Genomic DNA, 89,608 nt, shown 5'->3' on the forward strand with positions numbered 1-89,608 from the left:
GCATTGGCGTCCGCGCGAGGTAGAAGGTGTGCCCCCGCTTAAATCTGGCCATAGACGCCTGTTGAAGCGTTCAACATCTCACCGTGTTTTCCCATGTCGCGCCCTGTTGAATGATGCGAAACAAGCGATGCCTCATCACATATATATGCAGGTCAGAGCGCATTTAAATCCAAGCAATCTCGGGTTCGAAACCCTCCGCGCCCACCAAATTTGTGATGCGGCTATGGCCTCCCTCGGGAGCATCGAGCGCAGCGATGGAACGCTGTGGGGCCGGGGAGCCGCAATCTCCTGGACGCGTGCCGCCGGAACAGGCCACCGTGCGACACATCCGCGAGTGGGTGGCATGGGCCATCAACTATGCACCCGGCTCACCGACATCTGTGCTATCGAAGCACGCCTAGCCGCAAGCCGCCGTCAATGTTTGCGGTTGGGTAAACGAAAAGTTCCCTAGCAATAAATCATCCGTCTCTGGTGACGCCGGTCCAAGATCTGCTCTGGCGAAGTTTCTGCAGCTAGCTGGCAGTCTCGCATTCCTTTGATTCGGATATTTTTCAGTTAGCTTCAAATAAGGTTATGAACTAGTATTTTATGTTCTGTAGCGACGGTGTACCGTTCCGAACCATGGCCGCAAAAGAGACTTTCCAGCGCAGTAAGGGCAAGCTTATTTCTGTCCGTGATTGCCACCGGATTTGGCCAACAGGGCGCCGTGCGAGTCGGGATGCAGGTTTCCTGGAAGCTCCTTCCAGAAGATTGCCGTCATTGGTCAAGGCAGTAGCATTGCTCGCTGCTGTGGCGATCCCGCTGTCGGCGGTACAGCCAGGCACACTCTCGGATAGCCCGGTGCGGCTGGCCAGTGCACAACGCCAGGTAGATGCCGCTGAGTCGGCCTTCGAAGCCTCACCGTTCACCAACACCGCACCGTTGAGCGCCCAGCAGCGCAGCCAAGACTTACCTGTCGATCCGGAAGCGGGATTCACACTCCAAGACGGCCCCCAGGGAGCAGTGCAGATGGTCGCGGCCGACGGACTCGGCCAGGGCTGTGCGACCGAATCCGGACACATGCTCTACCCCGATGCAGGGGCCGGATACACCTTGATCGCGGGACGCACGGCGGCCGGTACCCGCACGTTCGCGCGTCTGGACCAGGGCAGTGGCCCACGGTCGGTGACGATGTTCCTGCGCACTCCGGCTGACACGGTAATGCTCGGGCACACCAACGGTTTTGTAACGATCAACGCTGCCACCGAGGCGGCGCCGACGCTGGGCATGTTCACCCCGGCAGAGGCCCGCGACAGTGCGGGCCGCATCGTGCAGTCTTCGGCGGTCCTGCAGCAGGTAGGCCCGCAGCTGTATCAATTCTCCGAGGTTATTGTCCCTGACGCCCAGACCGCATGGCCGGTGTACGTCGATCCAGGGTTCATGGACTTCGTCAAAGACCCCATCGGAGCCACCAAAGAAGTTGCCGCATCGGCAGTCTCGGCGGTCTCCAACGTCGCCGAGAAAGTCGGGGACCTATCCCAGCAGGCGGCCTCGGCCACCTGGTCTGGCATGAAGACCGTTGGTAACTTCGTCAAGGAGAACCCGCTTGAATCGGCGATGATCGTCGGCGGAGTTGCCTTGTCATTCACCGGGGTTGGCTCGGGTGCGGGCGCCGCGCTGATCGGCGCCGGCGTAGTCAACGCCTCGGCCACCGTCATGGATGCCGTGGCCGCTCACAACCCCGAAAACCAAACCCTGGGCAATGTGGCCATGGTGCTGGATACCGCCTCGCTCATCACCCCGCAAGGAGCGACCAAGAAGGTTCTCAAAGAAGGCCTGGAAGCCGTCGGCGAGCAGGCCGTCAAACACGTCGACGACGCGGTAGACGCCACCAAAAGCCTCCCGATACCCACGCCCAAAGAGCAACTCCGCCAAGATATCCCTGGCGCGGGAAGTGCACCGGCAGTCGCCAATCCGGCCGACGTGCCGAAGACGCCGAACGCGCCCCCGACAGCAACCACACCGAAAATACCCGGTTATGGCCCGTATGGGCCACGGTCGCTACCGGCGTGCACCAGCCGCGACTGCGGACATGTCGCCGACCTGCCGTCGGCGGTGTACAACGAGCATGAGATGCCCGGGCACATCGACCACAATCTGGATGCCATCGAAAACGGCAAACCGTCAATCATGACGAAGAACAACGGCCGACAAGAAACCGACCAGAACCGTTACCAGGCACAGAAGGGTCACGAGCGCGCGCCCGAGGGAAGTGTGCTGCACGAGTATCCCGTCGCCTCATCCCAGGAAGGCGGCCGGGGAGCTGTGGTAAGCCAGCAGCCGCGAACCGAATCCGATATCGAAGGGCAGACGTACAGGGACCTGTTTCGCCGCCAAGGCGTCAAGCCGGGAGACAAATTCACCCTCACCTTTCAGGGCACTGACGGCAAGACACGTTGCGCCCAATGCCAACTTGACCGACGCGCCCAGCAGCAGCACGCCGAGAGCGAAACGCGGCAGCACCGTGTCAGCGCTATTGAGGGCGCCCGGCCGCAGGACCAGCGCGACAAGCTCGCCCGCACAGCGGGGCAGGTAAACCGCGAAGCACTGCGGGAGCGGCCCGAATCGGCCGAGGATCAGCGCAAGCAACAGGCCACGCATGTGCAGGCCTCTACCAACCAAACTCGTCAACACGCCGTGGAACGAGCCCGCACCACCAACTCCCAAAGCGGCGGTAGCAGCAGCAATAATGGGCATAGCTCAAACTCTCACGAGGGTAGTGGCGGTTCGCGCTCCAAGAGCAACGGCAGCAAGAAGAACAACAAGAAGAACGGTAAGGGCAACCGTGCCAAGAGAAGTAGAACGGGGCGCCGCTAGCAATGTCAGGTAATTCGCTACTACTTGAGACCGAGATCTTCCCCGACTACGGGGTGATCATCTTGGAAGACGTTGGCACGTTGGATTTTCCAGACGGGCCGTTCGATGAAGTGCTCGCATCGGACCACCAAATATCCGTTCGCGCACTGCCCACCGACCAAGCAGTCGCAACGGGGACGAACGTTCACGTCAGGGTGTTCAAAGGCGAAGAATCCACCGGGCTTGGCACGATTGTCTTCGACGGAAAACTCACGTTCACTAACCCCATTCTGGGTGTGGGCCAAATGCTCAGTGATCCAGAGGAGCTCGAGACCGTACCCCTCGACCGATCCGGGCCTGTGCACCTCCAGATATTCGTTAACCCGCCTCAGGATGCAACCGAGGTCAACGTCCTGATCCGCTACGACCTGAGCTAGCCAAGACTTCAATGGACCCGCGTCGGCACGAGCTCTTGCTCGACGTCAACGTGTTCCCCGACTATGGACAGATACGCATCGAAGACCTTGGCGCAAAAGAAGTTCCAGATGGCTGGGGCGTAGAAGAAGCATTCATCGCAAGCGAGCACGCTGTCTACGTCCTAACCATGACCGCCGACGAGGCAGACATGGCCAATCGGGGAGTGCAGGTACGAGTTCTACGCGGGTCGGATCATGACGGCCTGGGCGAGCTGATATTCGACGACCGTAAGCAACATCCCAAGCGACGGACTTGAGTGGCCGATCGAAGGTGCTACCGAAATCAACATCGTTATCTAGCACCGACAATGGTCCCGCGAGTCTGGTTTACCGTCAGTCCAAGTCGGCGAGGGCCTTGCGGGCGGCCTCGAGTTCGGCTTCCAGCGCGGCGACTCTAGCGGCCTGCTGGGAGCGCGCTTCCTCGATGACCGCGTCGATAGGGGTAGACAGATCCTCGTGCAGCTCCTTGGCTGCGCGGGAGACGGCGGCGGCCGCGACGGCGAGGTTACGAGCTAGGTAGGTGCTGCCCTGCTTGAGCTCGGCGTGCCATTCGCCATCGGCGGTACCGGTGACGGTGACGGTCAGTTCGAGGGTCTTGGTTCTCTTGCCCGTCGTCTTCTTGGCTGATGCCTTTTGCGGCTTGTCTTCGGTGGACGCTTCAGAGATCGGCGCAACAGCGCTCGTCGGGACGTCGACGGGGCTCATCAAGACGTCGGAAGTGCTTGGCTCGGTGTCCAATACGTCTGCTGCTGAAGTGTCTACAGTCATCGTCACGGTGAGCTCCTTCTGAAGTTCGCGCGCAGGGGCGGGTAGTGACAGTCATTAGAACACACGTTCGATGCACTGGGTCAACCTGGCGCGCGCGTGATCGGCCGGCTGGGGATCGGGGGTGAAATCCTCGGCGGTTACCAATACTGGTTAGCAGGCAAACGTCTCAATGTTGCCCCCTGGCAACCATTTGCTCGGCCGACCTTCGACGCTTGAGTCGTCGGCTCGGTGATCATCTGCCATCTTTCCGCAGATCTGGCGCGGGTTGGTGGCCTGTCCTGTGGCATCGTGCCGTGCCTAGCGCTGCATGTTCGCTATCGCCGATATTGAAATGTTTTCTGTAGCTGTGCTCACACTCTTTGGCTCTGGCTCGCAGTGACCTCGGAAAAGTTCGCGATCTTGATCACTCAAACTGTGACGACACGGTCTCAGTGTTGACAAGAGGGTGTCTCGGCCTTAGATTCTCAGCATTGCCATGCGATGTATTTTCCCAGGAAGATGCGATTGATGGCATTGCCTACGAATAGGCGGGCGTACGGGGGTCCGGCCCGATCGGGTTAGGACGGGACACGGAGGGGTTCGGTTTCATGAAGTTGCCAAATTTGGCACGTCGAAGCTGTGTCGCTGCCATCGCAACGTCTGTGACAGTTGCGATGGGGCTTTTGGTGGGCGTTTCTGACGCTGCCGCGGATCCGCAGGGGATGCCGGACCAGTACCAGCAGTTCGTGACGGATGACGGCTGGACTGTCGGTTTGACACTGACCAACGAGGTCATCGACCACATCGACAACATCGCTGGTGCGAGCAACTCTTGGCAGGCGCGTGTTTCTTACCGGGCTGAGGCCACGATCACCGGTAACGGTGGCGCCGTGATCCAGGATGCGCAGCTGGAAACGGGGTATTTCGTGGGGTGCCGCACCGACTCCTCGTCGGGAGTCGAGCTGGGCGGTGACCTCGGTTTGACGCTCTCGCAGCAGGTATTCGGCCAGGGCTATGGCGGCGGCTACGGACAAGGTAGTCAGAGCGGTGGCGGTGGTGGCGGCTTCGGTGGTGTGTCCGGTGGCGGTTCGCTGGGCGCCCAGGAGCACATCGGCGGCTACATGCGCGTGCTGCTGAAGCCTGGTGGCCTGGCTCAGCTGCCGATGGACCGGATCAACTTCCGGAACATGCGCGCGGTCTCGCAGGTGCGTAACCAGAACGTCGAAGCCGACGGCTGCGGCGGCCAGGTGAAGATCCAGTTCTTCGCGACATTCCGGATCCGCACTGAGAACGGCAACGATACCCAGACCATCTACGGCGAGCCCAAGGACCTGTGATGACTACCCGTACTCGTGGTGTGGTGCTGATGGCCGCGCTGGCATTCATGTTCTCCATTGTGATGGGTTCTGCGCCAAGAACTTTGGCGGATCCCATCCAGCCGCCACCCCCGAAGCCCATTCCGTATCCGGTGGCGCAGCCCGATGATCTGCCGCGAATTGCGCCGATCGGTGGGGCACAGGTCAAGACCAATACGCCGTTGGGTCTTGGGCCCGGGACGGGTCGGCCGTTGGCGGCCGGCCGCGAACGTTCCAACGCCACCATCTCGCCGTCACCCACCGATGGCACTCATCTGCCGACCGCGATCGCCGGTAAGGATGTCGTACTGCATCTGCCTCAGGAGCGAGAGCTCACACCGGCGCAGTGGGGCGACGGTGGTTCGGCGACCTTCACCTCCCATGACACCGACTACCGGATTTCACCGTTCGCGGGCGGCGGGGTCGACGTGAACATCATCCGGCGCACCATCTTCACGCCGGAGAACTTCACCTTCGGTCTGCGGGTTCCTGAGGGCACCCACGTGCGCCAGGGCTCCAATGTGGTGTTGGTCGAGTCCGACGCCGCGCCGGGTCTGCCGGCCACGACGATCGCCACGTTGTCGGTGCCGGTGGCGCGCGATGCCAAGGGCAATCCGGTGCAGGTGAACCCGGTGATCCACGGCGACTACATGTATCAGCAGTCCAACCTCGCGTTGGATCTTGGACCCGCCGACATCTTCGCGTTCCCGATCACGATCACGCTGTCCTATCGTGCGTCGTCGATCCCCGCCAGCGGTCAGCTGACCAGTGACTGGGACGGGCTGCCCGAGGGGGGAGGCCCGCCAGAGGCGAAGAAGGCCGCCCAAATTATTGGTGCGCCAGGCGATTACGTTGTCGACCCGGGTGGCGCTTACCGGCCTGCCAGTGTCGATCCGGTGTTGTATGCCCAGCGGCATGCCGATCGCTGCCTATCTGGTCCGAACGAATTCCGATCCGAGGACGGACGGACGGCTGATTTCTGGAGTTCGTGCCAGCGACAGGCAATGTGCCTCGACGTCACGCCGGCGCAGATGTCGGTGGACGTGTGCAAGAACCAGGCCTTCGCCAACATGTCGGCGCAATGCACGGCCACGTTCGGCCAGACCGGGCCCGATTACGAGGCATGCCTGAATGTGGCCAATGGCCATGCGGCCTGGTCCAAGGAGAACTTGTTGGGCGGCGGGCTATGCCAACCAGCAGGTCCGGGCACCAACACCAGGTTCCTGCCTTCAAACAACAACCGTTATTGCAGTAGCTGATCGGTAGGGGAGGAAGGGGGCCACTGATGACTCCGATGAAGAAGGGATGCATTCCTGCCGGGCTACGGCGCGCGCTAGCTGCCGTGGCGATTACTGCCGTGGCGATTTCGGGATGGCATCTAAACACGAACTCCCCAACGGTGATTGGTGTGATGGGTCTGCCGGGGGCCACTGCTGATCCGACGGGTCCTCCGGGGCCAACGGGTGGTCTAGAAAGCGGTGGCGGCTCTCAGTTCCAGCCGCCGGGTCTGCCGCCGCAACAGTCGGACTATCAGGGTGGTATTAACCAACCTCCGCTGGACCAGAACAACGGCATTTCGATCTACAACACGGGCGCACAGGGTGCGCCTCAACAACCGGGCCAGCAGGGCGCACAACAAGCTGACCAGGCGCAGCAACCCCGGCATGGGAACCAGATCCCGAACTATCAGACTGCGACGCCTTACACGCAGGGACCTGGTAAGGCGAATCCGGATTATCAGGCGCCACAACAGGGGAATCAGGGCCAACAACCCCAGCAAGGGCAGCAACAACAGCCGAGTCAGGTTCCTACGCAGACTCAGCAGCCGAGCAGGGCTCCGTCTCAAACGCTTACGCCAACAAGTGCAACGCAGTCGCAGCCGTCGCCATCTGCGTCGTCCACCGCGACTACACCGCCGACCTCATCGACGAAGCCAAAATCGGATAAGGACAGCCTGTTAAAGCTTGAGGACGATTTTGATGGCGTGAACAAGATTCTTGAAAAATCCAATCCTCTTCAGCGGGACCTTACTCAGCTTCGTCAGCAAAACTGGAAGATCAGGTTCTCAGGTCCAGGCGACGAGGCGGGATCATATACAAGCTATGGCGATCGGCCGGAAATTGTGATCGATAGCAGCGAAAAAGGGCAGCCAACTGCAATTGCGCAGACCATATCGCATGAGGTCGGACACGCCATCTATGGTCCACACTACGATGTGAGTTCGAAGACTGCCTATCTCAACGGCACCCTGGACAACGAGGGTGCCGCGACAATGGCTAATGTTCGAGATCAGCAGTTCATCTTGTCGCAGGGTGGTCCAGACATAGGTATTGCTGGAAATCAGGCCAATAGGTCCGATTACCTGGTTATTTATGACAATTACAAATATGGGTCCGTCACCTATGAGCAGGCGATAAGGCAGATTGGGCAGATATTTGGGACCAAAGAACATCCGTCGGGAGACCCGGCGCTTACTTACTCCCAGTATTTTGGCGACTGGTATGATAAAGCCTTCCCGCCTGCCAAAAAGTAGAATAGTGAGAATTAGTGCAATGTTTCTACGAGCTATACCGATAGCAACATTCGCGTTCGTGATGGCTGCGTGTGGAACGAGTTCAGCCAAGGAGCCGCCATTGCCGGAGTCTGGCCTCTCATGGTGGGATTTGGTAAGCAAGGTCGGAAGTCAAATACCTCTCACTGCAGAAAAGATTCGTGGGGCCTCGGGAATCGAGTTTTCCGCGGAGGACTCGATCACTTGGATAAACGGTCCGTCAAAGCTGGCTGATGACGTAAACATCATTCGTGGCGAGCTGCGCACCGGGGACAATGGTTGGTCGAAGTACAGCTACTACGCGATAGATCTTGGTGGAAGATGTATCTCGCTCGACGAAGTCAAGGCACATTTCCCTGACGTGCACGTAACGTCAGGGCCGACGGGACACTCGCGTGACGAGAAAACGGTCTATACTTCCGTGCAGTCTTGGGGCATTACTCACCTTGGCTTCCGTGAGAAGAATCCCAATTGCATGACGGACATCACCATCCGATCCGAACCAATCCGCTAACGCGTGATGCGCGATAACTCCTACAGGTCATTTGGCTAGAGAAGTAGCGCGGGTACACCGTATTCGAAGGGTGGCCCGTTTCCGGGGAGGTTTGTTGGCTTTGGCTACAAGAAAGTCCGTAACCTCTGTAGAACAGTGTGTCCAGGCGATTAGGCTGAACCAATGATTCGGGCGCGTCGATGGATGCTGGCAGTGGCGTGTGCTGCGACGATGCTGGCGTCGGGGTGCACGGCGATCGTCGACGGTGATGCGATAGCCACTCCCGGCGAGGAGGGCAAGCGGCTTACCAACCCGAAGTGCAGCTCAGTGACCGTGCCGCTCTTGGAAATGCCGCTGGATGACGACTCCGAGCCGCGCGTTGAGGTTCCCCAGCCCTCGGGTTGGGAACGCGTCAAGAGATTCGAAAGTGGCGTGGTGCGTGTCTACTTGGCGGCGCCAGATCTTCAGGCCAACGGGTTTGTCCCGAATGCCACGGTGGCCATGGCTAACCTGACCGGCAAGGTATCCACTGAGGAGGCCGCCTTCGCTGCGGAGCAGCAGGGGTTGGAGATGTTCGGCATTACGGACCTTGTTGAAGCTTCGAGCACTATCTGCGGGTATCCGTCGAAGACGTTGACCTACAACATGGCGCTAGGGAAAATCCCTGTTCACCGGGTCACCACCACCATTGTGGTGGTGAAGAATGGCAGCAAGGTGTTCACCGTTGGGGTGTCGGTGCAGGCGTTGGACGACACCGTGCGGGGTTTCGACAGTGCCCGCGAAACAATCTTGGCGGGGCTACAGGTCAGTCCGCCGGCTACATCCTGATATCGGTTGTCGGAGTGGCCCATTGGGCATCGACAATGGCAGTGTGCTCCGGTAGCGGTGGCCGGTAGTTCCTGTCTTCTGCCATACGGTCGGCGACGCTGGCGTGAATCCAGGCGCCGTCGGGGATGTGTCGGCGGCGGAAAATCAACAGCGCCCAGAGCCAGTTGACGCGATGAATCTTGCCCATCGCATAGGTAGGTTCAACTGAGCAATACCGTTGATATTTCTCGGTGTTGAGTAACAAGCCATGCTGGGCGGCCCCCTCGATCACCCACTTGAGTGCGATATCGGAAAGCCTGTCGTCATCGGCGTAATCTCCGCCGATGTCGGAGTGGATGCCAGCGAACCACGCTTCGTCGACGAGCCGCTGATCACCCAGGGATTTGATGAGGTACTCGCGGTAGGGTCGGCGTTTCTCGTCGATGGCTACCGCGTGGCGCCCAGCCTGCGCGTTGGGAACACTTGGTGCATAAGGCCATTGCATGCCGCGCTTGAAGATGCCGGGCGCGCTGACGGTGTCCCACAGCCCCAGATATGCGATAGGGATGGAGAACTTGCCATCTTCGCGACGAGCGAGGGTCCGGGAGAACGAATGCAGTTGGTCCCAGCGCTCCGGAGACCAGCTCGCGCACGACTGCGCGTACAAGCTCACTGCATAGGGTACGAGGTTTGCGAGCCTGGGCGCAGCATGCCGACGGAGTTGAGAAGCCCGGCAAGACCTCTGGCGCAAAACGCGCCGCGGCTGAATCCGAAGATGAAGATGCGGTCTCCGGGCTGCCATCGCTCGATCAGATATGTGTAGGCCTGAGCCAGTTTGGCACGCAAACCAATCCCGAATGCGAAACCTAGGACGCGGGCAACGAATTGACCCGCCGGAGCATAGGTGCCAACGGCTGGATCGGTGCCTACGCCGGGGTCGTAGTACGAGATCTGGCGGTCGGTCTGATCGTGGATCACCATGTCACAGCCGCGCACGATATTCGTGTTCCCCGCGGCGCGGATCTGATTGCCAGTGCCGTCGAAGCAGATGACGATGTTCTTGCTCATCGTCATCTGGCCTTAGTCCTCGCCGTCGTATGGCTTCGGGTCGTACGGCGAAGCGTGCGGATTCTGGTAGTCGACGTGCTCCTCGTTCCAGACACCGATGACGGCGGGGGACACCTTGGGCAACAGGCCGATTAGCTCATTGCCGTTGTCGAGGCTCACCAGGAACTCCGGCGTGAAGTGCTGGTCCTCGTCCTCCTGGTGATGTTGACCGGCAGCACCCGCCGACATCATGGTTGGCGGCTGAGCGATGCCCATGCCCGACATCGGCGACACTGTGGGCGCAGCCGAAAGTCCCGTGCCAGCCCCCGCGGTGTACGAGCCGGCGATGATCGGTCCGGCGGCAAGGGGAGCGAGATCCGCGTTCTGATCCTTGTCCTTGTTTTCGTCCTTGTTGGTGGTTGGCTTGCCCCACCGGCCGATGCCGTAGGTGCCCGGGACCGATCCAGTGTTAGGGCCGGTCGCGGTGGTGCTTCCGCCCGAGGAGGGTCGGGTTCCGGCTCCGGCGCCCGCTCCGGCAGCAGCGGACGCTGCGGCCGCCGGGCCACCGGCGCCAGCTCCCGAACTACCACCTGCTGCACCTGCGGCGGCCGCGGCACCCGCAGCGCCAGATCCGCCGGAGGCGGATGCTTGTGCCGGATCTGCCAGAGCGGCGGCCGCAGCCGCGCGCACTGCGGCCTCGTCGATCGGCTTGATCTTGTCGGGCTGGATGTCCTTGCCGCCACCCCAGTCCGAAGCAGCCTTGGTGATTGCGCTTGTCACCGATGCGTCGCCGAATTGCGGAGCAGACGGAAACGCAGGCAGTCCGGATGCCGCCTGCTGCGCTACGGGGGACCAGACGTTCCGCATGATCATGCGAGCTTCGTCTTGCTTCTGCTGGGCCAGGGCTTGTTGGGCGTAGTACTGCTCGTAGGTGGCGCGGGTGTGCTCTTGAGGTTGCTGAACCTGGACAACCTCGGGCATGAGGCCCTTGATCTGCGTCATCGCCGTCTCAACCTCTTGAGGTTTGGTGGCCATGAGTGACAGGCCATCGCTGACTTTTTCGGCGTGACTTTTGTAGTCGGAGATGCCCTGCTTGGCTGCTTCGGCGCCTTCTCCGGTCCACTGCGCACCGACTGCGACGTCGAACTGCTGTTTGAAGTCTCCAAGGGCTTTGTCGAAGCCGGACGCCAGTTTTTCCCAGTCCCCGGAGACAGCTAGAGCGAGACCGGAATCGAATTGGTCGGACGCCGCCTTGATCTGAGTGTGGGACCAGCCGCCGAAATCCTCCGTTGGAACGCTGACCGACTCGGTTCCGCCGTCGACGTTTGCACCGTGTTGACGCTGCTTCGCGTAGACGACGTCGCGTTCGCGATTGCCCCTGGTCCAGCCGTCTTCATCTCCACTCATGGCCGCTCCTTCGTTTCGTGGCGTGCAACTGGCTCTTTAGGTTCAGACGTCACTGGCACTGATTCGGTTCCACATTTTTTTGGAGATCCTCATTGGGGAAAGTAGGGGACAAGTGCCTCGGCGTTCGTGCGCGCCGCCGCAAGGCAATCGAGGTAGGGCGCAAAGCTATGGCGTGCAGTGCCAACCATGACGCCATACACCCCAGTGGAGGCGGCAATATTCAACGCGCAGGAGTCAACACTGGGTTCGGGCACGCGATACCCAAACAGTGCGGGGCGTCCGCCTATCTCGAGATCCTGGAATCCCCAGTAATTGCCGGCTGTCTTCAACATGTCCAACGTGTAGTTCGACGCGGCGATAGTCAGGTAGTAATCGCCTCGTGAGTGATACATGCAAAAGACATTCTTGATCTCGCCCCCGTTTTGGGAATCGGGCCTAGGCGTCCCATCGTCTAGCTGCAGTTGCGCGATGATGTTTGCTGGTATGTCCTTGCACGGATCGAATTTGACGGGCTCATGTCCTGCGGTGCTGTTGGGAGGCTGCGACGTGGCGGCAGAACCAGACGTTGACGCAGTTCCAGAGATTGTGCTTGAACACCCAGCCAGGACAAGCGTCAGAAGAGCGACTACTGCAACTCGAGACATCTTATGCTAGCTACCGCTACGCCCATAACCGCTGGCGTTGTTTGCGTCCATGGAAGTATATCCGCGACGCAGCGCAAGAAGGAGGGCTTCCATTTCTTGAACTTGGGCCATATGTGATTGGAACGTGGCGGCGGCGCTGCTAGGCCCGCCAGCTGCCTTCTGCTGAAAAGCATTAGCGAGTTTTGCTCCTGAGCTGAGATGGCCCTCGGAAAATCCCAGCGGATATCCGCTGAGAGCTTCGGCCTGCTGGCTGAGGTCCTCAAGTGAGCGTTTGTAGGCCGCACATGCAGCGAGGATCTTGTCGATGGCGCCGTCTTCTAAATGCAAGACGAGGCTGCCGTTCCTGGCGTTCTCGATCAGCTGATCCACAGACATTAAGCCCCCTCAGGTCTTGGCCGGGTTTGGCCAGGTCAGGTTCATCGTATGTATATAGGACGTCGGACGTCCCGAATCGGTTCCATCGAATTTCGGGTAGTTGTGAAAACCCGCACTAGCCGCCCCAGCGTCTGCGCACCCCGGTGTAACGCCAGCCCAGCGCCGCTAACGCCCACGTCACGATGAACAGCGCCACGATCACGTAACCCATCGCTGCCAGATCAAGCTCGCCCACCGCGGCCAGCGGACCTGTCGTGATGTTGAGTTTCTCGGTGAGAATCGAAATGATCTCCTGCGATCCGATCAGCACCGCCACCGCCACCGACAGTCCGGTGACCACCAGGTTGTAGTAGATCTTGCGGGCCGGCTCCTGGAATGCCCAGTCGTAGGCGAAGTTCATCAGCGACCCATCCAGCGAATCGAACAGCGACATCCCGGCACTGAACAGGATGGGCAGCACCAAGATCGCGTACCAGGGCAGCCCGGTCACGGCGGCACCTCCGGCGATCACCAGCAGCGACACCTCGGTGACCGTGTCGAACCCCAACCCGAACAGCAGGCCCACCGGGTACATCTGCCAGGGCTTGCGGATCGCCGCCATCAGCGGGCCGAAAAGCCGGTTCAGCCCACCGCGGTTGGACAGCTCGCGCTCCAGGGCCGCCTCGTCGACCTCGCCGCCGCGCATCCGCTTGGCAATGCGGTATATCCCGATCAGCGACACCAGATTAAGCAGCCCGATGAGCAACAGGAACGTGCCGGAGACTGCTGTCCCGAACACGCCCGTCCACTGTTGCAGCGACGAGTGCTCGTCGGACACATTGGCCGCCAACGCCTTAACGCCAAGCGCCAGCAGCCCGACCATGATGAACACGATCGACGAATGCCCCAGGGAGAACCAGAAACCCACCGACATCGGACGTCGTCCATCGGCCACCAGCTTGCGGGTGGTGTTGTCGATGGCCGCGATGTGGTCGGCATCAAAGGCGTGCCGCATGCCCAGCGTGTACGCCGTGACACCCAGCCCAACCCCGAACACGCTGCCCTGCACCGTGAAATGCGCGGGAGCGACCAGGAAGAGCAGCATGCCCCAGCCCAGGACGTGCAGTGCGCCCACCGCGACACTCATCCCGATGACGCTGCGCCTCTGACCTTCGTCCAATCGACGCGAGCCGGTGAGAATCTGCACGTCTGCGAGCCTAGACGACAGGCTTACCCAGACGCTCGCGTAATCGCATGTCCCAGATGAGCGCGGTATAGGACAACGTCCACACCTGTGCGGGCACCATCCGATCGGCGATCCGTAGCGCGCTCAGCAGTGCATCGAAGCGGCGCTGGTCGCGATCCGTCCAGGGAACCTGCAACAGCTCGCGGAACTGCGGGGGCAGAAACCCTTTGGTCGCAAACAGATTGAACCGTCCGGCCATCCGCAATGGCCACGGCAGCATCGTGAACGACGCGACACCCAACAGATGTTCGCGCACTGGTGCGTCGATCCGCAGCTCGTCGACGGACCGTTTCCAGTAGTCATTGAACGCATCCCGATCCGGCGGCCACTGCTCGGGCCGTACCTGCAACGCGGTGCCGATCCGTGCGCCATCGCGATAGATCTCATCGGCCGTCGCATCATCGAGCGGGCCGTGCAGCGACTCATAGGCCTGCACGTAGTACTGGTACAGGCACGCCGCCACCCACAGCTGCAGTCCTGGATCAAAGGCGTTGTACTTCACCGGGCTCTTGGGGGTGGAGCGCACCTGCCGGTGCACCGCGTCAACACCGCGTTTCATCACCTCACGGTCGTGGCGGCTGCCCATCGTCGCGACCGCGAGAAACATTCCGGTGGTCCGGGCCCGTTTGAACGGATGCTTGTAGACGTTGCCGCTGTCGACGGGGCTCTCCAGCACTCCATATCCGACGCCGGGATGCGACAACTGCATGATCACGTTCGAGGCAGGCAACAGCAGCGAAGCGGGATTGACCAGGTCCACAAGCCTGGCAGGGGAGTGCTTCATTGCACAGCAAATTCTATAGGGTGTGTGCGTGTCGCGCCGAGGATTCCGCGCCGCGGGTATCGCCCTCGGTTACGCCCTGGACCGGGCTTTCGGCGACCCGCGCCGGTTCCACCCGGTCGCCGGATTCGGGCAGGCCGCCGCGGCACTGGAGACGTACACCTACCGGGACACCAAGCTTGCCGGCGCAGCCCACACCGCCGCGTTACTGACCGCCGTCACCGTCACCGGATGGGCAGTTGAACGCGCAGCGCGCCGCTCGGCGACCGCCACCGTCATCGTGACCGCCATCGCGACCTGGGCGACCCTCGGCGGAACATCCCTGGTCCGGGTGGGCGCGCAGATGTCGGAACACCTGTATGACGACAACATCGACGACGCGCGGGCGCTGTTGCCGTCCCTCTGCGGCCGGGACCCGAGCCTGCTGGACGTCGACGGAATCGCCCGTGCCACCGTGGAATCCCTGGCAGAGAACACCTCCGACGCCCACACCGGGCCGCTGGTATGGGCGGCACTCGCGGGCGTTCCTGGTGTGCTGGCCTACCGTGTGGCCAACACCCTCGACGCGATGATCGGCCACAAATCGGCCCGATACCTGCGATTCGGCTGGGCGGCAGCACGGTTGGACGACCTGCTCAACCTGCTGCCCGCCAGGCTCACCGCGCTGGCCACGGCGGTTGCGGCCCCGTTTCTCGGGGGCTCAGCGGTCGCGACGCTGCGTGTCTGCCTGCGCGACGGGCAGCGCCACCCCAGTCCCAACGCCGGTGTCGCCGAGGCGGCCGTCGCGGGTGCTCTCGGCGTGCGTCTCGGTGGCCCCGTCCGGTATCCGTACGGCGAGGAGATCCGTCCCACACTGGGGTGCGGTGTCGCACCCAGGATCGGGGAAGTGCATGAGGCAGCTCGGCTTTCGCGTGCCGTCCAGAATGTGACAGCCGTTGCTGCGGTGATCGCTGCGTGGCGTCAGCGCCGCCCGTAACGGTCGGCCAACCGTTCTTCGGTGGTCTGTGGTGTCCCGGGTTTCACGGCGTTCACCGCGGCGGCCGCCGCGCGGCGCTGTCTGATCTCAGAGAAGACGAAGTACCCCAACCCAAATGGCGCCAAAATCCCGAACGCGATCCACTGGATGCCGTAGGACAGGAACGGTCCGGCGTCCAGCTGCGGCAGCGGGATGGCCCCTAAACCGCCTGGCTGATCCTCCGAGAGCTGTAGATACGGCCCGGCAAGCGGAGTCTTCAGCAGTGTCGAAACCTGCCCCGGAACGATCGAATACACCTGGTATTCACCGTTTTCCAGGAAAGGCGCCTTGTCTGACTGCTGTTCGGGCTCTCGCAGCCGCGCGTTGATGGTCACCGGGCCGGTGGGCGCCACGGGTACCGGGGGGGCACTGGTGCCCTCTTCGGGCCGCACATAGCCGCGGTTCACCAGAATCGCAGGACCACCATCGACCTGGAACACCGTCAACGCCTCATAGGCGGGCTTGGCATCGACCACGCGCAGCCGGGCCAGCACCTGGCGGTCCGGTAGATAATGCCCAGTCGCCGTCACCCTGCGCCATTCGGAGTCCTCGGGCATTGAATAGTCAGGCCGCAGCTCGTCTTTCAGTGGCACCGGGTCGGCGCTCACCGAATGGGCGATGCGGTCGTTCTCCCGCGAGGTCTTGGTGTTCTTGCCCAGCTGCCACGGCGCCAACACCGTGAAACACAGATACGCGAATGCGATGACTACCAGCGCCAGGGCAATCCATCCCGGGCGCAGCAGAAACGCGAGACGTCGCATCAGCTGGTCTCACGCTCCGCGAGCGTCTTGTCGACCCAGGCGTGCAGGCCGGGCATCGCGGCCTCGATGACCGACAGCACGTCCGCGAAATCCTTGCGGTCGCCGTAGTAAGGGTCCTCGACATCCATGGCCGCCCGGCCCGCACGCGGATCGAAGGACCGCAGCAGCCGCACCCGTTCGGGGTCGGCTCCCAGATGCAGCAGCATGCGGGAGTGGTTGCGCGCCAGAGCAATGATGAGATCGGCGCTCAGATGATCACCATCCACCTGGGCCGCTCGGTGCTGCGTCGGGTAGCCGTGCTCGGCCAGCACACTGGCCGCGCGTTCGTCGGCTGGCTGTCCGGAATGCCAATCTCCGGTACCGGCGCTGGTCACGCGCACCCGATCGCCCAGGCCGCGCTCGGCGAGCTGGTGCGCCAGCATCTTCTCGGCGATGGGGGAGCGACAGATGTTGCCGGTGCACACGAAGGTGACATGGAGAGGCTCAGACATGAAGTTCCTCCCGCAGTTCTTGCGGGGTGCCGACACGCCCGATGATCCATCGGGAAAGATCGCCGGAGTTCGGCGCATCGTCGTCGAAATCCGTTGCTCCGTAACCCCAGTCGACGACGACGGTGCCGATACCGTGTGCGGCCGCACCTTCCACATCGTGCACCCGGTCGCCCACCATCACCACGCCGGTCGAGGGAACCTCATCCAGCTGGGACAGGGCGTGCTCGATCACATCGGCCTTACTGGACCGGACACCGTCCGGGCTTGCCCCGGCGATCACCTGGAAAAACTCGGCAAGCCCAAAATGCTCCAGAATTCGTGCCGCGATCGGTTCGGACTTGGATGTCGCCACCACCATGGGCACCCCCGCCTCGCGTAGCCCGATCAGCACGTCGTGGATGCCGTCGAACGTCTCGTTGACGGCCCATCCGCGTGCGCCGTAGTCGGCTCGGTAGGCCGCGATCGCATCGGCGGCACGGTCGCCGAGCCCCATCGAACCGAGTGTGACGTGCATCGGCGGTCCCACCACCCGCGACGCGATATCACCGGTCGGTTCGGGCGCGCCGACGTGACTGAGCGCGTGACGGAAACTGGAGACGATCCCCGGTGCAGAATCGGTCAGGGTGCCGTCGAGATCGAAGATCACCAGCATCGGAGGAGCCACCCCCCTACATTAGTGTCGAGACATGACTGGGCCGCGAAAGGGAGTGCGCTATCACGGCGACCAGGCGCTGATTCCGGGCGTCCTGGACTTCGCTGTGAATGTGCGCGCCGCCGCGCCACCGCACTGGCTGCGTGATCGGCTCGCCGTCCGGCTCGATGAGCTGGGCAGCTACCCGCCCCGCGCCGACCAGGAGCGCGCCGTTTCCGCGATCGCCGAACGACATGGCCGAACGACCGATGAGGTGCTGCCGCTGGCGGGGGCCGCAGAGGGCTTCGCAATGCTGCCCCGGCTGAGTCCGCGCCGGGCCGCCCTGTTCGCACCGGGCTTCACCGAACCGGAAGCCGTGCTTGCCGAGGCCGGTGTCCCGATCGACCACGTGGTGTTGCCGCCACCGTTCATCCTCGGCGCCGCCACCGTTCCCGACGACGCCGACCTGGTGGTCATCGGGAACCCCACCAACCCGACCTCGGTGCTGCACCGCCGTGCGGATCTGCTCGCGTTGCGTCGTCCTGGACGAATCCTGGTGGTTGACGAGGCCTTCATGGACGCGGTGCCCGGGGAGCCGGAGTCATTGGCGGCGGAGCGACTGCCCGGCCTGGTGGTGCTGCGCAGCCTCACCAAAACGTGGGCACTCGCCGGATTGCGTGCGGGCTACGCCGTGGGTGACCCCGAGGTGCTGGACAGGCTCACGCACGGCCGTGCGCATTGGCCTTTGGGCACACTGCAACTCGAAGCCCTCATCGCCTGCAACACCCCGGAAGCGGTCGCGCTCGCCGCGGAGGACTCCCAGCGTCTTGCCGACACGCGGCGCCAGCAGGCCGATGCGCTGCGCCGCCTAGGGTTGACTGTCACCGAAGGGGCGGCACCGTTCCTGCTGGTGACCGTGCCCGACGCCAAACTGATGCGAAAACACTTGGAGGTCAAGAACATCGCCGTCCGCCGCTGCGACACCTTCGTGGGGCTGGGCGGCGACTATCTGCGGGTGGCGGTGCGACCCGAATGGCCGGAGCTGGTGCAAGCGATGAAGGAGATTCTGTAGTGGGTGTGCGGCTCGCGGACATCATCGGTGTGCTTGACGCGGCGTATCCGCCCGCCCTGGCCGAATCGTGGGATTCAGTGGGCTTGGTCTGTGGTGACCCCGAGCAGCAGGTCGAGGCGGTGACCGTCGCCGTCGATGCGACAGCGTCAGTGCTCGACGAGATGGATAGTGCTGGTTCGCCTGCCGGTTCGCATCTGCTGTTGGCGCACCACCCGCTGTTGCTGCGCGGTGTGGACACGGTGGCGGCCAGTACGCCCAAGGGCGCGCTGATCCATCGCCTCATCCGTTCGGGCGGCGCGTTGTTCACGGCGCACACCAACGCCGACTCCGCGAGCCCCGGTGTGTCCGATGCCCTCGCGGAAGCCCTTGGGCTGCAGGTGACCTCGGTGCTCGCCCCGCAGTTCGCCGACTACGACAAATGGGTGGTATTCGTGCCCACCGAATCCGCGGAGGTGGTGCGCCGCGCCATGTTCGACGCCGGCGCCGGACAACTCGGCGCCTACTCGGACTGCTCGTGGAGCGCCACCGGTACCGGGCAGTTCCGCCCGCTGGAGGGTTCGGACCCCGCAATCGGTGTGCACGGTGTCGTGGAGCAGGTTGTCGAGGATCGGGTGGAGATGGTCGCCCCATCCCGGCTGCGCTGTGAGCTGTTCGCGGCGATTCGGGCCGCCCATCCCTATGAAGTGCCGGCCATCGACGTCCTGCCCATGGCACCCGTGCCGACGGGCACCGGTCTGGGGCGGGTGGGTGTGCTGCCCGAACCGGAGCCTCTACGTGACTTTGCATCCCGCGTCGGAGCCGCCCTGCCGAAGACCGTGTGGGGAACCCGGGCCTCCGGTGATCCGGATGCCCTGATTCAGACCGTCGCGGTCTGTGGCGGTGCGGGCGACTCGCTGTTGAGTACCGCGGTCGGATCCGGGGCTGACGCGTATGTCACCGCCGATCTGCGGCACCATCCCGCCGACGAGCATGCCCGGGCAAGTAGCGTTGCACTTGTCGACGTCGCCCATTGGGCCAGCGAGTTCCCGTGGTGTGCGCAGGCAGCGCGGGTGCTCGACACCGAATTCGGAGAGAAGTTACCGACGCGCATCTCGCCAGTTCGCACAGACCCTTGGACCCTGGGTGGTCCAGAGAAAGAAGAACGAGCATGAAAGCCGATGTGGCACAACAGCGTCTCCTGGTAGATCTGGCGTCCGTAGATGCCGAATTGACGCGCCTCACGCACCGGCGTGCGAATCCGCCGGAACGCCAGGAGCACGGGGAGTTGCAGGCGCAGCAGCGGAAGATTCTCGGCGACGTGAGTGCGCTCGGTCTGGCTCTGGAAGACCTGGATGTTCAGGTGGCGAAGCTGGACACCGAGGTGACCGCCGTGCGTCAACGGGAGGACCGCGACCGTTCCTTGCTGGCCTCGGGCAGCGTGAACCCGAAGGAACTCGTCGATATTCAGCATGAGCTCGACACCCTGGAGCGCCGCCAGTCCAGCCTCGAGGACTCCGAGCTGGAGCTGATGGAGCGTCGCGAGGAGCTCCAGGCCCAACAGGCTTCGGCTCAGGCCAGCGCCGACAAGATCGCCGAACGGATCGCGGAAATCGAGCGGCTCCAGCGTGCGATTTCCATCGACACCGATGCCGAGGAGAACCAGATTCGGCAGCGTCGTGACGGCCTGTCGTCCTCCATCGACGGGGCGCTGCTGGAAGCCTATGAACGGCAGCGCCGCTCGGGAGGTCCGGGAGCGGGATTATTACAAGGCAACAAGTGCGGCGCGTGCCGTATCGAGTTGGACCGCGGTGAGCTGTCCCGGATCTCGGCCGCGGCCGCCGACGAGGTGCTGCGGTGCCCCGAGTGCAGTGCGATCCTGGTGCGCCTGTGAGAGTTCTTGTCGAGGCCGACGGTGGTTCGCGCGGTAACCCCGGGCTGGCCGGATATGGCGCCGTGGTGTTCGCCCCGGATCATGAGACGGTACTGGGCGAGGCCTGCGAGGCGATCGGTCATGCCACCAACAATGTGGCCGAATACCGCGGTCTGATAGCGGGATTGGCGGAGGCGGCGCGACTGGGCGCCACTGAGGTAAGCGTCTCGATGGACTCCAAACTCGTCGTCGAACAGATGTCCGGCCGCTGGAAGGTCAAACATCCCGACCTCATCACGCTGTACCGGCAGGCGATCACCGCGGCGATGCAGTTCGAAACCGTCGACTACAAGTGGATTCCCCGGGAGCGCAATAAGCACGCCGATCGGCTGGCCAATGAGGCGATGGACCGTGCCAGTGGCATCGAACCCAAGGTTCCGAAGAAGCCCAAGGAAACCAAAGAAGCCAAGGAGCCCAAGCCTGCCGATGCCGCGCCGGGCTGGACCGGTGCGCGCGGCAAGCCCACCCGAATGCTGCTGCTTCGCCACGGGCAGACCGAGCTTTCGGTGCAGCGCCGGTACTCCGGTCGCGGGAATCCTGAGCTGACCGAACTGGGGCGCGATCAGGCCGCGAAGGCGGCACGTTACCTCGCGAGCCGCGGTGGTATCGCGGCCGTCATCAGCTCGCCGCTGGGCCGCGCTAAGGAGACTGCCGCTGCGGCCGCCGAGGCACTGGGAGTACCGCTGACGGTTGATGACGATCTGATCGAAACCGACTTCGGCACGTGGGAGGGTTTGACGTTCTCCGAAGCTTCCGCGCGTGATCCGCAGCTGCACGCCCAGTGGCTCAGCGATACCTCGGTGACTCCGCCGGAAGGGGAGAGCTTCGATACCGTGCACCACCGGGTGCGCCGTGCCCGCAATCGGATCATCGCCGAGTACGGCGACGCCACGGTTTTGGTGGTCTCCCATGTGACGCCCATCAAGACGCTGCTGCGCCTGGCACTAGATGCGGGACCCAGCCTGCTGTACCGGTTGCACCTGGATCTGGCCTCGCTGAGCATCGCCGAGTTCTACTCGGACGGGCCGGCTTCAGTGCGACTCGTCAATGAGACCTCGTACCTGACTTAGGCTGTCGCCATGGCTTCTCGCGATCACGGCGATCCGGGCGATGCGCCCACCATTGCCCCACCCCTGGCAGATGTCGCCAACCCGGCTCGGCCTTCGGCCGCCGAGGAGGCGAGAACGGTTGCGGCGTCGACGAACATCGCGACCCTTGCGAGCCTGTCTGCCGACGGTGAGCCATGGGCGTCGCTGGTCACCTATGGGCTACTGGGTGGGTCGCCGGTGCTCTGCGTATCGAAGATGGCTGAGCACGGACGCAACCTGATACGCGACCCCCGAGCGAGCGTTTCCATCGTGGCGCCCGACGCCCCCGAGGATCCGTTGGCCAACACCCGGATCACCCTTGCCGGGAAGGTGCGCCGGCCCAGCCCGGACGAGCTGCCCGCGGCGCGTGAGGCCCACATCGCTGCGGTGCCCGCCGCCCGCTATTACATCGACTACAGCGATTTCTCTGTCTGGATTCTGGACGTCGAACGCGTGCGCTGGGTGGGCGGCTACGGCCGCATGGACTCGGCAAGTGGCGCCGATTACGATTCGGCCGCACCAGATCCCGTCTCGCCCAAGGCTGATCGAGCGGTCACTCACCTCAACGACGATCACGGGCAGGCGCTGCTCGCGATGGCACAACGACTCGGTGGATACCCGGACGCCACCGCGGCTCGTTGTGAGGGAGCAGACCGATACGGGCTGGATATCCGGGTGAGTACGCCGCGGGGTTGGTCCGTGACCCGAGTCGGCTACGTCGATCCGATTGATTCGATCGATGAGCTCCGCGGTGCGACCGTGCAGCTGGCACGGCTGGCCGACCCGGGCGCCTAGCGCACCCAGGTTTCGATATCCACCAATCGGGGCAAGATTGTGGATGACTCAGATCGCGATCGTCATCGCTCCACGGTGCCGCCGCTGCCCTGGGTAAAGGGCCGCAGCGCCAGAACATAGATGACGACGATGGCGACAGGTACGGCCAAAGGCAGCCACGATGCGTGCCATGCGGGTGCCGCCGCCGCGAGCAATGCCACGCAACCGAACAGCAGCGCGGGAAGAACGTCGGACGGCCAATGCCGGGTGTATGCGGCCGACAGACACATCACGGCGGTCATACCGGAGAGCATCGCGATCACCGGGGACGTATCGGTGCGTGCCAGGACGCCGATGACCAACAGCACGGCCAACACCACACTCGTTTTCATCGGCGCCGTGCCATTCGCGGGCGCCGCGGCAGCAGGTGCATGGCGTGGTTGAGTCCCGAATCGTGACTCCAGCCGATCACGTCGACTCCCGTCACAGCGATATTGCGATACATCCGGGAACGTTCCAATCGCCACCAGCGCGCGACGATCGGATCGGGTTCCTCACGGAAAGGCAAGCGGTCGAGCACATCGACCACCAGCACCGGGTGCCCGCGCCGCCTAAGGTCGGTGAGGGCCAGACCGAAATCGGCGTTCATCAGCGTGGAGAACGCCACCACGATCGCGTTGGGCGGCATCGCCGCGCGCGGGGCCAGCGCACTGACGCTCTGTGAATGCCATTCTCCGGCATCCAGAACGGCGTCCAGCAGGCGATAGAACTGGTGGCGGCCGATGTCGGGAGCAAGCCAGCGTGGAGCACTGCCCAACAGGACAACACCCGCCCGGTCTCCGCGCTGCAACACCGACTGCACCAGCTGGGCAGCGCCACGCGCGGATCGCTCCGTCGCCGTTGTTGCCGGACCCGACGGCTGCGGATAGGTGTCGATCAGAACGACAACATCGGCGGCCCGATCGGTCAGCCGGTCGGTGACATGCAATCTTCCCCGCCGCGCACTGACTCTCCAATTGACTGTTCGCAGTGAGTCACCCGGGACATACTCACGAATGTCCGCATATTCGACGCCCGGTCCATGGTGTCGCGTCAGGTGTGTGCCGATCCGGTCGGGCAGGTCGGCGGGCGGCAGCGTGACGTCCTGCGGGTCTGCCAATGGGTACACACGCAGCTCTGCGGCAGGCAGCGTTACCGGAGCGCCAGCCCACAGGCCAGACGTGGAAACTGTGTGAACCTGAACCGCAATGGTGTACCGGCCCCAGCGTTCAGCCGACACGTGCATGGTGATCTGGTTCGGCGCTCTCGCCTTGCCCACCTCGATGTGCAGACCCTCCACGGGCGCCGGGAGTAGCCGGCAGACCACCGCCGGTTCGGCCGATTCGATCGTCGTGGTGATGGTTACCGTCTCAGACTCCAAGCACCGTAACGGTTCTGACTCCTCGGAAACCCATACCCGGCCATCCTTGGGGCGTTGGGTGGCTCCGACGAGGACGCCGATGAAAGGTGCCGCGAACATGACCAACTGCCACCGGCCCGTCACCATCGCAAGTGTCAACGCGGTGCCGGCGCAGGCAGCCAGCGCAGATGTCAGCGGGGAAGCGCGCCAACTGATCATCCGGACGCTCGCGGTACTGGCAGCCGGTGTAACAGTTCGTCGACCACATGCGCGCCGGTGATGCGGCGTACCCACATCTCCGGACGCAGACTGATCCGGTGCGCGACAGCGGGTACGGCGAGCGCTTTGACATCCTCGGGTATCACAAAGTCGCGGCCGAGCAGCATGGCCCGCGCCCGCGACATCTGCACCAAGTCCAGCTCCGCACGCGGACTGGCACCGACCTCGACATGCGAGTGAGTGCGCGTCGCGGCGGCCAGCGCGACGATATAGCGAAGGACATCCGGATGTACCGAAACGTGTTCCACCGCTTCCCGCATCATCACAAGGTCTTCGGCGGCGATCACTTGCGACACAATCGGCTGCGCTGATCCGCGGTTCAATCGCCGCTGCAGCATTTCCATCTCGAGGTCCTCGCTGAGATATCCCAATTGCAGCCGCATCGCGAACCGGTCCAGCTGTGCCTCCGGTAGCGGATACGTTCCCTCATACTCGATGGGGTTGTCCGTCGCCAGCACCACGAATGGGGCTGGCAGTCTGCGGGTTTCGCCGTCGATGCTGACCTGCCCCTCCGCCATCGCTTCCAGCAGCGCCGATTGCGTCTTGGGTGGAGTGCGGTTGATCTCGTCGGCCAGCAGGAGATTCGTGAAGATCGGTCCGGTACGAAACTCGAACAGCCCGGAAGACATGTCGTAGATCGTGGAGCCCAGCAGATCGGCGGGCAGCAGATCTGGCGTGAACTGCACTCGGGCGAAATCTAGCCCCAGCGCTGCCGCGAACGATCGGGCGATCAGCGTTTTGCCCAGGCCCGGTAGATCCTCGATGAGGACATGCCCGCGCGCGAGGATCGTCAACAGAATCAGTTGCAGCGCATCGCGTTTTCCGACAACAACCCGTTCGATCTCCGTCAGCACCGCGTCGGCGTGTTGGGTCGCGACGGCAACCGGAAGTGTCGTCACATCTGCTCCAATCGGTCGAGTATCGATTGCAGTACGGCGCGCCCGGGGGCCGGTTCAGCACGGTCCTTATGCGACGCGCCATTCGGGTCGACCCAGGGCCACAGGTCGGGGCCAAACATCATGCGCCCGGTCGCGGCGAGCGCGGCGCGATCTTTTGACTGTCGATGACCTGCCGCGGTCTCGAAATCGGCCGCGATGAGGGGCCGCAGATGTCGATCCCAGTCGCCGCGAGTCCGTTCGGCCCAACTGATCCTCGCCTCGGCACGGGCAAGCCATCGGTGCAACGTCTCGTCCGCCGGAAGGCTGGCCGGGGGCAGCGGCCTTGGTTCCGGCGGATTCCGCAGCTGCCTCCACAGCAGGTACAGGGCGACGGCGACCACAGCGCCGGTGATCGGAAGAGTGAGGGAGCGCAGCGGACTGGAAGCCACACAGGCTTCGGCCAGGATCACCACCAGCAGCACGGCCGGTACGAACCATTTCATTGCCTGCTCCGAAGGTCGTCCAGCACGTTCTGCAGCCAGCGCACCGCGGACTCACGATCGGTCTGGGTCATCTGGTGTGGGCTGAATCGTGCCTCGGAGAAGAGCGAGACGAGCTGGGTGCCCGCATGCGAGTGGAGGGCACCGATGTGGACCGCTCGCTGCAAGACTTCCGACGGGGTATCCGAGGCAAGCGGTGCCGCCTCCGGTGCCGCCGTGAGCCCCTGCTCCATGGCGGCGTAGCACGCGATGATCGATGCGCGCGGATCTCGGCCCGGCTCGGCGACCTCGGCGAGGCCGAGTTCGACGAGATGGGCGAGTGACCCGGGTGTCGCATCGAGGCCTTCGGATTCCGCAGAGGGGCCGCCACCGGCATCTAGGGCATCCGGATCGTTGCGTCTCAGCACGAAGATCGCCACAGCGATGCCGATCAACACCACACCGAGGATCACCATGGGCGCGCCGGACTCTTCCCGACCGGGTGAGTTGCCCGAGGTCTTATGGGACCCGGCCTCGGCGGCCGGTCGCGGTTCCGAGGTGCCAGGGGCAGGTTCTCGCACCGGAGAATCGCCCGCCGGCCGGGTCAGATAGAGCGACATCCACACCGCACTCGTCAGGGCGAGAACGCTGGCGGCGGCGATGATCGCCTCGCGCCGGGTCAACCCGTGTAACCGCACATACGATGGGCTCTCGGCCGAGACCGGCATTCCGGGACGCCGTCGCCGCAGACTCAACAGAATGAGAATGGCGACGACACCACACAGCAAGAGCTGCAAGGCTATTGAACGAGGCTCATCGCGAGGTTCCTCGGGCCGGGGGAGAATCGCTGGGTCCGGCAGATAGCTGCGTAGTGCGACGACCAACAGCGCGACGAGGACGAGGAGCCCGGCCGCTCGAACGAACAGTTTGTTTGTACTGTTCATGCCTCATCGTCACATGTAGACGGCCATTCGCGTCAGCAGACGGTCATGAATAGGTGCCCTCAGGGATGAGGTTGGTGATGCAGAACGGGTGACCGGCCGGGTCGATCAGTACCCGCCATCCGCCCGGATTCGGCTGGGTGTCGGCCTTGGTCGCCCCGAGCCCGAGGATGCGTGCCTCCTCGGCATCCAGGTCTGCCGCCGCGAGCTCGAGGTGCAGTTGTTTCGGTAGCGCACCCGTCGGCCACTGCGGCGGCTGATGGTCTGCCACGCGCTGAAAGGTGAGCAGCACGGCGGCACCTTTCAGTGCGGCCATATCCGGGCTCTCGAATAGAATCTCCAGGTCAAGCACCTGCTGGTAGAACCGGGCGAGTGCCGCCGGATCCGAACAGTCGATCGATATCGCGCCCAGTCGAGCCGTTGTCGTCATGGCGATGAGCTTGTCACGAGTACGATGACCGCGCGGACGAGTTGGCCGGGCGGCCGCGGATCGTGGGAGAAATCCCGCGGTTCGAGGAAAGTCCGGACTTCACAGAGCAGGGTGATTGCTAACGGCAATCCGAGGTGACTCGCGGGACAGTGCCACAGAAAACAGACCGCCACCGCTGGGTCTTTCGGGATTCAGGGGTGGTAAGGGTGAAACGGTGCGGTAAGAGCGCACCAGCGGACCGGGTGACCGGTTCGGCTCGGTAAACCCCACCCGAAGCAAGGCCAAAAGGCTGTGCTTGCACAGCTGTGGAAGTGTTCGAGGGCTGCTCGCCCGAGCTTCCGGGTAGGCCGCTTGAGGTACCCGGCGACGGTGTGCCCAGATGGATGGTCGCCGCTGCGCGGCCGCGGCTAGCCCGTGGCTGCGTGGAACAGGATCCGGCTTACAGGCCAACTCGTCCGCCTCTCCAGATCTACCAGTCGATATGTGGTCAGAAATATGGCCGCGCATCCTTCAAGTCTGCCGGGCACGCCGAAAGGCTGCGCCCCCGCGCTTGCGTTGCTGCATGAGTCGGTAAGTGCTTCGGCCGAAAAATTGCCGATCCGCGGAGGGCTAAATCCTGGTCCGCAAAGTCCGACTCCGGCCGGAGGTAGGCTCGACTCATGATGAAGATCGTGCTGACTTTGGGCGGGATCACGCTGGCGGCAATCCTTGGTATTGCGTGGATTTGGCATTTCGGAAGTCCGAAGGACATGGATACGGAGATCGCGAAGTCACTACTGAGCGTATTGACCGCTTCAGTTGTTACGCAGGCGGTCGCTATCGTCATCTATCAGTACAACGAATCAAGGAAAGCGCAGATAGAGCAGGACAACGAATCGCGGAAGGCCGAGATCGAGAAGGATGCGCTCAGAACTCTAATCCTGGATCGCATCAATGAAGCGTTCGTCAAGGTCAAGGGATTGCGACGAAGGGCGAGAGCTCATTCGGTGGTCGTGAGTGATGAGAGTGTGCAAGCTGTGTTCGTCATCACGCAAACCCTCTATCAAGACATTATGGAGGAACTGAATAATGTTCAGCTCCAACTGGAGTTAGCGCATAAGGATATCGAAACCAATGCCAACATTTTGCACGACGACCCAGGCATTTTCAAGGGCGTGCGAACGATGGAAGAGTATCTCAATAATGTTGTCGATGAATGGGAGAACCCTCCCGCGAAGTTTCAGGGTGACCCGCCCAAAGTTGGCGCTGCTGCACTGCCGAAATTCTACGATCTGATTGGTCCGTATACGGATTCACAGTTCAGGTCGCTTTTCGTCAAGGCCTACTACAAAACCATCGAAGAAATTCGCAAGTCGATGACTAAAGGGCAGATTCGCCGTTGGCAGATGCAAGTGCGGCCGAGCACAGTGCCATGACAGATTGGCGGCCGGATCGTCGCTGAGCCAAGTTCCGGCCTCGCAGGCTCGCCATCGAGTGGGCGTTCGCAGCGATCATTAGAAGACCGTCTCGTTCATTTTGACCCAACATACGCGAAGCTTAGACCGTTGGTTCTGAGACATCGTTTGTCGTACTGTTTCGCTGAGTCCAAGCTGATTCAAAGACCGCGTCAGGGGTTACGAGCTCGGTCGGCCAGAGCCCAGAAATCCGATATTGCTCTCGCTTTCGCCGTTTCGCCTGTATCGAGAATGCGGGATGTCGGTCTTCGGACGGCGGAAGCGCGGGCCTCACGTTCTGCCAATCGAGTGCTACAACACCATCGGGTCCGCACACCAGGGCGAGCGTTACTACGTCGTACTGTGAACTCAGTGCGTGCAGCTCAGCACATTGGTCAGACGTAACGACAAACTGCCAAGGTGTCAGCCGATTCGTCGAATACTTAATCATCACCACGTTGCGGTAATCGATGACATAACACGATCGGGATGACTCGCGCAAGGGCATGATATGGACGCCGGATTCTGATGCAGCGATAATTCTTGACAGCACCAGGCCATGGAAGCGTTCTTTTTCCCCAATCAAGACACGGCTCTTCTAATCTTCTAAGCGCGACCTATGAAAGTAAGGTTCTTACTTTTGACGCGAGCATCGCCGGGATCGGGAGAATATTTATAATACACGCGTGCTTCTCCGTCTGGGTTGGTAATCACGTAAATATGATGAAGGGCCCGTTGGTAGCGCGTCCGGTTCAGCTGATTCCTGCCGATGAAGCCCTTTTCTCGAACGATCAAATCTATGTCGGCGCTAGTGTATCGGCTTGTGAGGTCTAAGGCGCCGTGAACCACTACTGACTTATCGCCATAGGGCAGAAAGTTTTGTATGAATTCAACTAGATAGTCGGGAAGAAGTTCATTACCGAGTTCGTCGCGAAGTCGACGGACTCGCGTCATGCCCTCTCCTGGATCATTCACCAACCAGTCGCGGGTATCAGCAGAAAGGCCAAATTTATCCCAGTACATCTCGCCGGACTTCCACTGGACCGACGCAGTCTTTATGCTGCTTGTCGCGACGGCTGTGATTCGACTATCCTGCAGCCATAGAGGGACGCCTTCACCGCTGCGAATAGCAGCGATCGATAGTTTGTGGAAGACAAAGCAACGCTGCCACTCCCAATATAAAGATGTTGGAATATGCAGCTGAAACCAGTCTAGGTAGGAACCACGACTACCAAACATGCGGGCGCGCTGGATGTATGTGTCCTGCTGCATTTTGTGCGCTTCTCGCGTGAAAAACATCGTTAACAAGTTATCGAATGTGATGCCGCGGGAGACTAGATTTCCGCCGATCGCGACCGTAAAGAGCGTGCTGGGGTTTGTAGCATTGATGTAGCTCGCCTGCTGCTTTGACGAGTTGCTATTCATCACTACTACGTTGTTTCTGTCTATATTCGTTAGAACGTACTTCACCACTGGGTCTGCAAAGTCTGGAAAGAGCTCGTACGCAATGTCGAAAAGCTCTTTGACATACTTTGGAAAGTTCTTGTTACCGCTATCGGCCAGCGTCACAAAGACATCAGTTATAATTCGAGCGTCACCTGTGTGATCGCTCTTATTGCCGCTCGTGTGAACGAGCATACAGTAATTACCCAGGTTGTCACCAGTATGGTTTAGATAACCAACGCGGGCTAAGAAGCTAAGCAGGGCCAAGCGAAGGTATTTCTTGTCATCGCGGTTATCGGGCATCAGTTCTAATAGATATTTCAACCCGTTTAGTCGAGCTTCGCTACTTGGAAAGAATATGTCCTGACCGGTGTAGAAATCGTGAGGCGGAAAATCTATCCATCGCCCGCTGTCGTTGTCGAACGTCTCGTTTAGATCGAGCCGTGCAGGCGTGGCAGTGACGCCGATGTACGCTCCGCTATCACCTATGAGGGTTTCCACCAATTCGTTGATGCGAGTTTTCTCGGCACGATTTACTTTTGCGTTCGGACTAGCGAAGTCAGCCTCGTCATCGATGATAACCAGGCCGTCTTTATGTTTATCGAGCTTCTGAATAAGCTTATCGAGATCGCGTGCATTCTTTTTGCAGAAGATTACCCAGTTACTGTCGCCGAGCTTGATCGAATCATCGAGAATCTCCGAAAAATTCTTAGGCGCGGGTGCTAGGTTGGAGCGTCGAAAGCGGTTGAGGTTCTGATCGAGCACCTGTACTGCGTCGTTGACGAGAACGATTACAATTTTGAAACCCTCATCTAGGAGGGCTGCCGTCAGGCAGATCATCATCTCTGTTTTGCCGCTTTGTGGCTCACCATAGATAATGAATGATGTTACGTTATTCTCTTTGACATTTTTTATCGCACCATCAACCGCTTTTTCGATTTGTGCGACCGACTTACCGTCGCCTCGAATACGATCGTACTGTGACGCCAACCTGTTGATGGCCTTCGCCTGTAAGCCGACGTAATTATTGATGTCAAATACAGTTGGATTTGTATCCTGCATCGATGCTCCCCGAGCGGTTTGGCGGACTATTTTTCTTTTGTCAACGTCAGAATGACTTCTGTCCTCATTCGCTTTGTTAGGGCTGACGCACCCTTAGTTGCGATGGGCAAGTACCGCCTATTTTCGGGTAGTTCACGTTCTTGTCGACCTATGCTCGTAAAGCCGGAGGACTCGAATGATCGCTGTACCATGAGATCATTGCGAATGTACTTTCCCTTTAGGGTTGAGTTTCCGATTACAAGCACTGCTTTTCCGTCCACTTTTATCTTCTTTGAGAGCTCGGACGAGAATGCCGTAAGGTCGTGGCAATAGCGCGCGATAACGCCCATAGGCAAATCTGAACGGTCTAACCCCGCGTCTGTGGCGCACTCCAATAGGTGACCGACCTCGCCGGCGCGTTCCTTCGATAGGACCCGTTCACTACCGATCGATTCTGACCGAATCTTCCGGAGTTCTCCGACGGTGTAACCAAACCAGATCAGAGATAGCCTGTGGCCGCGCATGTAATCGATCGCGTTTAGGTATGGGGGAGATGTGACCACGAGATCGATACCCGAGTTTGGAATGCCCGAGAGCTTGCGTGCATCGCCTTGGCGGACGTTCGGTTCAACGGAGATGGACCTGCTCCCAAGCAGTTTTGCAACGTCGGCGACGGATTTTGCGAAGCCTTCGTAGGCATTGTAGTTGTTACGCTCGATGACACGGTGGGGCCTACTGTGCGATGTGTCTGCTGCAAGGGATGCGCGAGGCGACTTGGTAATGATCGTTCGGCTCAGTGCTACCTGTAGTGCTTGGCGGAGGCGAGTGTCCGGTACAGCTGCGATCTGCGCGCCGATACGAAGTAGTTGGAACTGCTGAGGCTCATCGAACCAGAAGTTTGCGAAATCGATGGTCTCTTGGTCTGTCCAAGGAAGTTGCTTCGCAGTAGATCGCGATGCACGGTGCGCGAGAGCCTCTCCCAGGCTTGGAAGGTCGTCGACCCTGAGATTGTTGGTCGCCACGGTCGCCATCAATACCGCTAGAGGATCAACGTCCCGGCCGTATGCCTTATGGCCCCGCTCAGCCGCGATAGTCAGGACGGTGCCGGAACCACACATCGGGTCAAGCACCCTTAACCGCCTCCCCGAGTCGGCCGGAATCGAGTCCGTCGCAATCTCCGGGGCCATTCGTGCCGGAAATGGATGCAAGCTGCGGGCGGACAGGATTAACCCCCTGGGATGAGGTCCGGGTTTTGTTTCCCGTACAGCGCGCACGATACAGCCGAGGCCCGACAATTAACGGGAGCGACACGACATTCTCTGGCGTCACTAGTTCTTTAGGCGATACCAGCGAACACATGCAGGCCGTCTCTTGGCCTCAAACCAACATCGACGCGAACATGTGCGGCAGGGTGCGCCCCCGTTATACGTTCACGGTGAGGGACGCCACGCTGCAACTGACTATCTGGCCGTCGAACGTGACACTGCCGTGGCAAGCCGGTCTCATCGGTCCCGAAGGCGAACAAGTCGGGGGCTAGGGCTCCGCTCCCGACATCGGCGAGAGTTTCGCGCAGTCCTTGCGCTGCACCTTCGGCCCTGGCGTGGATGAAATAGCCTGTAAGGAAGGGTTCCCAGGTTCTTCCTCGGCTGGCTCAGTTGAGACCATTACGAGCCACACCTCCTCACCGACGATGCTAATGCTAGTCTCCATCCGCGCCCTACTCCAAGTCAATCTGTCCGCCATGGCCGCAAATACTGTCAGTGCCGTACGACCGCGAGTACATGCCGTGTACACCCCTGGGGGAGGTTGTCGCTTGTGCGACGTGTTTGGCGAATCGAATGCAGAGCAGGTAGGTCCACTACGCAGGTGCTACGCACAGCAGCACTCTGCGACCACTGGTGGCAGCTTGAGGCAGGCTGAGAAACTAAACGTTCACCTGCATGAGTCGCCCGCTGACCGCCATGCGCCACCAATGACACCAAGTGGCGGTGAACTGCTGAAATCTCGAAAGTCAATGTCCGGCTTACAGGCCAACTCGTCCGCCTCCCGACCTGGATTAGTCTGGATCGGTGACGTTGAAGCGCTTGGTCGCCCGCGACCTCAGCTTCGACGGCATCCGTGCGGAGTTCACGCTCCCCACCGAATTCGGTACCGACGCGCAGCGTGATGCCGCCCAGGCCGTCGACCGACACCACGCGGAGCGTATCGACCGCACCGATCTGGAGTTGGTCACCATCGACCCGCCCGGATCGCGCGACCTGGATCAGGCCCTGCACCTGGAACGCACCGATAACGGTTACCTGCTGCACTACGCCATCGCCGACGTCGCCGCGCAGATCGAACCCGGCAGCGCCTTGGACAGCGAGTCCCGCACGCGCGGTGAGACCATCTACTTGCCCGACGGTTCGGTGCCGCTGCACCCCTTGGTGTTCTCCGAGGGATCGGCGAGCTTGCTGCCCCACGAGATTCGGCCAGCCGCGCTATGGCGCATCGAAACCGATGGCGATGCCAACCCGGTCAGCTGGAGCGTTCAGCGCGCCCTGGTGAAGTCCACACGGCAGCTGACCTACCGGGAGGCTCAAGACGCGGCGGATGCCGGGGACCCGCATCCCTCGATCGCTGTGCTCCCTGAATTCGGGCGTAAGAGAAGAGATCTCGGACTGGCCAGGGGAGCGATCGAGTTGAGCCTGCCCGAGCAGGAAGTCGTGCGCGGCCCGAGCGGTGACTGGGAGCTCGGCATCGAGGCGCGCACGGAAACCGACGGCTGGAACGCGCAGATATCGCTGCTCACCGGGATCTGCGCCGCGCAGATCATGCTCGATGGCGGCATCGGCATTCTGCGCACGCTGCCGCCCGCGGACGGCGATGTGCGCCGGTGGATCCGCCGGACCGCCGATGCACTCGGGCTGCCCTGGTCGAGCGATACCCCGATCGGTGCCCAACTGGCCGCTCTAGATCCCTGCGCCACGACAACATTGGCGATGATGACGCAGGCGACCACGCTCCTGCGGGGCGCTTCGTATCTAGTCTTCGACGGTAACCGCCCGGATGACCAGGCGGCGGGGCATGCGGGTATCGCCGCCCCCTACGCGCACGTGACCGCACCGCTGCGCCGGCTGGGCGACCGGTTCGCCACGGAAATCTGCCTGGCGCTGTCGGCGGGTACGCCGGTGCCGCAGTGGGCACGCGACGGCCTGGCCGACGTCAGATCGTCGCTGCTGACCTCGAATACGCTGGCCAATAAGGTGGAGCAGGCGTGTGTGGACCTCACCGAGGCCACCGTGCTTGCCCCGCAGAAGGGTCAGACCTTCGATTCGGCCGTGCTGCGAGGCGCGGAGAAGAAGCGAGCCGCTGAGGTTTTCGTGGCAGATCCGCCGATTCTGGCCCGTTGCGAAGGCGATCCACCCGAGGGCCAGCGCACCAAACTCACTCTGCGTGAAGCGAATCCGGAGACCCGGACCGTGCTGTTCGGCTTTCCAGCGGAGGGCAGCTGATCACTTCTTGTGGCGCACGGCCTGACGGAGCGCCTTGAGTGTCGCCTCCACCTGGTGGCGTGCGGTCTCGGCGGCGTCGTGCTCACGCTGGTACAGCACCCCGTAGGTGAAGGTGTCTTCACCGGCGCTGTGCGCCTCGGCGGCCTGCGTGGCCAGATATGCGCGACTCACCGTGCTGTCCTGATGCTCACCCAACAGTTCCTGGATGTCCTTGGCCGCTTGCGAGACTCGCTTCGCGCCCTCGGCGCTGGCCACGTAGCGCAGCCGCTTAGCCGACTTGCGGATGCGGTGCAGGGCCTCGTCGCGATACTCGCCCTCGGCACGCGCCGCTGCCCGGGCCGCGCGGCGCACCTTGCGGTACGCGGCGTCGAGTGTTCCGCCCTCGTCCGCGTGATGGGTGTCCGAGGGCGGCCCGGCGGAAGCGACCAGTGCGTCCAGAGAATCGAGCAGCCGGAAGTAACGATGACTGCGCATTGCCGCCAACGACCGGCGTAACCCGTTGTCATAGTGCTGCTGGGCCGCATCCACCAAACGTTCGTGCACCGGGCCCCGGATGAGTGGTTCGGGAAGCTCGGTGAGCGCGGCGGCGTAGCGCTGCGCCAGCACCTCGGCATCACGCGCACCCCCGAGGATGTTGGCCAGCAGGCGCAGCTCGTCGAGCGGCTCGGTGTTCGTGTCCACGCCGAAGCGTTCCGGATTGGACTGCAGCAGACTGCGGATCCGCCGAATGGTGACGCGCATCTGGTGCACCGAATCATCGGTGTCCGCGCGTACCGCGCGGTCCCAGCCGAGCAGCTGATCCAGCTGCTCGAGGAGGGCGCGTTGGATGGGATCCTTACCGGAGGGGCGTGCACGCTCGGGGACGTCAAGAACACGAGCCAACTTGGAACCGTGCCCGGCCGGGGCCGCTCCGGCGTCCAGCAGACGAGCGGTCACCCGGTCGAACAGTGCGGTGTCGCCGAATGTCGACAGCTCCAGCTCCCATTCCCGCCAGCTCTGCACGGCGGCCTCCTCGCCGGAGTCCTGGCCCGTCAGCCGAGTGGCGGTCACCTGGTCATCGCAGAATTCGGCGAGCTGCTCACCTTCGGCGCCGATCAGCCGCACCACCGTGCGCACGGTGCTGATGCGGGCCACCGGGGCCAGCTCGTCCTCGCGCACCACCGCGAGCACGGTGTCCCGCAGCTCCTCCGGAACCGCAAGAGAATCCGCGTCGTCGCCTTCGTCGAGGGGGAGCCGCAGCTCGGTTCGGGTGTCCGGCCCCGCCGGCAACTTCAGGTGCCATCCCGCGTCGGTGCCGCCCGTGCGTCGCCGCAACGTGATGCGCTGGTAGGCCAGCCGCTGGTCGGGCGTGTCAAAGTACACCGCGTTCAATTCCTGCTGGGGTTGCTGCTCCACATGCGCGACAGCGGAAATCCCGTCGAATGATGGATTGATGGTCGCGTCGGTGACGTCGAACTTCCGCTCGACCTCGACGTGCTGAGATGGCATGAGGGGTGTGCCCTGACGGTCGAAGGGACGGGATGCTCGGCGTGTGCGGGCTTGGGCGAGTATGAGACACGGTGCCACATTCAGGTAAACAATGGTCACGACTTGTCACGGGGTAATCTAAGATTCTCTTAGGATTCTCATAAGGTCGGGGTATCAGATTGGGCAGCCGTATTCGTTTCGCACCGCGTGTGGTGCCGAGTGTTGGTGTTGTGCGGTCGGTATCGTCCCCTTATGGGACGCCCGCCGTATCCACAGCTAGACCGAGGTCGACATGAAATTACGTGTTGAGGAGTACTTGGACGGCAAAGGTGCGATCACCTTGCCGGATGGCTATACCGTCAACTACTACCTTGAACGTGCCGTAGCCGAGCTGGGCGACACTTTCGCGTACCGGTACCTGGACTTCAATGCCAACTCCGACGGCGAACCCAACGATCTCAACTGGACACAGCTTGGCCAGCGCTCTCAGGCTGTCGCGGCCCGTCTTCAGCAAGTCACCAAGCCCGGCGATCGCGTCGCGATCCTGGCCCCGCAGGGCATCGATTACGTGGTCGGTTTCTATGCCGCCATCGAGGCCGGCAACATTGCGGTTCCATTGTTTGCTCCGGAGCTTCCCGGCCACTCCGAACGACTCGATTCGGTGCTCACCGACGCACAGCCGACCGTCGTCCTGACCAACAACGCCGCCGCCGAGTCCGTCAGCCGATTTGTCCGCGGACTGCCCCGGGAACGGCGACCCCGCGTGATCGCCGTCGACAGCGTGCCCGATTCGGTGGCCGCCACCTACGTCAAGGTGACGCCGGATACCGACGACATCGCCTACCTGCAGTACACCTCGGGGTCCACCAGGGTGCCCGCCGGTGTCGAGATCACCCACCGCGCGGTGATGACCAACGTCTTGCAGATGATCATCTCGGTGGGGCTCGACGACAGCATCCGCAGTGTCAGCTGGCTCCCGCTGTATCACGACATGGGTCTGTTGATGATCCTGTTCCCACTCTGTGGGGGCCGGATCACCCTGATGTCGCCGGTGTCGTTCGTGCGGCGTCCGGGACGGTGGATCAAGGAACTTGCCGCCGAGGGGCACCTGGGCCGAACCTTTGCCGCCGCACCGAATTTCGCGTTCGAGCTGGCGGCAGAGCGCGGCCTGCCCAAGGACGGCGAGACGCTCGACCTGAGTAATGTCGCGGGTCTGATCAATGGATCCGAGCCGGTCAGCATCTCCTCTATTCGCAAGTTCAACGACGCCTTCGGGCCGTACGGACTGCCGCCGACCACCATCAAGCCCTCCTATGGGATGGCCGAGGCGACGCTGTTCGTCTCCACCATTCCCTCCGACGCCGAGGCCTCGGTGGTGTATCTGGACCGCCAGGAGCTGGGCAGCGGGCGCGCCATACGGGTGGGGGCCGACCACGACAACGCGGTCCCGCAGGTGTCCTGCGGCAAGATCGCGCGCAGCCAATGGGCCGTGATCGTCAACCCGAACGCGGACACCGAGCTGCCCGACGGTGAAGTCGGGGAGATCTGGTTGCACGGCGACAACATCGGCCGCGGCTACTGGGGCAGGCCCAAGGAGACCGATTTTTCGTTCCGCAACAAGCTGCAGGCCAGGCTCGACCAAGGCAGCCACGCCGCTGGTACCGAGCCCGGTGCCACCTGGTTCCGCACCGGAGACCTGGGCGTCTACCTGGACGGTGAGCTTTTCATCACCGGACGGGTCAAGGACCTGGTCATCATCGACGGCCGCAACCACTACCCGCAGGACATTGAGGCCACCGTCGAGGAAGCCTCACCCGCGGTGCGGCATGGATTCGTGGCGGCCTTCTCGGCGCCCGCGAACGAGCTGCCCGCCGGCGTCGATCAGGGCAACGGCACGGGGGAGCGGTTGGTCATCGTGGCCGAACGTGCTGCCGGTGCGGGCCGCGCCGCTCCAGAGCCCATCGTCGATGCCATTCGCGCGGCCGTATCGCGGCGGCACAACCTGCCCATCGCGGATGTGCAGCTGGTTCAGGCCGGTGCGATTCCACGCACCACCAGCGGAAAGCTCGCACGCCGAGCCTGCCGCCAGGAATACCTGGACAACAAGCTCGGCGTGCGCGCCTGAGCTATCAGTAGCTGTGTTCGGGGGCGGGGAACGCTCCGCGCGCCACCTCATCGGCGTACTGCTCGGCGGCCTTGCGTAATTCCGCGCCGACCTGACCGAACTGCTTGACGAACTTGGCGGTCTTGCCGCTGGTCATCCCGGCCATGTCCTGCCACACCAGCACCTGGGCGTCGCATTCCCGGCCGGCGCCGATGCCGACGGTGGGGATGGTGAGCTTGCCGGTGATCTGTGTTGCCAGCTCTGCCGGCACCATCTCCATGACGACGGCGATGGCTCCGGCTTCCTGCACCGCGATGGCATCGTGAATGAGCTGTGCGGCGGCGTCATCGCGGCCCTGAACCCGGTATCCGCCAAGCCCGTTCACGCTCTGCGGGGTGAACCCGATGTGTGCGACCACCGGAATCCCGGCAGCCGTCAGCGTGGCGATCTGATCGGCAACGCGTTCTCCGCCTTCGAGTTTTACGGCGTGGGCGCCGGCTTCTTTCATGAACCGGGTGGCACTGGCGAGGGCCTGAGCGGCCCCGCCCTCATAGGAGCCGAAGGGTAGGTCGGCGACCACCAGGGCCTCGGTGGCACCGCGAACCACACCACGTACCAACGGAATCAATTCGTCGATGGTGATCGGCACGGTGGTGTCGTACCCGTAGACCACGTTCGCGGCCGAATCCCCGACCAGCAGAACGGGAATCCCGGCATCGTTGAAAATCCGTGCGGTCGAGTAGTCGTACGCGGTGAGCATCGACCATTTGTGGCCCTCGGCTTTCCACTTCTGCAAGTGGTGCACGCGGGTCTTGGTACGCGGTTTTGCGTTCGTCTCGGAAGCAGCGCCGTACAAAGCAGATTCGGACATCTCGGACATCACTGTCACCTTTTCGATAATCTCCTCAAGGCCCGTTCGGGTCCCTGGGTTACCAACGATGTTCAGTGTGCCACCGGGCGGCGATGAGATGAATATCCGAGCGCGTGGACTTGGTCACATCTGTGGTCGCCGCATTCGGGCACGGGGGCTACCAGGCTCGCCTAGCATCTGCGGCATGCAGCGGCTTTCCGGACTCGACGCCAGTTTTCTCTATCTCGAGACACCCACCCAACCCATGCACGTGTGCGGGGTACTGGAATTAGACACCACAACCATTCCTGGTGGCTACTCGTTCGAGAAACTGCGGGCCAAGCTGGTCGAGCGCGTCGAGGGAATCTCCTCGTTCACGGAGAAGCTCGCCGACAGCCGCCTGAACCTGGACCACCCGGTGTGGGTGGACGACGACGACTTCGACATCGACCGGCACCTGCACCACGTCGGCCTGCCTTCGCCTGGAGGCAAGGGCGAGATCGCCGATATGTGCGGACACATCGCCTCGTTGCCCTTGGACCGCGCCCGGCCGCTGTGGGAAATGTGGGTCATCGAGACAGGCGACACGAACCGCTTGGTGGTCATGACCAAGATGCACCACGCCTCGGTCGACGGTGTCACCGGCGCCAACCTGATGTCGGCGCTGTGCGGTGTGGAACCCGATGCCGAAGCGCCCGAACCCGAGCCGGGTGTCGGCGGCGCCAACAGCCTGGAGATCGCGGTCACCGGAGCCCTCAAATGGGCCTCGCGGCCGCTGAAGTTCGCCAAGCTGCTGCCCTCGACCATCGGCGTCATTCCGGCCTGGCTGGAGCGCTCCAAGCGCGGCGAGGCCATGACCGCGCCGTTCTCGGCGCCGCGGACCTCGTTCAACTCCACGATCACCAGCCGCCGCAACGTCGGCTACGCCCAACTGGACCTCGAGGACGTCCGCGCGGTCAAGAACCGCTTCGGCGTCAAGGTCAACGATGTCGTGATGGCCATCTGCGCCGGCGCACTGCGTAAGTATCTGGACGACCGCGGTGAGCTTCCAGAGAGCTCATTGGTGGCCATGGTTCCGGTGTCGGTGCATGAGAAGTCGGACCGCCCGGGGCGAAACCAGGTCTCGGGAATGTTCTCCCGCCTGGAGACCAATATTGAAGATCCCGTGGACCGTCTCGGTGCCATCGCCGAGGCCAACAACGTCGCGAAGGAACACACCGCCGTGTTGGGCGCGACGCTGCTGCAGGACTGGAGCCAGTTCGCGGCGCCCGCCGTGTTCGGCACCGCGATGCGGGTCTACTCGCGCATCCGGCTGGCCGACCGCCACCCGGTGATCCACAACCTGGTGGTCTCCAATGTGCCGGGACCCCAAGTGCCGCTGTACTTCTTGGGCGCGCAGGTCGTCGGGATGTATCCGCTGGGGCCGATCTTCCACGGCGCCGCGCTCACCGTCACGGTGATGTCGCTGGACGGCAAACTCAATGTCGGCCTGATTTCTTGCCCCGATCTGATGCCCGATCTGTCCACGCTGACCGACGATTTCGGCGTGGCGCTCCAGGAGCTGAAGGCCCGGATCTAGTCCCTTCTGGCACCATGGCTGAATGATGTTTCGTGGTCGGCGGGTTGCTGCCGTATTGGCTCTTGCCTCGGTGGTAGCCGTCGTCTCTGGTTGTGTGCGGTCAGTGGAAGGTCAGGCGACGGCGGCGCGACCGTCCGAAACCGGCCTCAGTTGGGGGGACTGTGACGGCTTCACGCCGGAAAACACCACGGTGCCGGCCAGCACGGTGTGCTCGGAACTCGAGGTGCCTGTCGACTACGCCAAACCCGACGGCGCCAAGGCGCGCCTGGCGATCATCAAGTACCCGGCAAAGGGCAACAAGATCGGGTCGCTGCTGATGAACCCCGGCGGGCCGGGCCAATCGGGCATCGAGGCCGCAACGGCCATCGTCAAGCAGGTGCCCAGGGAGATCCGCGACAGCTTCGACTTCATCGGCTTCGATCCGCGTGGTGTGGGGTCCTCCACCCCGGCCGTCGAGTGCAACTCGGACCAAGACGTGGACCGCCTGCGCGCGCAGAACGACACCGACTACAGCCCCGAGGGTGTCGCCCGCATGGAGCAGGACTCCAAGGACTTCGTGAAGCGCTGCATCGACAAGGTGGGCCTGGAGTTCCTCGCCAACGTCGGCACGGTGAACGTCGCCAAAGATATGGATCGGCTTCGTGCCGCCCTCGGTGACGAAAAGCTGACCTACCTGGGCTATTCGTACGGCACCCGAATCGGCACCACGTACGCCGAGCAGTTCCCCCAGAATGTGCGGGCCCTCATCCTCGACGGGGTGATCGATCCCAACGCTGATCCCACCCAGGCCGATATCGACCAGATCGCGGGATTCCAAAAGGCTTTCGACAACTACGCGGCCGACTGCGCCAAGAGCCCCAGCTGTCCGCTGGGCACGGATCCCGCGCAGGCGACCGCGCGCTACCGGGCCATGATCGATCCGCTGGTCGAGCATCCGGCCAAGACCAAGGACGGCCGCGGCCTGTCCCACGGTGACGCCATCATCGGCACCATCATGGTGATGTACTCGCCCACGCTGTGGGAGGCGTTCACCAAGGCGCTGCGCCAGCTCAGCGAGGGGTCGGGTGACATCCTGCAGCTGCTCGCCGACGCGTACATGAAGCGCGACGAAGAGGGGCACTACAGCCACGCGCAGGATGCGCAGACCGCCATCAACTGTGTGGACGAACCACCGCAGACGGACCGCGCCAAGACCGTCGAGAAGGACCGGCGCATCCGTGAGGTGGCCCCGTTCCAGGACTTTGGCGCATTCACCGGCAACGCACCGCTGGGCGTGTGTGCGTTCTGGCCGGTACCGCCGACGAGCAAGCCGCACCCCATCAACGTGCCCGGCTTGCCCAAGCTGCTGGTGGTGTCCACCACGTTCGATCCGGCGACCCCGTACCAGGCGGGTGTTGAGCTGGCCAAACAACTCGGCGGAGGCCTGCTCACCTACGAGGGGACCAAGCACACCATTGTGTTCGACGGGAATCAGTGCGTCGACAAAGCGGCGGAGACATATCTCATCAAGGTCACGACTCCGGCCGAAGGCGCCCGCTGCTGATCCCTTTTGGCATCCGACATGGCACGATGTGGCCCATGATGCGGATGCGCCGAGCGTTGCCGGTGATTCTTTTGATGTTCTCGGCGGCCCTCCCTGCCATCCCCGCGGCCGCTGTGCCGTTGCCGGCACCGAGCCCGTCGCTGCAGGCGTTCTATGACCAGAAGGTCACCTGGGGCAGTTGCGACGGCTTCGTCAGTGACACCAGCCGCATCCCGACGGCCCGGTGCGCCAAGGTGAAGGTGCCCGTCAGCTACGACAAGCTGATGGGTGCGGTGGCAGAGCTCGCTGTGCTGAAGGTGCCCGCCACCGGAAAGCGCGTCGGCGCACTGCTGGTGAACCCGGGCGGGCCCGGGGGATCGGGCGTGGACCTGGCGGCCGGCATGGGCGCCAAGCTCGGCGAGAGTGCGGTCGGGCAGAGCTTCGACATCGTCGGGTTCGATCCGCGCGGTGTCGGCGGCTCCACCCCAACCCTGCGGTGCCGCACCGACGCCCAGTTCGACGCCTTCCGCAAGGAGCCGCTGGCCGACTACAGCCAGGCCGGGGTCGCCCACATCGAGGATGTGTACCGCCAGTACGTCAACGACTGCGCGAGCCGGATGGGACTGGACTTCCTTGCCAATGCCGGAACCGCTTCGGCGGCAAGGGATATGGATATCGTCCGGGCGGCAGTCGGCGATAACAAGCTGAACTACCTGGGTTACTCCTACGGCACCGAGCTGGGCACCCAGTACGCCGAGTACTTTCCGCAGAATGTGCGCACGATGGTCCTGGACGGCGCGATCGACCCGACCATCGATCCGGTCGAATCCAACGTCCGGCAGATGACCGGATTCCAGGTGGCGTTCAACGACTACGCGGCCGACTGCGCCAAGGACCCCAAGTGCCCGCTGGGCACCGACCCGTCGCAGGCCGTGAAGCGTTTTCACCAACTGATCGATCCGTTGGTCACCAAGCCCGCGAAGACCAACGACCCGCGCGGCCTGGGCTATCAGGACGCCATCACCGGCACCATCCAGGCGATGTACACACCGCGCTACTGGAAGTACCTCACCTCCGCCGGGTTGGCCGGGCTGGTCGATGGCAGCGGACCCGATGACCTGCTGTGGCTGGCCGACCAGTACCAGGAGCGCGACGACCAGGGGCGCTACGACAACCTGCAGGACGCCTTCAACTCGATCCGATGCGTCGACGGGCCGACCCCGCGGGACTCCGCTCCCTGGGTGGCCGCCGACAAACGACTTCGTGAGCAGGCGCCGTTCTCGAGCTACGGCACGTTCACCGGATACGCTCCGCGCGATTTGTGCGCGTTCTGGCCGGTGGCGCCGACATCGGCACCGCACACCCCGTCGACTCCCGGGCTTCCTCCGGTGGTGGTCATCTCCACCACCCACGACCCGGCGACGCCGTATGAGGCCGGTGTGGCGCTGGCGCAGCAATTGAACGGATCCCTCATCAGCTACGAGGGCACTCAGCACACCGTCGCGTTCAACGGAGAGGCATGTGTCGACGAGGCGGTCACGCGTTACTTCGTCGACGGCACGGTGCCTCCCAAGGACGTGCGGTGCTGAGCATCCGTGCCCGTGTACGCCGGATGTAATAGCCTCTGACCATGGATCGTCAGAAGGAATTCGTGCTGCGCACGCTGGAAGAACGCGATATCCGTTTTGTCCGGCTGTGGTTCACCGACGTGCTTGGCTACCTCAAGAGCGTGTCCATCGCGCCGGCCGAACTCGAAGGCGCCTTTGAAGAGGGCATCGGCTTCGACGGATCCTCCATCGAGGGCTTCGCCCGTGTCTCCGAATCGGACACCGTCGCGCACCCCGACCCGTCGACATTTCAGGTGCTGCCCTGGACCACCAGCGCCGGCAAGCACCACTCCGCGCGGATGTTCTGCGATATCAAGCTGCCCGACGGATCGCCGTCCTGGTCGGATCCGCGGCATGTGCTGCGTCGCCAGCTGGCCAAGGCAAGCGATTTGGGCTTCTCCTGCTACGTGCACCCGGAGATCGAGTTCTTCCTGCTGAAGAACTTGCCCGACGACGGCTCGGCGCCCATCCCGGCCGATGACGCGGGGTACTTCGACCAGGCCGTGCACGAGGCGGCGCCGAACTTCCGCCGGCATGCCATCGATGCGCTCGAATCCATGGGCATCTCCGTGGAATTCAGCCACCACGAGGGCGCGCCCGGCCAGCAGGAGATCGACCTGCGCTACGCCGACGCTCTGTCCATGGCGGACAACGTGATGACGTTCCGCAATGTGGTCAAGGAAGTGGCGATCATCGACGGTGTGCATGCCACCTTCATGCCCAAGCCGTTCAGCGATCACCCCGGCAGTGCGATGCATACCCACATGAGCCTGTTCGAGGGCGATACCAACGCATTCCACAATCCCGATGACCCGCTACAGCTTTCCAGCGTCGGTAAGTCGTTCATCGCGGGAATTCTGGAGCACGCCAACGAGATCAGCGCTGTCACCAACCAGTGGGTGAACTCGTACAAGCGCCTGGTACACGGTGGTGAGGCGCCCACGGCGGCATCCTGGGGTGCGGCCAACCGTTCGGCGCTGGTGCGGGTTCCGATGTACACGCCCAACAAGTCGTCCTCGCGCCGCATCGAGGTGCGCAGCCCCGACTCGGCCTGCAATCCGTACCTGACGTACGCGGTGCTGCTGGCCGCCGGGTTGCGTGGTGTGGAACAGGGTTACACGCTTGGGCCCGAGGCCGAGGACGATGTGTGGCAGCTGACCGCCGCGGAGCGTCAGGCCATGGGTTACAAGGAGCTGCCCAGCACGCTGGAGAACGCGCTCATCGCGATGGAGCGTTCCGAGCTGGTCGCAGAAGCCTTGGGAGAGCATGTCTTCGACTTCTTCCTCCGGAACAAGCGGGCCGAGTGGGCGCGCTACCGCAGCAATGTGACCCCGTTCGAGCTGCGGGCCTACTTGGGTCTCTGAGGTGACTCGAGCCTCCACCGAGCGTTCGAAGGTTCCCAGTGTCGGGAGGCTGGGGCTTGTCGATGCGCGGGCCGCGTCACTGCTCGAAGAGCTGGGTTGGACCACCGAGGCGCACGTCCCGCTGTTGTGGTCGTTGTCGAGGTCGCCCGACGCCGACGCCGCACTGCTCACCCTGATCCGGCTGCATGAGGAAATGGGCGCCGGCTGGGCGGCGCTGGATCGGGAGCTCGGCGCCGACACCGCACTGCGTGGGCGGATGCTGTCGGTGATCGGGTCTTCATTGGCGCTCGGCGATCACCTGGTGGCGCATCCGGACCGCTGGCAGCTGCTGGTCGGGGATATCGAACTCGAGTCCAAAGAGGCTCTCCAAGAACGATTCCTGGCGGCCGTGGGTGCGGTCGGGGGACGCGCCTCGGTATCCGAGGGCACCGCGATCTCGGCGTTGCGCGACGCCTATCGGGATCGGCTCCTGGTGCTCGCCGCACTCGATCTCGCGGCCACCGTCGAGAACGAACCGGTGTTGCCGTTCCCGGTGGTGGGCCAGCACCTGGCGGATCTGGCCGATGCCGCGCTGACGGCGGCACTGGCCGTTGCGGTGTCGCTGGTGGTGCCGGACGGGCAGGAGCCGCCCCGGCTCGCCGTCATCGCAATGGGCAAATGCGGTGCGCGCGAACTCAACTACGTCAGCGATGTCGACGTCATCTTTGTGGCCGAGGAGGCGGACTCGCTGACCACCCGCGTCGCCGGGGAGATGATGCGCATCGGCTCCAGCACCTTCTTCGAGGTGGACGCGGCACTGCGCCCGGAAGGTAAGGCCGGGGCACTGGTGCGCACCCTGGATTCTCATGTGGCCTACTACCGGCGCTGGGCCAAGACCTGGGAGTTCCAGGCGCTGCTGAAGGCGCGGCCCGCCGTCGGCGATCCCGAGCTGGGCAAGGCGTATATTGACGCCCTCATGCCGATGGTGTGGACCGCTTGCGAGCGTGAAGATTTCGTGTCTGAAGTGCAGGCCATGCGCCGCCGGGTGGAGTCGCTGGTGCCGGCGGACCTGCGCGAACGTGAGATCAAACTGGGCACCGGCGGGCTGCGTGACGTCGAATTCGCGGTGCAGCTGCTGCAGCTGGTGCACGGCCGGGTGGATGAGTCGCTGCACGTCGCCTCGACCATCGACGCCCTGGCGGCGCTGAGCGCGGGCGGCTACATCGGGCGCGACGACAGTGCGAATCTGACTGCCTCGTACGAGTTCTTGCGGCTACTGGAGCATCGGTTGCAGTTGCAGCGGCTCAAGCGCACCCACACCCTGCCGGCGCCGGAGGACACCGAGGCGATGCGCTGGCTGGCCCGGGCCGCCCACGTGCGCCCCGACGGGCAGAACGACGCGCTGGGGGTGCTGCGCGCCGAGATCAAGCGGCAGGCCGTACGGGTGTCTCGCCTGCACACGAAGCTGTTCTACCAACCGCTGCTGGAATCGGTCACCGAGTTCGACAAGGAAGCGCTGGGGCTGTCCAACGAGGCGGCGGTGCGTCAGCTCGCCGCCCTGGGTTACCAGCAGCCTCAGCATGCGCTCAGTCACCTGTCCGCGCTGACCAAGGAGGGCGGGCGCCGCGGGCGCATCCAAACGATCCTGCTACCAACACTTTTGGATTGGCTGGCGGACACTCCCGATCCGGATGCCGGACTGTTGGCCTATCGCCGGGTGAGCGAGGCGCTGGTCGACCAGACGTGGTACCTGCGCACGCTGCGCGACGAGGGCGCGGTGGCCAAGCGCCTCATGCGAATACTGGGCACCTCCGCCTATGTGCCGGACCTCATCATGCGCGCGCCCGAGGTGATCCAGCTGTATGCCGACGGGCCTAATGGGCCCAAACTTCTTGAGGCAGAACCTGTCTCGGTGGCGGGAGCGCTCATCGCGTCCTCGGCACGGCATGCCGATCCCGAGCGTGCGATCGGGGCGGCACGATCATTGCGGCGCCGGGAGCTGGCCCGGGTGGCCTCGGCGGATCTGTTGGGTCTGCTGGACGTGGTCGATGTCTGTGGCGCGCTGACCTCGGTGTGGGTGGCGGTGCTGCAGGCGGCCCTGGACGCCCTGATCAAGGGGAGTGTCCCCGAAGGGGACGAGGCTCCCGCGAGTATCGCCGTCATCGGGATGGGCCGGCTGGGCGGAGGCGAGCTGGGCTATGGATCCGATGCCGACGTGCTGTACGTGTGCGAGGCGCGCGGTGCCACCACCGACGACGAGGCTGTCCGCTGGTCGGCGACGATCGCCGAGAATCTGGGCAAGCTGCTGGGCGCGCCGAGCACCGATCCGCCGCTGCAGGTCGACACCGGGCTGCGTCCGGAGGGGCGCAATGGGCCGATGGTCCGCACCCTGGTGGCCTACGAGACCTATTACGCGCAGTGGGCACAGCCGTGGGAGGTGCAGGCGCTGCTGCGCGCGCACAGCGTCGCCGGCGATGCCGACCTGGGTCTGCGGTTCCTGCACATGATCGACAAGACGCGGTATCCGGCCGGTGGCATCGCCCTGGATGCGGTGCGCGAGATCCGCCGGATCAAGGCGCGGGTGGATGCCGAGCGGCTGCCCCGCGGCGCCGATCCGAACACCAACACCAAGCTGGGCCGTGGCGGGCTGGCCGACGTGGAGTGGACCGTGCAGCTGCTGCAGTTGCGCTACGCCCACGAACATCCGTCCCTGCACAGCACATCGACCCTGCAGACACTGCATGCCGCGGCCGAGGCCGGGCTCATCGAGGCCGAGGATGCCGAGCTGCTGCGCCAGGCGTGGCTGACTGCAACCAACGCGCGTAACGCGCTGGTGCTGGCGCGCGGTAAGCCCACCGACCAACTGCCAGGCCCCGGGCGGCTGCTCAATACCGTGGCGGCGGCCGCGGGCTGGCCGGACACCGACGGCGGCGAGTTTCTGGACAACTATCTGCGGGTGACCAGGCGCGCGAAAGCGGTCGTACAGCGCGTCTTTGGGGGGTAGCTTCTTGCGGGTCACGATCCCTTTCCGCGGATCCCAGTCCTTCAAGGAGCGGCCATGAAGTGCACATCGATCGTCGTGGGTCTTGGTGTTGTCGCCGGTGCTCTGGGCATGGCGGCGCCCGCCGCGGCGAAGCCGGGTGACTGCACCGTCTCCGAGGAGGCACGGCTCGATGCGGTGGAGGCGACCAAGCGCGCGGAGTATCTGGAACGCCATCCCGACGTCAACGCGGGGATCAGTGATGCCCTCAAGAACACCCCCGGCGACGGCGGTGCCAAGCATGAGGCCGTGCAGGCTTACCTCACGGCGAATCCGGCGGCCAGGGCGGACCTGGACGCGATCCGTCAGCCCGTGCAGGACTTCAAGAACCGCTGCTGGCCCGACGGTTAGGTGCTCGTCAAACCTCACGAATGTAATTTTCTCAGCGCTTCTCATGGTTTCTTAACGTTCGGGCCATGACCGTCCAACCAACGCTCGATAGCGTCCCGGACGAGCCGGCACGTCGTCGGCTGTAACGCTGAACAAGGAGTACTCCATGAAGTTCACCTCTGCTGTACTCAGCGGTGTCGTTGGTGCCGGCGCGGTCGCCAGCGCCCTGGCCTTCGCGGGTGCCGCTGGCGCAGCTCCCGGCCAGTGCACTGCCGCCGAGTTCGCCCGGACCCACTCGACCGTGTCGAGCCAGGTCGCGAGCTACCTGGACAAGAACCCGACGATCAACGACGGCATCACCAAGGCCGCCAAGGGCGCGCCCGAGGGCGAGCGCCGTGAAGCCATCAAGACCTACCTCGATGGTCAGCCCGCCGCCAAGGCCGAGCTCGACAAGATCCGTCAGCCGCTGACGAGCCTGAAGAACAGCTGTGGCGCGGACACCGATGACGCGGCCCCGGCAGCTCCTGCCGGACTGGTGGGCCAGCCCGCTGCGCCTGCCACCGAGAATGCCCCCGCTGAGCAGCCGCAGCAGCCGTGGAACCCCTTCGCGCCGCAGCAGCAGCCGGCTCAGGAAGTCGCGGAAACGGCCAATACGCAGCCGGCCGCGCCGGCCAAGCCGGCATCGCCGGCCGTCACCGCGGTGGTCGATCAGCAGGACGTCTAACAACACACTTAGACGGGCGGCCTAGCCTTAGGCAGCAATGACTCAGGAAACCCCCGCTCGTCACAAGGTGTTGATGGTCGATGACGACCCGGACGTTCGGAACTCGGTAGCCCGCGGGCTACGTCATTCGGGTTTCGACGTCCGGGTCGCTGTCGATGGCCGTGATGCGCTTACCCAGCTCGCGGCCGACGAACCCGACGCCCTGGTGCTCGATGTGCAGATGCCCGAGCTGGACGGGGTGGCGGTGGTTACCGCACTGCGGGCCCTGGGTAACGACATCCCCATCTGCGTCCTCAGCGCACGCGACACCGTCAACGACCGGATCGCCGGCCTGGAGGCCGGCGCCGATGACTATCTGACCAAACCCTTCGATCTCGGCGAGCTGGTGGCGCGCCTGCGTGCCCTCCTGCGCCGTCGCGGCGCCGGTGGCGGCGGTCTGGCCGCCTCCGCCATCACCGTCGGACAGATCACCGTGGACGTATCTCGCAGGCTGGTCTTCGCCAGCGGAGAACGCGTCGAGCTGAGTAAGCGCGAGTTCGATCTGCTGGTGGTGCTGGCCGAAAACACCGGTGTGGTGCTCAGCCGCGCCCGGCTGCTGGAACTGGTGTGGGGGTACGACTTTGACGTCGAGACCAATGTCGCCGACGTCTTTGTGAGCTATCTGCGCCGCAAACTGGAAACCGGAGGTGCCCCCCGTGTCATCCACACCGTCAGAGGTGTGGGGTACGTGATGAGGGAAGAGCCGTGAAACGCTCGCTTTCCCTGCGCACCAGGGTCGCGGTAGCGGCCTTCCTGGCCGCTGGCCTGGTTGTTGCCCTGATCGGCATCGTCGCTGGTATCGCGTTGGTGCGCAACGATACTCAACAGCTGGACCGCCGCCTCGACGTTCTCGTCGATGCGGTACAGGCCACCACCCGGCACGGGGACACCACCTTTGTGCTCACCGTCCGGGACTCCACAAGCGGTGGGCTGGTGATCTTCCGGGGTGTCGAGCTGCCGAGGCTGCCGCTGGGAACCGAGAACGTCAACGTCGGGGGTGTCACCTACCGTGTCCGGACTATCGAGAACCCCGAAGAGCAGACCGTGCTCTCGCTGGGAACCCGGGCGGACGCGGTACTGGTGAACCACCGCGGAATTCCGGTGTTCATCGCCCTTGGTGTGCTCTCGATGCTGCTGGCCGGCGGCTTCGCGTGGCTGTTCGCCGGGCGGGCGGTGCGGCCACTGCGTCAGCTCACCGAGCAGACCCGGCAGCTCGATACCGACGGCCTGCAGGTCGCCGCGGTGCGCGGTGCCCGGGAGTCCGAAGAACTTGCCGACGCCCTGACCGCCATGCTCGGGCGGGTCTCGGCGGCGCAGTCCGACACCACCAAATCGCTTCTGGCCGCCCGCGATTTCGCCGCCAGTGCCGCCCACGAGCTGCGCACCCCGCTCACCGCGATGCGCGCAGACCTGGACACCTTGCGCGCACATGACCTCTCGAATGAGGAACATTCCGAGGTGATCGGCGACCTGCAGCGCGCGCAACGCCGTGTCGAGGCCACCATTACGGCACTGGGGCAACTGGCCTCGGGAGACCTCGCCCGGCGTGAGGACCGTGAACTGGTGGACATCGCCGACCTGCTGGACCGGGTGGCAGCGGATGCGTTGATGCACCGTGCCGCCACGCCGGAGATCACCGTCAATTCCGACGACTGCGGCGTGGTGCTGGGCTGGCCGGACGGGCTGCGGCTGGCTGTCGACAACCTGGTGCGCAATGCCATCAACCATGGCGACGCCAAACACGTTGTGCTTTCCGCCAATCGGGTGGATGACCGGTTGGTCATCGAGGTCGATGACGACGGCACCGGGCTACCCGAGGCCGATCGGGAACGGGTGCTCGGGCGATTTGAGCGTGGACCCGGCGCCAAGCCCGGCGGGCTGGGATTGGGTCTGGCGCTTGTCGCGCAGCAGGCCGCGTTGCACGGGGGAGACGTGGTGCTGTCGGCCAGCCCGCTGGGCGGTCTGCGGGCGACGCTGACGATCTTGGCCGAATAGACCTGCCCGTCTAGTTCTTGCGGGACCCGTATTTGTCGAGCCACTCGCGGGCTTCCCCGGGCAGGTTCCCCGAGGCCTCGGCGGTCTTGCACCAACGCCGCACCATTTTGACCATGTTGGCGGGGTTGTAGGCGTCCTCTTGTTGCGACCACAGGCCGCCCCCGGCGTAGTGCAGCACGGTCAGGTTCGGCTCGCCCCAATGCTGGCCGTCACCGGGATCGCTCATCACGTTATCGATTTCGCAGACCACCCAACCCTTTTCGGGGTCGAAGACGGTCCAGGTGGCGGGCAGGCTGGGCATGTGGTTGCCGGGGAATTCCGCCATGACCGCGGTGATGTACTGCCGGATGGCCTCCTTGCCGTGCAGGCGACCCACCACGTGTTCGATGTAGAGGGCGTCCTCGGTGTACATCTCGGCATAGGGGTTCCAGTCGCCGGTTTCGATGCAGCGATGGACGGTGGCCTGGTGTTGCGTGAACGCTTCCTCGAGTTCGGCGCGGCTAAACGATGGCATGGCTAAGAGAGTGCCATAAGGTACCGTCCCTGAGGTGCGAGGACGGAGCGCCGTGGGGGCATTGGGCTGGCTGCTGAGCATCGTCGCCATGCTGGCTATCGCGTCCCGTTGGGTGCGCACAAGCTGGTCACCCCTGATCGGGCTGACCGCCGGCTGGCCCGTCACGTGTCTGCTGATGATCCTGGGGCTGTTGCTGTTCCTCGCAGTGCGGCAGTGGTGGGGCGTGTTGACGGCGACCGTCGTGATCGCGTTGCAGGTGCTTGCCATCGCACCGCTTTACCTGCCCGACAGCCACCCGCAGGGGACAACCGTCACGGTGCTGCAGACGAACCTGCGTTTCGGTGTCGGTGACGCCGGGGCGGTGGTGGCCGCGATTCACGAGCACGATGTGGGTGTGGTGACCGTTGACGAGCTCACCCCGGAAGCCCGGGCGAAACTCGTTGCCGCGGGAATTGATTCGGTGCTTCCTTATTCGTACACCATCGCCGAACCGAAGGCGGCTGGCACTGGAATCTGGAGTCGATACCCGCTGACCCCGGTGCATCAGGACGACCAGAGCTTTGCCATGCGGCAGATCTGGGCGGAGGCCGAGATCCCCGGAGTGGGGCCGGTCATGCTCGTCGCGGTGCACACCCGTCCGCCGGAGAAGGACATGAGTTCACCGGGCTGGCTCACCGAGCTGGACACCATTGGCCGTCAGTTGCAGGCACTGCGCCCCGATGTGAAAGTGATTGTCGGCGGCGACTTTAACGCGACCTACGACCACTTCGTGTTCCGGCAGATCCTCACGGGCGGTTTCGCCGACGCGGTGGATCAGGCCGGGGCCGGCTGGCTGCCGACCTGGCGCGAGGGGCGCTGGTACACCAGGCTGATCGGGATCGACCACGTACTGACCCGAGGGGCGGCCGCCACCTCGGTGAGTACTCAGGAGATCTACGGCACCGACCACCGGGCGCTCATCGCCACGGTGGTGGTGCCTAGCTCTTCTTGAGCGCCGCGTCGACCGAGAGCGATCCGCCGCCGGTGAACACCAAGAGGAAAAAGCCCCAGCAGAACAGGGCCGCCAGCTCGCCGTTGTTCTCGATGGGAAGCAGCCCGGCGGATTGGTGCTGGGTGAAGTAGGCAACCGCCATCGTTCCCGAGGCGATGAAGGCCGCTATCCGGGTTCCGGCGCCGAACAGAATCGCGACGCCGGTGAGGAACTCGACGGCACCTGCCCACCAGCCGAGTGACCACGACTCGACCGGGGGCATCGAAGCCAGGTCGGGCCAGCGGAACAGGATGGCGGTGCCGTGGACGGTGAACAGGAATCCGAAGACGATCCGGAACAACGACAGGACAACGGGCGTGGCGCCGTCGAGCTTGGCGACTGAGCTGGAGGTGCTGGAGGAGGCCATGGCCAGGATGCTAAACCAATTCGCGCGTAACGACTTAGCGCTTAGCGCGGGTAATGAATCGGTCGAGGGACAGCGACCCGCCGCCGGTGAACACTAGTAGCAGGAAGATCCAGCTGTAGAGAGCGGCGGCCTCCCCGTTGTTCTGGATCGGCAGCAGTCCCTCGGGCTGGTGGTAGCTGAAGTAGGCGACTGCCATCGCACCCGAGGACACGAACGCGGCGAATCTGGTGCCGAGCCCGAGGATGATCGCCGCTCCGCCAAGGAATTCGATGATGCCGGCCCACCAGGGCAGCGTGCCGACGGGTTGCAGGAACGAGGCGAGTGGCCAACCGAACAGGTGGGAGGTGCCGTGCAGGAAGAAGAGGAACCCGACCACGATCCGGAATGCCGACAGGGCGACCGGTGTCAGACCGGTGAGCTTGTTTTCGATATCAGCGAGAGCCATGCGTCTAACAATAGGACCATAGTCCGCTTTATTCCTGTCTACGCGTCGGCAACCGCGTTCACCAGCGTCTCTGCCGCGAGAAGGCCGAGGTTGTTGGACGCCAACGGGCTGTCGCCGGTGAGGAGCTTGCGGTCGGCGTGTGTTTGCCCGGTGATTCCGGTGTTGAGGATGGTGACACCTTGTTTACGCAGATTCTCTCCGACAAGCCACGGCATTTGTCCTGGGATGTAACCGATTTCGATGTTCACCCCAGTGTCCAGGCTGTCGGGGAAAACGCATAGGCTGTAGCCCCGGAAAGGCGAATCCTCGCGATCCAGGCCGGCGGCGAGCAATGCCCCCGGGCCGTGACACAAGGTGATGACGTACTTGTCGTACTCCAGCGCCCAGTCCAAGACCGTCCGGACTTCTTCGCTGTCTGGGATGCCCAGGAGCACGCCGTGGCCGCCCGGGATGAACACGGCGAGGTAATCCGAGTCGGGGCCCAGGCCCTCGGCAATGACATGGGAGAGCTTCTGGGGCTTCTTAAGTTGCGCGGAAAGCTCGGAGTAGGTGGTCAGGACGGCTTCGTCCTTGCGCGGCATCGCCCAGAGTTCAAGTTTGGCGGGGTTACCGGACACTGTGGCGACGTCGATCCCGAAGCCGGCGGCTTTGAGGTGATGCAGGGGGAGCAGCATCTCGACGGGGTGGTTACCGGTAGAGAACATCGTGCCGTTCTGCATCAGCATGTAGCGCTCTTCGGTAGCGATCATGAGGATCTTCCAGCGTCCACCGGTGTAGGCATTTTCGTAACGAACGCCGGCGAAGTCGGTCGTGGAGGGCACGTACTGGCTCAGCGAGTAGGGGGACGGGAAGTAGGCGTTGTCTTCGGCAGGGTCGGGGGCAGGGATTTTGCTCAGTTCGTCGGCTGCGTTCGGCACGGATTCCACGCTCCTCGAAAAGTTAGACGGGACATCTACTTTCAACCTACGTCGGTGCGAGGTATTCCGTGCCGCACAAATGACAAGGCCCCCGGGAAGATCCCGGGGGCCTTGACGATGTGCGGATTACACGGCTCTACACATCAAAGTAGAGGGCTACCTCGTACGGGTGAGGACGGATGTTGATCGGCTCGATCTCGTTCTCGCGCTTGAACGCGATCCAGGTCTCGATCAGATCGGAGGTGAAAACGCCACCCTCGGTGAGGTACTCGTGATCCTTCTCAAGGTTGTCGATCACGGTGGCCAGGTTGGTCGGGGCCTGTGGAATGTTGGCGGCCTCCTCCGGAGGCAGCTCGTACAGGTCCTTGTCGACGGGAGCCAACGGCTCGATCTTGTTCTTGATGCCGTCGATACCGGCCATCAGCATGGCCGCGAACGCCAGGTACGGGTTACCCGAGCTGTCCGGGCAGCGGAACTCGAGGCGCTTGGCCTTCGGGTTGTTACCGGTGATCGGGATGCGCACGCACGCCGACCGGTTGCGCTGGCTGTAGACCAGGTTGATCGGGGCCTCGTAGCCCGGCACCAGCCGCTTGTAGGAGTTCACCGTCGGGTTGGTGAACGCCAGCAGTGACGGGGCGTGGTGCAGGATGCCGCCGATGTAGTGGCGGGCCACATCCGAGAGCCCGGCGTACCCGGCCTCGTCGTGGAACAGCGGCTTGCCGTCCTTCCACAGGGACATGTGGGCGTGCATGCCCGATCCGTTGTCACCGAACAGCGGCTTGGGCATGAAGGTGACGGTCTTGCCGTTGGCCCATGCGGTGTTCTTGATGATGTATTTGAACAACAGCACGTCGTCGGCCGCGGCCAGCAGGGTGTTGAACTTGTAGTTGATCTCGGCCTGCCCGCCGGTGCCCACCTCGTGGTGACCGCGCTCCAGGGTGAATCCGGCGTTGATCAGGTTGGTGGTCATCTCGTCGCGCAGGTCGACGAAGTGGTCGTACGGGGCGACGGGGAAGTAGCCACCCTTGGGGCGCACCTTGTAGCCGCGGTTCGGGCTGCCGTCCTCCTCGTAAGGCTCGCCGGTGTTCCACCAGCCGGCCTCCGAGTCGATCTCGTAGAAGGTGCCGTTGATCTTCGAGTCGAAGCTGACCGAGTCGAAGATGTAGAACTCGGCCTCGGCGCCGAAGTAACAGGTGTCGGCGATACCGGTGCTGGTCAGGTACTGCTCGGCCTTGCGGGCCACGTTACGCGGGTCACGCGAGTAGGCCTCGCGGGTGAACGGGTCATGCACGAAGAAGTTGACGTTCAGCGTCTTGGCGGCGCGGAACGGGTCGATCTTGGCCGTCGAGATATCGGGCAGCAGGAGCATGTCGGATTCGTGGATCGACTGGAATCCGCGCACAGAGGACCCGTCGAAGCCGAGACCGTCTTCGAAGACGCTGGCATCGAAAGCAGATGCGGGGATGGAGAAGTGCTGCACGACGCCCGGCAGGTCACAGAACCTGACGTCCACGTACTCGACCTTCTCGTCGGCAATGAACTTGAATACCTCGTCGGGGCTACTGAACGCCATGCTTCTCCTTGTTTTTTCCTCTTGGGTCCACTGAAACCATGACCGCGCGACTGAACCTATGAAGCTGGTGTTGCCCGCCGGTCAACCATATGTTGCGCGGATGTTACGCGTAACCGCCAATTGGTTGGCCTTTACGCTGTGAGTATGGCGCGAGACCTGGGTTCATGGTTGTCGGGGCTTGGTTCGGTGCAGGGCGCGGGCAACTCTCGGTACTCCGGAGAGCAGCTCGGCCTGCCCGAGGCCGGTCCCGGATCGGCGGCACCGCTGGCGCGCCGGCTGCTGGCACTGCTGCTCGACTGGCTCATCGCCGGTGGCCTGGCGTTGCTGTTCGTCAAGGGAAATCTGTTGTCGCCCACGCTGTCCTCGGCGCAGCTGCTCACCTGGTTCGTCATCGGTGTGGTGGCGGTGCGGCTGTGGCGGTTCACCCCGGGCCAATACCTGGCGGGTGTACAGGTAGCGCCCGCCGATGGAACTAGCTCGGTGGGCATTGGCCGCGCGTTTGTCAGGAATCTGCTGATCACCGTGATCGTGCCGCCGCTCATCACCGATATCGACGGCCGCGGTCTGCATGACCGGGTGACCCGCACCGTCGTGATTCGTGTGCGATGAGCCGCTTGCGCGAAGAGCGTGGGCGGCGCTAGATGGTTCTGCTCGCCGTCTGTTTGGCGGTGTTCATGCTGCTGCTCGACATGACGATTGTGTCGAGTGCGCTGGCGGACCTGCAGTCGTCGCTGGGGGCCGACCTCGCCGATCTGCAATGGGTCATCGATGCCTACGCGCTGCCGATGGCGGGGCTGCTGCTCACCGCTGCCACCCTCGGTGATCGTCTGGGCCGTCGACGGCTCTATCTGCTGGGCATGGTGCTGTTCACCGCGGCCTCGCTGGGCTGCGCGCTCTCGAGCAGTGCACCCATGCTGATCGGGGTGCGTGCCGCGCAAGGCATCGGCGGGGCGATCCTGCTGGCGGTATCGCTGCCGATCATCGCCGCGGAGTATCCGCAGGAGCGCCGCGGTGCCCCCATCGCGATCTACGGCGCGGTGATGGGTGCGGGCAGCGCCGCCGGCCCGCTGCTGGGCGGGTTCCTTGTCACACATTTCGGGTGGCAGTCGATTTTCCTGGTCAACCTGCCGGTGGGTGTGATCGCGCTGGTGATTGCCGTGCGCCACCTCCCGGAGACCCGCGCCGACGAGCTGCGGCCCGTCGACTGGGTAGGCACGATGCTGCTCACCTTCGGGCTGGTTACCGGTGTCTTCTCGGTGATCTCGCTGCACGACGGGGGAATTGGGGCCACGACATCCGGCGCACTGGCGGTCGGTGCCGTGCTGGCTCTGGTGCTGTTCTTCTGGTGGGAGGGCCGTGCGCCGGCGCCCATGCTGAGCCTGCGGCTGGTCACCTCGCCGGGTTTCGCCGGGGTGTGGGTCGCCGCGGCCGCGGCCGCCGGCACGCTCATCGCAGCTACCAACTATCTGGCGTTGTACTTCATGAATACGCTGGGTTACAACGCTTTTGAGACGGGCCTGCGTGCCGGTCCGCTGACACTCGCGACCATCGCGGGGGCGCCGTTGGGGATTCTGGTGGGCCGGCGGCTGCCCACCATGGTCAGCATTCCCGGAGGCGTGGCGCTGGTGGCGATCGGATTATGGGCCGCGACGGGGGCCCATGCCGATACGGTCTGGACCCACTTCATTGTCGGCTCCACCCTGGCCGGGCTGGGGCTGGGTGCGCTCTCGGCGATGACGTCCGATGCCGCACTGCGGTTCGTGCCGTTGGACGACGCCGGGATGGCGACCGGGTCGGTGAGCACGGGCCGTCAGATCGGCATTCTTCTGGGTGTGGCGGGTATGGGTGTGGCGTTCGGGCATGCCGCCGGCAAGACCGGGGCCAGGGCCGCAGGCGCAGCGGGCATCGACAGCGTGCTGACGCTGGGGGCGCTCGCGGCGGCCTGCGCGGCGCTCGTTTCGCTGATTCTGCTCGCGGTGGCTACGATGAGTCGCTCGCACGATCCGGCCACCGGAGAGTCGCTAGCTATCTAGCCATCGGTGATCGCGCCTGCCTGTACGGATGCCCACGGGTATTTGTGCATTGCGGTGGTGAGCCGTAGACAGAGGGAGTAGCTTTCGATCATGGAGAGCGCGGCGGTTCTCATCGCAGCGCCCGGTGTCGGTTCCGATCGGGGGACGGACGCGAACCCGCGGCCGCGGTACAGCATTGTCCTGTCGTCTGATCCGGCTGAAGTTGAAGCCGCACAACGGCTTCGGTATCAGGCGTTCGCCGACGAAATGGGGGCGCCGTTGCCGCATGCCGTTCGTGGGCCGATCACGGGCGAAATGATCGATGTGGACAAGCTGGATCCCTATTGCGATCACCTATTGGCTCGCGACGAGGACACCGGAGCCATCATCGGCTGTTGCCGGCTGCTCCCGCCCGAGGGATACGAGGCGGCGGGGGAGACGTTCACCGACTCGATGTTCGACGCGTCCGCACTCGACCCGCTGCGGCCCAAACTGGTTGAGATCGGCAGAGTTACCGTCGCGCCCGAACATCGCAACGGTGCGGTCATGGGGATCTTGTGGGCCGGAATTTTCCGGTACCAGCAGATGACCGAGCATCAGTACGCGATTGGCTGTCTATCGGTCCGGATGGAAGACGGTGGGCCACGAGGATCGTTGGTGCGCTCGGTGCACGATTTCGCGCAACGGTTCGCGGCCCCCGACGAGTATCGGGTCATACCGCGCCACCCGGTCGTGGTCGACGGTGTGCCGCTGGAGGAGATCCCGCCCCAGGAAAAGGCGAAGATCCCACCACTGCTGCACGGATGCCTGCGCATCGGCGGGCGCATCTGCGGACCGCCGTCCTTTGACCCGGAGTTCGACATGGCGGACTTCTTGGTACTGGTCACCAAGGACACTGCGCGGCAACGTTATTTAGAGCGTCTGGAGCGGTCCCTTGCCCTCGGATAGCCATGCGTGTTGCGATGTGCTCGGGGTCGGATTCGGGCCATCGAACCTTGCGCTCGCGATAGCGCTCGCCGAGCATCCGCACCGGGCATCGGCCAAGTTCGTCGACGCTCAGGCTCAATTCGGGTGGCATCGCGGCATGCTCATCCCGGGGGCGCGGATGCAGGTCGCTTTTCTCAAAGATCTTGTGACCCTGCGTAATCCCAAGAGCGACTACACCTTTGTCAACTATTTGACGGAGCGTGGGCGGCTGCCGGACTTCATCAACCAGCAGAGTTTCTTTCCGACGCGGGAAGAGTTCCACGACTACTTGGATTGGGCGCAGCAGGCGCTCGGGGCCGATGTCAGCTACTCCTCGCGGCTGATCGGAATTCAGGCGGCCTCTGAGGGATTCCAGGTGCGACTGCAGGACACCACCGAGCGGTCGCCGGATCGCCTGATGCGTGCGCGGGCGCTGGTTCTGGGCTGTGGAACGTTCCCGGCGATGCCGTCCGGCATCAATCCCACTGCACGGCAATGGCATAGTAGCCAGCTGTTGACCAGACTCGACGCGCTGGAAGGATCGCCCGCTCGCGTCGCGGTGGTGGGTGCCGGGCAAAGTGCCGCGGAGGCGGTGGCGTACCTGCATAACAGGTATCCCGATGCTCAGGTGCATGCCATTTTTGCCCGCTACGGATACAGTCCGGCCGATGACAGTCCCTACGCGAACCGGATTTTCGATCCGGCCGCGGTGGACGACTTCTATGGCGCGCCCGCCGAGGTGCGCCGCCAGCTGGTCGACTATCACCGCGACACCAACTACGCCGCGGTCGATTCCCCGCTGATCGCCGATCTGTATGACCGTGAGTACCGGGAGCGGGTCAGTGGGCAGCGGCGACTGTGGATGCACAACGCCTCGAAAATCGCTGCCGTCGACGAGGCTGCGGAACGGGTACGCCTCGCCGTGACGCATCTGCCGACATCCTCGACCGAGCTACTCGACTGCGATTTGGTGGTGTACGCCACCGGATACCGGCCGCTGGATGTGCGAGCCTTCCTGGGAGCGCTGGCCTCGTGTTACGAGTTCGACGCGGATGGCCTGCCGATTGTCGAACGCGATTACCGGCTACGGGCGCGGTCGGATGCCCCGGGGGACATCTACCTCAACGGATCGGTGGAGCACAGTCACGGACTGTCTTCCTCGTTGCTGTCCAATGTCGCGGTGCGGGCCGGAGAGATCGTGGATTCGCTGGCCGCCGAGGCGGAGACCCGCGACGCCGTGGCATCTTTCAAGACCGGGTAGACGAACCGCTCGATCATCTCCGATTCCAGTGCTGGATCTGTCGCGGGCCAGAACAGAAATGCCATCACCACGCGTGAAATCCATTGCGCGGCAGTCTCATCGGCAAGGCCAGTGAACGTAGAGGCCGAACGCGGGATCTCGGAGGATGGGGTCAGGTAGGACCCGAGCGAGGCCGGAGACATCGTCGCGACCATCGCACTGACGACGGGATCGTTACGGATTGCGGTCAACGATGCGGTGATGGCGGTGACCGCACGCCGCCGCGCCTCCGCGGACTCGACCGCCCGCTGAATATCTGAGGTGACACTCGCGATGTTTCGGGCCAACACGGCATCGACAATCGCCGTCTTGCCGCCAATATGCCGATACACCGTCGCGCGGGAGCACCCCGCCTCGCGGGCCACCGCATCGAGGTTCAGCCGGTCCAGCCCGTGGCGCGCGATCTGCTTGGCCGCGACCGACACGATGCGATCGGCGGCCGCGCGATGACGGTCACCCTTGTGCAACCAGTCCGAGTACGGTGACATTGTGCCCCGAATCTATCTCAATATGAGACAGAATTCTGAGTAATTCTCACCATGTGCGCAGGTGGGATGGGTGCCGTGAGACGCCGTGGATCATGTCCCTGAACAGGTGCTTCTCAGTTTCGCGAATGCCTTGACGTGCGGTTTTCCGGTCTGTCAGCCTCGTAGATGATGAGCACCGTGGAATTGTTCGACCCGCAGGTCCTGGAGGATCCCTATCCGTTCTATCGGAGGCTGCGCGAGACGGCGCCGGTATGGCCCGTCGGTGATTCCGGCTTCTACTTCGTCTCGCGCTGGGATCTCGTCGTGGAGGCCACCGAGCGCACCGAGGATTTCTCGTCCAACCTCACCGCCGCGCTCATGAAATCCGAGGACTCCGGGGCCGGGCCGACGGTTGCCGTGATGGGGCCGGTCGCCGACCCCACCCATGTTCTGGCCACCGGCGACGATCCGGTCCATCATGCGCATCGCAAACTGGTGCTGCCGACATTGGTCGCCAAGCGGATCACCGCACTGGAACCCGTCATGGCTGCGACCGGGACGCGGTTGTGGGAACGCGGAGTCGACGGCGACGGCATCGACTGGATGGCCGCGATGGGCGACGCGTTGCCGATGACCATGGTGGCCCGGCTGATCGGCCTGCCCGATGAGGATGTGCCGCAACTGGTGCAGTGGGGCTATTCCAGCACCGAGATGCTCGGCGGGCTCAACACCGCGCAGCGGCAGACTCAGGTCGTCACGGACACCATGTACCTGATCCTCTACCTGCGTGAACACCTGGAGAAGGAACTGGCCGCGCCCGGGGAGAACCTGCTCGGATACCTGGCACAGGCGTGTAACCGGGGAGATATCTCCTTGGATATCGGCGTGATGATCCTGGTGCAGCTGGTCGGCGCCGGTGGTGAGTCCACCGCGGGATTGATGGGTAACGCGGTGCGCATCCTCGGCGAGAACCCCGAACTGCAGCGGCGCGTTCGCGACGACCGTGCGCTGTTGCCGACCTTCCTGGAAGAGGCCCTTCGACTGGAGTCGCCGTTTCGCGGGCATCACCGCCACGTCGTGGCAGACACCTCGCTCGGCGGGGTCGAGCTGCCCGCGGGCAGCCACCTCACCCTGATGTGGGGCGCGGCCAACCGCGATCCGGCGATCTTCGAGGACCCCGACGCCCTGCGCCTTGACCGGCCAAGTCCCCGCAGTCACATCACCTTTGGCAAGGGACTGCATTTCTGCGTGGGGGCGGCGCTGGCGCGTTTGGAGGCGCGTACCGCGATCAACCTGTTGCTTGATCGGACACACGAATTCACGATCAAACCCGGCGGTGCCCAGTGGGTTCCGAGCATCATGATGCGTCGGCACCACAGGCTGGAGCTGGAGCTCAGCCTGCGAGCTACCGGCGCCTGATGGTGCGCTGCATCCCGCCGCGTGCCTTCGCCTGCCCTCCGGGCATCGGGCCCTTCGGCATGGCCGCGGCGCGTGAACCCAGCGCCGACAGCCGGGACTCCAGGGAGTCCATCTGCTTGGCGGTGATGTTGGCGGGAAGCTTGGTGAGGTGGCGCTCCAGCTTGGACAGCGGAACCTGACCGTCCTCGTTGCCGACGATGACGTCGTAGATCGGTGTATCGCCGACGACGCGAGCGGTGCGCTTCTTCTCCTGAGCCAAGAGCGGGCCCAGCCGGCCGGGAGCACCTTCTGCGACGAAGATGATGCCGGGACGGCCGATGACCCGGTGCACGACGTCGAGCTGCGTCGTACCCGCGACCGCGGTGGTGACCCGCCATTTTCCGCGCATGTTATCCAGCGCCCAGCCCGCGGCACCCTTCTGGCCCTCGGCCTTGGTGAACACCGATTTCTGCACGCGCCGGCCGAAGATGATGAACGCCACCAGCAGGCCGAGCACCACGCCCAGGATCGGGAACATGAACACGCTGATCCCGCCCGCGAAGTACCCGGCGACCGCGAACGCCGCGACGATCAGCACGAAAGCGCCGATCATGTACGGCAGGAGACGCTTGTCTTCCTTGCGCTGAATCTGGAAGGCCTGCCACATCTGGGCGCGGCGCGCCTTTGATTCGGCCTTGCGGCGCGCCTTTACCTCGGCCTTGGCGGCCTTGGCCTCGGCGGGATTCAGTGATTTAGGCATGTACCGAGTCTAAGTCTCAGCGCGCGATGAGATTCACTGCCTCCTGGGCAGCCGACCCGGCCGACGCCAGGTGCACCAGCCCCGCGGGCAGCGGGCGTCCATGGTGAGCCATCGCCTGCGCGTACAGCCGCCCCGCCCGGTACGAGGAACGCACCAGCGGCCCGGCCATCACACCGGCGAAGCCCAGACCCTCCGCAAAATCCGAAAGTTCCACGAATTCTTGCGGTTTGACCCAGCGATCAACCGGATGGTGTCGCGGTGAGGGCCGCAAATACTGGGTGATGGTGATGATGTCGCAGCCCGCCTCGTGCAGTGCGACAAGTGCCTCGCGAATCTCGTCGTTGGTCTCGCCCATGCCGAGAATCAGGTTGCTCTTGGTCACCAGCTGCGCCTCACGCGCGGCGGTGATCACCGACAGGCTTCGCTCATAGCTGAACGCGGGCCGGATACGGCGGAACACTCGCGGCACCGTCTCCAGGTTGTGCGCCAGCACCTCGGGCCGCGATGCGAACACCTCGTCGAGCTGCTCGGGGACGGCGTTGAAGTCCGGGATGAGCAGCTCCACACCCGTGGCCGGATTGAGCTCCTTGATGTATCGCACGGTTTCGGCGTACAGCCAGGCGCCGCCGTCGGGCAGGTCGTCCCGTGCCACCCCGGTGACTGTCGAGTACCGCAGGCCCATGGTGTGCACGCTCTCGGCCACCCGCCGAGGCTCGTCTCGGTCCAGGTCAGCGGGCTTGCCGGTGTCGATCTGGCAGAAATCGCAGCGACGAGTGCACTGCTCGCCGCCGATGAGGAAGGTGGCCTCGCGGTCTTCCCAGCATTCGAAGATGTTGGGGCATCCGGCTTCCTCGCACACGGTGTGCAGACCGCCCGTGCGCACCAGCGCCTTGAGTTCCTTGTACTCGGGGCCCATCTTGGCGCGGGTGCGGATCCAGTCCGGCTTGCGTTCGATGGGGGTTTGGGCGTTGCGAACTTCCAGTCGCAGCAGCTTGCGGGGTTCGGTCATGCTCCGACCGCCCCGACTGCCAGCCGTCCCTCGAGTGCGTCGAGCACCGAGGTAATCACCTGGTCATGTATCTCGTCGATGGTGACGTCCCGGCCCAGCTCGGCGGAGAGCGTCGTCACACCGGCGTCGCTGATGCCGCAGGCCACGATCGGCAGGTACGCGTCCAGACTGTTATTGCAGTTGAGGGAGAAGCCGTGCATGGTGACGCCGCGCTGCACGCGGACCCCGATCGCGGCGATCTTGCGTTCGGGCTTCCCGCCGCCCGCGGCCAGCCACACGCCGGAGCGGCCATCGACGCGCTTGGTCTGCACACCCAGCTGTGCGCACACCGCGATGATCGATTCTTCTAGGCGCCGAACGTAGTTCACCACGTCGATGGGCTCGGCCAATCGCACGATCGGGTAGCCGACCAGCTGACCCGGTCCGTGCCAGGTGATTTTGCCGCCGCGGTCGGTGTCGATGACGGGTGCGCCGTTGATCGGCCGTTCCTGCGCCTCGGTGCGCCGACCGGCGGTGTACACCGCCGGATGCTGCAGGGTCAGCAGGGTGTCGGGTCCGCCGGCGACGCGCGCCTCGACAAGGTCGCGCTGCAGCTCCCAGGCCGCCTCATAGTCGATCACGCCCAGATCCCGTACGACGACGGGATCTGCGCTGGATCGGATGGATCCATGAGTGCGGTGCACGGGTTCCATTATCTCACTTCATTGGTCGACTGTTGTTGGCGTAGGCCAGCGCCTCGCCGATGGTGTGGTGCTCGAACTCGAATCCGTGCCGTTCCAGGACCGCGGGGATGACCCGCATGCTGCGGGTCAGTTCGGCATCGGCGAACTCGCCGAAGATGGCGCGCAACGCGAATTGCGGTGCCACCAGCAGGGTGGGGCGATGCAGCGTCCGGGCCAGGGCTGCGGTGAACTCCGCATTGGTCACCGGTGCGGGCCCGGTCAGGTTGACCGGGCCCGAGAGGGCCGATTCGGTCAATGCGAACTCGAGGGCACGGATCTGGTCTTCAAGGCTGATCCAGGGCATGTACCAGCGCCCGTTGCCCAGCCGTGCACCGAGGCCGAGGGAGAACAACGGGCGTGACCTGCCGAAGAGCCCGCCGGCGGGGGACAGCACCAGGCCGGTGCGGACGATCACCACCCGGGCTCCGGCTTGCGCGGCCTCCTCGGTTGCTCCCTCCCAGTCGACGCACACGCGAGCGAGGAAACCGTCACCGCTGGATGCGGTTTCGTCGATGACGCGGTCTCCGCTGTCGCCGTAGTAGCCGACCGCGGAGGCGTTGATCAACACCGGTATGCCAGCATCGGCAACGGCACCAGCCAGCACCTCGGTAGGGATGACGCGGCTGTCGTAGATCTCTTGTTTGTAGGCGCCCGACCACCGTTTGTCGCCGACGCCGACGCCACACATGTTGACGACGGCATCGGCACCGTCCAGAGCGCCGGGTTCTATTTGCCCGCTCGCCGGATCCCAGCGCTGTTCATCGGGGCCCATCGGGTCGCGGCGAACCAGTCGGACCACGGTGTGGTCTGCGGCACGCAGTGACGCGACAAGCGCCGACCCGATCACCCCCGAGGAGCCGGCGATGACGATGCGCATGAGCTACAGACCCAGGTCCGCCTCGAAAGCCCCCTCTTCCAGGCGATGTTTGATCGTGGTGAGGAACCGCCCCGCGTCGGCTCCGTCGATCAGGCGGTGATCGTAGGTCAGTGGCAGGTAGCAGACCGACCGGATGCCGATCGACTCGTTGCCCGCGTCGTCACGGATAACCCTGGGACGCTTCACGATTGCACCAGTGCCGAGCATGGCGGCCTGCGGCGGCACCAGGATCGGGGTATCGAACAGCGCACCTTGGCTGCCGATGTTGGTGATGGTGAAGGTGCCGCCGGCGAGCTCGTCGGGCTTGAGGTTCCCCGAACGTGCGCGACCGGCGATATCGGCGATGGCGCGGGCCAGCCCGGCCAGCGACAGGTCACCGGCATTGTGGATCACCGGAGACAGCAGCCCCTGATCGGTGTCGACCGCGATACCCAGGTGCTCGGCGTCGAAGTAGGTGATCTCCTTGGTGTCTTCGTTGTAACTCGCGTTGACGTTCGGGTGCGCCTTGAGCGCCTCGACCGCGGCCTTGGCGAAGAAGGGCAGGAATGTCAGGTTGACGCCCTCGCGCTCGGCGAAGGTGGCCTTGGCGCGAGCACGCAGTGCCGTGATCTTGGTGACATCGACCTCGTGGGTCTGCGTCAGCTGTGCGGTCTGCTGCAGCGACTCGCGCGTCTTCTTGGCGGTCAGCTGGCGAATCCGGTTGGCCTTCTGCGTGGTTCCACGCAGGTGCGCCAGCGCAGCCGGAGCTGCCGGAGTCGACGGCGCAGGGGCTCCGGCCGCCTTGGGAGCTGCTGCCGGAGCGGGGGCCTTGGCTGCTTCGGCAGCAGCCAGGACGTCCTGCTTGCGGATGCGTCCACCCACGCCGCTGCCGGTCAGCGCGGACAGGTCCACGTTGTTCTCAGCGGCGAGCTTGCGCACGAGCGGCGTGACATATGGGTTATCGCTTGCGCCGTCAGTGGCGGCGGGAGCCGCCGCTGGAGCAGGTGCGGGCGCGGCAGGTGCCGGGGCAGCTGCGGGCGCGGGCGCCGGGGGTGCGACAGGTGCGGGTGCAGGTGCCGGAGGCGCGGGCGGTGCCGTAGGCGCTGCCTCGCGTTCGGGGGCAGGCGCGGGTGCGGGTGCCGCGGCGGGAGCGGCACCAGCTGCCCCGACAACGGCGAGTTCGCCACCCACGGCGACGGTGTCGTCCTCATTGGCCGAGATGCTCAGCAGCACACCGGCGACCGGGGACGGAATCTCCGTGTCGACCTTGTCCGTGGATACCTCGACGAGCGGCTCATCCACCCCGACCTCGTCGCCGACCTTCTTGAGCCAGCGGGTCACAGTGCCCTCGGTGACGGACTCGCCGAGCTCGGGCATCGTGACCGAGGTGCCGGGGCCCGCCGGAGCGGCGGCGGCCGCTGGGGCAGGAGCAGCAGCCGGTGTCGGTGCTGGCGCCGGTTCGGGTTCCGGTGCGGGCGTTGGTGCAGGTTCCGGAGCGGGCCCGGCCGCTGCGGGGGCGGGCGCCGACTCCGCGGGGGCTGCTTCGCCGGCCTCGCTGATCACGCCGAGCTCGCCACCGATCTCGACGGTGTCGTCCTCACGGGCGCTGATCTTGGTCAGCACACCCGAAGTGGGAGCGGGGATCTCGGTGTCCACCTTGTCGGTGGAGACCTCGAGCAATGGCTCGTCGACTTGGACCGTGTCGCCCTCTTGCTTGAGCCACCGTGTCACCGTCCCTTCGGTCACGCTCTCACCGAGGGCGGGCATCTGGACGGAGAAGGCCATGGTTTCCACTCCTGAAAAGGTTCCGATAGCGGCTCACACAATGTGGACATATCTGGCTTACCACAGCGACGTGGCCAGCGGGTCAATCCTGTCACTGAGTGGAACGGCGCGCCTGCCCGGGTCCAAGATCGAAGGGTGAGTGTGCGCACAGTCGTCTGCGTCATCAAGCCCGGCAGCCGCAAGGGGCCTGTTGTCGAGGTTGCCGACGACGGCGCGTTGACCCTCTTCGTGCGGGAGCCGGCGATCGACGGCAAAGCCAACAAGGCTGCCGTCGCGTTGCTTGCCGAGTATTTGGACGTGCCGAAATCGACGGTGCGGATCGTTGCCGGGCAGACCAGCAGACTGAAGCGATTCTCAGTGGGATGACCACGCGGATGACAGCGTGATCTCAGGATTAGCTGGCACCATGGACGCATGGCATGGCTCGACGCCTTTCGAAGCAACCGCGGGGGGCAGACCACACAGGGCACGAACGACGATGTGCGCTACCTCGCGGCCTGGGCCGCGGCGCGCACCGGCGTGGAGGCCTATGTCGAACCGCAAACCAACTTCTCCGACGTCACCGTGATTCTCATCGCAGGTGATGGTGAGTGGACTCGCCGCCGCGTCGGCGGGGTAGCCGGTGCGCGGCGAATCTCCGAGAGGCTCAAAATCCCGGTGTACGACGTGCACCGCACCGGGTACCCGCAACGCAAACGTGATTACGACGCCCGGCAGCGAATTCTCAAGCGCCGCGCGGCCGAGGAAGGCGCCTAGCGGCGCTTACCCGTTCTCGACGATGTCTTCCAGCACCCCGAAGATGGTCCGCACCGGCACACCGGTGCCGCCCTTGGAGATGTAGCCCCACGGTCCGCCGGTGTTGAACGCCGGGCCCGCGACGTCGATATGTGCCCATTGCACGCCGTCGGCGACGAACTCGCGCAGGTACAACCCGGCCGCCAGCATGCCGCCGTTGCGGTGATTGGTGACGTTCGCCAGGTCGGCCACCCGGGACTTGAGATCGTCGCGCAGTTCCTCGGGGAGCGGCATGGCCCAGCCGTTCTCGCCCACGGACTGCGAGATCGACGACACCCGGTCCCGGAACTCGTCGGTGCCCATCACGCCGGGGGTGCGCGTACCCAGCGCCACCACCTGCGCACCGGTCAGCGTTGCGGTGTCGATCAGGTAATCGGGCTCGTCCTGGCAGGCCCGCACGATCGCGTCAGCGAGGATCAGTCGGCCCTCGGCGTCGGTGTTGATCACCTCGACGGTGGTGCCGTCCAGATGGGTCAACACGTCACCGGGACGCTGCGCCGTCGACGACGGCATGTTCTCGGCCATGGGTACCGTCGCGATCACGTCGATCGGCAACTGCTGGCGGGCCGCCAGCACGGTGACCGCGATAACCGCTGCCGCCCCACCCATATCAGAGGTCATGTTCTCCATACCGCCGGCCGGCTTGATCGAGATGCCGCCCGTGTCGAAGGTGATGCCCTTGCCCACCAGAGCGACCGTCTTGGCTTTCTTGCCCTTCGCGCCGCGATAGGTCAATCGCACCAGGCGCGGCTGGCGCGAGGAGCCCTTGCCCACTCCCACGACACCGCCGTAGCCGCCCTTGGCCAGTTCCTTCTCGTCGAGGACCTCGACCTCGATACCCTCGGCCGCCGCCAACGTTTTTGCGCGCTTGGCGAATTCGGCGGGGAATAGGTGGCTGGGCGGAGTGTTCACCAGATCGCGGGCAATCACGACAGCAGCGGCGACGGCGGCACCGCGCTCCATGGCGTCCTTCTGTGCGCGCCCTTTGTCGCCGACGAGCAACGTAACCTTCTGCAGCCCAGCATCCTTCGGTGCCGTCTTGGCGCTGCGGAATTCCGCGAAGCGGTATCCGCCCAGCACCAGCCCCTGCACGGTGGCGTCGACATCCTGCGCGGACAGCGTGGTCACCAGGGTTTCGACGCTGTCGAGTGACCGTGCGGCGACCCCGGCGGCGCGACGGATCGACTCGGCGGTGTCGGCCTTGCCCAGTCCTACCGCGAGCACACTGGCCACCGGCAGCCCGTCCACGACCACCCGGGTGAGCTGCTCGGCCGAGCCAGTTGCCCCGACTGCCTTGAGCGCGGCCTCGATGGACTTGACGGCCGCCTTGTCCAGCAGCTGGGCGTCGGCCACCTTGGGGCCCTTGTCGGATTCCTTCTCGCTGGGGCGCACGCCCACGAGCAGTACTGCCGCGGAGACCCCGCGCTGCGGAATGGATGTGGCCAGGGTGAACGAAGGTGCCGTGTATGCGCTCATAGGCTCATAGCCTAGTGAAAGCGAATGATGCGCCAATTAGGGTGAACGCCATGACGGATCTGTTACTCGGCCCACTTCACGATCGGCACGCCGCGCAGGGCGCCACCTTCGCTGAATTCGGGGGCTGGAACATGCCGGTGTCATACGCCGGCACAGTGGGGGAGCACACCGCTACCCGCGAGGCTGTCGGCCTGTTCGACGTGAGCCACCTGGGTAAGGCGCTGGTGAGCGGACCGGGCGCCGCAGCCTTTATCAATACGTGCTTTACCAACGATCTCAACAAGATTGGACCGGGCAAGGCCCAGTACACCTTGTGTTGCACCGAGACCGGGGGTGTCGTCGACGACCTCATCGCCTACTACGTCTCCGATGACGAGATCTTCCTGGTGCCCAATGCCGCCAACACGGCCGCGGTGGTGGCCGCTCTGCAGGAGAAGGCCCCCGAGGGCATCACGATCACCAACCAGCACCGCGACTACGCGGTGCTGGCCGTGCAGGGGCCTAAGTCGGCGGACGTGCTGCAAGGGCTCGGACTGCCAACGGATATGGAATACATGGCCTACGCGGACGCGACGCTCGACGGTCTGCCGGTGCGCGTGTGCCGGACCGGCTACACCGGGGAACACGGCTACGAGCTGCTGCCGTCCTGGGACGCTGCCGGTGCGGTGTTCGATGCGCTGTTGCCGGCGATCACCGCGGCGGGCGGTCAGCTTGCCGGTCTGGGCGCACGCGACACGCTGCGCACCGAGATGGGTTATCCGCTGCACGGGCATGAGCTCTCCGCCGACATCAGCCCGGTCCAGGCCAGGGCCGGGTGGGCCGTCGGCTGGAAGAAGGACGCGTTCTGGGGCCGTGATGCCCTCACTCAAGAGAAGGCGGAGGGTCCGCGCCGTACCCTGCGCGGCCTGCGAGCCACCGGCCGGGGCGTGTTGCGCCCCGATCTCACGGTGCTCTCGGGTGGCGAGCCGGTAGGGGTGACTACCTCGGGCACCTTCTCACCGACCCTCAAGACCGGTATCGCCCTGGCCCTGCTGGACAGCTCTGCTCAGATCGCCGACGGGGACACCGTCGCTGTCGACGTGCGTGGCCGGGAGATCGAATGCGAGGTCGTCAAACCGCCGTTCGTGGACGTCAACGTCGGATAATGGGTTCGGATGTGGCGACAGCGGACAGCTAGACTGCCGAGCATGAATCCGCTTCCCGAGTTCACCCGGCAACTCAACCCGTCTCCGGCCAGCCCGGCGCGTCGGGCTGAGGTACTGGCCGCGCCGGGCTTCGGGAAGTACTTCACCGACCACATGGTGTCCATCGACTGGAACACCGAAAACGGTTGGCACAATGCGCAAGTGGTGCCCTACGGCCCCATCACTCTTGACCCGTCCGCCATCGTGTTGCACTACGCACAAGAGGTCTTCGAGGGGCTCAAGGCGTACCGGCAACCCGACGGGACCATCGCCGCGTTCCGGCCCGAGGCTAACGCCGAACGGATGATCCAGTCCTGCCGCCGCATCGCCATCCCCGAGCTGCCGCAAGAGCTGTTCATCGAATCGCTGCGCCAGCTCATCGCCGTCGACTCCGACTGGGTGCCGCCGGGCGGCGGCGAGGAATCGCTGTATTTGCGGCCGTTCATCATCGCCACCGAGGCGGGCCTCGGGGTGCGGCCCGCCGCCGAATACCGGTACCTGCTCATCGCCTCACCGGCCGGTGCGTACTTCTCGCAGGGCATCAAGCCGGTCAGCGTGTGGCTTTCGCACGAATACGTGCGCGCCGCACCCGGCGGGATCGGCGCGGCCAAGACAGGTGGCAACTACGCCGCCTCGCTGGTCGCCCAGGCGCAGGCCGCCGACGAGGGCTGCGATCAGGTGGTGTGGCTCGATGCCATCGAGCGCCGGTACATCGAAGAAATGGGTGGCATGAACCTGTTCTTCGTGTTCGGTCGCGACGGCGAGGCTCGCCTGGTGACTCCCGAATTGTCGGGTTCACTGCTGCCCGGTGTCACCCGGAAGTCCTTGTTGCAGCTGGCCTCCGACGCCGGCTTCGCCATCGAGGAACGCAAGATCGATGTGGACGAGCTGGAGAAGAAGGCGGCCTCCGGTGAGATCACCGAGGTGTTCGCCTGCGGCACCGCGGCGGTCATCACGCCGGTTGGCCGCGTCAAGCACTCAAGTGGCGAGTTCCCCATCGGTGATGGGGAACCGGGTGAGGTGACCATGGCGCTGCGCGACACGTTGACCGGAATTCAGCGCGGCACCTTCGCCGACACCCACGGCTGGATCACCAAGCTCGGTTAGGGCGCCGCCGCGCGTACGGGGCGGCGATAGGTCACCGTGTCGAAGGCGCGGCCGTATTCGTCGACGGCGGTGACGTCCATTTCGCTGCTGAAGGTTCCGGGGCGCACGTCGACGCGAATGAACGCATAGTTGCGATAGCGCACCCGCGACCACGTGACCGCTTCGGCGTGCTTACTGCCGTCGGGCGCCCAGACATAGCTGTTGGGAACCAGTGTGTCGGCGAGCTCGCGGCCACGGTATCCCTCGGGCTCGCCTGGCTGAAAGTCGTAGCGGGGCCGGCCCGCGGATCCCACCGTGTAGTACACGGTGCCATCCGATTCCGGGTAGACGATGGAATTGTCGCCGGCCTCCGTGGTCGGTCGCCCCGCACGAATGGGATCGGTGCGCTCGAACACGTGGTTGTGCCCTTGGAGCACCAGATCCACCTGATAGCGATCGAACAGCGCGCACCACGCGTCGCGGACGCCACCGTCGCTGGCATGCGAGAGGGTCGTCGAGTAGGCGCAGTGGTGAAAAAAGCACACGATGAAATCGATGTTCGGGTTGGCGCGGTATGCCGCCAAAGTTTTTCCCACCCAACCAGTTTGGGCTCCACCCGAGTATCCGGTGTTTGCCCGGATCTCATACGAGACGTCGTTGGCGTCCAGTGAGAGCACCGCAACATTGCCGTAGGTGAACGAGTACGCCGAGGGGCATCCGGTGGGGCCGTTGCCGGGAAAACCGAGACGGGCCAGATGCCCGCCGTAGCCGTGGTTTCCGTACGCCGCCTCCATGTCGTGGTTACCGGTCGCGAACATCCACGGTGTGACGGAAGCGCTGGGTTCGATGGATGTCAGATAGACATCCCAGACAAACGGGTTGTACTTGTCGAACCCGGTTGCGGGCTTGGCGCCGGAGGGCACGAACTGGGGCTTTTCCCCCATTCCGGACGGGTCCGCGTACGCGATATCGCCTGCCAAGATGTGGAAATCGGGCCGGCACGCCACAATCTGGTTCAAGACGTTCTGCGTGTGTGACACGGCAGGGTCGTTGTCCGCGCTGTAGTAGTTGTCGTCGTACTCACCGGCGGCCAGGCCCGGTGGGAGTGACGGAGTCTCGTCGGTGCCCTGATCACCCATCATGGTGAAACGGAAGGGGGCGAGCGCGTTTCGTGTGGATGGCATGGCCGTCGCGGCCGAACGGGTGTCGCTGAGGAACCCGTCGCTGCTGCGCCAGCGGTAAAAATGCTCCGTACCGCCGCCGATCCCCTGCACGGGCGCGTGGACGTAGAACTGTTCGGCAGCCAGCACACCATGGTCGCTGGACGGGATCTGTGTCACCAGATTGCGGACCTCGGCTTCCAGGGAGGCGCCGAGTTCAGGCGTGGGGCCGTGGTCGAGAAAGATCTTGGTACCGTGCGGATTCCTGGACAGCTGCCCGGAAAAGCTGAGCTGGCTGGAGGAGTCGGCGCCGAACCCGACGCGCCTGCCGGCCACGCTCAGGGGGGAGTCGTCCGCATACGCACGCCGCCCAAACGGTGATACCCCCAGTGCGGCGACCGCGGCGGCCGCAGCCGACCCGCGAAGGAAGTTACGGCGGGACACCGCGTGACGGCCCAGATACCCGCGATGCCACTCGTACTGCTCGGCCATCGACATCGATCGGGCGATCGGTTCGGGTATCCCCATATCCGGTGTCTCACCGGCGGGGTTCACAGGGTTGCGCGGCATAGGTTCGAATAGTGGCCCACCGCACCGGATAACGCGACCGCACAGGCCGGTGAGGCCACGAACTCTTGATGAATCTTTCGTCGCCGCGTCATGAGGCCGTGAAGCCGAGCGCAGCCAGCGTGGTGGTCACCTCGATGCTCGCACCCAGCACGTCGCCCGTGATGCCGCCGAACCTGCGTACGCAATGGCGTACCAGGAGCGCACCGACGGCCAGCGCGACGACCACCGCGGCCGGCCCCTGCCACGGCCGCCAGGGCTGTGCGAGGACGCCGACGGCCATCGCCGCGAGCACCCACACTCCCGCGAGCCACAGCGGTTGAGATCCGGCCACTCTGGCACCGAAGCCGCTGTGCGCGGCACCGGGCACCCCACGGCGGCACGCCACGACCGCGCTGACCCGTCCCACCGCGACCGCCAGCGCGATGGCCAGCCACTCCTGCCGTGAAGCCAGCACTCCGAAGGACAACGTCTGCGCCAGTAGGGCGATGACGACCGCCACCACCCCGAACGGTCCCGCCGAACCGTCGCGCATCACGGTGAGCGCGCGCTCCGGTGGCCCGTAACAGCCCAGCCCGTCCGTGGTGTCGGACAGTCCGTCGATATGCAGTCCACGCGTCGCGAGGATCATCACCGTGACCGCTGCCAGCCCGGCCAGTGGCGCCATGTACGCGAAGTGCATGATCCAGCTGACGGCCGCGGCCAGCGCACCCAGGGCGGCGCCTACCACCGGTAGCGCTCCCAATACCGGACCCGAGAGCGACCCGGCGAGTCGCGCGGGAACCGGTGCCACGGTGGCGAACTCGAATGCGCCGCCGACGGGCCGAAGTAGCCGCAGCAGCCGGTTCACGTGCCTGGACCGTCGATTCGGGCCTCGTCGAACGTCGCCATCTGGGCCAGCGTGCCCGCGGCGGCCTGCAAGACGGGCAGCGCGACGAGCGCGCCGGAACCCTCGCCCAGCCGCATCTGCAGATCCAACACGGGTTCCAGCCGAAGGCGTTGCAGGGCAAGAGAATGTGCGGGCTCGGTGGAGCGATGTCCGGCGAGCCACCACTGTCGCGCCCCCGGTGCGAGCTGTTCGGCCACCAACGCCGCCGCGGTCACCACCAGCCCATCGAGCATCACGGGGGTGCGCCGCACCGCGGCGTGCGCCACGAAGCCGGCGATTGCCGCCAGATCGGCACCACCTGCTCGACTAAGTAATACGACCGGGTCGGTGCGCGCATCTTTGGTGCGGCGCAGCGCATCGCGCACGGCGGCGGTCTTACGTGCCCAGCCGGCGTCGTCGACCCCGGTGCCGCGACCCACCACAGCCACTGGCTCGCTGGCGGTCAAGGCCGCCACCAAGACCGTTGCCGGCGTGGTGTTGCCGATACCCATGTCGCCCGCGATGAGCAGATCGGCTCCGCCATCGATCTCGGCGTCGGCCAGGGCGATCCCGGCGGCCAGCGCGGCGTGAGTCTGCTCGAGGGTGAGGGCGTCCTGCACCGCGATATTGCCGCTGGAGCGGCGAATCTTGTGGGCGGCCAGGGATTCGGTCAATGAACCATCGGTATCGACGGCAATGTCGACCACGCGCACGCTGGCCCCGGCAAGCGCGGCGAGCACGTTGACCGCGGCCCCTCCCGCATCGATATTCCGCACCATCTGGGCTGTCACCGACGGGGGATATGCCGATACACCACCGGAGGCCACACCGTGATCACCGGCGAAAACGACCACCCTCGGCCGTCGGAATGTCGTAGGGGGGCATTGATTCTGGCAGGCCGATACCCACACTGAGAGCTCTTCCAGCCGCCCCAGCGCGCCCTCCGGTTTGGTGAGTTGCCGTTGCCGGTCGCGGGCGGCGGCGGCGATATCTGGATTGGGTGCCGAGACCGGGGCGAATCGCGGCGCCTCGCCGCTGGTCACGCGGTAGCTCCCTTGATCGCCAGCGGCTGGCCGGCCACCACCAAGAGTACGCGCTGACAGCGCTGTGCCACTGCCTGATTCAGGATTCCGAGCTGATCGGCGAACAGGCGCCCGGATGCGGTGGCGGGGACGATGGACAGCCCGACCTCCGGACTCACGATCACCAGGTCGCTGGAGTAGGCGCCGATCGCGTCGACCAGCGCACCGATATCGGCGGTGACGACCTCGCCGCCGCGGTCCCAGGCGCCGCGGCTGTCCATCAGCGCGGTCAGCCAACCCCCGAGATCGTCGATGAGGGTCGGCATCGCCTCACCCGTGCGCAGCTCGTTGGCGATATCCGTTGTTTCGGCGGTTGTCCAGTGATCGGGACGCCGAGACCGGTGTGCGGCAACCCTGTGCGCCCACGCGGCATCCTCACGGACCGACGACCCGGTTGCCAGGTATCGCACGGGTCCCGAGGCGGGCAGCAGAGACTCCGCGAAACGTGACTTTCCCGAACGAATTCCGCCGAGCACCAGAGAGGTGGACGGCGATGAGCCGCTGGCGCGAAGAGCCCCGGACACTGTGAGGCTAGACCGGCTCGCCGCGGTTCACCCGGGGACGTGGTGCGCGCATCTTGCGCAGCTGTGATGCACGGCTCGCCGCATACCAGCCGAGTTTGAAGCCACCCTCGTCGCTGGTCGGGAAACGCTCGGATACACGCTTGTTCACGAGTCTGCCGACGAAGACGCCGTCGACGATCATGACGATCATGAGAACCAGCATCGCCGGGGTCATCCACATCTGAACCTGGACGGACGGCACCGCGAACATGGAGAAGATCAGGAATAGCGCCAGGGGCATGAACAGCCCCAGCACATTGCGCCGCGAATCAACGATGTCGCGCGCGAACGCGCGCACCGGGCCCTTGTCCCGGGGCAGCAGATACGCCTCGTCTCCGGCCATCATCTTTTCGCGACTGTCGGCCATCCGGGAGCGCCGCTCGGCGTTCTCGGCCTTGCGCTCCGCGCGCGACAGTTTCGGCCCACGCAGGGACTTGCGACGCTGCCGGGCCTCGGCGCTGGTCAACGGGGCCGGAGCGACAGGTCCACGACGCTTGCCGGCGTCCCGCTTCGGGGTGGGGCGGCCCTTTCCGGCCTGCGCCGGTGATGTGACGTCCGTCTCATCGGACGGCGAAGAGGACGCGCTGACAGCGTTAACGGTGCCGTTTTCGGAGGTGGATTTCTTTCGGCCGAGCAGATTCACACGCCCAGATTATCCTGCGCGAATGAGTCAGATTCTGGTGGCGCCCGACAGCTTCGGCGACACGCTCACCGCCACCGAGGCGGCGAGCGCCATCGCGGACGGTTGGAGGCGGGCTCGCCCCGACGACATTCTCATCCTCAGCCCGCAATCTGACGGGGGCCCTGGCTTCGTTGACGTGCTGGCGGCGCAGCTGCCGTCGGCGCACCGATACGCGGTGCGGGTGCGCGGCCCGCTGGACGATGACGTCGACGCGGGATGGTTACTCGATGGAATGACCGCCTACATCGAGTGCGCGCAGGCCTGTGGGTTGCCGCTGCTGGGGCGCGTGCCGTCGGCCGACACCGCCTGGCGTGCCCACAGCACCGGGGTCGGGCAGCTGATCGCCGCGGCTCTCGATGGTGGAGCCACCCGGATCGTGGTTGGCCTCGGTGGCAGCAGTTGCACCGACGGGGGTGCGGGGCTCATCGAGGGTCTTGGCGGGATCGACGCTGCCCGTCGGCGGCTGGCGACCACCGAATTGGTGGTCGCCAGCGATGTCGAGCATCCGCTGCTGGGCCCCCGTGGTGCGGCCGCGGTGTTCGGCCCGCAGAAGGGAGCCGACCAGGAGACCGTCACACGCCTGGAGGAAAGGCTTACCGGGTGGGTCGCCGAGATGGAGGCCGGAACCGGCCGCTCCGTGCGCGATCTCGCCGGAGCAGGCGCCGCGGGCGGAATCGGGGCGGCGCTTCTGGCTCTGGGCGGGCGACGTGAGTCGGGGGCGCGGATCGTCGCCGAGCACACCGGCCTGGATGCTGCGATCGCTCGGGTCGAGCTGGTGATCACCGGCGAAGGCAAGTTCGACGACCAAACCTTGCACGGCAAGGTGGCCGGAGCGGTGGCGAGCCGCGCCGCGGCATCTGGCGCCCGGGTGCTGGTGCTGGCCGGGCAGGTGGCGCTCACGGCCACCGAGTATGAGCAGGCGGGTATCGCGCGGGCCGAATCGATCGCCCAGTTCGCGGGCTCTGTGCAGCTGGCCATGGACGACGCGGCCGGTCAGCTGGCCGGCTTGGCCGCCCAGATCGCCCGTGACTGGTCACGCGGCTAGCCGTCAGCTGGTGTGGGCGCGGCAGGAGACGGTCACGTAGACGGTCGTGAAAACTGTTTCATCACTGGGGACTCCGGTGACATCTGTGGCGACGCATTGAGACAGCGGTGCGTCCGCGGTGCCGTTCAACTGCACTGAATAGCCGTGTCCCTGCAGATGCTGCACGGTGTCGGCCGTATTGCCGCCACCGCCGATGTTGTGCGCGTTCGCGAGAGTCGGTGTGGCCCATGCCAGCAACGTCATGGCACTGGCTGCCATGGCCGCTGCGGCGGAGAACTTGGCTCCCCTCGACGCGCGCGAACCCGGTGTCCTGTGCTGGCGATGATGTCTGCGACGTTGCATATTCATCACTATACCCCAGGGGGGTATAGTGATGAATATGCGTCAAATCACATGCAAACATCCATCTGCGCCGAATTGATATACGGGGCAAGGTATTTAACCGTGCGGCGCGAGAAGCCCGTTGGTGCTGACTTCATAGAGGCGGGCGTCGGTGTCGCTGAAGAACGTCCCGGTCACGCGCAGTCGCCCCGAAACCGCCGCGGCCACCAGAATCGGGTGGCGCACAAGCCGTTCAACCTGAATGGCAACGTTGACCACGGCGAGCTGGTCGGCATCGTCCAAACCGCTGGCGGCCGCGCTGACCCGGGCCACGTGATAGTCGCGGTAGGCGATCAGCGTCTCGCGTGCAAAGTCGAGCCACCGGCATAGGGGGCTGGTGGGCGCGTCGATCGATTCGGACAGGAGTGTCTTCATCGCGCCGCAGTGTGAGTGTCCGCACACCACGATCGAGCGCACCTGAAGCTGGTTCACGGCGAAGTCCAGGGCGGCATCGACAGAGGCGTCCGCGGGGTCGGTGGGCACCACATTCCCGACATTGCGGACGGTGAACAGGTCGCCACTGATGTTCGTGCTGGCAGTGTTGGGCACGACTGGCCCGTCTGAACAGGCTAGATATAGCGCGTTGGAGTGCTCGGCGTGGTGTGAGTCGAAGAACGAGGTCATGGCGGGTAGCCCCAATCGGGAAACGGTGTGCAGGCGCATGCATATGTGCTGGCCAAGTGGACAAATCGTGGACGTGGGCGGCGGTGGTAGGCCGCGACCAGCGGTGGGCCGCTGTGAACGGCCGCCGGAATGGCCTCATTCGAAGGCCTGGATATGCAGATCAGCGTCGGATGATGCACAGATCGGTCAGCAGCACGCGCCCTGACCGGGGTGAGGCCGCTTTCGTGACTCGCCACGGCGGGTCGCGGGAGAGGCCGAAATGTGGCGACACGGCAAGAGCCGCGACTACACATGCCGCGATGAACGCTGCCAGCGCCCGCAGTTCGTTGTCACCACGCAATGCCGCAGCGAGTCCGTCAACGCTTTGGCACAGGGCGGCGCGCACGGCATTGTCAGCGTGCGAATGATCGACTGCCGCACTGCGACCCGCCGTCGGTGAGTCGGCTGTGGTGGACGCGGCCAGGCTGAGGTGATGGGCGGCGAGGGGGCTGGGATGCTCGTCGCCGGGCACGCAATGCAGCATGGCTGGCAGCGCGACGGCCATGCCGAAGAACAACACCACCAGCGCGAGTCGGGCGCGACCTTGCGCGCGAATCGCCATGGACGTACGGTAGCACAATCGGGCGATACCCCCTACGGGTATCTGCGGCACAGGGCGAGGCCATATGGGCTAGGGCATAGATGTAGGAATAGCCGCAGACGAGGTACCGTTGAGGTCACTAGACGTTTCCGATACGGACGTCCACCCGAGAGCTTCGACGCAGGGGAGATCCCACATGACTGTGCAAGACGAATCGACTGCCACCTCTACCGAGACCCATGGTGCCGTCTTGACCGATGCCGCCGCCATCAAGGCCAAGGCGCTGTTGGATCAAGAAGGGCGTGACGACCTGTCGCTGCGCATCGCCGTCCAGCCCGGTGGTTGCGCGGGTCTGCGGTACCAGCTGTTCTTCGATGACCGCACCCTCGACGGTGACCTCGTCAGCGAGTTCGACGGTGTGAAGCTCACCGTGGACCGGATGAGTGCCCCGTACATCCAGGGTGCCTCGATCGACTTCGTCGACACCATCGAGAAGCAGGGCTTCACGATCGACAACCCGAACGCCACCGGCTCCTGCGCCTGCGGCGATTCCTTCAACTGATCAGAACGCGTTCGCTCCGCGCATGTACGCGGAGCAGACGTAGATCTTGCCCTCGTTGATCAGTAGCTCGGCCTGCCCCTGTGGAGCGTCCTTTCGCTTCTGGCTCGTCGCGGTGAACAACACCTTGAGTTGGTACTCGGAGAAGTAGACGACCTTGTCGATCGACTTCACTGTCGCTGTTCCGAACGTCGCCACAAACTGTTGAGCGTTGGCGCGCACAATCGAGTCGTCGGTGTCCTTGTCGCGCACCGCGTCGTACAGGCCGCAGCCGGCGTTGCGTGCCAGCGTCACGATGTCGAGCTTGGCCATCGCGTCCAGGTAGCCCTGGATGGTCTGCTCGATCTTCGCTTCACTGGGCCGGTGGGATACCCCCGAATTCTTGGTCAGAAATCCGAGCAGCAGTGCCAGCACCACCAGCGCCGCCACCACGGCGGCCGGCGCCAGCCATGAGGGCAGCTTGCGCTTCCGTTCGGGGTAGTCGACCGGAGGCGGCATGGGCGGCAAACCAGGGTAGGGCACCGTCGAATAACCTGGTTCAGCCATGGACTCTCCTGAATTTCGTTTCCCCGGTTCTCACTCCCCAACAATCCAGGCTAGCAATCGGATACAACTACCCGAACAGTTACGCTAGGTAAGCTTCTGGGGTTGTCTCTCGACCTACCCAATCTGCCCGAATCCTACGAAGGGTCTCACGCGTGTCCATCATCGTCACCGGATCCATTGCGACCGACCACCTGATGAACTTCCCCGGGAAGTTCTCCGAACAGCTGTTGGTCGAGCACCTGCAGAAGGTGTCCCTCAGCTTCCTGGTGGACGATCTGGAAATCCGTCGTGGTGGCGTCGCGGGGAACATCGCATTCGCTATCGGTGTGCTTGGTGGCAAGCCCGCTCTGGTGGGTGCCGTGGGTGCGGACTTCGCCGAGTACCGATCCTGGCTTGAGGGTCACGGCGTCAACTGCGACGCGGTGTTGATCTCCGAAACCGCCCATACCGCGCGTTTCGTCTGCACGACCGATCAGGACATGGCGCAGATCGCGTCCTTCTACCCGGGTGCGATGTCCGAAGCCCGCGATATCTCGCTTGCCGATGTCGTATCGCGCGCCGGGACACCGGAATTGGTCATCATTGGAGCCAACGACCCCGACGCCATGTTCCGGCACACGCAGGAATGCCGCAGCCTGGGGTTGCCGTTCGCGGCCGACCCGTCGCAGCAGCTGGCCCGGCTCTCGGGCGAGCAGGCCCGCGAACTCGTCGGTGGCGCCAAGTACCTCTTCACCAACGACTACGAGTGGGATCTGCTGCTGTCCAAGACCGGGTGGACCGAGGCCGACGTGCGTGAGCGTGTCGAGCTGCGGATCACAACCCTGGGCCCCAACGGCGTCGAGATCGTCGAGAAGGACGGCACGTCCCTCAAGGTGGGCGTGGTCCCGGAGAAGGGGCAGGTCGACCCGACCGGTGTCGGTGACGCATGGCGTGCCGGATTCCTCACCGGTCGCAGCGCCGGCCTGAACCTGGAGCGTTCGGCACAGCTGGGATCGCTTGTGGCCACGCTGGTTCTGGAAACTGTCGGCACCCAGGAATGGGTATGGGCGCACGATGATGCGCGGGCCCGCCTCGCCGATGCGTATGGCCAGGAAGCAGCCGACGAGATCGGTGCCGCTCTCTAGAGCTGCACCGGGTAGTGCGGCGCCTGGATGTTCGGCCGCACCGACTGCTCGACGAAGATCGCATGCCACAGCATGAAGATCAGCACCGTCCACAGCCTGCGACTGTGATCGCTGACCCCGGCGGCGTGCTCGGTGAGCATCCGGCCGACGGCAGGCACATCGATCAGGTGTCCAGCCTGCGTGGTCGCCAGCATCTCGCGGGCCCAGTCGTGCAGTAGTCCGTCGACGAACCAGTGCCGGATGGGTACCGGGAAGCCGAGCTTGGTCCGGTGCAGAACATGAGCCGGCACAATGGGTTCCAGTGCCTTGCGGAGCGCGTACTTGGTGGTCTCCCGGGTGATCTTCTCGCGGTAAGGCAGCTGCGAGGCCACCTTGAAGACTTCGGGATCCAGGAATGGCACTCGCAGCTCCAGCGAGTTCGCCATCGTCATCTTGTCGGCCTTGACCAGAATGTCGCCGCGCAGCCAGGTGAAAAGATCCACATACTGCATGCGCGCCACCGGATCCCAGCCCGCGCATCGCTCGTAGAGGGCGGCGGTGACGTCCTGGTGACCCCATTCCGGGCGATAGTGCGGCAGCACCGCGCGCAGCTGTTCGTCATCGAAGCTACGAGCGTTCCCGTAGTAGCGCTGCTCCAGCGTCATTGACCCACGGTGCAGCAGGCTCTTGCCGCGTACCCCGTCCGGGATCGCGGCGGAGAGCCGCGCGGCACCACGTCGCAGCGCGCCGGGCAAGTATTCGAAAGGTTTGAGCGACAACGGCTCCCGGTAGATCGTGTAGCCGCCGAAGAGTTCGTCGGCGCCCTCGCCGGAGAGCACCACCTTGACGTGCTTACGCGCCTCCCGGGCCACGAAGAACAGCGGTACCAGGGACGGATCCGCCACCGGATCATCCAGGTACCAGACGATCTCGGGCAGCGCGGAGACGAACTCCTCCTGGCTGACCACCTTCACCACATGCCGGGCGCCGATTGCCTCGGCTGACTCCACCGCCACGTCGACCTCGGAATAGCCTTGCCGCTCAAAGCCGGTCGTGAAGGTGATGAGTTTCGGGTTGTGCCGGATCGCCAGCGCGGCGATGGCCGTCGAGTCGATACCGCCGGACAGGAACGATCCCACCGTGACATCGGCCCGCATGTGCTTGGCTACCGAGTCGGAGAGCACCTCGGTGATCTCGTCGTACCGGGCCTGACGGGTCGCGCGGGTGAACGGCGTGACGGAGAACCGGGCCGGGAAGTAGCGCGTGACGCGTGGTTCCTGGCCGGGGGAGATGCGGGCATACGAACCGGACTCCAGGCGCCTGATCTCGGTGTGCAGGCTCTCGGGCTCCGGAACGTACTGCAGCGTCGTGTAGTGCTGCAGCGCGCGCAGGTCCAGCTCGGTCCCGATGCCCAGCTGGTCCACCAGATCCAGCAGGCATTTCTTCTCACTGCCCAGTGCGGTGCCGCCAGGGCCTGTCGCCATGAATAGCGGCTTGATGCCGAAAGGATCTCGCGCGCAGAACAACTCGCGTTCCACGGTGTCCCAGATCGCGAAGGCGAACATGCCGCGCAGCCGGTGCAGCGCGTCCGGACCCCAGAAGTGGTAGGCCGCCAGGATCGCCTCACCGTCGCCCTCGGTGGCAAAAACGGCGCCGTAATCGGACCTGAGCGCTTCCCTCAGCTCCAGGTAGTTGTAGATCTCGCCGTTGAAGACCAGCACGTAGCGGTCGGGGGCGTCCGCCGGTCCCCAGCGCAACGGCTGATGTGAATGCGCGATGTCGATGATCGAAAGCCGGTTGAAGCCGAAGAGTACGTTCTCGTCGTGCCAAATCCCGGGTTCATCGGGGCCGCGATGGCGCATATGCACCATCGCCGCGTCTACCGCGGGGCTATGAGATTCGAGGGAAGACCCGGGCGGTCCCAGCCACGCCACCAGTCCACACACGCGGCCAAGTATGCAACATCACGGGACCATGGTCCCGACACCGGCCCCGTCGCGTCCCTGATGCGACCGCGTGGTCTACGCTGCGTAGTATTCGATTGCTGCCACTGGTCAGCGATGGATTCTGGACCGAAACAGGAGGCTGCAAAACGTGACGTCACCGATGAGCCACGTGGGCGAAAAGGCTCGGGCACGGTCCGGCTCACGGCCGTCCTTGCTGGCCACTGCGGTGCTGTTGGGCGCGGCGAGCTTCCTGCTCAGCGGTTGTAGCGTCCAGGAAGTGCTGCGGTTCGGGTGGCCCGAGGGCATCACCCCGGAGGCCCACGACTACATGGCCCCGCTGTGGACCTGGGCTGTCGTCGCCTCGCTGGTCGTTGGCGTCATCGTGTGGGGCCTCACCTTCTGGACCGTCGCGTTCCACCGGCACAAGCCGGGCGACACCGAGTTCCCGCGCCAGTTCGGATACAACTTGCCGCTAGAGCTGATCCTGACGGTGGTGCCCTTCCTGATCATCGCGGTGCTCTTCTACTTCACCGTCGTGGTGCAGAACAAGGTCATGCACAAGGACCCGAACCCTGAGGTCGTCGTCGACGTGACCGCCTTCCAGTGGAACTGGAAGTTCGGTTACCAGAAGGTCGCGTTCAAGGACGGCAGCCTCAACTACGAGGGCGCCGATCCGGAGCGCAAGAAGGCCATGAGCTCCAAGCCCGAGGGCAAGGACGCGCACGGCAAGGAGATCGTCGGCCCGGTGCGCGGCTTGAACCGTGAGGACCGCACCTACCTGAACTTCGACAAGATCGAGACCGTCGGAACCTCTTCGGAGATCCCGGTGCTGGTGCTGCCCAGCGGCAAGAGCGTCGAGTTCCAGCTGGCCTCGGCCGATGTCATCCACTCGTTCCGGGTGGTCCCGTTCCTGTTCACACGCGACGTGATGCCCGAGCCCAAGGCCAACAACTCCGACAACGTCTTCCAGGTCAGCAAGATCCTGAAGGAAGGCGCGTTCGTGGGTCGCTGCGTCGAGATGTGTGGCACGTACCACTCGATGATGGCCTTCGAGCTGCGCGTGGTCAGCCCCAATGACTTCAAGTTCTATCTGGAAGCGCGCAAGGCGGGTAAGACCAACGCCGAGGCGCTGGCGTCGATCGGGCAGTCACCGGTCTCGATTACCACCAGACCGTTCGATGGCCGCCGCGGTGAGCTCGCGCCGGCGGACAACAACGCGGCGAAGAACTAGGCGAGGGAGCGCAGAATGCATATCGAAGCCCGACTCTTCGAGATCCTCACCGGATTCTTCGCCCTGGCCACCGTGGTCTACGCGGTACTCACCGCCCTGTACGCCAACGGCGGTGTGGAGTGGGCAGGAACCACTGCCATGGTGATGACCACGGGTCTGTCGCTGATCATCTCGACTTTCTTCCGCTTCGTGGCTCGGCGCCTGGACACCCGGCCCGAGGATTACGAGGACGCCGAGGTCGCCGACGGCGCCGGAGAGCTGGGCTTCTACAGCCCGCACAGCTGGTGGCCGATCATGATCGCGCTGGCCGCCGCCACCACCGCTGTGGGTGTGGCGCTGTGGCTGCCGTGGCTGATTGCCGCCGGTGCGGTGTTCGTGCTCAGCGCGGTCGCCGGTCTGGTCTTCGAGTACCACGTCGGGCCAGAGAAGCACTAACTCATCGTGTCTTTCGCGCCGTGTCTCACGGTCGTGCTCGTGCTTTGCCGCGAGACTCCCGTGACTGGTGTGACATCTCCGTGTGCACTCTCACGTTTTCGATAACAATCCGGTGGTCAGTTTGGTTTTTGCGGCCGTCGGGTTTCGTCGCCCCGGATGGCTTTGGCTATCGTTGCCATGGCGCCTCAGGCAGGTAGCCCGCCGGGGAGCGGGAAGTGACGAAAAGGAACTTGTGTAGATGAGTGGGACGGACAACCCAGGGTCGGGGACTCCCGGGGAAGTTCCGGATCTGGACGGTCCGAATGCGGACGCCGCGGCTGCTGACTCTTCCGGGGCGGATTCCGCCGCGTTTCATTCTCAGGCGTACTCGGCCCCCGAATCCGAGCAATTCACCAGCCCGTACGTGCCGTACGACGAATACGACACCGAGCTGGTCGATGGCGACGAGCCGCCTCCGCCGCGGTGGCCGTGGGTCGTCGGGGTGGCGGCGATCATCGCCGCGATCACCCTGGTCGCCTCCGTCGCGCTGCTGGTAGCCGGGCGCTCGGACGAGACGACTGGAGCCGCCAAGAGCACCTCGGTGACGCCGACCCCGAGCACGACGCCGTGGAACGAGATCATCACGACCACCACGCCGCCGCCTCCTCCGCCCCCGACGACCACGACGCCGGCCCAGCCGCGGCAGATCACGTACGCGGTGACGGGTTCCAAGGCGCCGCTCGACCGCATCACGATCACCTACATCGACCCTCAAGGGCGTACCCGGGTGGCGCCGAATGCGTATATCCCGTGGTCGATCACCGTCACCCCGATCTCCAACTCGGAGATTGGTTCGGTATCGGCGAGCAGCATGCTGCGCTTGAGCCAGCTCAACTGCACGATCACCACCAGTGACGGTCAGGTGCTGTCCTCCAACAACAACAACTCGGCCCAGGCAACCTGCTGATGCCAGCGGGTCGATTGGCCAAGCCGCTGGAGGCACTTGCCGGACCGGTGCGGCGATCCTCTCCCGAGTCCGTCGACCGGATGCTGATCGGGTTGTGCGCCGTGATCTGGCTGGCATTCGTCGGCATGTTGGTCGGCGCCATCGTTGTGATGACTGGAGTGGGGGAGGACTCAACAGGGTCCGCTGGCAGCTCGTGGGGGATCTACATCGTCATCGGGGTGTCGCTTGCCGTCATCATCGGCGCCGTGCCACTGCTGTTGCGCGCCCGTAAGACGGCGACCCGGCCCACGAAGCGTGGCCCATCAACAGCAGCACCTAAGCCGAAGGGCGCCAATGCCTCCGGTGGACGCAGCGTGCCGTCAGGCCCGCCTCCTGCGGAGGCCTCGACCGAAAAGCTCAAGACATTCGGTGGTCTCGTGGACCCCGTGAGCCTTGCTCCCAAGGATTACAACGGGCCCGGGTCGCCGGCATACCGGGCGGCCGCCGAGGCGGCGTCGAAATCGGCAGCGGCCGACCGGCTGTGGCTGCGGGCCACGGTGGGGATCGCTGGTGGGATCGGTCTGGCACTGCTGGCGGTGGTCACCGGTACCTACCTGCTGGCGGTGGACAGTGAGACCGCCGCCATCGTCGCGTTCGTGCTCGGTGGAGTGATTACCTGCGCGATGGGCGTGATTCCGTGGCTGACCCTCAAAAAGCTGCGTGAGCTCGGCGCGTCGGGGGCGTCCTCCTGAATTAAGGCGGTTTCCCCTCACTGGAATGCGAAAACGGGAGATGCCGCGTCGTCATGAGAGGATGTCAGAGTGACAGTCAGGTTGACTACGCCGCTGATTGAAAGTATCGCTGTAAAGAACCTCTTCGGGAGGTTTTCGTATGAGATCACGGTGCCGTCCGTTAATAGACGACCGAGTAGGTTGGTATTGCTGCACGGTGACAACGGTTCCGGCAAAACCACTCTCTTGAGGTTGTTATGGCACACCCTCAGTGCGGCTGATGATCGAGGTCACCGTACATTTCTTGCTAGGACACCATTCTCAGACTTCATCATAAGGATGGCTGATGGAAGTCGAATAGTTGTATCGAAGAACAATTCTCTTGTCGGCGGTTTCTCAGTACATTTAAGCCGTCCCGATCAACCTGACATAGTTGCTTCTTATGAAGTGGATGAGTCGCTCCGTGCAATTGCTCCGTCCTCCGGCGTCGGATCATTGATGTTGAATGAAGCATTCCTACGTAACATACGTATGGGGCAGAATTTTGACATTCACAGTAAACACAATGAGGGATTGAAGGCCGAGCAAGAATATCTCGGATTTCTTGCGAAAGCGGTGAGAACCCCGCTGTATCTGGCTGATGACAGGAGCCTCTACTCCGATGACCCTGATATTGAAAGAATTAGAGCATTGCTTTCGCGGGGTGATGAGCGGGATCGAGTTAGTGATGGCAGGTTGTCGAGATTGGCTGGCATTGAATTACGGGCCACGGTCAGGCGTGTAAGCGACTATCTAAAGGGACTTACTCTTGGCGGGCAGAGTACCGGTTCGGCGAACAGCAATGCAATTTACATGAACGTGTTACGTCGCATGGTTGAACCGGGTAAGGGTGCCGAACCTGACGTACAGTCCGAGATCGTATTGCTTAACGAACTAGAAAAGATTGCGTCTATGGCGCCGACATACGAAACATATGAACTCGTTCCGAGATTTGATGTCGATGAATTTCGTGAATTAATTCAACAAGCGGACCGTCCGGAACTTGAAGACCTAGTGAATCGAGTCGTATCACCCTTTGTTTCCAGTCTGCGAGCCCAGTATGAGGCCCTGAGAAATGCGCACGATCTTCTGCATGCTTTTGTTGACGGAATGAATAGCTTCTTTCAGGACAAACAACTTCATTTTACGCCAGGAAGGGGTGTTTGGGTTGTTTCGTCTGCCGGAGACGAGCTTGATGTCGAGGCACTATCCTCTGGCGAACGACAGCTACTCACGCTCTTGAGTACGACCCTGCTTGCGCGCGAAGACTCACGGCTATTGATTATCGACGAACCGGAGCTCAGTTTGGGTGTTGAATGGCAGAGGAATATTCTTGACACTCTAACTAGCCTCACGATGTCAACGGATGTGCAGTTCTTCATTGCGACCCATTCAATCGAAATGATGAGCTCGCATTCTGAAGCATTGGTGCAGCTCGTTCGGCAATGACGAACGATTTCCGTTCGACTACACGCCGACAACTAGAAGAGTTGCGGACGCTCTACGAGATACGACCTCACTTCCGCGATGTGGTGGTAGAGGGGCGCGATGATGCCGCATTGCTTCGCTGGTACTTGGCGCAGTGTTCAATGCGCAATGTTCGTGTTTATGCGGTTGATGATCGCGTTGAGATCCCTAGCGAGGCCGTAAAGAAGGTCGGTCAGGATATTGGCGCCAGAGGCAGGGTGATTGCTTTGGCTCATGAATTCGATAGATGGAGTACTAGGCAGCCAACTTTGACTTGTATAGTGGATGGTGATTTCAAACTTTTTGAACCCATGCCGGATTCCAGTAGTTTGTTGACTACAGACTATGCGGCGATGGAGATTTATTCCTTAGGTGATCGCCCCCTGTCAAAATTTCTTTCAATTTGTGCGAGAACTGATCTATCCGCTTCATTAATTCTGGATACTTTGAATCCTGTGTGGACTGCCTTGTACGTCATTCGTTTCATTCTCCATCGCCACGCTGGCGGGCACTCACTGGTAAAAAAGTTCGCCGAGAAGTCATTAGCTACCAATGGTGATGTAACTCTAGACGCGCGTGAGCTACTACGTGCCTCGATTAGCGGTGCGGGCAAAGAAGAGGTGGGTCGACTTTTTGATCTTTACATGGAGCATCTGGAGAGAGTTCCGCCAAATACTTTGCATGGAATTCGCGGCCACGATGTAGCTCCGCTGTTGATTAGGCTACTTGGGCTGCAGAATGAGCTTGCTATTCCGTCGGTTGTTGAGCACCTACTCAGGCAATCTATAGATCCGCTGGATCTTGATGAAAATCAGTTGTTCATAGACCTGCGGAACAGATTAACGAATCCATTCAATGTATGATCTCGTGTTGATAGGAGCACAGTGCCTGCCGTTCGACGCCGAGTATCCGGCTACTCGGCGATGCCGGTGCGGGCGATCACCTTGGTGATTCTCGCCCGGACAAGTGACTCCTCGGGAACCGCATTGCGCCGGCCGTACTGCGCGGCCAGCTCGGCTCCCATGTAGCGTCCGCCGATCCTGGTCGCCCACTCGAGCATCTCGTCGAGATCGTTGCTCAGCCGCGCCTCCGCCGAGAACTGGACGTAGGAGTACGGCGGCCGCTGGTCGTCGACGGCCAGCGAGATGCGTGGGTCTCGCCGAATGGCCTTGCCCTTCAAGGTTTCCGTGCCCGTCGTGAAGATCAGTTCATCGCCGTCGGAGCCCTCGTGCAGCAGGAACCACACCGGCGTCACGATGGGTGCGCCGTTGGCCCGGACCAGGCCGAGCATTCCGGTGCGGGTGCCCTCGGTGGCGAAGGCCCACCATTGCTCGCGCGTCATCTCCTGCATACAGCCAGGGTAAACATTGGGCCCCGCATACTTTCGTATGCGGGGCCCAATCGTCGAGCTGACTTCTAGTGACCGTGACCGTTTGTCGACGGCTCGCCGTCCTGGTACTCCTTCAGAGCGAGCAGCGACTTGTGGTGCGCTTCGTGCTCGGCTTCCACGA

The 89,608-nt window shown here is 63.9% G+C and carries 84 protein-coding genes, 1 other RNA gene and 4 pseudogenes; 46 read left to right on the top strand and 43 right to left on the bottom strand.

Going from position 1 to position 89,608, the window contains the following annotated elements; genetic code table 11:
• Window positions 1-759: 759 nt before the first annotated feature.
• The 3 genes from B4400_RS20830 to B4400_RS20840 are packed head-to-tail and all read left to right on the top strand — an operon-like array spanning window position 760 to window position 3,568.
• The gene (locus B4400_RS20830; RefSeq protein ID WP_170915072.1) at window positions 760-2,856 is read left to right on the top strand and encodes a NucA/NucB deoxyribonuclease domain-containing protein; all 2,097 of its coding nucleotides are present in this window, start codon (window positions 760-762) and stop codon (window positions 2,854-2,856) included.
• 2 nt (window positions 2,857-2,858) lie between these two features.
• Window positions 2,859-3,272, top strand: coding sequence for a hypothetical protein (locus B4400_RS20835; protein ID WP_078312569.1), 414 nt, complete (start codon window positions 2,859-2,861; stop codon window positions 3,270-3,272).
• Between the two features lie 11 nt (window positions 3,273-3,283).
• Window positions 3,284-3,568 (top strand): hypothetical protein, encoded by a 285-nt coding sequence (locus B4400_RS20840; RefSeq protein WP_078312570.1) that lies wholly within the window; start codon window positions 3,284-3,286, stop codon window positions 3,566-3,568.
• Window positions 3,569-3,644: 76 nt separating this feature from the next.
• Here B4400_RS20840 and B4400_RS20845 read toward each other — a convergent pair whose 3' ends face one another.
• Window positions 3,645-4,016, bottom strand: a complete 372-nt coding sequence (locus B4400_RS20845) for a DUF6319 family protein (RefSeq protein ID WP_078312571.1) — start codon at window positions 4,014-4,016, stop codon at window positions 3,645-3,647.
• 650 nt (window positions 4,017-4,666) lie between these two features.
• On the opposite strand from B4400_RS20845, the gene B4400_RS20850 reads away from it, so the two are divergent.
• From B4400_RS20850 to B4400_RS20865, 4 genes are all read left to right on the top strand, one after another.
• Entirely contained in the window at window positions 4,667-5,395 is a 729-nt protein-coding gene (locus B4400_RS20850) for an MspA family porin (protein WP_078356032.1), read from the top strand.
• Complete coding sequence (locus B4400_RS20855) at window positions 5,395-6,672, top strand: protein kinase family protein (RefSeq protein WP_078312573.1); 1,278 nt, start codon at window positions 5,395-5,397, stop codon at window positions 6,670-6,672. Before B4400_RS20850 ends, B4400_RS20855 begins: the two co-directional genes overlap by 1 nt.
• Before the next feature lie 26 nt (window positions 6,673-6,698).
• On the top strand, window positions 6,699-7,946 hold the full coding sequence (locus B4400_RS24985) for a hypothetical protein (RefSeq protein WP_286151409.1): 1,248 nt from the start codon (window positions 6,699-6,701) through the stop codon (window positions 7,944-7,946).
• Between the two features lie 742 nt (window positions 7,947-8,688).
• Entirely contained in the window at window positions 8,689-9,285 is a 597-nt protein-coding gene (locus tag B4400_RS20865; protein ID WP_078312645.1) for an LpqN/LpqT family lipoprotein, read from the top strand.
• Here the strand turns inward: B4400_RS20865 and B4400_RS20870 are convergent.
• The 6 genes and pseudogenes from B4400_RS20870 to B4400_RS20895 form a co-directional block, all read right to left on the bottom strand.
• Window positions 9,275-10,332 (bottom strand): annotated as a pseudogene (locus B4400_RS20870) (T6SS phospholipase effector Tle1-like catalytic domain-containing protein). The gene B4400_RS20865 and the pseudogene B4400_RS20870 overlap by 11 nt on opposite strands.
• 12 nt (window positions 10,333-10,344) lie before the next feature.
• The gene (locus B4400_RS20875; protein WP_078312574.1) at window positions 10,345-11,718 is read right to left on the bottom strand and encodes a hypothetical protein; all 1,374 of its coding nucleotides are present in this window, start codon (window positions 11,716-11,718) and stop codon (window positions 10,345-10,347) included.
• 89 nt (window positions 11,719-11,807) lie between these two features.
• On the bottom strand, window positions 11,808-12,362 hold the full coding sequence (locus tag B4400_RS20880) for a DUF3558 domain-containing protein (protein WP_078312575.1): 555 nt from the start codon (window positions 12,360-12,362) through the stop codon (window positions 11,808-11,810).
• A 6-nt stretch (window positions 12,363-12,368) separates the two neighbouring features.
• A complete protein-coding gene (locus tag B4400_RS20885; protein WP_078312576.1) occupies window positions 12,369-12,737 on the bottom strand; it encodes a hypothetical protein in 369 nt (122 codons plus the stop codon).
• Between the two features lie 115 nt (window positions 12,738-12,852).
• Window positions 12,853-13,896, bottom strand: a complete 1,044-nt coding sequence (nicT, locus tag B4400_RS20890) for a Nickel transporter NicT (RefSeq protein ID WP_212566665.1) — start codon at window positions 13,894-13,896, stop codon at window positions 12,853-12,855.
• A gap of 37 nt (window positions 13,897-13,933) precedes the next feature.
• Entirely contained in the window at window positions 13,934-14,746 is an 813-nt protein-coding gene (locus B4400_RS20895; RefSeq protein ID WP_078312578.1) for an oxygenase MpaB family protein, read from the bottom strand.
• 28 nt (window positions 14,747-14,774) lie between these two features.
• On the opposite strand from B4400_RS20895, the gene B4400_RS20900 reads away from it, so the two are divergent.
• Window positions 14,775-15,719, top strand: a complete 945-nt coding sequence (locus B4400_RS20900) for a cobalamin biosynthesis protein (protein WP_078312579.1) — start codon at window positions 14,775-14,777, stop codon at window positions 15,717-15,719.
• On the opposite strand, the gene B4400_RS20905 is transcribed toward B4400_RS20900, so the two are convergent.
• Genes B4400_RS20905 through B4400_RS20915 form a run of 3 tightly spaced genes read right to left on the bottom strand, consistent with a single transcriptional unit; the run spans window position 15,704 to window position 17,662 of the window.
• Window positions 15,704-16,519: an SURF1 family cytochrome oxidase biogenesis protein gene (locus B4400_RS20905; protein ID WP_078312580.1), complete on the bottom strand. Its 816-nt coding sequence runs from the start codon at window positions 16,517-16,519 to the stop codon at window positions 15,704-15,706. The genes B4400_RS20900 and B4400_RS20905 overlap by 16 nt on opposite strands.
• Window positions 16,519-17,010, bottom strand: a complete 492-nt coding sequence (locus B4400_RS20910; protein ID WP_078312581.1) for a low molecular weight protein-tyrosine-phosphatase — start codon at window positions 17,008-17,010, stop codon at window positions 16,519-16,521. The genes B4400_RS20905 and B4400_RS20910 overlap by 1 nt, the downstream gene beginning before the upstream one ends.
• Window positions 17,003-17,662 (bottom strand): HAD-IA family hydrolase, encoded by a 660-nt coding sequence (locus B4400_RS20915; RefSeq protein ID WP_078312582.1) that lies wholly within the window; start codon window positions 17,660-17,662, stop codon window positions 17,003-17,005. Before B4400_RS20915 ends, B4400_RS20910 begins: the two co-directional genes overlap by 8 nt.
• 34 nt (window positions 17,663-17,696) lie before the next feature.
• Here B4400_RS20915 and cobC point away from each other — a divergent pair, with 34 nt between their 5' ends.
• Genes cobC through B4400_RS20940 form a run of 5 tightly spaced genes read left to right on the top strand, consistent with a single transcriptional unit; the run spans window position 17,697 to window position 22,505 of the window.
• On the top strand, window positions 17,697-18,713 hold the full coding sequence (cobC, locus tag B4400_RS20920) for an Rv2231c family histidinol phosphate aminotransferase CobC (RefSeq protein WP_078312583.1): 1,017 nt from the start codon (window positions 17,697-17,699) through the stop codon (window positions 18,711-18,713).
• Window positions 18,713-19,864 (top strand): Nif3-like dinuclear metal center hexameric protein, encoded by a 1,152-nt coding sequence (locus B4400_RS20925; RefSeq protein ID WP_078312584.1) that lies wholly within the window; start codon window positions 18,713-18,715, stop codon window positions 19,862-19,864. The genes cobC and B4400_RS20925 overlap by 1 nt, the downstream gene beginning before the upstream one ends.
• Window positions 19,861-20,583 (top strand): zinc ribbon domain-containing protein, encoded by a 723-nt coding sequence (locus B4400_RS20930; protein WP_078312585.1) that lies wholly within the window; start codon window positions 19,861-19,863, stop codon window positions 20,581-20,583. The genes B4400_RS20925 and B4400_RS20930 overlap by 4 nt, the downstream gene beginning before the upstream one ends.
• Window positions 20,580-21,692 (top strand): bifunctional RNase H/acid phosphatase, encoded by a 1,113-nt coding sequence (locus B4400_RS20935; protein ID WP_078312586.1) that lies wholly within the window; start codon window positions 20,580-20,582, stop codon window positions 21,690-21,692. The genes B4400_RS20930 and B4400_RS20935 overlap by 4 nt, the downstream gene beginning before the upstream one ends.
• A gap of 9 nt (window positions 21,693-21,701) precedes the next feature.
• Window positions 21,702-22,505, top strand: coding sequence for a HugZ family pyridoxamine 5'-phosphate oxidase (locus B4400_RS20940; protein WP_078312587.1), 804 nt, complete (start codon window positions 21,702-21,704; stop codon window positions 22,503-22,505).
• Window positions 22,506-22,567: 62 nt separating this feature from the next.
• On the opposite strand, the pseudogene B4400_RS20945 reads toward B4400_RS20940, so the two are convergent.
• From B4400_RS20945 to B4400_RS20970, 6 genes and pseudogenes are all read right to left on the bottom strand, one after another.
• Window positions 22,568-22,876, bottom strand: a pseudogene (locus B4400_RS20945) (hypothetical protein); the annotation flags it as partial.
• Window positions 22,873-24,102 carry a DUF58 domain-containing protein gene (locus tag B4400_RS20950; protein ID WP_078312589.1) on the bottom strand — a complete coding sequence of 410 codons (1,230 nt, stop codon included), beginning with the start codon at window positions 24,100-24,102 and terminating at the stop codon, window positions 22,873-22,875. The pseudogene B4400_RS20945 and the gene B4400_RS20950, both read right to left, overlap by 4 nt.
• Window positions 24,099-25,061: an AAA family ATPase gene (locus B4400_RS20955; RefSeq protein ID WP_078312590.1), complete on the bottom strand. Its 963-nt coding sequence runs from the start codon at window positions 25,059-25,061 to the stop codon at window positions 24,099-24,101. Before B4400_RS20955 ends, B4400_RS20950 begins: the two co-directional genes overlap by 4 nt.
• Window positions 25,058-25,543, bottom strand: coding sequence for a hypothetical protein (locus B4400_RS20960; protein ID WP_078312591.1), 486 nt, complete (start codon window positions 25,541-25,543; stop codon window positions 25,058-25,060). Before B4400_RS20960 ends, B4400_RS20955 begins: the two co-directional genes overlap by 4 nt.
• Window positions 25,540-26,463 carry a DUF4129 domain-containing protein gene (locus tag B4400_RS20965; RefSeq protein WP_078312592.1) on the bottom strand — a complete coding sequence of 308 codons (924 nt, stop codon included), beginning with the start codon at window positions 26,461-26,463 and terminating at the stop codon, window positions 25,540-25,542. Before B4400_RS20965 ends, B4400_RS20960 begins: the two co-directional genes overlap by 4 nt.
• Before the next feature lie 43 nt (window positions 26,464-26,506).
• Window positions 26,507-26,890 (bottom strand): VOC family protein, encoded by a 384-nt coding sequence (locus B4400_RS20970; protein WP_078312593.1) that lies wholly within the window; start codon window positions 26,888-26,890, stop codon window positions 26,507-26,509.
• Window positions 26,891-26,927: 37 nt separating this feature from the next.
• On the opposite strand from B4400_RS20970, the gene rnpB reads away from it, so the two are divergent.
• Together rnpB and B4400_RS20980 are read left to right on the top strand one after the other, a co-directional pair.
• Window positions 26,928-27,348, top strand: an RNA gene (gene rnpB / locus B4400_RS20975) — RNase P RNA component class A.
• Between the two features lie 201 nt (window positions 27,349-27,549).
• Window positions 27,550-28,305, top strand: coding sequence for a hypothetical protein (locus B4400_RS20980; protein WP_078312594.1), 756 nt, complete (start codon window positions 27,550-27,552; stop codon window positions 28,303-28,305).
• Between the two features lie 624 nt (window positions 28,306-28,929).
• Here B4400_RS20980 and B4400_RS20985 read toward each other — a convergent pair.
• Together B4400_RS20985 and B4400_RS20990 are read right to left on the bottom strand one after the other, a co-directional pair.
• Window positions 28,930-30,828 carry a Z1 domain-containing protein gene (locus tag B4400_RS20985; protein WP_139361521.1) on the bottom strand — a complete coding sequence of 633 codons (1,899 nt, stop codon included), beginning with the start codon at window positions 30,826-30,828 and terminating at the stop codon, window positions 28,930-28,932.
• Between the two features lie 26 nt (window positions 30,829-30,854).
• On the bottom strand, window positions 30,855-31,937 hold the full coding sequence (locus B4400_RS20990) for a hypothetical protein (protein ID WP_139361795.1): 1,083 nt from the start codon (window positions 31,935-31,937) through the stop codon (window positions 30,855-30,857).
• A gap of 939 nt (window positions 31,938-32,876) precedes the next feature.
• Here B4400_RS20990 and B4400_RS21005 point away from each other — a divergent pair.
• Window positions 32,877-34,301, top strand: a complete 1,425-nt coding sequence (locus tag B4400_RS21005; protein WP_078312598.1) for an RNB domain-containing ribonuclease — start codon at window positions 32,877-32,879, stop codon at window positions 34,299-34,301.
• On the opposite strand, the gene B4400_RS21010 is transcribed toward B4400_RS21005, so the two are convergent.
• The gene (locus B4400_RS21010; protein WP_078312599.1) at window positions 34,302-35,789 is read right to left on the bottom strand and encodes a CYTH and CHAD domain-containing protein; all 1,488 of its coding nucleotides are present in this window, start codon (window positions 35,787-35,789) and stop codon (window positions 34,302-34,304) included.
• A 271-nt stretch (window positions 35,790-36,060) separates the two neighbouring features.
• On the opposite strand from B4400_RS21010, the gene B4400_RS21015 reads away from it, so the two are divergent.
• Entirely contained in the window at window positions 36,061-37,893 is a 1,833-nt protein-coding gene (locus tag B4400_RS21015) for a fatty acyl-AMP ligase (protein ID WP_078312600.1), read from the top strand.
• 4 nt (window positions 37,894-37,897) lie between these two features.
• Here the strand turns inward: B4400_RS21015 and panB are convergent, their stop codons facing one another.
• Window positions 37,898-38,743 (bottom strand): 3-methyl-2-oxobutanoate hydroxymethyltransferase, encoded by an 846-nt coding sequence (gene panB / locus B4400_RS21020; RefSeq protein ID WP_078312647.1) that lies wholly within the window; start codon window positions 38,741-38,743, stop codon window positions 37,898-37,900.
• 184 nt (window positions 38,744-38,927) lie between these two features.
• Here panB and B4400_RS21025 point away from each other — a divergent pair, with 184 nt between their 5' ends.
• The 9 genes from B4400_RS21025 (at window position 38,928) to B4400_RS21065 (ending at window position 50,901) form a co-directional block, all read left to right on the top strand.
• Window positions 38,928-40,301 (top strand): WS/DGAT/MGAT family O-acyltransferase, encoded by a 1,374-nt coding sequence (locus B4400_RS21025; RefSeq protein WP_078312601.1) that lies wholly within the window; start codon window positions 38,928-38,930, stop codon window positions 40,299-40,301.
• 25 nt (window positions 40,302-40,326) lie between these two features.
• Window positions 40,327-41,844, top strand: a complete 1,518-nt coding sequence (locus B4400_RS21030; protein ID WP_212566666.1) for an alpha/beta hydrolase — start codon at window positions 40,327-40,329, stop codon at window positions 41,842-41,844.
• A 35-nt stretch (window positions 41,845-41,879) separates the two neighbouring features.
• Window positions 41,880-43,412 carry an alpha/beta hydrolase gene (locus tag B4400_RS21035; RefSeq protein WP_078356033.1) on the top strand — a complete coding sequence of 511 codons (1,533 nt, stop codon included), beginning with the start codon at window positions 41,880-41,882 and terminating at the stop codon, window positions 43,410-43,412.
• Window positions 43,413-43,453: 41 nt separating this feature from the next.
• Complete coding sequence (gene glnA / locus B4400_RS21040; protein ID WP_078291412.1) at window positions 43,454-44,794, top strand: type I glutamate--ammonia ligase; 1,341 nt, start codon at window positions 43,454-43,456, stop codon at window positions 44,792-44,794.
• 1 nt (window position 44,795) lies between these two features.
• Window positions 44,796-47,777, top strand: a complete 2,982-nt coding sequence (locus tag B4400_RS21045) for a bifunctional [glutamine synthetase] adenylyltransferase/[glutamine synthetase]-adenylyl-L-tyrosine phosphorylase (RefSeq protein WP_078312604.1) — start codon at window positions 44,796-44,798, stop codon at window positions 47,775-47,777.
• 54 nt (window positions 47,778-47,831) lie between these two features.
• Entirely contained in the window at window positions 47,832-48,164 is a 333-nt protein-coding gene (locus tag B4400_RS21050) for a hemophore-related protein (RefSeq protein ID WP_078312605.1), read from the top strand.
• Between the two features lie 145 nt (window positions 48,165-48,309).
• Window positions 48,310-48,867, top strand: a complete 558-nt coding sequence (locus B4400_RS21055; protein ID WP_078312606.1) for a hemophore-related protein — start codon at window positions 48,310-48,312, stop codon at window positions 48,865-48,867.
• 67 nt (window positions 48,868-48,934) lie between these two features.
• A complete protein-coding gene (locus B4400_RS21060; RefSeq protein WP_286142374.1) occupies window positions 48,935-49,615 on the top strand; it encodes a response regulator transcription factor in 681 nt (226 codons plus the stop codon).
• Window positions 49,612-50,901, top strand: a complete 1,290-nt coding sequence (locus B4400_RS21065) for a sensor histidine kinase (protein ID WP_078312608.1) — start codon at window positions 49,612-49,614, stop codon at window positions 50,899-50,901. Before B4400_RS21060 ends, B4400_RS21065 begins: the two co-directional genes overlap by 4 nt.
• A gap of 10 nt (window positions 50,902-50,911) precedes the next feature.
• On the opposite strand, the gene B4400_RS21070 is transcribed toward B4400_RS21065, so the two are convergent.
• Window positions 50,912-51,415, bottom strand: coding sequence for a nuclear transport factor 2 family protein (locus tag B4400_RS21070; RefSeq protein ID WP_078312609.1), 504 nt, complete (start codon window positions 51,413-51,415; stop codon window positions 50,912-50,914).
• 52 nt (window positions 51,416-51,467) lie between these two features.
• Here B4400_RS21070 and B4400_RS21075 point away from each other — a divergent pair, with 52 nt between their 5' ends.
• Window positions 51,468-52,406, top strand: a complete 939-nt coding sequence (locus B4400_RS21075; protein WP_078312610.1) for an endonuclease/exonuclease/phosphatase family protein — start codon at window positions 51,468-51,470, stop codon at window positions 52,404-52,406.
• On the opposite strand, the gene B4400_RS21080 is transcribed toward B4400_RS21075, so the two are convergent.
• The 4 genes from B4400_RS21080 to glnA (B4400_RS21095) form a co-directional block, all read right to left on the bottom strand.
• Window positions 52,393-52,812, bottom strand: coding sequence for a DoxX family protein (locus B4400_RS21080; protein ID WP_078312611.1), 420 nt, complete (start codon window positions 52,810-52,812; stop codon window positions 52,393-52,395). The two genes, B4400_RS21075 and B4400_RS21080, sit on opposite strands and share 14 nt — an antisense overlap.
• Before the next feature lie 34 nt (window positions 52,813-52,846).
• Window positions 52,847-53,257 (bottom strand): DoxX family protein, encoded by a 411-nt coding sequence (locus tag B4400_RS21085; protein ID WP_078312612.1) that lies wholly within the window; start codon window positions 53,255-53,257, stop codon window positions 52,847-52,849.
• A gap of 38 nt (window positions 53,258-53,295) precedes the next feature.
• On the bottom strand, window positions 53,296-54,174 hold the full coding sequence (gene hchA, locus B4400_RS21090; RefSeq protein ID WP_078312648.1) for a glyoxalase III HchA: 879 nt from the start codon (window positions 54,172-54,174) through the stop codon (window positions 53,296-53,298).
• Window positions 54,175-54,310: 136 nt separating this feature from the next.
• Window positions 54,311-55,747: a type I glutamate--ammonia ligase gene (glnA, locus tag B4400_RS21095; RefSeq protein ID WP_030095429.1), complete on the bottom strand. Its 1,437-nt coding sequence runs from the start codon at window positions 55,745-55,747 to the stop codon at window positions 54,311-54,313.
• Window positions 55,748-55,891: 144 nt separating this feature from the next.
• Between glnA (B4400_RS21095) and B4400_RS21100 the strand changes: the two genes are divergently transcribed.
• From B4400_RS21100 to B4400_RS21115, 4 genes are all read left to right on the top strand, one after another.
• The gene (locus B4400_RS21100) at window positions 55,892-56,356 is read left to right on the top strand and encodes an RDD family protein (protein ID WP_078312613.1); all 465 of its coding nucleotides are present in this window, start codon (window positions 55,892-55,894) and stop codon (window positions 56,354-56,356) included.
• A gap of 32 nt (window positions 56,357-56,388) precedes the next feature.
• Entirely contained in the window at window positions 56,389-57,780 is a 1,392-nt protein-coding gene (locus tag B4400_RS21105) for an MFS transporter (protein ID WP_078312614.1), read from the top strand.
• 90 nt (window positions 57,781-57,870) lie between these two features.
• The gene (locus B4400_RS21110) at window positions 57,871-58,707 is read left to right on the top strand and encodes a GNAT family N-acetyltransferase (RefSeq protein ID WP_078312615.1); all 837 of its coding nucleotides are present in this window, start codon (window positions 57,871-57,873) and stop codon (window positions 58,705-58,707) included.
• A gap of 16 nt (window positions 58,708-58,723) precedes the next feature.
• Window positions 58,724-59,986, top strand: coding sequence for a lysine N(6)-hydroxylase/L-ornithine N(5)-oxygenase family protein (locus tag B4400_RS21115; protein WP_078312616.1), 1,263 nt, complete (start codon window positions 58,724-58,726; stop codon window positions 59,984-59,986).
• On the opposite strand, the gene B4400_RS21120 is transcribed toward B4400_RS21115, so the two are convergent.
• On the bottom strand, window positions 59,869-60,414 hold the full coding sequence (locus tag B4400_RS21120) for a TetR/AcrR family transcriptional regulator (RefSeq protein WP_286142375.1): 546 nt from the start codon (window positions 60,412-60,414) through the stop codon (window positions 59,869-59,871). The genes B4400_RS21115 and B4400_RS21120 overlap by 118 nt on opposite strands.
• On the opposite strand from B4400_RS21120, the pseudogene B4400_RS24990 reads away from it, so the two are divergent.
• Both B4400_RS24990 and B4400_RS21125 read left to right on the top strand, forming a co-directional pair.
• Window positions 60,299-60,556: pseudogene (locus B4400_RS24990) on the top strand (hypothetical protein). The gene B4400_RS21120 and the pseudogene B4400_RS24990 overlap by 116 nt on opposite strands.
• A 125-nt stretch (window positions 60,557-60,681) precedes the next feature.
• Window positions 60,682-61,911, top strand: coding sequence for a cytochrome P450 (locus tag B4400_RS21125; RefSeq protein WP_078312649.1), 1,230 nt, complete (start codon window positions 60,682-60,684; stop codon window positions 61,909-61,911).
• Here B4400_RS21125 and B4400_RS21130 read toward each other — a convergent pair.
• From B4400_RS21130 to sucB, 5 genes are read right to left on the bottom strand one after another with little or no spacing between them, the layout of a single operon-like run.
• Complete coding sequence (locus B4400_RS21130) at window positions 61,898-62,650, bottom strand: DUF4191 domain-containing protein (RefSeq protein WP_078312618.1); 753 nt, start codon at window positions 62,648-62,650, stop codon at window positions 61,898-61,900. The genes B4400_RS21125 and B4400_RS21130 overlap by 14 nt on opposite strands.
• A 16-nt stretch (window positions 62,651-62,666) precedes the next feature.
• On the bottom strand, window positions 62,667-63,659 hold the full coding sequence (gene lipA, locus B4400_RS21135; protein WP_078312619.1) for a lipoyl synthase: 993 nt from the start codon (window positions 63,657-63,659) through the stop codon (window positions 62,667-62,669).
• Window positions 63,656-64,351, bottom strand: coding sequence for a lipoyl(octanoyl) transferase LipB (lipB, locus tag B4400_RS21140; RefSeq protein WP_078312620.1), 696 nt, complete (start codon window positions 64,349-64,351; stop codon window positions 63,656-63,658). The genes lipA and lipB overlap by 4 nt, the downstream gene beginning before the upstream one ends.
• Before the next feature lie 4 nt (window positions 64,352-64,355).
• The gene (locus tag B4400_RS21145) at window positions 64,356-65,258 is read right to left on the bottom strand and encodes a TIGR01777 family oxidoreductase (RefSeq protein WP_078312621.1); all 903 of its coding nucleotides are present in this window, start codon (window positions 65,256-65,258) and stop codon (window positions 64,356-64,358) included.
• Between the two features lie 3 nt (window positions 65,259-65,261).
• Window positions 65,262-67,022, bottom strand: coding sequence for a 2-oxoglutarate dehydrogenase, E2 component, dihydrolipoamide succinyltransferase (gene sucB, locus B4400_RS21150; RefSeq protein ID WP_078312622.1), 1,761 nt, complete (start codon window positions 67,020-67,022; stop codon window positions 65,262-65,264).
• A gap of 135 nt (window positions 67,023-67,157) precedes the next feature.
• On the opposite strand from sucB, the gene B4400_RS21155 reads away from it, so the two are divergent.
• Window positions 67,158-67,388: a DUF167 domain-containing protein gene (locus B4400_RS21155; RefSeq protein WP_078312623.1), complete on the top strand. Its 231-nt coding sequence runs from the start codon at window positions 67,158-67,160 to the stop codon at window positions 67,386-67,388.
• 48 nt (window positions 67,389-67,436) lie between these two features.
• Window positions 67,437-67,778, top strand: a complete 342-nt coding sequence (locus B4400_RS21160) for an oxidoreductase (protein WP_078312624.1) — start codon at window positions 67,437-67,439, stop codon at window positions 67,776-67,778.
• Window positions 67,779-67,784: 6 nt separating this feature from the next.
• Here the strand turns inward: B4400_RS21160 and B4400_RS21165 are convergent, their stop codons facing one another.
• Window positions 67,785-69,293, bottom strand: a complete 1,509-nt coding sequence (locus B4400_RS21165) for a leucyl aminopeptidase (protein WP_078312625.1) — start codon at window positions 69,291-69,293, stop codon at window positions 67,785-67,787.
• Window positions 69,294-69,343: 50 nt separating this feature from the next.
• On the opposite strand from B4400_RS21165, the gene gcvT reads away from it, so the two are divergent.
• Entirely contained in the window at window positions 69,344-70,438 is a 1,095-nt protein-coding gene (gene gcvT / locus B4400_RS21170; RefSeq protein WP_078312626.1) for a glycine cleavage system aminomethyltransferase GcvT, read from the top strand.
• Between the two features lie 42 nt (window positions 70,439-70,480).
• A complete protein-coding gene (locus tag B4400_RS21175) occupies window positions 70,481-71,584 on the top strand; it encodes a branched-chain amino acid aminotransferase (protein ID WP_078312627.1) in 1,104 nt (367 codons plus the stop codon).
• Here the strand turns inward: B4400_RS21175 and B4400_RS21180 are convergent.
• The 5 genes from B4400_RS21180 to B4400_RS21200 all read right to left on the bottom strand — a co-directional run bounded on the left by B4400_RS21180 (window position 71,581) and on the right by B4400_RS21200 (window position 76,446).
• Window positions 71,581-73,293, bottom strand: a complete 1,713-nt coding sequence (locus tag B4400_RS21180; protein ID WP_078312628.1) for a metallophosphoesterase family protein — start codon at window positions 73,291-73,293, stop codon at window positions 71,581-71,583. The two genes, B4400_RS21175 and B4400_RS21180, sit on opposite strands and share 4 nt — an antisense overlap.
• A gap of 88 nt (window positions 73,294-73,381) precedes the next feature.
• Window positions 73,382-74,140: an adenosylcobinamide-GDP ribazoletransferase gene (locus B4400_RS21185; RefSeq protein WP_078312629.1), complete on the bottom strand. Its 759-nt coding sequence runs from the start codon at window positions 74,138-74,140 to the stop codon at window positions 73,382-73,384.
• On the bottom strand, window positions 74,137-75,201 hold the full coding sequence (gene cobT, locus B4400_RS21190) for a nicotinate-nucleotide--dimethylbenzimidazole phosphoribosyltransferase (RefSeq protein ID WP_078312630.1): 1,065 nt from the start codon (window positions 75,199-75,201) through the stop codon (window positions 74,137-74,139). Before cobT ends, B4400_RS21185 begins: the two co-directional genes overlap by 4 nt.
• Window positions 75,198-75,764, bottom strand: coding sequence for a bifunctional adenosylcobinamide kinase/adenosylcobinamide-phosphate guanylyltransferase (locus B4400_RS21195; RefSeq protein WP_078312631.1), 567 nt, complete (start codon window positions 75,762-75,764; stop codon window positions 75,198-75,200). Before B4400_RS21195 ends, cobT begins: the two co-directional genes overlap by 4 nt.
• Before the next feature lie 7 nt (window positions 75,765-75,771).
• Window positions 75,772-76,446, bottom strand: a complete 675-nt coding sequence (locus tag B4400_RS21200; protein ID WP_078291479.1) for a DUF3043 domain-containing protein — start codon at window positions 76,444-76,446, stop codon at window positions 75,772-75,774.
• A 22-nt stretch (window positions 76,447-76,468) separates the two neighbouring features.
• Between B4400_RS21200 and B4400_RS21205 the strand changes: the two genes are divergently transcribed.
• Entirely contained in the window at window positions 76,469-77,530 is a 1,062-nt protein-coding gene (locus B4400_RS21205) for a glycerate kinase family protein (protein WP_078312632.1), read from the top strand.
• A gap of 3 nt (window positions 77,531-77,533) precedes the next feature.
• Here B4400_RS21205 and B4400_RS21210 read toward each other — a convergent pair whose 3' ends face one another.
• From B4400_RS21210 to lpqS, 3 genes and pseudogenes are all read right to left on the bottom strand, one after another.
• Window positions 77,534-77,788: a hypothetical protein gene (locus B4400_RS21210; protein WP_502688423.1), complete on the bottom strand. Its 255-nt coding sequence runs from the start codon at window positions 77,786-77,788 to the stop codon at window positions 77,534-77,536.
• A 180-nt stretch (window positions 77,789-77,968) separates the two neighbouring features.
• Window positions 77,969-78,496: pseudogene (locus B4400_RS21215) on the bottom strand (carbonic anhydrase); the annotation flags it as partial.
• Window positions 78,497-78,695: 199 nt separating this feature from the next.
• The gene (gene lpqS / locus B4400_RS21220) at window positions 78,696-79,136 is read right to left on the bottom strand and encodes a putative copper homeostasis (lipo)protein LpqS (protein ID WP_078312635.1); all 441 of its coding nucleotides are present in this window, start codon (window positions 79,134-79,136) and stop codon (window positions 78,696-78,698) included.
• Between the two features lie 175 nt (window positions 79,137-79,311).
• On the opposite strand from lpqS, the gene B4400_RS21225 reads away from it, so the two are divergent.
• Complete coding sequence (locus B4400_RS21225) at window positions 79,312-79,677, top strand: HesB/IscA family protein (RefSeq protein ID WP_078312636.1); 366 nt, start codon at window positions 79,312-79,314, stop codon at window positions 79,675-79,677.
• On the opposite strand, the gene B4400_RS21230 is transcribed toward B4400_RS21225, so the two are convergent.
• Window positions 79,678-80,220, bottom strand: a complete 543-nt coding sequence (locus B4400_RS21230; protein WP_078312637.1) for an Rv0361 family membrane protein — start codon at window positions 80,218-80,220, stop codon at window positions 79,678-79,680.
• Window positions 80,221-80,372: 152 nt separating this feature from the next.
• On the opposite strand from B4400_RS21230, the gene B4400_RS21235 reads away from it, so the two are divergent.
• Complete coding sequence (locus tag B4400_RS21235) at window positions 80,373-81,344, top strand: carbohydrate kinase family protein (protein ID WP_078312638.1); 972 nt, start codon at window positions 80,373-80,375, stop codon at window positions 81,342-81,344.
• Here B4400_RS21235 and asnB read toward each other — a convergent pair.
• The gene (gene asnB / locus B4400_RS21240) at window positions 81,341-83,269 is read right to left on the bottom strand and encodes an asparagine synthase (glutamine-hydrolyzing) (protein ID WP_078312639.1); all 1,929 of its coding nucleotides are present in this window, start codon (window positions 83,267-83,269) and stop codon (window positions 81,341-81,343) included. The genes B4400_RS21235 and asnB overlap by 4 nt on opposite strands.
• A gap of 160 nt (window positions 83,270-83,429) precedes the next feature.
• On the opposite strand from asnB, the gene ctaC reads away from it, so the two are divergent.
• The 6 genes from ctaC (at window position 83,430) to B4400_RS24490 (ending at window position 88,960) form a co-directional block, all read left to right on the top strand.
• Window positions 83,430-84,500 carry an aa3-type cytochrome oxidase subunit II gene (gene ctaC / locus B4400_RS21245; RefSeq protein ID WP_139360406.1) on the top strand — a complete coding sequence of 357 codons (1,071 nt, stop codon included), beginning with the start codon at window positions 83,430-83,432 and terminating at the stop codon, window positions 84,498-84,500.
• Between the two features lie 15 nt (window positions 84,501-84,515).
• Entirely contained in the window at window positions 84,516-84,935 is a 420-nt protein-coding gene (locus B4400_RS21250) for a cytochrome c oxidase subunit 4 (RefSeq protein WP_078312640.1), read from the top strand.
• A 238-nt stretch (window positions 84,936-85,173) separates the two neighbouring features.
• Entirely contained in the window at window positions 85,174-85,881 is a 708-nt protein-coding gene (locus B4400_RS21255) for an MmpS family transport accessory protein (protein ID WP_078356034.1), read from the top strand.
• Complete coding sequence (locus B4400_RS21260) at window positions 85,881-86,612, top strand: DUF2561 family protein (RefSeq protein WP_078312642.1); 732 nt, start codon at window positions 85,881-85,883, stop codon at window positions 86,610-86,612. Before B4400_RS21255 ends, B4400_RS21260 begins: the two co-directional genes overlap by 1 nt.
• Before the next feature lie 318 nt (window positions 86,613-86,930).
• On the top strand, window positions 86,931-88,079 hold the full coding sequence (locus B4400_RS21265; RefSeq protein ID WP_078312643.1) for an AAA family ATPase: 1,149 nt from the start codon (window positions 86,931-86,933) through the stop codon (window positions 88,077-88,079).
• A complete protein-coding gene (locus B4400_RS24490; protein WP_139361524.1) occupies window positions 88,076-88,960 on the top strand; it encodes a hypothetical protein in 885 nt (294 codons plus the stop codon). Before B4400_RS21265 ends, B4400_RS24490 begins: the two co-directional genes overlap by 4 nt.
• Before the next feature lie 50 nt (window positions 88,961-89,010).
• On the opposite strand, the gene B4400_RS21270 is transcribed toward B4400_RS24490, so the two are convergent.
• On the bottom strand, window positions 89,011-89,448 hold the full coding sequence (locus B4400_RS21270) for a PPOX class F420-dependent oxidoreductase (RefSeq protein WP_078312644.1): 438 nt from the start codon (window positions 89,446-89,448) through the stop codon (window positions 89,011-89,013).
• Window positions 89,449-89,608: the final 160 nt, after the last annotated feature.

Source organism: Mycobacterium sp. D16Q13 (assembly GCF_002013375.1).
Classification (GTDB): domain Bacteria; phylum Actinomycetota; class Actinomycetes; order Mycobacteriales; family Mycobacteriaceae; genus Mycobacterium.

Excerpts from the sequence above, each read along its gene's own strand:
- B4400_RS20835 (WP_078312569.1), top strand. The coding sequence starts at position 2,859 with ATGTCAGGTAATTCGCTACTACTTGAGACCGAGATCTTCCCCGACTAC.
- B4400_RS20840 (WP_078312570.1), top strand. The coding sequence starts at position 3,284 with ATGGACCCGCGTCGGCACGAGCTCTTGCTCGACGTCAACGTGTTCCCC.
- B4400_RS20845 (WP_078312571.1), bottom strand. The coding sequence starts at position 4,016 with ATGAGCCCCGTCGACGTCCCGACGAGCGCTGTTGCGCCGATCTCTGAA.
- B4400_RS20850 (WP_078356032.1), top strand. The coding sequence starts at position 4,667 with ATGAAGTTGCCAAATTTGGCACGTCGAAGCTGTGTCGCTGCCATCGCA.
- B4400_RS20855 (WP_078312573.1), top strand. The coding sequence starts at position 5,395 with ATGACTACCCGTACTCGTGGTGTGGTGCTGATGGCCGCGCTGGCATTC.
- B4400_RS24985 (WP_286151409.1), top strand. The coding sequence starts at position 6,699 with ATGACTCCGATGAAGAAGGGATGCATTCCTGCCGGGCTACGGCGCGCG.
- B4400_RS20865 (WP_078312645.1), top strand. The coding sequence starts at position 8,689 with ATGCTGGCGTCGGGGTGCACGGCGATCGTCGACGGTGATGCGATAGCC.
- B4400_RS20875 (WP_078312574.1), bottom strand. The coding sequence starts at position 11,718 with ATGAGTGGAGATGAAGACGGCTGGACCAGGGGCAATCGCGAACGCGAC.
- B4400_RS20880 (WP_078312575.1), bottom strand. The coding sequence starts at position 12,362 with ATGTCTCGAGTTGCAGTAGTCGCTCTTCTGACGCTTGTCCTGGCTGGG.
- B4400_RS20885 (WP_078312576.1), bottom strand. The coding sequence starts at position 12,737 with ATGTCTGTGGATCAGCTGATCGAGAACGCCAGGAACGGCAGCCTCGTC.
- B4400_RS20895 (WP_078312578.1), bottom strand. The coding sequence starts at position 14,746 with ATGAAGCACTCCCCTGCCAGGCTTGTGGACCTGGTCAATCCCGCTTCG.
- B4400_RS20905 (WP_078312580.1), bottom strand. The coding sequence starts at position 16,519 with ATGCGACGTCTCGCGTTTCTGCTGCGCCCGGGATGGATTGCCCTGGCG.
- B4400_RS20910 (WP_078312581.1), bottom strand. The coding sequence starts at position 17,010 with ATGTCTGAGCCTCTCCATGTCACCTTCGTGTGCACCGGCAACATCTGT.
- B4400_RS20915 (WP_078312582.1), bottom strand. The coding sequence starts at position 17,662 with ATGCTGGTGATCTTCGATCTCGACGGCACCCTGACCGATTCTGCACCG.
- cobC (WP_078312583.1), top strand. The coding sequence starts at position 17,697 with ATGACTGGGCCGCGAAAGGGAGTGCGCTATCACGGCGACCAGGCGCTG.
- B4400_RS20930 (WP_078312585.1), top strand. The coding sequence starts at position 19,861 with ATGAAAGCCGATGTGGCACAACAGCGTCTCCTGGTAGATCTGGCGTCC.
- B4400_RS20940 (WP_078312587.1), top strand. The coding sequence starts at position 21,702 with ATGGCTTCTCGCGATCACGGCGATCCGGGCGATGCGCCCACCATTGCC.
- B4400_RS20950 (WP_078312589.1), bottom strand. The coding sequence starts at position 24,102 with ATGATCAGTTGGCGCGCTTCCCCGCTGACATCTGCGCTGGCTGCCTGC.
- B4400_RS20960 (WP_078312591.1), bottom strand. The coding sequence starts at position 25,543 with ATGAAATGGTTCGTACCGGCCGTGCTGCTGGTGGTGATCCTGGCCGAA.
- B4400_RS20965 (WP_078312592.1), bottom strand. The coding sequence starts at position 26,463 with ATGAACAGTACAAACAAACTGTTCGTTCGAGCGGCCGGGCTCCTCGTC.
- B4400_RS20970 (WP_078312593.1), bottom strand. The coding sequence starts at position 26,890 with ATGACGACAACGGCTCGACTGGGCGCGATATCGATCGACTGTTCGGAT.
- B4400_RS20980 (WP_078312594.1), top strand. The coding sequence starts at position 27,550 with ATGATGAAGATCGTGCTGACTTTGGGCGGGATCACGCTGGCGGCAATC.
- B4400_RS20985 (WP_139361521.1), bottom strand. The coding sequence starts at position 30,828 with ATGCAGGATACAAATCCAACTGTATTTGACATCAATAATTACGTCGGC.
- B4400_RS21010 (WP_078312599.1), bottom strand. The coding sequence starts at position 35,789 with ATGCCATCTCAGCACGTCGAGGTCGAGCGGAAGTTCGACGTCACCGAC.
- B4400_RS21015 (WP_078312600.1), top strand. The coding sequence starts at position 36,061 with ATGAAATTACGTGTTGAGGAGTACTTGGACGGCAAAGGTGCGATCACC.
- panB (WP_078312647.1), bottom strand. The coding sequence starts at position 38,743 with ATGTCCGAATCTGCTTTGTACGGCGCTGCTTCCGAGACGAACGCAAAA.
- B4400_RS21025 (WP_078312601.1), top strand. The coding sequence starts at position 38,928 with ATGCAGCGGCTTTCCGGACTCGACGCCAGTTTTCTCTATCTCGAGACA.
- B4400_RS21030 (WP_212566666.1), top strand. The coding sequence starts at position 40,327 with ATGTTTCGTGGTCGGCGGGTTGCTGCCGTATTGGCTCTTGCCTCGGTG.
- B4400_RS21035 (WP_078356033.1), top strand. The coding sequence starts at position 41,880 with ATGATGCGGATGCGCCGAGCGTTGCCGGTGATTCTTTTGATGTTCTCG.
- glnA (WP_078291412.1), top strand. The coding sequence starts at position 43,454 with ATGGATCGTCAGAAGGAATTCGTGCTGCGCACGCTGGAAGAACGCGAT.
- B4400_RS21050 (WP_078312605.1), top strand. The coding sequence starts at position 47,832 with ATGAAGTGCACATCGATCGTCGTGGGTCTTGGTGTTGTCGCCGGTGCT.
- B4400_RS21055 (WP_078312606.1), top strand. The coding sequence starts at position 48,310 with ATGAAGTTCACCTCTGCTGTACTCAGCGGTGTCGTTGGTGCCGGCGCG.
- B4400_RS21070 (WP_078312609.1), bottom strand. The coding sequence starts at position 51,415 with ATGCCATCGTTTAGCCGCGCCGAACTCGAGGAAGCGTTCACGCAACAC.
- B4400_RS21080 (WP_078312611.1), bottom strand. The coding sequence starts at position 52,812 with ATGGCCTCCTCCAGCACCTCCAGCTCAGTCGCCAAGCTCGACGGCGCC.
- B4400_RS21085 (WP_078312612.1), bottom strand. The coding sequence starts at position 53,257 with ATGGCTCTCGCTGATATCGAAAACAAGCTCACCGGTCTGACACCGGTC.
- glnA (WP_030095429.1), bottom strand. The coding sequence starts at position 55,747 with ATGGCGTTCAGTAGCCCCGACGAGGTATTCAAGTTCATTGCCGACGAG.
- B4400_RS21100 (WP_078312613.1), top strand. The coding sequence starts at position 55,892 with ATGGCGCGAGACCTGGGTTCATGGTTGTCGGGGCTTGGTTCGGTGCAG.
- B4400_RS21105 (WP_078312614.1), top strand. The coding sequence starts at position 56,389 with ATGGTTCTGCTCGCCGTCTGTTTGGCGGTGTTCATGCTGCTGCTCGAC.
- B4400_RS21110 (WP_078312615.1), top strand. The coding sequence starts at position 57,871 with ATGGAGAGCGCGGCGGTTCTCATCGCAGCGCCCGGTGTCGGTTCCGAT.
- B4400_RS21125 (WP_078312649.1), top strand. The coding sequence starts at position 60,682 with ATGAGCACCGTGGAATTGTTCGACCCGCAGGTCCTGGAGGATCCCTAT.
- B4400_RS21130 (WP_078312618.1), bottom strand. The coding sequence starts at position 62,650 with ATGCCTAAATCACTGAATCCCGCCGAGGCCAAGGCCGCCAAGGCCGAG.
- lipA (WP_078312619.1), bottom strand. The coding sequence starts at position 63,659 with ATGACCGAACCCCGCAAGCTGCTGCGACTGGAAGTTCGCAACGCCCAA.
- lipB (WP_078312620.1), bottom strand. The coding sequence starts at position 64,351 with ATGGAACCCGTGCACCGCACTCATGGATCCATCCGATCCAGCGCAGAT.
- B4400_RS21145 (WP_078312621.1), bottom strand. The coding sequence starts at position 65,258 with ATGCGCATCGTCATCGCCGGCTCCTCGGGGGTGATCGGGTCGGCGCTT.
- sucB (WP_078312622.1), bottom strand. The coding sequence starts at position 67,022 with ATGGCCTTCTCCGTCCAGATGCCCGCCCTCGGTGAGAGCGTGACCGAA.
- B4400_RS21160 (WP_078312624.1), top strand. The coding sequence starts at position 67,437 with ATGGCATGGCTCGACGCCTTTCGAAGCAACCGCGGGGGGCAGACCACA.
- B4400_RS21165 (WP_078312625.1), bottom strand. The coding sequence starts at position 69,293 with ATGAGCGCATACACGGCACCTTCGTTCACCCTGGCCACATCCATTCCG.
- gcvT (WP_078312626.1), top strand. The coding sequence starts at position 69,344 with ATGACGGATCTGTTACTCGGCCCACTTCACGATCGGCACGCCGCGCAG.
- B4400_RS21175 (WP_078312627.1), top strand. The coding sequence starts at position 70,481 with ATGAATCCGCTTCCCGAGTTCACCCGGCAACTCAACCCGTCTCCGGCC.
- B4400_RS21180 (WP_078312628.1), bottom strand. The coding sequence starts at position 73,293 with ATGCCGCGCAACCCTGTGAACCCCGCCGGTGAGACACCGGATATGGGG.
- B4400_RS21205 (WP_078312632.1), top strand. The coding sequence starts at position 76,469 with ATGAGTCAGATTCTGGTGGCGCCCGACAGCTTCGGCGACACGCTCACC.
- B4400_RS21210 (WP_502688423.1), bottom strand. The coding sequence starts at position 77,788 with ATGGCAGCCAGTGCCATGACGTTGCTGGCATGGGCCACACCGACTCTC.
- lpqS (WP_078312635.1), bottom strand. The coding sequence starts at position 79,136 with ATGGCGATTCGCGCGCAAGGTCGCGCCCGACTCGCGCTGGTGGTGTTG.
- B4400_RS21225 (WP_078312636.1), top strand. The coding sequence starts at position 79,312 with ATGACTGTGCAAGACGAATCGACTGCCACCTCTACCGAGACCCATGGT.
- B4400_RS21230 (WP_078312637.1), bottom strand. The coding sequence starts at position 80,220 with ATGGCTGAACCAGGTTATTCGACGGTGCCCTACCCTGGTTTGCCGCCC.
- ctaC (WP_139360406.1), top strand. The coding sequence starts at position 83,430 with ATGAGCCACGTGGGCGAAAAGGCTCGGGCACGGTCCGGCTCACGGCCG.
- B4400_RS21250 (WP_078312640.1), top strand. The coding sequence starts at position 84,516 with ATGCATATCGAAGCCCGACTCTTCGAGATCCTCACCGGATTCTTCGCC.
- B4400_RS21255 (WP_078356034.1), top strand. The coding sequence starts at position 85,174 with ATGAGTGGGACGGACAACCCAGGGTCGGGGACTCCCGGGGAAGTTCCG.
- B4400_RS21260 (WP_078312642.1), top strand. The coding sequence starts at position 85,881 with ATGCCAGCGGGTCGATTGGCCAAGCCGCTGGAGGCACTTGCCGGACCG.
- B4400_RS21265 (WP_078312643.1), top strand. The coding sequence starts at position 86,931 with ATGGCTGATGGAAGTCGAATAGTTGTATCGAAGAACAATTCTCTTGTC.
- B4400_RS24490 (WP_139361524.1), top strand. The coding sequence starts at position 88,076 with ATGACGAACGATTTCCGTTCGACTACACGCCGACAACTAGAAGAGTTG.
- B4400_RS21270 (WP_078312644.1), bottom strand. The coding sequence starts at position 89,448 with ATGCAGGAGATGACGCGCGAGCAATGGTGGGCCTTCGCCACCGAGGGC.